The sequence below is a fragment of the Arthrobacter sp. NPDC093128 genome (genome assembly GCF_040683875.1).
Classification (GTDB): Bacteria; Actinomycetota; Actinomycetes; order Actinomycetales; family Micrococcaceae; genus Arthrobacter.
Genome location: NZ_JBFBEY010000014.1, coordinates 55963 through 160708, shown reverse-complemented (window position 1 = coordinate 160708; position 104746 = coordinate 55963). Strand labels below are relative to the sequence as shown.

The 104746-nt window shown below is 65.6% G+C and carries 103 protein-coding genes and 1 tRNA gene (1 of these 104 cut by a window edge); 50 read left to right on the top strand and 54 right to left on the bottom strand.

Annotated features, from left to right (window positions below):
* The first annotated feature begins 122 nt into the window (after window positions 1-122).
* The 5 genes from AB0N24_RS17595 to AB0N24_RS17575 all read left to right on the top strand — a co-directional run bounded on the left by AB0N24_RS17595 (window position 123) and on the right by AB0N24_RS17575 (window position 3113).
* Window positions 123-245: a hypothetical protein gene (locus AB0N24_RS17595; protein ID WP_364126922.1), complete on the top strand. Its 123-nt coding sequence runs from the start codon at window positions 123-125 to the stop codon at window positions 243-245.
* Window positions 246-294: 49 nt separating this feature from the next.
* Window positions 295-1050 carry a lytic transglycosylase domain-containing protein gene (locus AB0N24_RS17590; protein WP_364126919.1) on the top strand — a complete coding sequence of 252 codons (756 nt, stop codon included), beginning with the start codon at window positions 295-297 and terminating at the stop codon, window positions 1048-1050.
* A 60-nt stretch (window positions 1051-1110) separates the two neighbouring features.
* Complete coding sequence (locus AB0N24_RS17585; protein ID WP_364126916.1) at window positions 1111-1836, top strand: class I SAM-dependent methyltransferase; 726 nt, start codon at window positions 1111-1113, stop codon at window positions 1834-1836.
* A 262-nt stretch (window positions 1837-2098) separates the two neighbouring features.
* Window positions 2099-2785 carry a hypothetical protein gene (locus AB0N24_RS17580; protein ID WP_364126914.1) on the top strand — a complete coding sequence of 229 codons (687 nt, stop codon included), beginning with the start codon at window positions 2099-2101 and terminating at the stop codon, window positions 2783-2785.
* A 112-nt stretch (window positions 2786-2897) separates the two neighbouring features.
* Window positions 2898-3113: a transcriptional regulator gene (locus AB0N24_RS17575; RefSeq protein ID WP_104174334.1), complete on the top strand. Its 216-nt coding sequence runs from the start codon at window positions 2898-2900 to the stop codon at window positions 3111-3113.
* A gap of 41 nt (window positions 3114-3154) precedes the next feature.
* On the opposite strand, the gene AB0N24_RS17570 is transcribed toward AB0N24_RS17575, so the two are convergent.
* Genes AB0N24_RS17570 through AB0N24_RS17560 form a run of 3 tightly spaced genes read right to left on the bottom strand, consistent with a single transcriptional unit; the run spans window position 3155 to window position 4965 of the window.
* Entirely contained in the window at window positions 3155-3946 is a 792-nt protein-coding gene (locus tag AB0N24_RS17570; protein ID WP_364126910.1) for a hypothetical protein, read from the bottom strand.
* 60 nt (window positions 3947-4006) lie between these two features.
* Window positions 4007-4609: a hypothetical protein gene (locus tag AB0N24_RS17565; RefSeq protein ID WP_364126909.1), complete on the bottom strand. Its 603-nt coding sequence runs from the start codon at window positions 4607-4609 to the stop codon at window positions 4007-4009.
* On the bottom strand, window positions 4609-4965 hold the full coding sequence (locus AB0N24_RS17560; RefSeq protein WP_364126906.1) for a PEP-utilizing enzyme: 357 nt from the start codon (window positions 4963-4965) through the stop codon (window positions 4609-4611). The genes AB0N24_RS17565 and AB0N24_RS17560 overlap by 1 nt, the downstream gene beginning before the upstream one ends.
* Window positions 4966-5165: 200 nt before the next feature.
* Between AB0N24_RS17560 and AB0N24_RS17555 the strand changes: the two genes are divergently transcribed.
* Entirely contained in the window at window positions 5166-5585 is a 420-nt protein-coding gene (locus tag AB0N24_RS17555; protein ID WP_056626880.1) for a YciI family protein, read from the top strand.
* Window positions 5586-5607: 22 nt separating this feature from the next.
* Window positions 5608-6864 (top strand): RNA polymerase sigma factor, encoded by a 1257-nt coding sequence (locus AB0N24_RS17550; protein ID WP_364126904.1) that lies wholly within the window; start codon window positions 5608-5610, stop codon window positions 6862-6864.
* Between the two features lie 185 nt (window positions 6865-7049).
* Here the strand turns inward: AB0N24_RS17550 and AB0N24_RS17545 are convergent, their stop codons facing one another.
* Window positions 7050-7973, bottom strand: a complete 924-nt coding sequence (locus AB0N24_RS17545) for an AraC family transcriptional regulator (RefSeq protein ID WP_364126902.1) — start codon at window positions 7971-7973, stop codon at window positions 7050-7052.
* A 275-nt stretch (window positions 7974-8248) separates the two neighbouring features.
* On the opposite strand from AB0N24_RS17545, the gene AB0N24_RS17540 reads away from it, so the two are divergent.
* The 5 genes from AB0N24_RS17540 (at window position 8249) to AB0N24_RS17520 (ending at window position 13344) form a co-directional block, all read left to right on the top strand.
* Complete coding sequence (locus tag AB0N24_RS17540) at window positions 8249-9595, top strand: sugar ABC transporter substrate-binding protein (protein ID WP_364126899.1); 1347 nt, start codon at window positions 8249-8251, stop codon at window positions 9593-9595.
* 26 nt (window positions 9596-9621) lie between these two features.
* Window positions 9622-10590, top strand: a complete 969-nt coding sequence (locus AB0N24_RS17535) for a sugar ABC transporter permease (RefSeq protein WP_364126896.1) — start codon at window positions 9622-9624, stop codon at window positions 10588-10590.
* On the top strand, window positions 10587-11504 hold the full coding sequence (locus AB0N24_RS17530) for a carbohydrate ABC transporter permease (protein ID WP_364126894.1): 918 nt from the start codon (window positions 10587-10589) through the stop codon (window positions 11502-11504). The genes AB0N24_RS17535 and AB0N24_RS17530 overlap by 4 nt, the downstream gene beginning before the upstream one ends.
* Window positions 11505-11557: 53 nt before the next feature.
* A complete protein-coding gene (locus tag AB0N24_RS17525; RefSeq protein WP_364126892.1) occupies window positions 11558-12619 on the top strand; it encodes an NAD(P)-dependent alcohol dehydrogenase in 1062 nt (353 codons plus the stop codon).
* 209 nt (window positions 12620-12828) lie between these two features.
* A complete protein-coding gene (locus tag AB0N24_RS17520; RefSeq protein WP_364126890.1) occupies window positions 12829-13344 on the top strand; it encodes a flavin reductase family protein in 516 nt (171 codons plus the stop codon).
* Here the strand turns inward: AB0N24_RS17520 and AB0N24_RS17515 are convergent.
* The 6 genes from AB0N24_RS17515 to bioB form a co-directional block, all read right to left on the bottom strand.
* The gene (locus tag AB0N24_RS17515; RefSeq protein WP_364126951.1) at window positions 13341-13958 is read right to left on the bottom strand and encodes an NAD(P)H-binding protein; all 618 of its coding nucleotides are present in this window, start codon (window positions 13956-13958) and stop codon (window positions 13341-13343) included. The two genes, AB0N24_RS17520 and AB0N24_RS17515, sit on opposite strands and share 4 nt — an antisense overlap.
* A gap of 152 nt (window positions 13959-14110) precedes the next feature.
* A complete protein-coding gene (locus AB0N24_RS17510) occupies window positions 14111-15313 on the bottom strand; it encodes a cytochrome P450 (protein WP_364126887.1) in 1203 nt (400 codons plus the stop codon).
* Complete coding sequence (bioD, locus tag AB0N24_RS17505; protein WP_364126884.1) at window positions 15310-15987, bottom strand: dethiobiotin synthase; 678 nt, start codon at window positions 15985-15987, stop codon at window positions 15310-15312. The genes AB0N24_RS17510 and bioD overlap by 4 nt, the downstream gene beginning before the upstream one ends.
* Window positions 15984-17168, bottom strand: a complete 1185-nt coding sequence (locus AB0N24_RS17500; RefSeq protein ID WP_364126882.1) for an 8-amino-7-oxononanoate synthase — start codon at window positions 17166-17168, stop codon at window positions 15984-15986. Before AB0N24_RS17500 ends, bioD begins: the two co-directional genes overlap by 4 nt.
* On the bottom strand, window positions 17165-18526 hold the full coding sequence (locus AB0N24_RS17495) for an adenosylmethionine--8-amino-7-oxononanoate transaminase (protein ID WP_364126880.1): 1362 nt from the start codon (window positions 18524-18526) through the stop codon (window positions 17165-17167). The genes AB0N24_RS17500 and AB0N24_RS17495 overlap by 4 nt, the downstream gene beginning before the upstream one ends.
* Before the next feature lie 220 nt (window positions 18527-18746).
* On the bottom strand, window positions 18747-19769 hold the full coding sequence (gene bioB / locus AB0N24_RS17490) for a biotin synthase BioB (RefSeq protein ID WP_364126878.1): 1023 nt from the start codon (window positions 19767-19769) through the stop codon (window positions 18747-18749).
* A gap of 316 nt (window positions 19770-20085) precedes the next feature.
* On the opposite strand from bioB, the gene AB0N24_RS17485 reads away from it, so the two are divergent.
* Window positions 20086-21264, top strand: coding sequence for an acyltransferase (locus tag AB0N24_RS17485; protein WP_364126875.1), 1179 nt, complete (start codon window positions 20086-20088; stop codon window positions 21262-21264).
* Here AB0N24_RS17485 and AB0N24_RS17480 read toward each other — a convergent pair.
* From AB0N24_RS17480 to AB0N24_RS17455, 6 genes are all read right to left on the bottom strand, one after another.
* The gene (locus AB0N24_RS17480) at window positions 21245-22441 is read right to left on the bottom strand and encodes a VWA domain-containing protein (protein ID WP_364126873.1); all 1197 of its coding nucleotides are present in this window, start codon (window positions 22439-22441) and stop codon (window positions 21245-21247) included. The two genes, AB0N24_RS17485 and AB0N24_RS17480, sit on opposite strands and share 20 nt — an antisense overlap.
* Window positions 22438-24687 (bottom strand): DUF5682 family protein, encoded by a 2250-nt coding sequence (locus tag AB0N24_RS17475; RefSeq protein ID WP_364126871.1) that lies wholly within the window; start codon window positions 24685-24687, stop codon window positions 22438-22440. Before AB0N24_RS17475 ends, AB0N24_RS17480 begins: the two co-directional genes overlap by 4 nt.
* Window positions 24688-24690: 3 nt before the next feature.
* Complete coding sequence (locus tag AB0N24_RS17470; protein ID WP_364126868.1) at window positions 24691-25800, bottom strand: AAA family ATPase; 1110 nt, start codon at window positions 25798-25800, stop codon at window positions 24691-24693.
* Window positions 25797-27293, bottom strand: a complete 1497-nt coding sequence (locus AB0N24_RS17465; protein WP_364126865.1) for a DUF5691 domain-containing protein — start codon at window positions 27291-27293, stop codon at window positions 25797-25799. Before AB0N24_RS17465 ends, AB0N24_RS17470 begins: the two co-directional genes overlap by 4 nt.
* Complete coding sequence (locus tag AB0N24_RS17460) at window positions 27290-28588, bottom strand: SWIM zinc finger family protein (protein ID WP_364126862.1); 1299 nt, start codon at window positions 28586-28588, stop codon at window positions 27290-27292. The genes AB0N24_RS17465 and AB0N24_RS17460 overlap by 4 nt, the downstream gene beginning before the upstream one ends.
* A gap of 95 nt (window positions 28589-28683) precedes the next feature.
* Window positions 28684-29223 carry a dihydrofolate reductase family protein gene (locus AB0N24_RS17455; RefSeq protein ID WP_364126860.1) on the bottom strand — a complete coding sequence of 180 codons (540 nt, stop codon included), beginning with the start codon at window positions 29221-29223 and terminating at the stop codon, window positions 28684-28686.
* Between the two features lie 172 nt (window positions 29224-29395).
* Here AB0N24_RS17455 and AB0N24_RS17450 point away from each other — a divergent pair, with 172 nt between their 5' ends.
* On the top strand, window positions 29396-30343 hold the full coding sequence (locus AB0N24_RS17450) for a 5'-3' exonuclease H3TH domain-containing protein (protein WP_364126857.1): 948 nt from the start codon (window positions 29396-29398) through the stop codon (window positions 30341-30343).
* Between the two features lie 91 nt (window positions 30344-30434).
* On the opposite strand, the gene AB0N24_RS17445 is transcribed toward AB0N24_RS17450, so the two are convergent.
* A complete protein-coding gene (locus AB0N24_RS17445; RefSeq protein ID WP_364126854.1) occupies window positions 30435-30707 on the bottom strand; it encodes a helix-turn-helix transcriptional regulator in 273 nt (90 codons plus the stop codon).
* 51 nt (window positions 30708-30758) lie between these two features.
* Here AB0N24_RS17445 and map point away from each other — a divergent pair, with 51 nt between their 5' ends.
* A complete protein-coding gene (map, locus tag AB0N24_RS17440) occupies window positions 30759-31529 on the top strand; it encodes a type I methionyl aminopeptidase (RefSeq protein WP_364126852.1) in 771 nt (256 codons plus the stop codon).
* Window positions 31530-32228: 699 nt separating this feature from the next.
* Here the strand turns inward: map and AB0N24_RS17435 are convergent.
* Window positions 32229-34616, bottom strand: a complete 2388-nt coding sequence (locus tag AB0N24_RS17435) for an excinuclease ABC subunit UvrA (RefSeq protein WP_364126948.1) — start codon at window positions 34614-34616, stop codon at window positions 32229-32231.
* A 113-nt stretch (window positions 34617-34729) separates the two neighbouring features.
* Between AB0N24_RS17435 and AB0N24_RS17430 the strand changes: the two genes are divergently transcribed.
* The 3 genes from AB0N24_RS17430 to AB0N24_RS17420 are packed head-to-tail and all read left to right on the top strand — an operon-like array spanning window position 34730 to window position 37810.
* Window positions 34730-35971 (top strand): type III polyketide synthase, encoded by a 1242-nt coding sequence (locus AB0N24_RS17430; RefSeq protein ID WP_364126849.1) that lies wholly within the window; start codon window positions 34730-34732, stop codon window positions 35969-35971.
* Complete coding sequence (locus AB0N24_RS17425) at window positions 35971-36681, top strand: class I SAM-dependent methyltransferase (protein WP_364126846.1); 711 nt, start codon at window positions 35971-35973, stop codon at window positions 36679-36681. Before AB0N24_RS17430 ends, AB0N24_RS17425 begins: the two co-directional genes overlap by 1 nt.
* On the top strand, window positions 36674-37810 hold the full coding sequence (locus AB0N24_RS17420) for an NAD(P)/FAD-dependent oxidoreductase (protein WP_364126843.1): 1137 nt from the start codon (window positions 36674-36676) through the stop codon (window positions 37808-37810). Before AB0N24_RS17425 ends, AB0N24_RS17420 begins: the two co-directional genes overlap by 8 nt.
* A 24-nt stretch (window positions 37811-37834) precedes the next feature.
* Here AB0N24_RS17420 and AB0N24_RS17415 read toward each other — a convergent pair whose 3' ends face one another.
* Window positions 37835-38251 (bottom strand): nuclear transport factor 2 family protein, encoded by a 417-nt coding sequence (locus tag AB0N24_RS17415; RefSeq protein WP_364126841.1) that lies wholly within the window; start codon window positions 38249-38251, stop codon window positions 37835-37837.
* Between the two features lie 59 nt (window positions 38252-38310).
* Between AB0N24_RS17415 and AB0N24_RS17410 the strand changes: the two genes are divergently transcribed.
* Both AB0N24_RS17410 and AB0N24_RS17405 read left to right on the top strand, forming a co-directional pair.
* Window positions 38311-39273 carry a hypothetical protein gene (locus AB0N24_RS17410; protein ID WP_364126838.1) on the top strand — a complete coding sequence of 321 codons (963 nt, stop codon included), beginning with the start codon at window positions 38311-38313 and terminating at the stop codon, window positions 39271-39273.
* 9 nt (window positions 39274-39282) lie between these two features.
* On the top strand, window positions 39283-39951 hold the full coding sequence (locus AB0N24_RS17405) for a peptide deformylase (RefSeq protein ID WP_364126836.1): 669 nt from the start codon (window positions 39283-39285) through the stop codon (window positions 39949-39951).
* Here AB0N24_RS17405 and AB0N24_RS17400 read toward each other — a convergent pair.
* Window positions 39948-42038 (bottom strand): S9 family peptidase, encoded by a 2091-nt coding sequence (locus AB0N24_RS17400; RefSeq protein WP_364126833.1) that lies wholly within the window; start codon window positions 42036-42038, stop codon window positions 39948-39950. The genes AB0N24_RS17405 and AB0N24_RS17400 overlap by 4 nt on opposite strands.
* Window positions 42039-42152: 114 nt before the next feature.
* Between AB0N24_RS17400 and AB0N24_RS17395 the strand changes: the two genes are divergently transcribed.
* From AB0N24_RS17395 to AB0N24_RS17380, 4 genes are all read left to right on the top strand, one after another.
* Window positions 42153-43007, top strand: a complete 855-nt coding sequence (locus AB0N24_RS17395) for a methyltransferase domain-containing protein (RefSeq protein ID WP_364126830.1) — start codon at window positions 42153-42155, stop codon at window positions 43005-43007.
* 122 nt (window positions 43008-43129) lie between these two features.
* Window positions 43130-43591 (top strand): NfeD family protein, encoded by a 462-nt coding sequence (locus tag AB0N24_RS17390; RefSeq protein WP_104174289.1) that lies wholly within the window; start codon window positions 43130-43132, stop codon window positions 43589-43591.
* Between the two features lie 104 nt (window positions 43592-43695).
* A complete protein-coding gene (locus AB0N24_RS17385) occupies window positions 43696-44658 on the top strand; it encodes an SPFH domain-containing protein (RefSeq protein ID WP_364126827.1) in 963 nt (320 codons plus the stop codon).
* A 266-nt stretch (window positions 44659-44924) separates the two neighbouring features.
* Window positions 44925-45272, top strand: a complete 348-nt coding sequence (locus AB0N24_RS17380) for an RNA polymerase-binding protein RbpA (protein WP_011692034.1) — start codon at window positions 44925-44927, stop codon at window positions 45270-45272.
* 117 nt (window positions 45273-45389) lie between these two features.
* Here the strand turns inward: AB0N24_RS17380 and AB0N24_RS17375 are convergent, their stop codons facing one another.
* The 18 genes from AB0N24_RS17375 to AB0N24_RS17290 form a co-directional block, all read right to left on the bottom strand.
* Window positions 45390-46130, bottom strand: coding sequence for a polyprenol monophosphomannose synthase (locus tag AB0N24_RS17375; RefSeq protein WP_364126823.1), 741 nt, complete (start codon window positions 46128-46130; stop codon window positions 45390-45392).
* 420 nt (window positions 46131-46550) lie between these two features.
* The gene (locus tag AB0N24_RS17370) at window positions 46551-48221 is read right to left on the bottom strand and encodes an amidohydrolase family protein (protein WP_364126821.1); all 1671 of its coding nucleotides are present in this window, start codon (window positions 48219-48221) and stop codon (window positions 46551-46553) included.
* Window positions 48222-48300: 79 nt separating this feature from the next.
* Window positions 48301-51198 carry a DEAD/DEAH box helicase gene (locus AB0N24_RS17365; RefSeq protein ID WP_364126819.1) on the bottom strand — a complete coding sequence of 966 codons (2898 nt, stop codon included), beginning with the start codon at window positions 51196-51198 and terminating at the stop codon, window positions 48301-48303.
* A gap of 24 nt (window positions 51199-51222) precedes the next feature.
* Complete coding sequence (tatC, locus tag AB0N24_RS17360) at window positions 51223-52017, bottom strand: twin-arginine translocase subunit TatC (protein WP_104174284.1); 795 nt, start codon at window positions 52015-52017, stop codon at window positions 51223-51225.
* Between the two features lie 48 nt (window positions 52018-52065).
* Window positions 52066-52362, bottom strand: a complete 297-nt coding sequence (gene tatA, locus AB0N24_RS17355; RefSeq protein WP_104174283.1) for a Sec-independent protein translocase subunit TatA — start codon at window positions 52360-52362, stop codon at window positions 52066-52068.
* Between the two features lie 32 nt (window positions 52363-52394).
* Window positions 52395-52757 carry a hypothetical protein gene (locus AB0N24_RS17350; RefSeq protein WP_364126816.1) on the bottom strand — a complete coding sequence of 121 codons (363 nt, stop codon included), beginning with the start codon at window positions 52755-52757 and terminating at the stop codon, window positions 52395-52397.
* Window positions 52758-52767: 10 nt separating this feature from the next.
* A complete protein-coding gene (locus AB0N24_RS17345) occupies window positions 52768-54759 on the bottom strand; it encodes a WYL domain-containing protein (RefSeq protein WP_364126814.1) in 1992 nt (663 codons plus the stop codon).
* Window positions 54760-54882: 123 nt separating this feature from the next.
* Entirely contained in the window at window positions 54883-55278 is a 396-nt protein-coding gene (locus AB0N24_RS17340; RefSeq protein ID WP_364126812.1) for an FKBP-type peptidyl-prolyl cis-trans isomerase, read from the bottom strand.
* Window positions 55279-55308: 30 nt separating this feature from the next.
* Window positions 55309-56238, bottom strand: coding sequence for an FKBP-type peptidyl-prolyl cis-trans isomerase (locus AB0N24_RS17335; RefSeq protein WP_364126809.1), 930 nt, complete (start codon window positions 56236-56238; stop codon window positions 55309-55311).
* 110 nt (window positions 56239-56348) lie between these two features.
* Window positions 56349-57713, bottom strand: coding sequence for a Pup--protein ligase (gene pafA, locus AB0N24_RS17330; RefSeq protein ID WP_364126807.1), 1365 nt, complete (start codon window positions 57711-57713; stop codon window positions 56349-56351).
* A 1-nt stretch (window position 57714) separates the two neighbouring features.
* Window positions 57715-58422, bottom strand: coding sequence for a proteasome subunit alpha (gene prcA, locus AB0N24_RS17325; protein ID WP_364126805.1), 708 nt, complete (start codon window positions 58420-58422; stop codon window positions 57715-57717).
* A gap of 1 nt (window position 58423) precedes the next feature.
* Window positions 58424-59245: a proteasome subunit beta gene (gene prcB, locus AB0N24_RS17320; protein ID WP_364126803.1), complete on the bottom strand. Its 822-nt coding sequence runs from the start codon at window positions 59243-59245 to the stop codon at window positions 58424-58426.
* 85 nt (window positions 59246-59330) lie between these two features.
* Window positions 59331-59534, bottom strand: a complete 204-nt coding sequence (locus tag AB0N24_RS17315; protein ID WP_104174275.1) for a ubiquitin-like protein Pup — start codon at window positions 59532-59534, stop codon at window positions 59331-59333.
* An 83-nt stretch (window positions 59535-59617) separates the two neighbouring features.
* The gene (dop, locus tag AB0N24_RS17310; protein WP_364126945.1) at window positions 59618-61237 is read right to left on the bottom strand and encodes a depupylase/deamidase Dop; all 1620 of its coding nucleotides are present in this window, start codon (window positions 61235-61237) and stop codon (window positions 59618-59620) included.
* A 50-nt stretch (window positions 61238-61287) separates the two neighbouring features.
* Window positions 61288-63069, bottom strand: a complete 1782-nt coding sequence (arc, locus tag AB0N24_RS17305; protein WP_364126943.1) for a proteasome ATPase — start codon at window positions 63067-63069, stop codon at window positions 61288-61290.
* Between the two features lie 82 nt (window positions 63070-63151).
* A complete protein-coding gene (locus AB0N24_RS17300; RefSeq protein ID WP_364126800.1) occupies window positions 63152-64219 on the bottom strand; it encodes a tRNA (adenine-N1)-methyltransferase in 1068 nt (355 codons plus the stop codon).
* 101 nt (window positions 64220-64320) lie between these two features.
* On the bottom strand, window positions 64321-65508 hold the full coding sequence (locus AB0N24_RS17295) for a site-2 protease family protein (protein ID WP_364126797.1): 1188 nt from the start codon (window positions 65506-65508) through the stop codon (window positions 64321-64323).
* Entirely contained in the window at window positions 65501-66250 is a 750-nt protein-coding gene (locus AB0N24_RS17290; RefSeq protein WP_364126795.1) for an HAD family phosphatase, read from the bottom strand. Before AB0N24_RS17290 ends, AB0N24_RS17295 begins: the two co-directional genes overlap by 8 nt.
* Before the next feature lie 186 nt (window positions 66251-66436).
* Between AB0N24_RS17290 and AB0N24_RS17285 the strand changes: the two genes are divergently transcribed.
* A complete protein-coding gene (locus tag AB0N24_RS17285; protein ID WP_364126793.1) occupies window positions 66437-67342 on the top strand; it encodes a PAC2 family protein in 906 nt (301 codons plus the stop codon).
* 72 nt (window positions 67343-67414) lie between these two features.
* Here AB0N24_RS17285 and mshC read toward each other — a convergent pair whose 3' ends face one another.
* Window positions 67415-68692, bottom strand: coding sequence for a cysteine--1-D-myo-inosityl 2-amino-2-deoxy-alpha-D-glucopyranoside ligase (gene mshC, locus AB0N24_RS17280; protein WP_364126791.1), 1278 nt, complete (start codon window positions 68690-68692; stop codon window positions 67415-67417).
* Window positions 68693-68707: 15 nt separating this feature from the next.
* Complete coding sequence (locus AB0N24_RS17275) at window positions 68708-69541, bottom strand: undecaprenyl-diphosphate phosphatase (protein ID WP_364126788.1); 834 nt, start codon at window positions 69539-69541, stop codon at window positions 68708-68710.
* A 52-nt stretch (window positions 69542-69593) separates the two neighbouring features.
* Between AB0N24_RS17275 and AB0N24_RS17270 the strand changes: the two genes are divergently transcribed.
* The gene (locus AB0N24_RS17270; RefSeq protein ID WP_364126786.1) at window positions 69594-70529 is read left to right on the top strand and encodes an aldo/keto reductase; all 936 of its coding nucleotides are present in this window, start codon (window positions 69594-69596) and stop codon (window positions 70527-70529) included.
* Between the two features lie 45 nt (window positions 70530-70574).
* Here the strand turns inward: AB0N24_RS17270 and AB0N24_RS17265 are convergent, their stop codons facing one another.
* Window positions 70575-70841 carry a hypothetical protein gene (locus AB0N24_RS17265; protein ID WP_364126784.1) on the bottom strand — a complete coding sequence of 89 codons (267 nt, stop codon included), beginning with the start codon at window positions 70839-70841 and terminating at the stop codon, window positions 70575-70577.
* Window positions 70842-70880: 39 nt separating this feature from the next.
* Here AB0N24_RS17265 and AB0N24_RS17260 point away from each other — a divergent pair, with 39 nt between their 5' ends.
* Entirely contained in the window at window positions 70881-71114 is a 234-nt protein-coding gene (locus AB0N24_RS17260; protein ID WP_011692010.1) for a DUF5703 family protein, read from the top strand.
* Between the two features lie 87 nt (window positions 71115-71201).
* Here the strand turns inward: AB0N24_RS17260 and AB0N24_RS17255 are convergent, their stop codons facing one another.
* A complete protein-coding gene (locus tag AB0N24_RS17255; protein ID WP_364126781.1) occupies window positions 71202-72365 on the bottom strand; it encodes an acyl-CoA dehydrogenase family protein in 1164 nt (387 codons plus the stop codon).
* A gap of 34 nt (window positions 72366-72399) precedes the next feature.
* Entirely contained in the window at window positions 72400-73704 is a 1305-nt protein-coding gene (locus AB0N24_RS17250; protein WP_364126779.1) for a M20/M25/M40 family metallo-hydrolase, read from the bottom strand.
* 165 nt (window positions 73705-73869) lie between these two features.
* Between AB0N24_RS17250 and AB0N24_RS17245 the strand changes: the two genes are divergently transcribed.
* The 3 genes from AB0N24_RS17245 to AB0N24_RS17235 all read left to right on the top strand — a co-directional run bounded on the left by AB0N24_RS17245 (window position 73870) and on the right by AB0N24_RS17235 (window position 76325).
* Window positions 73870-73952 (top strand) — tRNA-Leu (locus AB0N24_RS17245).
* Window positions 73953-74215: 263 nt separating this feature from the next.
* The gene (locus tag AB0N24_RS17240; RefSeq protein ID WP_364126777.1) at window positions 74216-75184 is read left to right on the top strand and encodes an alpha/beta hydrolase fold domain-containing protein; all 969 of its coding nucleotides are present in this window, start codon (window positions 74216-74218) and stop codon (window positions 75182-75184) included.
* A 73-nt stretch (window positions 75185-75257) separates the two neighbouring features.
* On the top strand, window positions 75258-76325 hold the full coding sequence (locus AB0N24_RS17235; RefSeq protein WP_364126774.1) for a hypothetical protein: 1068 nt from the start codon (window positions 75258-75260) through the stop codon (window positions 76323-76325).
* A 42-nt stretch (window positions 76326-76367) separates the two neighbouring features.
* Here the strand turns inward: AB0N24_RS17235 and AB0N24_RS17230 are convergent, their stop codons facing one another.
* From AB0N24_RS17230 to AB0N24_RS17210, 5 genes are all read right to left on the bottom strand, one after another.
* Entirely contained in the window at window positions 76368-77474 is a 1107-nt protein-coding gene (locus AB0N24_RS17230) for an NAD(P)-dependent alcohol dehydrogenase (protein WP_364126771.1), read from the bottom strand.
* A gap of 9 nt (window positions 77475-77483) precedes the next feature.
* Window positions 77484-78971, bottom strand: coding sequence for an aldehyde dehydrogenase family protein (locus AB0N24_RS17225; RefSeq protein WP_364126768.1), 1488 nt, complete (start codon window positions 78969-78971; stop codon window positions 77484-77486).
* Between the two features lie 136 nt (window positions 78972-79107).
* Window positions 79108-80133 (bottom strand): AraC family transcriptional regulator, encoded by a 1026-nt coding sequence (locus tag AB0N24_RS17220; protein WP_364126765.1) that lies wholly within the window; start codon window positions 80131-80133, stop codon window positions 79108-79110.
* Window positions 80134-80318: 185 nt separating this feature from the next.
* On the bottom strand, window positions 80319-80837 hold the full coding sequence (locus AB0N24_RS17215) for a hypothetical protein (RefSeq protein WP_364126762.1): 519 nt from the start codon (window positions 80835-80837) through the stop codon (window positions 80319-80321).
* Window positions 80838-80964: 127 nt separating this feature from the next.
* Entirely contained in the window at window positions 80965-81114 is a 150-nt protein-coding gene (locus AB0N24_RS17210; protein ID WP_364126760.1) for a hypothetical protein, read from the bottom strand.
* 688 nt (window positions 81115-81802) lie between these two features.
* Here AB0N24_RS17210 and AB0N24_RS17205 point away from each other — a divergent pair.
* Entirely contained in the window at window positions 81803-82378 is a 576-nt protein-coding gene (locus tag AB0N24_RS17205) for a hypothetical protein (RefSeq protein WP_364126757.1), read from the top strand.
* 130 nt (window positions 82379-82508) lie between these two features.
* Here AB0N24_RS17205 and AB0N24_RS17200 read toward each other — a convergent pair whose 3' ends face one another.
* The gene (locus AB0N24_RS17200) at window positions 82509-83123 is read right to left on the bottom strand and encodes a carbonic anhydrase (RefSeq protein ID WP_364126755.1); all 615 of its coding nucleotides are present in this window, start codon (window positions 83121-83123) and stop codon (window positions 82509-82511) included.
* A gap of 154 nt (window positions 83124-83277) precedes the next feature.
* Here AB0N24_RS17200 and AB0N24_RS17195 point away from each other — a divergent pair, with 154 nt between their 5' ends.
* From AB0N24_RS17195 to AB0N24_RS17160, 8 genes are all read left to right on the top strand, one after another.
* On the top strand, window positions 83278-84519 hold the full coding sequence (locus AB0N24_RS17195; RefSeq protein WP_364126752.1) for a 3-hydroxyacyl-CoA dehydrogenase family protein: 1242 nt from the start codon (window positions 83278-83280) through the stop codon (window positions 84517-84519).
* Between the two features lie 82 nt (window positions 84520-84601).
* Window positions 84602-85783, top strand: coding sequence for an acyl-CoA dehydrogenase family protein (locus tag AB0N24_RS17190; protein ID WP_364126750.1), 1182 nt, complete (start codon window positions 84602-84604; stop codon window positions 85781-85783).
* 9 nt (window positions 85784-85792) lie between these two features.
* Complete coding sequence (locus AB0N24_RS17185) at window positions 85793-87427, top strand: AMP-binding protein (RefSeq protein WP_364126748.1); 1635 nt, start codon at window positions 85793-85795, stop codon at window positions 87425-87427.
* The gene (locus AB0N24_RS17180; RefSeq protein ID WP_364126745.1) at window positions 87424-88623 is read left to right on the top strand and encodes an acetyl-CoA C-acyltransferase; all 1200 of its coding nucleotides are present in this window, start codon (window positions 87424-87426) and stop codon (window positions 88621-88623) included. Before AB0N24_RS17185 ends, AB0N24_RS17180 begins: the two co-directional genes overlap by 4 nt.
* A complete protein-coding gene (locus tag AB0N24_RS17175; RefSeq protein WP_364126743.1) occupies window positions 88607-89290 on the top strand; it encodes a helix-turn-helix domain-containing protein in 684 nt (227 codons plus the stop codon). Before AB0N24_RS17180 ends, AB0N24_RS17175 begins: the two co-directional genes overlap by 17 nt.
* 77 nt (window positions 89291-89367) lie before the next feature.
* Entirely contained in the window at window positions 89368-89871 is a 504-nt protein-coding gene (locus tag AB0N24_RS17170; RefSeq protein WP_364126741.1) for a GAF domain-containing protein, read from the top strand.
* A gap of 277 nt (window positions 89872-90148) precedes the next feature.
* Window positions 90149-90892, top strand: coding sequence for an MFS transporter (locus AB0N24_RS17165; RefSeq protein ID WP_364126940.1), 744 nt, complete (start codon window positions 90149-90151; stop codon window positions 90890-90892).
* A 30-nt stretch (window positions 90893-90922) separates the two neighbouring features.
* Window positions 90923-91120 (top strand): hypothetical protein, encoded by a 198-nt coding sequence (locus AB0N24_RS17160; RefSeq protein ID WP_364126738.1) that lies wholly within the window; start codon window positions 90923-90925, stop codon window positions 91118-91120.
* 92 nt (window positions 91121-91212) lie between these two features.
* Here AB0N24_RS17160 and AB0N24_RS17155 read toward each other — a convergent pair whose 3' ends face one another.
* The 3 genes from AB0N24_RS17155 to AB0N24_RS17145 all read right to left on the bottom strand — a co-directional run bounded on the left by AB0N24_RS17155 (window position 91213) and on the right by AB0N24_RS17145 (window position 93264).
* A complete protein-coding gene (locus tag AB0N24_RS17155) occupies window positions 91213-91713 on the bottom strand; it encodes a DUF805 domain-containing protein (protein WP_364126735.1) in 501 nt (166 codons plus the stop codon).
* A 104-nt stretch (window positions 91714-91817) separates the two neighbouring features.
* A complete protein-coding gene (locus AB0N24_RS17150; protein WP_364126733.1) occupies window positions 91818-92558 on the bottom strand; it encodes an HNH endonuclease family protein in 741 nt (246 codons plus the stop codon).
* A gap of 127 nt (window positions 92559-92685) precedes the next feature.
* On the bottom strand, window positions 92686-93264 hold the full coding sequence (locus AB0N24_RS17145) for a hypothetical protein (protein WP_364126730.1): 579 nt from the start codon (window positions 93262-93264) through the stop codon (window positions 92686-92688).
* 108 nt (window positions 93265-93372) lie between these two features.
* On the opposite strand from AB0N24_RS17145, the gene AB0N24_RS17140 reads away from it, so the two are divergent.
* A complete protein-coding gene (locus AB0N24_RS17140; protein WP_364126728.1) occupies window positions 93373-93846 on the top strand; it encodes a hypothetical protein in 474 nt (157 codons plus the stop codon).
* Window positions 93843-94034 (top strand): hypothetical protein, encoded by a 192-nt coding sequence (locus AB0N24_RS17135; protein ID WP_209744677.1) that lies wholly within the window; start codon window positions 93843-93845, stop codon window positions 94032-94034. Before AB0N24_RS17140 ends, AB0N24_RS17135 begins: the two co-directional genes overlap by 4 nt.
* 71 nt (window positions 94035-94105) lie before the next feature.
* Here the strand turns inward: AB0N24_RS17135 and AB0N24_RS17130 are convergent, their stop codons facing one another.
* On the bottom strand, window positions 94106-94303 hold the full coding sequence (locus AB0N24_RS17130) for a hypothetical protein (protein ID WP_364126724.1): 198 nt from the start codon (window positions 94301-94303) through the stop codon (window positions 94106-94108).
* Between the two features lie 213 nt (window positions 94304-94516).
* Between AB0N24_RS17130 and AB0N24_RS17125 the strand changes: the two genes are divergently transcribed.
* From AB0N24_RS17125 to AB0N24_RS17110, 4 genes are all read left to right on the top strand, one after another.
* On the top strand, window positions 94517-95818 hold the full coding sequence (locus AB0N24_RS17125; protein ID WP_364126722.1) for a cyclopropane-fatty-acyl-phospholipid synthase family protein: 1302 nt from the start codon (window positions 94517-94519) through the stop codon (window positions 95816-95818).
* A gap of 42 nt (window positions 95819-95860) precedes the next feature.
* Window positions 95861-97060: an L-2-hydroxyglutarate oxidase gene (gene lhgO, locus AB0N24_RS17120; protein ID WP_364126720.1), complete on the top strand. Its 1200-nt coding sequence runs from the start codon at window positions 95861-95863 to the stop codon at window positions 97058-97060.
* A gap of 142 nt (window positions 97061-97202) precedes the next feature.
* Window positions 97203-97574, top strand: coding sequence for an STAS/SEC14 domain-containing protein (locus tag AB0N24_RS17115; protein ID WP_146072332.1), 372 nt, complete (start codon window positions 97203-97205; stop codon window positions 97572-97574).
* 59 nt (window positions 97575-97633) lie between these two features.
* Window positions 97634-98524, top strand: coding sequence for an HNH endonuclease (locus AB0N24_RS17110; RefSeq protein ID WP_364126716.1), 891 nt, complete (start codon window positions 97634-97636; stop codon window positions 98522-98524).
* A gap of 25 nt (window positions 98525-98549) precedes the next feature.
* Here AB0N24_RS17110 and malQ read toward each other — a convergent pair whose 3' ends face one another.
* Entirely contained in the window at window positions 98550-100703 is a 2154-nt protein-coding gene (malQ, locus tag AB0N24_RS17105; protein WP_364126713.1) for a 4-alpha-glucanotransferase, read from the bottom strand.
* Between the two features lie 143 nt (window positions 100704-100846).
* On the opposite strand from malQ, the gene AB0N24_RS17100 reads away from it, so the two are divergent.
* The 5 genes in view from AB0N24_RS17100 to AB0N24_RS17080 are tightly spaced (at most 47 nt apart) and all read left to right on the top strand, a layout consistent with a single transcriptional unit that may run on beyond the window.
* Window positions 100847-101212 carry a TraR/DksA C4-type zinc finger protein gene (locus AB0N24_RS17100; RefSeq protein WP_364126710.1) on the top strand — a complete coding sequence of 122 codons (366 nt, stop codon included), beginning with the start codon at window positions 100847-100849 and terminating at the stop codon, window positions 101210-101212.
* Window positions 101209-101967, top strand: coding sequence for a M50 family metallopeptidase (locus AB0N24_RS17095; RefSeq protein WP_364126707.1), 759 nt, complete (start codon window positions 101209-101211; stop codon window positions 101965-101967). The genes AB0N24_RS17100 and AB0N24_RS17095 overlap by 4 nt, the downstream gene beginning before the upstream one ends.
* 9 nt (window positions 101968-101976) lie before the next feature.
* Complete coding sequence (locus AB0N24_RS17090) at window positions 101977-103059, top strand: glutathione S-transferase C-terminal domain-containing protein (RefSeq protein ID WP_364126704.1); 1083 nt, start codon at window positions 101977-101979, stop codon at window positions 103057-103059.
* A 38-nt stretch (window positions 103060-103097) separates the two neighbouring features.
* Window positions 103098-104237 (top strand): serine hydrolase domain-containing protein, encoded by a 1140-nt coding sequence (locus AB0N24_RS17085; protein WP_364126701.1) that lies wholly within the window; start codon window positions 103098-103100, stop codon window positions 104235-104237.
* A gap of 47 nt (window positions 104238-104284) precedes the next feature.
* A protein-coding gene (locus tag AB0N24_RS17080) for an FUSC family protein (protein WP_364126698.1) crosses the window boundary here: on the top strand, window positions 104285-104746 show its 5' portion. It continues 660 nt past the right edge of the window; only the first 462 of its 1122 coding nucleotides appear in the window; the start codon lies at window positions 104285-104287; its stop codon lies off the right edge, out of view.

Genomic DNA, 104746 nt, shown 5'->3' with positions numbered 1-104746 from the left:
GCAAAAAGGGCTGGGAAATCCCCGCAGAACTCGCACACATCGAAAGCTCAGGCACCACCCGCCAGGAAGCCAGCTCCCTGATCGCAGCGCACTCCGGCGTCTGACACCGAAGAGGATCAAACATGTTCCCTACGCGACTTGAGATCATCCCTTCCGAGGGCAACGTCGAAAACATCCGGGCCGCAGTGCCGTTGACCACCAACCTCACCATCACGTGCCTGCCGCAACCTGGAACGGCATCGTGATGTAAATTGCATTGAGGTGAGACACGCAGACCAGAAACGAGGCCATGTCATGCTCCGCCTGAAACGCCTCGCAGTATTCTGCGTTTTCACCATCGCCGTCGTCACCGGGCTCCTCTTCTGGCTGATCCATCCGTCCGGCGCGGCAGCGCCTTGGGGCCAGTCCCCGCCGCCGCAATCAGGTGCCAAGCTCCCGATGCTGTCCAGTATCAGCACCCCTGCCGTGGACATCGCTGAGGGCCCGGTCGACGCCCAGTGGCTGGAGCAGTCCGCGGCGCAGACCGGGATACCTGCCAGGGCGCTCCAGGCCTACGCGGCAGCAGCCGAACGGGCCAACGCCGACGCGCCGACGTGCCGGATAGGCTGGAATACTGTGGCAGCCATCGGCTTCTTCGAGTCCGCCCACGGTAGTCACGGAGGCGGAAGCCTGACTCCCGCCGGGCAGTCGAACCGGACAATTATCGGACCCAGCCTCAATGGCGACAGTTTCGCGGCCATCGCTGACACCGACTCCGGTGCATTTGACGGCGACGCCGTCTGGGACCACGCGGTCGGACCAATGCAGTTCATTCCCTCGACCTGGCAGCAGGCAGGGCGCGACGGGAACGGGGACGGGGAGGCAGATCCGCTGAACATCGACGACGCCGCACTCAGCGCGGCCGCATACCTGTGCGCCGGCGGCCGGGACCTCACCACCGACCGAGGGTGGACGGACGCCGTCCTCTCCTACAACCAGTCCGATTCCTACGTGCGCCAAGTACGCGACCAGGCCAACGTGTACGACGCACAATCGGCCCCCACCGGCTAACTCCGCCGGTCTGTGTGGTGGATGTCGTTGACCATGGCGCCATTCAGCAACACTGCTTGCATGTCCGCCGGCCCGTTGGGCACCATCGACTGTGAAGCGTACATTTCAGAACGGAAGGAGCTCGACGTGGCCGGGACAGCAGAGGTGTTCGACAAGGACTACTGGGAACGGCATTGGAAACAGGCCCGCGACGAAGCGCCGGCGGATCCGAAAGTGATCGCCCCCAACCCCCATCTGACCCGCGAAACTAGCGGACTCGCACCGGGCACAGCGCTGGATGCCGGATGCGGGACAGGGGCTGAAGCAACATGGCTGGCCTCGCAGGGCTGGCAGGTCACCGGTGCCGACATTTCCGCCACGGCTCTCGCCCAGGCAACCGAGCGCGCCAGAAGGGAGTCCGTGTCCGACAGGGTGACCTGGGTCGAGGCGGACCTCACCTCCTGGGAACCGGAAGGCCGGTTCGACCTCGTGACCACCCACTACGCGCACCCGGCGATGCCGCAACTGGCCTTCTACGAACGCATCTCGGAATGGGTGGCCCCAGGGGGAGCGCTGTTGATCATCGGGCACCTGCACGACCCCGCCTCCACGGGGCACGGACACCACCCTCCCGCCGAGGCGACCGTCACGCTCGCGGACATCACCGGGTGCCTGGACCCGGGTGTCTGGAGCATAGATAGTGCAGGGGAGCACAGCCGTGAGCTCCTCGGTCCCGGTGGGCGGCCCTTTTCCCTGCAGGACGTGGTTGTGCGGGCCACCCGGCTCGTTGCAGAGGCGAATGCTTGACGCTTCCGTTGTATACGTTGACGACGTCAACGTCCGCGCGCCGTGACACGGGAATTGAGACCATGGTTGCGGGCCAAATGGCCGGCACTGTGACTAGACTCGGGCCATCAGTTCACGTTTGGGGCCGTGGAAGTGTGCCCTGGCGGTCCGTGCACCACGCTTCGTAAGGGCTCAAATGGCATCTAGGGATTCATCGGAGGCCTTGCCTCCCGTCATCGTCTACGCCGCGCTGAACCCGGGTGCGCCAGCCAGGGAAACGTCCGTGGCCCCGATGCTTAACGCCGGCCTCACCGCCGCCGAAGCAGCCGGGGCGACCAAGCAGGTAACCGATGAAAATGGATGGAACTGGGGAACGAGGACGGCGGCCGCTATGGCGGCCCTGCTGATCGTTGTCCATTTCCTGCCTGCACAGTTTTCACCGGGATGGCTGGACACCTTGCCTGAGTGGGCGTTCTACGTATACCTGTTTGGGCTGATGCCGGCGTTCGCGTTGGCGGGGATGGTGACGGCCAGGATCCGGGGCCGCCGGTATCGTCGCTGGCTCGTGAGGGCTCAAGAGGTGGGGGCTGAGTATGGGAACAGGCTTGTGTATCTGGGAGACGTTGAGGGCGAAAACCTTCAACGCACGTCAGAGTTGATTCAGCGGATACTGAAAGCCAGAAAGGCCCTGTTGACCGGCCGGGCCGCGGCGGGTGAAGCGGAAGTGAAAGTGATGGCTGCCCTCGCGTCGCTCGCCGAGTACCTCACACACCCCGCACCGCAGCCGCTTCCGGCAACGGCCGCGATGCCGGCCAGTGCCATCCGCGAGTTGGAGGAACACCAGACCGAGACAGCGGAGTCGCTGCGCGCCACGACCGCGCGGATGTCGTTGGCTCTGGAGGATCTGGAATTCCTGGCCGGCACGGCGAGTGGCAGCAGGGCTCACAAGAGGTTGACCAGAGCGACGTAGCTCAGCATGCACAGGCCGACAGAAGCGCCAACGTCCCCGAGGATGCCATGGTCTTGCTGCGGCGGCGTCAACTAATGTTGACGGCCCCGGCGGCGTCAACTAATGTTGACGCATGGAGGTGGAGCGGATGAAAACGCTGGTGGCATCGATGGACGGGAAAGGTCCCGCTGAAGCCTTATACGCCGTGGCGGAACTGCAGAAGGAAGTCGGACGCACGGAAGCGTCCCTGGTCCGCAAGGCCCGGCAGGCAGGCCTGTCCTGGGAGGCGATCGCGTTGTGCCTGGGGGTCAGCAAGCAGGCTGTCCACCGCAAGTACGGAAAGCAGTAACGTTTTCGTTCAGCCGGATTCAACTCTCTGCTCCGCGTGGCTCACGCGCCGTTGACGAGTTCAAGCACGCGGGCTACGGCCCTGTCATAGGCACCGTAGTCAGTCACTGGACGGCCATTGGAACAGTCGGTCACGAGACGAAACAGCAATGCCCTGACGAGATACTGCGGGAAGCATCGCGCTGGGCTGATCTTTTCGAACAAAGAGAGCGGCGCACCCTCGAAGCAGACGGCGTCAACAGCGATCACAGCCACCGCGTACTCCGGTGGCCGCCAATAGACGGTCAGATCGATCACAGCGGGTGGAAGAACGCAATCGAATAAGACGTTTCCGGTCAGGTCGCCGTGGATGATGCCCGGGGGATCGAAGACCTGCCGCCGGGCGCTCACCACGTCCGCCACGTGGGGAGCGGCGACCGGCGGACCGGCTTCTTCGCCCCAGGCGAAGCGGTCAGCCCTGGCCCAGGCGTGATTTCGCATGTCGATAAAGGCCGGCCGCTTTGCCTCGGCGAAAATTGTGGCGAACTCACGGGCAAGCTGCGCGAGTTCCAACCATCTGCCCGGCTGATGTTCGCCGGCCAGATACGGGAACGCTGTCCAGCCGTCAACGATCAATTTCCCCGATGTGCTCCTGATCGGGAGGCTCAGGCGCAGATCGCCGTCAACGCTGTATTCACGCGCGACTTCGTCCAACCAAAGCAGTTCCTCGGGAAGCACATCGAGGGGCTTCAGCGTCACATCGCCGACTCGCCAGGCCGTTCCTTGGCCGCCCTCAAGCTCTAATGCTGTCCCGGCGGCGCGGAACTCAGTTTGGGTTTCGATCGAGGGGCGCACGTGATCACTATAGGAGGTGAACGTCCCCGGCCGATCTGCAGGACCCGTCCTACAGATTGCTCATCTTTGGATGCCAAGGGTAGCGATGAGGTCTTCGTGGAGCTCGAACCAGATGCGGTGGAAGGAGTCCCGGTCTGTGGCGGTGAGCCAGGCAGGCTCTGTCGCAGCATTTGTGAGGGCCAGCTCGAGGCGGTTGGCGTAGCCGCGGAACCGCGGCAGCACCGCGGTTAGGCGGGCTTCCAAGCCGCGCAGGGACGTCAGGGCCTGAGCCAAGGTTTGGCGCGTCTGCTCGTCAATCTCCTCCGGCCGAGGCTCGTCGGTGAGCCGCTGCATTTGGATCTTGCTGCAGGCCGTTACAACAACAGTGTTCAAGGACGCAAAGTCCGAGTGCACGGCGGAGACGGCTGTACGACCGGCGGCCGTGTTCAGCTCTGCTGCCAGCAGCCGTTCGTTTTCCGCCCTGCCCGCGAGAGTCAGGGACCACCCCCGGGTTCCCCCGAAGGCGGAGCGCAGTGCCCACCCGTTGGTACCTGCATCGATAAGGCAACGTTCGACGTCGGGCGGATCCTGTCCGAACCGCTCGGCAATCGGTTCGGTGCCGGCGAATCCGAGCAGCCTCACTGCGTGGAGCGTGAGCAGCGTGGATCGCTGCTGCGGGCTCATCACGAAGTTGTTCCGGTAGTCACAGGTTTCTCGCGGACGGTTCCGTCAGTTCCGTCCACCACGAGGGTTGTCCCGGTTGTGATGCGGGTCAGGGCGTCGGTTACGCCCAGAACGGCCGGGATGCCGTACTCGCGGGCAACGATGGCCGCATGCGAAAGCATTCCCCCTGTTTCCGTGACGATTGCGCACGCCACCGCGAAGAGGGGTGTCCAGGCCGGATCAGTGGTGCGGCAGACGACGACGTCGCCGGGCTTCACAGCGGAGAACTCGTCGATGTTGTGGACAGTCCGTGCAGTGCCGCATGCAGTACCCGGGCTCACCCCCGTTCCAGTGACGACGTCGTTTGAGATGTCCATTCGTTCCTTTCCCGTTCGGGCGCCGGATGTAACTTCCACATCAGCCGGCCGCTCCCGCACCGCAGTCTACCCAGCCTCGACGTCCGGCAATGCTGCTGTAAGGCAAAAGATTTTCCAGGCCGGTGTCGATCGGCCCTCGCGCTGTTCGACCTATGGGTGAGAAGGTCGAAGGGCGACCTTCCAAAACCTAGGAGATTGAAATGGCAAAGTACATGTTGATCATGCGCGGAACCGACGAGTCGTACGCCAACCTCGAGAAGGCCGACTTCAACGAAATGCTCGAGACCATGGGTAAGTTCAATGATGAACTTATCCGAGCAGGAGTCCTCCTGGCAGCCGAAGGCCTCGACGATCCGAAAGAGGGCGTCGTAGTGGACTTCACCGGCGAAACCCCGGTAGTCACCGACGGGCCCTACGGCGAAACCAAGGAGCTGTTCGGCGGCTACTACATCCTGGATGTCGCCTCGAAGCAGGAAGCCATCGAGTGGGCCAAACGCGCACCCATGACGGCCGGAACCAAGACGGAAATCCGCCGGGTACCTTCGATCGACGAATTCCCGCAGGACAACGAATGGATCCAGAAGGAACGCGCCTGGCGCGAGCAGACCGGCCAGCTCTGAACCGGCCGGCTCAGATCCGCCAGTGAGCAGCAACGAGGCAAGGGCCGCCGTCGAAGCGGTGTGGCGCATTGAGTCCGCACGCATCGTCGGCGCCCTTGCCCGCTATACGGGAGATTTCCCGCTGGCCGAGGACCTCGCACAGGAAGCGCTAGCCGAGGCCCTGGTCTCCTGGTCGGTGAACGGCGTCCCCGCCGAACCGGTGGGTTGGCTGCTGACCACCGGCCGGCGTCGTGCGATCGATACGTTCCGGCGCCGCGCCGCCCGGGACGAAAAGTACGCGCTCCTGGCCACGGACCTCGCCGAGGAGGCGCCGGGCGCAGATTCCCTGTTCGATCCCGCCGCGATCGACGACGACGTGCTGGCCCTGATGTTCACCTCCTGCCATCCGGTGCTGTCCAAGGAAGCCCGGATCGCGCTGACGCTGCGCGTTGTGGGCGGCATGGGCACCGACGAGATCGGCAAGGCGTTTCTGGTTCCCGTGCCCACCATCCAGGCACGCATCACCCGTGCCAAGAAGACACTGGCCGCCGCCCACGTTCCCTTCGCCGTCCCTGAACCGCACGAGAGACCGGAAAGGCTCGGCTCCGTCCTCCAGGTGGTCTACCTGATCTTCACGGAAGGCTCCTTCGCGTCCGGCGGCGACTCCTGGATGCGAACGGACCTGGCCAGCGAAGCACGCCGCCTTGCCCGTGTGCTGGTGCGGCTGGTCCCCGAACCTGAGGTTTTTGGCCTGCTGGCCCTGATGGAATTCACTGCGGCGCGTTTCCCGGCAAGGCTGGATTCGGCCGGACGGCCTGTCCTCCTGGAGGACCAGGACCGACGGCGGTGGGACCAGTCCGCGATTCGGCGCGGCCGCGCGGCGCTTTCGACGGCCGCAGCGGCCGGCCGCGGGCTGGGAGCCTACGGGCTGCAGGCTTCCATCGCCGAATGCCATGCGGTGGCACGGTCGGTTGCGGAAACGGACTGGCAGCGGATCGTCATCCTCTACGAGGCGCTGGGCCGGTTGTCGCCGTCGCCAATTGTCGAACTGAACCGCGCGGTGGCGGTGGCCATGGCCTCGGGTCCGGCAGCGGGACTGGAACTGGTTGACGCGATCGCGTCCAGCGGCGAACTCCACGGCTCGCACCTGTTGCCGGCCGTGAGGGGCGAGATGCTGAGCAGGCTCGGCCGGCGTGATGAGGCGACATCGGCGCTGCAGGAGGCAGCCGGCCTTTGCACGAATGCGGCCGAACGGGCAGCACTGGAACGCAAGATCGACGGGCTTCAGAAGCCGGCGTAGGGTCTTCGTAGGGAGGCGGACAAACCTGTCATCCCGTCCGTGCGGGCCTGAAACGGCAGGCAACAACCTGGGTCAGTGCGCTGGCCGTGTTGGGCGCATGGCTCCCCGGAGCAATACCAATGATCCAGGTGGCCCGCACGTGCCCGGCTTCCGGACAGTGCGACATCGGAGCGCTTCCCGGAAGGTCAGTTCTGAGCCCGCTTGCGGTAGTTTCGGGGAGTTTCGCCGGTGTCGTTGAGGAAGTGCCGGTTGAAATTGGACAGGTTCGAGAAGCCGACTTCGTAGCAGATGTCGGAAATGGCTTTGTCGCTGCTCTCGAGTAAACGCCGGGCGTGGGCCAGGCGGAGTTTGCGGACCAGATCGCTGAAGTTCTGGCCGGTGGCCCGCTTGAAGTACTTCGAGAAGGTGGGTTCCGCCATTCCCACCAGGGCCGCCGCCTCGGACATCTTGATATTTCCTGCGTGGTTGCTGAACACGTACTCCAGGATGATGTCGACCACGGCGGCGGCCTGGCCGTCCAACTGCGGCCTGAACCATTCCTCGGCTAGGAAGCGCCGTTCTTCCTGCGGCGCCCTGGCCAGGATTCCAAAGAGCTCAAACAGGTGTTGGAGCCGCTCCAGCCCTGTGGTGGCTCCCATCGCCTCGATGGATGCAGCGGCCGTCCGGGCTGAACGGCCCAGGAATTCGATACCGCGTGCCGACTGTTCCAGCAGGGGCTTAACCTCGGCCATCTCGGGGACAAGGGCTGCGGTCTGCTCGACCCATTGGCCGTCGAACTGGATGACGGCGTCCCGGTTCTTCAGTACTTCGCCGGGTTTCAGGTCGCTGACCCAGTCGTGGGGGAGGCCCGATCCAACGATGGACACGTGGCCGGCCTCAAAAGTGCCGATGTGGTCGCCGACGATGAACTTCCCGGCGCCCTTCCGGATGAGGTGGATCTCGTACTCGGGATGATAGTTCCACCGTGCCACCGGACTGGGGTAGTCGTGTTGGTTCCACCGGACTGAGTGGTTGGGGTCAGGGGGGATGACTTCCCGGTTCGCGCGCATCCCCAGGAGTCTTTCGGCCAGTCTGGCGGTTGCTCCGCCGATGGGGTCCGCGGCAGTCATGGTGGTTCTCTCCGGATTGGGGTTTATGAAATCTGGACAGCGTCTCAGGCGCTTACCCCAGAATAGCGCCTGCTGCAGGGAACGGCTGCGGAAAATAAGTATCAGAAATTGGCAACCACGGCGCTAGTTGTGACCTATGCCTCCCGCCTAATCTTGAAGAACATCAACGAGCAACACCGGGAATTCCCGGTCACTTGCCACACCCCGGTCCGGCACTTCGACGCAGCAGTCGAAATCCTGTGACCGTGCACCCCTGAAGAACAAAGGAGTCCTTAATGCGCCCAAAAATGCGTGCTGCGACCCTGGCCGCCGGCGCCCTGTGCGTCGCGCTGAGTGCCTCGGCCTGCGCCGGTGCTGGCGGAGGCAATTCCGCCGGAGACCCGAACAGCATCAACGTCCTGATGGTGAACAACCCCCAGATGGAGGACCTGCAGCGGCTCACCGCGGATAACTTCACCAAGGAAACCGGCATCAAGGTCAACTACACGATGCTGCCGGAGAACGATGTCCGCGCCAAGATCAGCCAGGAGTTCTCCAGCCAGGCAGGCCAGTACGATGTGGCGTCGCTGTCCAACTACGAGATCCCGTTCTATTCCGCCAACGGCTGGCTCGCGCCGCTGGACAATGTGGCCCAGGCCCCCGGATTTGACCAGGACGACATCCTGCCGGCCTACACGGCCTCGCTCACCGGTACGGACGGCAAACTCTACGGCGAACCGTTCTACGGCGAGTCCTCGTTCCTGATGTACCGGAAGGACATCCTGGAGGCCAGGGGTCTGACCATGCCGGAGAAACCCACCTGGGACGAGGTCGCGGACATAGCAGCGCAAGTCGATGGCGCAGTCCCGGGAATGAAGGGGATCTGCCTGCGCGGCCAGCCCGGCTGGGGCCAGGTCTTCGCGCCGCTGACCACCGTGGTGAATACCTTCGGCGGCACCTGGTTCGACAAGGACTGGAACGCCCAGGTCAGCAGCCCGGAATTCACCGCAGCAGTCGAGTTCTACACCAAACTGGTCCGCGAGCACGGTGAAGCTGGCGCCGCGCAGGCAGGCTTCACCGAATGCCTGAACAATATGAGCCAAAGCAAAACGGCTATGTGGTACGACGCCACATCGGCCGCGGGCGCCCTGGAGGCGGACGCCTCACCCGTGAAGGGGAAGATCGGCTACGCCCAGGCCCCGGTCAAGGAAACGAAGTCGTCCGGCTGGTTGTGGACGTGGTCCTGGGCTGTTCAGGCTGCTTCCAAGAAGCAGGACGCGGCCGGGAAGTTCATTGCCTGGGCCAGTTCGAGCGAATACGAGGGACTGGTCGCCTCCAAGCTCGGCTGGGCGAAGGTTCCCTCCGGCAAACGCATCTCCTCATACGAGAATGCCGAATTCCAGAAGGCGGCTCCGTTCTTTGAGGCCGAACGCTTCGCTATAGAGAACGCCGATCCGAAGAACCCCGGCGCCCAGGAACGCCCGGCGGTCGGCATCCAGTTTGTCGGCATTCCCGAGTTCGCTGCCCTGGGCACCAACGTCTCCCAGGGTGTCAGCTCTGCCATCGCAGGGCAGGGCACCGTGGCCGATGCACTGGCCAAGGGCCAGGAAGCCGCTCAAAAAATTGGCAGTAAGTACAAGTAGCAATGACCGAATCGCAGGAGAACATCATGACTACCGCAACGGCGCGCATCTCCCGCCCGGGACGCAACGCAGCCAAACCTTCACGAGACAGCCGGTCGCGGGAACGCGCCCTGGCCTGGGCACGGCGTGCGCCGCTGCTTCCGGCCCTGATCTTCCTCATCATCGTCACCCAGCTTCCGTTCGTGGTGACGCTGATCATCTCGTTCCTGAACTGGAACAGCCTGAGCCCTGACAAGACCGCCTTCGCCGGGTTGGAGAACTACGCCACGGTGCTCACGGACCCGGATCTGCGCCAGGCGATCTTCACCACCATCCTCCTCACCGTCTCCGTGGTCCTGGCCAGCCTGGTCATCGGGTTGGGCCTGGCACTGCTGCTGGACAAGAAGTTCATCGGCCGCGGACTGGCCCGGACCCTGCTGATCGCACCGTTCCTCGTGGTGCCCGTAGCCGCGGCCCTCATTTGGAAGCATGCCCTGCTCAACCCCACCTACGGGCTGATCAACGGCATCCTGACCTGGGTCTGGTCCCTCTTCGGCAATGACACTGCGCCCCAGTTGGACCTCCTGTCCCAGGCACCGATGATGGCCGTCATCGTGTCGCTGGTCTGGCAGTGGACGCCGTTCATGATGCTCATCCTGCTCGCCGGCTTGCAGTCCCGTCCCATGGACACCGTCGAAGCGGCCCAGATGGACGGCGCCACGCCGTGGGCCGTCTTTAGGCACCTCACGCTGCCGCACCTGCGCCAGTACCTGGAGCTGGGCGGCCTGCTCGGAGCCATCTACATCGTGCAGAACTTCGATGCCGTCTTCACCCTTACCGCAGGGGGACTGGGCACCGCCAACCTGCCCTACGCCATCTACCAGACGTTCTACTTCGCCAACGAATACGGCCTGGCGTCCGCCGCCGGCGTCGTGGTGGTCATCGGCACCATCGTTGTGGCCACTTTCGCCCTCCGCACCGTTTTTTCCCTTTTCAAGAAGGAGGCAGCACGATGAGCACGCTCACTCCTGCCGCACCACGCAAAACAGCCCCCGCACGTGCCAGCTCAACAACTGCACCACTCCGGCGCGGCAAGTCACGCATGGACCCCACCCGCAACAACACCGCCGCCGGACTCGCCGCCTGGCTGCTGGCCCTGCTGTTCGCCGCCCCCGTCGTGTGGATGATCCTGACCTCCTTCCACTCGGAAACCGACGCAGCCACCAACCCGCCGTCCATCGCCGCGAACCTCACCCTGGACGCGTACAGGGAGTTTTTCGGGGAAACGTCCGGCGTCAGCCCGTGGCCGTCGCTGATCAACTCCGCCACCGCTTCGGTCCTGTCCACGGTCCTCGTCCTGGTACTGGCCATTCCCGCGGCGTATGCCCTGTCCATCCGGCCGGTGAAGAAGTGGACCGACGTGATGTTCTTCTTCCTTTCCACGAAAATGATGCCGGTGGTGGCGGCGATCCTGCCGCTCTACCTGTTCGCCAGGACGGTCGGGGCCTTGGACAACATCTGGTTCCTGATCCTGATGTACACCTCCATGAACCTCCCCATCGCAGTCTGGATGATGCGTTCGTTCCTCGCAGAAGTACCGGTCGAGATGCTGGAAGCCGCCCAGATTGACGGCGCCAACCTTCTCCTGACCCTCCGCAAGATCATCGCCCCGGTCGCGATGCCGGGCATCGCCGCCACGGCCCTGATCTGCTTCATCTTCAGCTGGAACGAACTGCTCCTGGCCCGGGTCCTCACCGGCGTGGTGGCAGGCACCGCCCCGGTCTTCCTGACGGGCTTCGTCTCGGGCCAGGGCCTCTTCCTCGCCAAGGTCTGCGCGGCGGCCGTCGTGATCTCCCTCCCGGTGCTGTTCGCCGGTTTCGCCGCCCAGGACAAGCTCGTCCAGGGCCTCTCGCTTGGCGCCGTGAAATAGCGCCGTCGAGTAGCTGGCCCCGCCACTTCCTATCTCTTAAAAGGATTACCTCGATGACAACATCAACCGCCCAGTCCCGGGCCCTCGGACAGCCTGAACTGCCAACCACCATGCGCGCCTCCATCCTGAAGCGCCAGGGCGACATGGCTATGGAATCCCTGCCCCTGCCGCAGCTCGACGCCGACCAGGTCCTGGTCCAGGTCGCCGCCGTCGGCGTCTGCGGAAGCGACGTGCACTACTACGAGCATGGCCGGATCGGCGACTTCGTGGTGGACCACCCGCTGATCCTCGGCCACGAATTTTCCGGCCGGATCGCCGCCGTCGGAAGCGCCGTTGACCCTGCCCGCATCGGCAACCGTGTCGCCGTCGAACCGCAGCGTCCCTGCCGCACATGCAAGCAGTGCAAGGCCGGCCGCTACAACCTGTGCCCGGACATAGAGTTCTACGCCACCCCGCCGATCGATGGCGCCTTCGCCGAATACGTGACCATCCAGAGCGATTTCGCCTACGACATCCCGGACAGCGTCAGCGACGAAGCGGCCGCCCTCATCGAGCCGCTCTCCGTGGGCCTCTGGGCCTGCGAGCGCGCCGACATCAAGCCCGGCAGCCGGGTCCTGATCGCCGGCGCCGGGCCGATTGGCATCATCGCCGCCCAGGCCGCCCGCGCGTTCGGCGCCACCGAAATCTACATCAGTGACATCTCCGAGGACCGGCTCGCGTTCGCCCTGGCACACGGCGCCACACACGCGCTCAACGCCAGGACGGACAGTGTGGAAGGGCTCGACGTCGATGCGTTCATTGACGCCTCCGGCGCCCCTCAGGCGGTCCGGTCCGGGATCAGGGCCGTCGGGCCCGCCGGCAGGGTCATCCTCGTGGGACTAGGGGCGGACGACGTCGAACTCCCCGTCTCGTACATCCAGAACCGGGAGATCTGGCTCTCCGGCGTGTTCCGCTACACGAACACCTGGCCGCTGGCCATCCAGCTCATCGCGGACGGGAAGGTGGACCTGGACATCCTGGTGACCGGCAAGTTCTCCCTCGCCGAGTCCGAAGAAGCGCTCAAAGCCGGCAAGCAGGCCGGGCAGCTCAAAGCAGTGGTCTACCCGGGCCGCTGATCGGCGAATCGCTCGTCGACATCATCAGCGACCCCGCCATCCGGAGGAGATGGCGATGTGACCGGAGGTCCCAGCAGGCGGGTGTGTTTTCTTACGCCATGCTTCGGAGGGTGAACCCGTGTTTCCCCGCGCGTCCGTTCGTTTCATCCGGCGTTGGGAACCGGTAAGCAGGGTGGTTGATTAGGTGGACCAGCTCGAAAGGACCCGCCATGACGGAACATTCTGACCTCACCCCGCGCCGACTTCGCACCATCCTGGGTCATTTCGCGACCGGCCTGACCGTGATCACCGCCGCAACCAAGGACGGCCCGGCCGGCTTCACCTGCCAGTCGTTCTCGTCGCTGTCGCTGGAACCGGCGCTCGTTACGTTCAGCCCGGCACGGACCTCGAGTACATGGCCGCTGCTGCGGGCAGCAGGACGGTTCACTGTGAACATCCTGGCGGCCGAACACCAGCACCTGGCGGGCCAGTTCGCCCGTTCCGGGACCGACAAGTTCGCCGGCGTTGATTATTCGCTATCACCGCTGGGCAACCCGGTGCTGGACCAGGCCCTGGCCTGGGTGGACTGCGAACTGCACGCGGAATACGACGGCGGCGACCACACCATTGTGGTCGCCGCCGTCCGGGCACTGAGCGCCAGGGCAGGTGCGGAACCGCTAGTCTTCTTCAAGGGCGACTACTTCGGTGTGCAGTCCCGGGCCGGGGCGCTGGAGAGCGCGGCCTAACGATGGTTGCGCCCGGCAACAGTTGGACGGTCTGGACGTTGCCGGTGTTGCCTCATGGCTCTACTGTTTGACTGCGTGTCCGGTGCCAGGAGCCTGCCGGAAATCCGGGCGACTTCCTGCATGCTGACCGGCCGGTCCCAGCCGATATCGATGCGCTGCCCGTCGATGCCCACCGCGTCTGTTGCCGCAGCCAGGTAGCCGGCGAGGTCGGCTGTGAGGACGAAGGTCAACGGTACGCGCGAGGACCCGAGCCACGTGAGGCGCCCTTTGCTGAACGGGTCGCCACCGAAACGGGTGACCTGGTCAAGGAATGCCCCCGGACGCAGCGCCACGAACGGGACGCCGAGTTCCTCGAGCCGGTCCTCGGCCAGCTTCTTATGCCAGAAATGCGGAACGTGCAGCGTCTGGTCACAGGTGAGGATGCTCGTCAGCACGAATCTGCGAACGCGGGTGCGGCCGGCAGCTTCGGCGAGGTTGCTATTGCCTACGGTGTCTATTTGAGGGGTGTCGCCTTTGCTGTGCCGCGTGTAACCGGCAGCCGTGGTGATCACGCTGTCGGCGCCGTCCATCGTCGCCTCCAGTGCAGTCGACCCGCGGACACCCTGCCTAAGCAGATCTACTCACGGGGGTTGAAGCCGCAAGCCCCTCTGGATGCGCCTGGCGGTGCAAGCTGCACCTGCGCGTGTTCGGCGGGGAGATCGAAGAATAACGGGTGGCGCGCGCCCGGTAACTGCCGTCGCGCAACGGTGGTCGAATTCGGGGATGCTCATCGTCCGGAGCGTGGCCTGTCCGTCACCGTGACTGTCCGCGGGGCCTGGAAGGACAGCAGCCGGATCCATTCGGGCGTGTGGTCCCGCAGCCGGATTCCGGGCAGTGCTGCAGCGGTTTCCTGGATGGTGACGGCTGCCTCCAGTTCCGCGAGCTTGGCCCCGAGGCAGCGGTGGATGCCGGAGCCGAACACCATGCCGTAGGCCGTGGATTGTCCGTTCCCGTCCGGTGAAGTAATGGGATTGCCGCTCAGTTCGAGGAGGATTTCGGTGCCGGCACGGATCGGGGCGTCACCGAGGTTGGTGTCGTGGGCTGCCACGCGGCGCCAGGTGGGGACGGACGATTCGGTGGTGAGTACGTGCCGGACCATGGTCCTGGAGCCTGTTTCGGTCGCGGCCTCGTTCCAGCCGACAGGGCCGGACCCTTCGAGGAGCCGGAACAGGGTGGTGCTGATCAGCTGGGTGGTGGTTTCCTGTCCGGCGATCAGCAGGAAGTAGCCCAGCGAACACATCTCCGGCGTGGACAGCCCGTGGTCGGCCAGGGATTTGAACAGGTTGCGTCCGGGGGCCGCCAGGGATTCTTTAACCAGCTTCCGCAGCCAGACGTAGAAACCTGCGGCGCTGTGGGCCAGTTCGAGTTGCCGGTCCGCGTCGGGCCAGCCCCAGAACAGCTCCATGGAGTCAAGGCCCCACCGCTTGAGGTCCGCAAGATCCCGGACGGGCAGTCCGAGGAGTTCGAGCATCACGACTGCCGGCGGAATCGCCGCGACCGTCAGCACCAGGTCCACGTGGCCGGAAGAGTCGAGCCGGTCCGCGGCGTTCCCTGCTGCTTCCCGGGCCAGTTCCCGGATCCGCGGCTCCATGGCGGCGACTGTGGCTGGTGTGAAATAGCCCGCTACCACCTTGCGGATCCCGGCGTGCGCGCCCGTGTCGTTGCTCGCCAGCACAGGCGGCAACGCAAAGCCCACGCGCTGCAGCACTCGCAGGGCCGGTCCTTCCAGTGGCGTGACCGCGACCAGGGCATTGCCGGGGCTGAAGTCGGCAGGACGGTGCAGCACCTCACGGACCGCGTCCGGGTCACGCACCACGAGGTACGGGCACCGCGCCTGGCCGGCGCCGGCAGTCTGTCCCGGGGTCTCCGTCTCTGCCGGCCCCGCCGGCACCAGCATCTCCGCGGGTCCGGCCGCCATCGCCGGGTTCATGCGGGCAGGCCGTTCAGCCAGGCAGCTGCGCCGGCGCGGAAATCCGCCGGGGACAGTCCCGAGGCCTGCTCAGGGAGGGCGCCGAGGAAAGGCACCCGCAGCGATCCGAGCACCTGCCGGTTGCTGTGGTGCACAACATCCGGAATGGGCGGCCAGCTACCGAGGACCACCCCAAGGACCTGCAGGTCCCGGGCGTCCAGCGCCTCGAGGGTCAAGGCCGTGTGGTTCAGGGTGCCGAGGGCCGGCCGCGCGACGAGCACGAACGCGGCTGCCAGGACCGATCCGAGGTCCGCCAGGGTGCCGCCGTCGGAATCCAGTTCCACCAGCAGGCCGCCTGCGCCCTCAACCAGGACGTGATCGTGGCACCCGGCCAGCGCGCGGACCTTCGCGGCGTGGGCAGCCACGCCGGGGAGCGCTGTTCGGTCGACGGCGGCCGCAGCGACGGGCGCCAGGGGTTGCTGCAGGACGACTCCGGTTTCAGCCGTCACGGCGCCGGCGAGCCGGACAATTTCGGCCGCGTCGGAATCGCCGTCGGCGGCTCCTGACTGGCACGGTTTGTACACTGCGACGCTGCGCCCCGTTCCGTGGAGGACGGCGGCGAGGGCCGCCGTCGTCATCGTTTTGCCGACGCCGGTGTCCGTTCCGGTGACCAGGATGATGCCGGGCAGGTTCATGGAAGCTCCTCCAAAATGCCGCGCAGCACTGCGCAGCTGTCTTCGATTTCCTCGGGTGTAAGGGTGGCGCGGGCGGTGAGCCGCAGCCGTGAAATTCCGTCGGGAACGGACGGCGGACGGAAGCAGCCAACCCGGACGCCGGCCGCACGTGCGGCACCGGCAGCCGCCAGCGCTGCTTCGGCGGACGGCATGGCAATGGACTGCACGGCCCCCGCTGATTGCTCGACGGCGGCCCGGTCGGCGGCAGTGCCGCTGGCCGCAAGGGCAGGGGCGAGCCCGGCGGCCAGCGCCGCAGCGTTGCTACGGACGGCTCCCGCCCGCCAGGGCTCTTCCCGGATGATCCGCACTGCGGCGAGGGCCGCTGCGGCAGCGGCAGGCGCCAGGCCGGTGTCGAAGATGAAGCTCCGGGCCCGGTTGACGAGGTGTTCCCGCAGGAGGGCGGATCCCAGAACGGCGCCGCCCTGGCTGCCCAGGGCCTTGGACAGCGTGGCCGTCACGATCACGTTCGGATGCCCGGCAAGGTCTGTCCCGGCCACCGAGCCGCGTCCCTGGAAGTCACCGGTGCCGGTGACGCCGAGGCTGTGCGCTTCGTCGATGAGCAGCACGGCGTCGTGTTCCTCGGCCAGGGCCAGCAGGGCAGCGAGCGGGGCTTCGTCGCCCAGGACGCTGTAGAGGGATTCGACGGCGATCAGCGCGCGCGGTTCCGGCCGGCCCGCAAGCAGCCGGCCCGCCTCCTCCACGCCGTTGTGGGTGAACGATTCGGTGCGGGAGCGGCTGAGCCTGAATCCATCGATCATCGAGGCGTGGCAGTGTTCGTCCGCGACGATCAGGGTCCCGGGGCCCCCGAGCGCCGTGATCACGCCGATGTTGGCCAGATAGCCGGAGGAGAACACCAGCGCCGTCTCCATCCCGGCCAGCATGGCGAGTTCCTGCTCGAGGTCCAGATGCAGCCGCGTGGTTCCGGCCACCAGGCGCGAGGACGTGGCACCCGCGCCCCACACCGAAACGGCGGCCGCAGCAGCCTGGGCAACCCGGGCGTCCGCCGCGAGGCCCAGATAGTCGTTGCTGGCCAAATCGATGAACCGTTCGTCCGCGGTGCGGGGGAGCGGGCTGCGGACCAGGCCCCGGCGCTCCCGGACTGCGGCCTGCCGCTCGAGCCACTGTGCCATCGAGGTGCTCATGCCGGTCCTCCCAATCCTGTCGGGACGCGCTCATGGACTTCGGCGACGGCCGCCGTCATGCCAGCGGTGATCTGCTCAATGTCCGCTGCGGTGCTGACGTACGGGGGCATGGTGTATACGAGGTTCCGGAACGGCCGGACCCAGACCCCGTTCCGGATGGCTGCGGTGGTGACCGCCGTGACGTCGACGGCGTCGTGCAGGTCGATGACTCCGACGGCACCGATGGTGCGGACCGCCCGGACAGCCTCAAGCTCCAGGGCGGGGGATAGCCCCGATTCGAGGCCGGCGCCGATCCGCCCGACGTCGGCCCGCCAGCCGCCGTCGTCGATGATGCCGAGGCTGGCGTTGGCCACCGCACACGCCAGCGGGTTCCCCATAAAGGTGGGACCGTGCAGCAGCGCCCCGGCCTCGCCGTTGGAGACTGTCGCGGCCACGTCTGCCGTGCAGAGCATGGCGGCCAGCGTCAGGTACCCGCCGGTCAGGGCCTTGCCGACGCACATGATGTCCGGCACGACGCCGGCATGATCGGCCGCGAACAACTCCCCGGTGCGCCCGAAGCCCGTTGCGATCTCATCGAAGATGAGGAGCAGCCCGTGCCGGTCCGCCACCTCCCGCAGTACTGTCAGGCATGCGGGCGGGTAGGCGTGCATCCCGCCGGCACCCTGCAGGACCGGTTCGACGATGATCGCTGCCAGGTCCCCGGAATGCATAGCCGCGATGTCCGCGAGGTCGGATGCCCACGCCTGCACGGTTTCCGGGGTCGCGGAAGCGGCGGCCGGCGGACGCGGAGCAAAGACATTGCCGGCCAGCATCCCCGGGAACGCGGAGTGCATGCCGTCCACGGGATCGCAGACCCCCATCGCCGCGAACGTGTCGCCGTGGTATCCGCCACGGACACTCAGGAACCGCTGCCTGGTGGGCCTGCCTGACGCGGTCTGGAACTGCACCGCCAGCTTCAGCGCAACCTCCACGGCCACCGAACCCGAGTCCGCGAGGAACACCCGTTCCAAGGCCGGCCGCCCCGGCGCGGAAGGGGCCATGCCCACGAGCCGCTCGGCCAATTCCACCGCCGGAGCATGCGTGAGCCCGCCGAACATCACATGGCTGAAACTCTCCAGCTGCCGCCGCGCGGCGGCGTCCAGCACCGGGTGCCGGTAGCCGTGGATCACCGACCACCACGAGGACATCGCATCAACCACCTCGTGGCGTTCGCCGTCCTCGCCCCGAAGCTGCAGCCGGACGCCGTCGGCCGCCTCGACCTCCCAGAGCGGGAGCTCCGGGGACGCCGATGCGTACGGGTGCCACAACCGCGCGCGGTCCCGCTGGATCAGGCCCGGCAGCTCCGAATCCTGCCTCATGGTGCAAGCACCCCGTGGCGGGAGCATTCCGCTGACCAACCTGTTGGTGTGACCTGGACTTTCATCCGCCGCCGGCAGGCGGCGCAGTACCGCGGCGGCTCCATCGCGAGGCGTTCGCCGCAGCGGTGGTGAATGTCCGACGCCGGGCCGGTGCCGCCGTCGGACGGTTCACCGCAGTGCCCGCAGAACTCAGCGGTGGTTGCGCTCGTCGAGACCCGGTTCATAGCGTTTTCTGGAGTTCCTTGATGGGCATGTTCAGTTCGACGAGCAGGTTCAGGTCTGCGGTGGCCGGGCGGCCCAGGGTGGTGAGGTAGTTGCCGACGATGACGGCGTTGATGCCGCCCATGAGGCCTTCGCGGGTGCCGAGGTCCCCCAGGGTCAGTTCCCGGCCGCCGGCGTAGCGCAGCACGGTGCGGGGCATGGCAAGGCGGAACGCGGCGATCGCGCGGAGGGCGTCCTTGCCGTCCATGATGCCCTGGTTTTCCAGCGGTGTGCCGGGGCGGGGGTTGAGGAAGTTCAGCGGGACTTCGTGCGGTTCCAGCGCGGCGAGCTGGGCGGCGAGTTCGGCGCGCTGCTCCAGGGATTCGCCCATCCCGATCAGGGCACCGCAGCACAGTTCCATGCCGGCGGCCTTGACCATGTTGCAGGTGTCCAGGCGTTCTTCGTAGCTGTGGGTGGTGACGACGTCGGGGAAGTAGCTGCGGGCGGTTTCGAGGTTGTGGTTGTAGCGGTGCACACCCCATTCGGCGAGCTGGTCCACCTGGCGCTGGGTCAGCATGCCCAGGGAGCAGGCGATGTTGATCTCCACGGCTTCGTTGATGCGGTCGATGGCGAACTTGATCTGGTTCATCAGTTTGATGTCGGGTCCGCGGACGGCGGCGACGATGCAAAACTCGGTGGCCCCGGTGGCGGCGGTTTCCTTGGCCGCTTTGACGAGCTCGGGGATGTCGAGCCAGACGCCGAGGACGGGGGAGTCGAACAGGCCGGACTGGCTGCAGAAGTGGCAGTCCTCGGGGCAGCCGCCGGTCTTGATGGAGATGATGCCCTCCACTTCGACGTCCTCGCCGCAGTGCTTCAGCCGGACCTGGTGGGCAAGTTCGAGGGCCGCGGGCAGTGCGTCGTCCGGGAGCCGGAGCACTTCCTCGAGCTGCGTCTGAGTCAGGCCGATGCCGTCCTCGAGGACCTGCCGGCGGGCGGTTTCCAGGATCTCGTACGTTGTGGGGAGGTTTGCCTGAATCGTCATTGATGGGTCCTTTGCGCTGCGTAAGTTGCGGATATTCCTCCGAACCGACGCTAGTTCCCCGTTGGCGGCAAGATTTTGTCGGGTCCCGACAATGAGGGGAACGTGACTTTAGACGGACCATCCTGCGGCCCGTGTGTGTGCGCCCGTCGGAGCCTCCACCGGCCGAATGTCAGGATTCGTCCAGCCGGGCAGGGAATACTGGGAGAAGTCGCGTGGCCTGGGGGCCCGGACTCAGAATTCATGTCAACAGGCAAGTGCCGGTTCTTGCCCTGATTCAGCTGACGTTGAAACCGGCCAGAGATAGCCACGGAGGCATATGACGTTGCTGGTTGGTGGAACCGTCGAGACGGCCGCCGGGAAGAGCACCGGACAGAGCTCGGGACAGGGCGCCGGACAAGCTCCTGCGCGGCAAAGGCTGGACGGCCTCGATGTCCTGCGCGGCGCCGCCGTCGGTGCGGTTCTGATGGGACATTCATGGCCCGGGGTATTTCAAGGAGCAGGAATTGTCGGTGTCATTGCCTTCTTCGTGCTGAGCGGTTACCTGATCACAGGTGTGCTGATCAGGGACGTCGAACAACATCGCAAAGTCCGTTACGGCCGCTTTTACGCGCACCGGGCCTTCCGCCTGTTGCCGGCACTTGTCGCCTTCCTTGGTGTCTACGCCATCGTGGAACTGACGGCCGATGTGCTAGGGGACCGTTCCAAGGGAATCATCGGCTACACACTCCTCGCCGGTTTCGGCTACCTCAAAGACCTGCCGCTGCCCTTCGACGTCAGCATGGCCATCGGACCGCTCTGGACGCTGGCGGTGGAAGAACAGTTCTACCTGATCTGGCCGGCACTGCTGGTCATCGCCCTCCGGAAAAGCCGCCAGGGACGGCTGATCGGCTGGTCAGCCGCCGTCGTCTACTCTCTGATGACTGCGAGCGTGCTGGCGATGCTTGTCCTGGCTCCGAACCTTCATTCCCTGGTCTACGCGCTTCCGACGACGTGGGGTCTTGGGCTGATCATTGGTTCGGCACTGCGCCTCTACAGGGTGCGGATGTTCAGCTGGTTCTCCGGCCGCCGGCGCAGACTGGTGGCCTTGCTGGGCTCGATCCTTGTTCTGGCCGCGTTGGTGTTCGTCCCCAGGGCCAACGAATCGCCGGCCTTCTTCTTCGTTGGCGGCCCGCTGGCCATGGCTGCGGCCGCCGTCCTCGTAATACTGGCCGCCTCCCGGACGCGCGCCATGCCCAAGTGGACGCGGGCGCTGCAGCTCCTGGGCATGGTTTCCTATGCGGCGTACCTCTGGAACTACATCGTGATCCTCTGGCTCAACGACGGATCAACGGCCGACCTGCCGCCCCTCGTCGCCGTGACCGCAACCCTGCTGACCCTACTGCTGGCCGTCATCAGCTGGCACACCGTCGAAAAGCTGGGACGCATCGGGCGCGACCGCTTCGACACGTACTACGAGGCAAGGGCGGACGCCGCCACTACTCTTCGTGGCTCGTAGCGATGTCGTGCGAGGCGGCCCATTCGCTGACGTCCCGGCGTTCGATCGCGGCGGCCATCAGCTCGGGAAACAGATCCGGGGTGCAGGCGAATGCCGGGACACCGATTCCAGCGAGGGCCGCGGCATGGTTCGAGTCGAACGTCGGATGACCGCTGTCGCTCAAGGCCAGTAGGGCAATCAAGGTGGCTCCCGATCCGACGATTGCGGCGGCCCGCCGCAGCATCTCCTCGGCAATTCCGCCCTCGTAGAGATCGCTGATCAGGACCAGAATGGTCTCTGTCGGTTGGGTGATCTGAGATTGGCAGTAGGCGAGTGCCCGGTTGATGTCCGTGCCGCCGCCGAGTTGCACGCCAAAGAGCACATCCACCGGATCATCCATGTCATCAGTCAGGTCCACCACCTCGGTGTCAAAGACCACGAGCCGGGTGCGTACGGACCGCAGTGAGCTGAGCACCGCCCCGAACACGCTGGAATACACCACAGATTCGGCCATCGAACCGGACTGGTCGATGCACAGGATGATCTCGCGCTGCACCTCGGTGCTGCGCCGGGCGTAGCCGACCAGCCGCTCGGGCACCACGGTGCGAAAGTCGGGCTGGTAGTTCTTAAGGTTCGCGGCGATGGTGCGGTTCCAGTCGATATCCCGATGCCGGGGCCGCCGGGTGCGTGCCGCGCGGTTCAATGCCCCGGAGACAGCCTGAACCGTCTTAGCGCGCAGGCGGTCCTCCAATTCGCTGGTCACCTGCCGGACCACCGCCCTGGCGGTCTCGCGGGAATGCTCGGGGATAACGCGGCCGAGCCCGACGAGGGTGCTGACCAGTCCGATATCAGGCTGCACCGTGCGGAGCGTCTCCGGTTCGAGGAGAAGCTGCCGCAGGCCGAGCCGGTCCATGGCGTCGGCCTGCATCACCTGGACCACGGTGGACGGGAAATAGCCGCGAATGTCCCCGAGCCACCGGGCCACCCGTGGGCTGGAAGCACCGAGGCCGCCGGGTCCCGTTTTCGGGGCCCCGTACAGGTCCTCCAGGGCCTTGTCACGGCGGGCGTCAGCGGCCGAGAGCTCCACGCTTCGACCACCGTCCGTGACGATGCCGTCGGCTTCGTGCCCGCCGAGCACCAGTCGCCAGCGGCTGAGCCGGTCGCGGCCGTCACCTCGATCCGGGTTCGGGTCGGTCACGCTATCGCCTCCCATCCCAGATACCTGGCCATCGTGCGGATCGCAGGGCCCGCGCCTCTTATCTCAAGCGCGGTGGCGCCCGGGCTTTGCGCGGGCCCGCGTCCTCGGCTCACCTGCTCGCCGATCTCCCGCCGCTCCGGACGGCTGAAGGCGGAGAATGTCCTGCGCAGCAGGGGCAGGACGTCGTCGAAGACCTCGTCCCGCACACCGGCGACCCAGTCGTCGACGAGCTCCAGGAGGTGCTGGTCATGAATCAGCAGCACCGCGTCACCGGACAGGAGTCCGTCCAGCCAGGCGGCGGCCTCGGGCGCCGGCGTGGCGACCGAGAGCCGGCGGCTGAGCCTGGCCGCGACCTCATCCCGCTCCACCAGGCCCGCGTCCATCAGCAGCCGCGTGGCCCGTCCGGCGACGGACCCGTGGATCCGGTCTGAACCGGCGACGGCGGCCAAGGCCCGGTGCCAGTCGTCCAGGGGCAGCTCCGGCAGCAATGACAGGCCGTATTGCGCCGAGTCGATGGCGCGCCGCATGGCTGTCGCGGCGGCATCGTCCAGTCCGGCGCAGGCGGTAGGCAGGCCGACGCAGGCCCGCACCACCGTCGCGTCGAGGATCCGCTGTACGCCCGTGACGTCCACACCGCGCACATTGCCATACCGGCAGGTCCGGGCAAGCGGGGCTATCGTTTCCAGCAGCGGGACCACATCCTGCTGCACTGCGGTTCGCTCGGCCAGTACCGACACGACGGCGTTGATTCCGTCCGGCAGGTCCGCGAGCAGGCAGTTGGCGAGCAGTTCGCTGAGGTCGGCCAGGCTGCCCGCGGCCTGGGCGTGTTCCGCCACCCACGTCGCCGCCGCCGTAGCGATGGTGGTGCCGTAGCGGCTGGCGTCCACCACTGCGACGGCGAGTTCCGGCTGCCAGAGGAGGATCCAGGCCTCCTTGAACGTGCCGGTGGTACGCCCGGTGTCGGCAGGTGTGCCCCAATCAACACCGAGCAGTGCCAGCCGGTGCAGCAGGACCGAACGGGCCAGCTGGTTCGGTTTGCGGAGGTCGATTGTCAGGAACTCTTCCAGCACGCTGGGCTGCAGGCGCAGGCGACGCTGGGTCGCGGCGAGGTCAGCGGCCAGCGGGACGGTGGGCGTTGACTCCGGCACGCTTCCCAGTTCGTCGCCGACGGTGAGCTCGCGGTGCACGAGTGCCAGTGGGAGCGGTGAACCGTCACAGAGAACAGCTTGCGCGGCATCGTCCAGCTCCGTCAGGCCCGGGCTGGGGCGGCCGCGGACGGCGGCCAGGGCGCTGGCCAGCCGGCTGGCCTCCACCACGGAAGCCGTCGAGGCGTCGAGGTTTTCCCGGCGCAGGGTTTGCGCGACCCGGACCAGCCACGTGGTGGCCACATCAGCCGTGGAGTCATTGGCAGTCCAGTGGGCGAAGAGGTGCTGGTACCAGCCAGGCGCCGTGACGCCCGCCCCGTATCCGGTTTGCAGGCTGAGCCGACCCGACGTCCACGGCACCCACGTGACGGCGACCCTGATCTTGGGCAAACCGGCCAGCACCTTGTTGTCCGCCGCCGCCGGAGGAAAGCTCGCCGGAACCAGCGCGGGGGCGTGATAGGCCCCGCACACCACGGCGATCCGCGCGTGCCCGTCGCGGATGGCGGCACGCAGCAGCCGCCGCATCGCAGCTTCGCGCCGATTGTTCTCGGCGACGTCCGCGTGGTCGGCCGGCCGGTTGTCAACGGCGCGGATCTCCGCGATGGCTTCGGTAATGGCCGCGAACCTGTCGAGTGGGTCGGCAATGCGGTGCTCGACCGCGTCCTCCCACCAGCGCTCCGCGTCGCTGTACCCGGCTGCCTGGGCCAGCATCGCAATGGCATCCGGCCGGTAGGGCTGTTGCGGCGGAGCAGCGGGTTCGGCGTCGTCCACTGCTGTGTGCAGCGCGAAGCTGTTTGCTGCCGGCAGGTCGATCGTCCGCACGGGGGTTCCCGTCGACGCAGCCCAGCGGAATGCCACCCACTCCGGGGAAAACTCCGCCAAAGGGTAGAACGAGGCCAGCCTGGGCTGATCGGCCGCGTAGATGAGTGCCGCCACGGGCGGGACCATCGCCGGATCAGAGACCAGCGGGACAACCTGGTCGAGTTCGGGCGGGCCCTCGATCAGCACCAGGTCAGGCCGGAGGGTCGCCAGGGCCTCGGCCACCGAGCGCGCCGAACCCGGCCCATGGTGCCGGATTCCCAGGACGTGGACGTCTGTCATTGATCAGTTCGCGGACTCGAGGTCGCGGCAGGCCCGGTAGAGGTCCTTCCATTCCGGCCGGTTGCGGACCACGGTTTCCAGGTACTCCTGCCAGATCACCCGGTCCTGGACCGGATCCTTGACCACCGCGCCGACCAGGCTCGCCGCTACGTCCGCGGCGCGGACGCTGCCGTCACCGAAGTGGGCTGCCAGGGACAGGCCATTCGTCATGACCGAGATCGCTTCTGCCGTGGACAGGGTTGCCGATGGCGATTTGAGGGTGGTCCGCTGATCCTGGGTGAGGCCGGCGCGCAGCTCCCGCATCACCGTGACCACCCGGCGGATCTCAGAGAGTGCCGCAAGGTCGGCCGGGAGCTCGAGTGCTGCCCCAAGGCTCCGCACGCGGGTGGTGACGATCTCGACCTCCTGGTCCAGGCTGTCGGGCAGCGGCAGCACCACGGTGTTGAACCGGCGGCGCAGCGCCGATGACAGGTCGTTGACGCCCTTGTCGCGGTTGTTCGCTGTGGCAATGACGTTGAATCCCTTGATCGCCTGCACCTCCGCGTTGAGTTCGGGGATGGGCAGGGTCTTCTCGCTCATGATCGTGATGAGGGAATCCTGCACGTCAGACGGGATCCGGGTGAGTTCTTCCACCCGCACCAGGCTGCCGGACTCCATGGCCCGCATCACCGGCCCGGCCACCAGGGCCGCCCGGGAAGGGCCGTCGGCGAGCAGCCGCGCGTAGTTCCAGCCGTACCGCAACGCCTCTTCGGGAGTGCCCGCGGTGCCCTGCACCACCAACGTCGAGGTGCCCGAGATCGCCGCCGCCAGATGCTCGCCCAGCCAGGTCTTGGCAGTCCCCGGAACGCCGAGCAGCAACAGGCCCCGGTCAGTGGCAAGCGACGCCACGGCGATTTCCACCAGCCGGGACGATCCCAGATATTTCGGGCTGACCTGCGTGCCGTCCGGCAGCGTGCCGCCAAGGATGTAAGTGGCCACCGCCCTGGGGGACAGCCGCCAGCTCGGCGGCCGGGGTCGATCGTCAACGGCGGCCAGGGCCTGGAGTTCTCCGGCGTAGGCGGTTTCCGCGTGGGCGCGGAGAATCTCCGGGGCAGCAGTCTGGGCATCGGTCATTGGAAGGCCTCCGTCAGCGATTGTCGGAACGATTGGTATTGCACAACGTCACGAAACACGCGGCGCCGGGGGGCGTCGTCGTCGGAACGTTGCAGCAGGCGGCGGCACTGATCTGCGGTGCCGGGCGGCAGGGCCGTCGGCAGGAATCCCGACACCATTGCGGTGAGCTGGCCGCCGTTCTTTGCCGTGAGCAGCTCGAGGACCGCGGCGGCCAAGGGCGCGCCCCACGGCCTCGGCAGCTCGCGCAGCAAGGGGACCAGCGCCATAGGCTGTGCCGTGCCGCTGCGGATGTGGCGCAGGAGCGCGTCCTCCTGTTCGGCTGCCGGCAGGCAACCCAGCAGCCGCGCGTCGGTGCGGAGATCGAGCAGTGCGCGCACCCACACGGTGTCGGCCCGGAGGGCGGCGGCGGCGACAAGTGCGTCGATCACACGTGGTTCGCCGTCAAGCATTGCCAGGATTGCTGCCGGGCTGCGGCCGGAGACAGTTGTCCAGACGTCGAGCGGCGCACCGCGGATGATCGTGTCCAGCCGGCCCAGCCGGTCAGGTTCGCCGGTGCGCGGAGCCCGGGCAATCCCGTCCCGCAGGGCTGCGGCGTCCGGATCCGGTGGCAGGTCGATCTCGAACTGCTTGCGCAGTAACCCCTTGACGCGCAGCAGGGGCCTCAGCCGCGTTGCCATGCGGTTGGCGCGGGCACTCGTGGGGAGCCGGCCAAGGAGGTCGGCGGCGAGGTCCCGCACGCTCTTTGCCTTGTCGTCCAGCGCAATTTCGAGCAGGTCTTCGTCGGCGGGTTCGAGGTTGATCGCGAACGCGGCCAGATGGGCGGCTCGTTCCCGGGCGCTGAGGGCGTCCCAGTACGCGTGTAGCAGCCGGCGTGCGGCCGCCGGGTCCCTGCGCCGGAGCCGTTCCAGTTCGGCTGTTGCGTCAGCCATCGTCAGCTCGGCCCAGTCGTGCGTCGTCGCGGCATCCGGTCCGATAGCCTGCGGACCTGATCCTTTGGGAGCATGCCCCCTCGGCCCGGAACCCTGTTGCCTGAGGCCCTGAAGCCAGCGGCCCCGGGTTCCGATGACAAGTTGCATATGCTCCGCCACGGCTGGCTTGGTGTCAGCCAGGGCGAGCAGTGCCGGGAGCAACCGATGCGGAACCCGCCGTCCGGACGCAGCCGCGAACTGCAGCCAGTCTGTGACCAGCTGCGTCCGTAGTTCCGGACCAACCGGAGGCTGGTTGAGTAGCAGGTCCAACAGCCGCACGGCGTCAGCGGAGGCCTCCGGGGTATCGTCCGGTGGTGCCGGATCAGGCAGTTGGGCAGTGTCCACGACGCCGGGGCGGCGGGCAGCGCGGGTGACGACATCGGCCACGGCCGCCTGGTCGAGCAGCAATTCCTCGCGCGACAGGCCATCGGGCGGGCGGAACTCCAACTCGGCAGCTGGAACCGGTGGCGCGTGCCGCCCTGTGCCGACGAGCGCTGAGCTGCGGAGCTCTGCGGGCCACGTCATGGCGTCACCACCGCTCCATCGACGACGACGGACAGCGGCCGTACGCGGCCGTCCTCCAGTTCTCCAAACAGGTGGATCGGGTGGCTGCCGGTCAGCGCCAGCAGGGAGTCCGCGGGCGCGCCGGCCAGGGGGAGCGCGTCTCCGGCACCGTCCAGCAGCCAGCCAGGCTCACCCGGACAGACGCGCACCCCGGCGAAGAGCACAGGGTGGCGCCCGCGCCACGGCGAGAGCGCCACCGCAGCTGATTCCATTTCCAACGCCTGGGCAATGCTGCAGCCTTCACCGAGGCCGTCGGCCAATCCCCGCGGGGCTATCGGGCTGGTGAACATCGCCCGCTGCGGTGCGGAGCCGGGATACCGTGCGACGGTGACGTCCAACAGAGCGCCCGCGAGCTGGGGTGTCGCGAGTGCTTCACCCTGGGCGGCAAAATCGAGCACCAGCACCACCGTTCCGTCGGGTCCGCGCAGCCAGGTACGTTGCTGCTGGAGCCGACCGTCATCACTGCGGTGGGCACCGAGCACCAGCCACGGGCCGGGGAGGGCCTCTGAGGACTGGACCTCGGCCGACGCCGTTGCCCACCCTGCTGCCACCCGAAGGTCGGCAAACTCAGCGGGAGACAGTTCGTCCCGTAAGCTCCAGGCCTTGGTCATGGCCCACCAGCGGCCGGATCGCAGGAGCAGATGGTCAGCCCAATCGGCCCGGGCGTGGACATCCGAACCCATTGCCCGTACTTGTTCGGCCAGACCCGGCAGCTGCGCGTCGACCAAGCGTCCTGCCACGCCGTCCCACCAGGAATACGGTTGGTTGCGGGCGGAGGCCAGGCCGGTCCGTACAAGGTCCGTCAGCCAGCGGGAGAAGTCGGCGATCCCCGCATCCATCAGCGCCAGCCTGTCAGCGAGCCGCTTCGCCTGTGCGGCCGGATCCGTCTGCTGCTCCGACTGGCGGCGCTCCCGGGCGACCGCCCGGTCCGCCCGCTGGGCGGCCCATTCCTCAGCGAAGCCGGCAGTCTCCGAGCCGCCGTCGGCCAATTCCTCCCGGGCCCATAGAAGAAGCAGCGCCAGCGCGTGCTTGCACGGGAACTTCCGGCTCGGGCACGAACATCGGTATGCGGGGGCGGCGATGTCCACGCTCACCTGATAGGGAGTCTTTCCGCTGCCCTGGCACTTGCCCCAGACCAGGACGTCGTTGCTGCCTGTTTCGGACCATGGACCCGGACGGGTCAGCTTTCGGGCGGCTGCCAGGGAAGATGCGTCGGGCGCGGCGCTGATCACCTTCTCCTCGCTCCAACGCCCCATGAGGCACATTCTGCCTGAGGTCCCCGGCTCCGCAACAGATGCACGGCGGTGTGGCGGCCGGGCATCGCTTGACACGTCGCCGGCCGGCCCCCTGCTCAGGCCGCTGCCGCCGCCATCCGCAGCGCCAGCATTCCGCCGTCGAGGAGCCGCTGTTCGACGATCCGCAGACTGTGCCGGGATCCGTCCTCCGGCAACGTCTTTTTGCCCTGCCCGAGCACGATGGGGGAGATGAGCAGCACGTACTCGTCGACCAGGTCCTCAGCCATGAGCATCCTGACCAGTGTCGGGCTTCCCCACACGATCACGTTCTCCCGTTCGCGAAGGGCGCGAACCCGGCCGGGGATGTCGTCGGCGATGATCGTGCTGTTGTTCCAGTCCGCGCGTTCCAGCGTCGTCGACACGACGTACTTGGGCATTGCATTGAACTTGTCCGCGGTGAAGCTACCTGATCGCGACGGCCAGGCGGCGGCGAATCCGTCGTAGGTGATCCGGCCGAGCAGCATCGACTCGGCCCCGGCGAGCACTTCGTCGTTGAACGCGCCGGTGGCGTCGCTAAAGAATGGGCCCGACCAAAGGTGGGGCTCCTCGGCGACGTTATCGAGAGTGGTAAAGGCTGTAACGGTGAGCTTGCCCATGAAGATCTCCTTCAGCTGAGAGGCATCCCTTCGGCGCGCTTAAAGCCTAGCCACGGGCGTTCGACCGCGACAGGGGCCGCGAGCGCACCCCCGCGGCGTCGAAGAAGCATGCGTGCTGGACACAAAACGTGGAGATCCTTCGCGTTGCAACGCGGCCGTGTCAGGATCAGGTATGCCTCATCGCCTGATGCTTCTTGATACCGCGTCGCTGTACTTTCGTGCCTTCTACGGCGTGCCCGACACGATCCGCCGCGCCGACGGAACGCCGGTGAACGCCGTCCGCGGCCTGCTCGACATGATCGCACGGCTCACCACCGACTACGCTGCGACCCATCTCGTTGCGTGCTGGGACGATGACTGGCGTCCGCAGTGGCGGGTGGACCTCATCCCGAGCTACAAGTCGCACCGGGTCGCGACGGTGGTGGCAGGTGCCGCCGACGTGGAAGTCGTGCCGGACGCGTTGGAGGTGCAGATTCCGATGATCCGGCGGGTGCTCGACCTCGCCGGCATCGCCGTCGTGGGGGTCGCCGAGCATGAAGCCGACGACGTCATCGGCACCTACGCCAGCCACGCCGGGCTTCCCGTCGACGTGGTGACGGGCGACCGCGATCTCTTCCAGCTCGTCAGCGACGACCGCCAGGTGCGGGTGATCTATACCGCACGCGGGATGAGGAACCTAGAGGTCCTGACCGACGTCGTCGTCGTCGGAAAGTACCGTGTGCTGCCCGAGCAGTATGCCGACTACGCGACGCTGCGCGGGGATGCCTCCGACGGGCTGCCGGGCGTGGCCGGAATAGGCGAGAAGACCGCCGCCTCGCTGCTCGGCGAGTACGGCACCCTCGATGGGCTGCTCGCGGCGGCAGCTGACGGGGCAGGCGGGGTGTCCGCGTCCGTGCGGTCCAAGCTGGCTGCGGCGGCCGATTACCTGGAGGTCGCACCCACCGTTGTCAAGGTGGTGCAGGATCTCGACGTGCCCACGCTCGAGGAGGCGGGCGCTCAGTTACACCCCGTCGTCGGCGAGTCCCGCGCCGAACTGGAACGGCTCGCCACCGAGTGGAACCTCGGCGGCTCGGTCAGGCGACTCCTCGACGCGCTCGATCTTCGAGATCCATCGTCGTGAGGCGCAGCCAGAGCCAGGTTTCGGATGAACGCCGCGTTTTCGGCAGGCTCAGCGGGACCCGGTAGCCTCGAACAGCCCGGGGGAGTTGCGCTCAGGAAGCTACAGCGAGTTTCTCACCTGATGAACTTCGTAGCGTTCCCTGGATGGCATCCAGAGAGAGTGCGAGTTCGTCCGCAAGCGCAGCCACGATCATAAAAGACGGTGTTGCGATCCGACCCGTCTCGATCTTCCGGAGAGTCTCAGGGGAGATACCTGCACCAAGGGCTACCTGGACCAGGGTCCGTTCCCCGCGGGCATTACGGAGCATCTCTCCGAGGAGCTGCCCTGCTCGGATGTCTTCGGGGCTTAGCGGGACTCTAACCATCTTCCAAGAGTAGTACCGTTATAATAATAACGGTACTACTTGGAGGAACCATTGATTGAGCTGCTCACGCCTCGAGAAGTTGACGCGGCACGCGTCTCCGGCCAATTCGTGGCGAAGACCCTGTCGGACTTGAGGGAGAGAATCGCGCCCGGGACGAATCTCCTGGAAATAAATGATTGGGCAGCTTCGATGATCCGGGTGGCTGGAGCCCGCTCGTGCTATGTAGACTACGCTCCTTCATTTGGGCGCGGCCCCTTCGGAAAAGTCATCTGCACGTCCGTTAACGATGCCGTTTTGCACGGGCTCCCTTATGACTACGTTCTGTTGGATGGGGATCTACTAACCCTCGATTTCGCAGCAAGCGTTGACGGGTGGGTCACTGATTCCGCCATCAGCTTCGTTGTAGGGGAGTCCCAGGGGCCTGTGGACCGGCACATGATTGAAACCACGGAGAAGGCGCTTCTGGCCGGTATCCATGCCGCCCAATCCGGAGCGCGTCTTGGAAATATTTCCCATGCAATTGGCTCAGTGCTCGAATCAGCCGGCTTTGAGGTCAACGCCGAATTTGGCGGGCACGGTGTTGGAAGCACCATGCATCAGGACCCGCATATACCGAACATCGGCGCACCTGGACGCGGATACGTGCTTCGCCCCGGACTGCTGTTGGCAATAGAACCCTGGATCATGGACGGCACCAGCAAACTCGTTACAGCTCCAGACGGGTGGACCTTGTGCAGTTCCAATGGCCGCCGGACTGCGCACTCCGAGCACACGATCGCCGTCACGGAATCCGGACCCGTCATTCTCACACAACTGGCATGAAGAGCGGGTCTTAAACCGCGGGGGAGTGGCCCGCACCCGGTGCACCGCTTCCAAGAATGAAGCGACATCGTGTGAACGACGCAATGCTGGGTTCGTGAACCGACCTTGCCAGCCGGTGTGCTTGGAGCTCGGACAACGCATACTTCAGGATTGCGTCGTCATTGTCTCCTTCGACTTCATGAAGACAAATGCATTGCCGCTAGTCGATGATTCTGTTGCCCAGGGAGTTGTCGGATAGGCCCAGATCCCTGTAACGGCGCGGACTTCAGCGTCCGGGCACCCGCACACGGGGAAGCGGTATCACTGAGTCCCACCCTGCAGGGCCGGTAGTAGAATTACTTCTACTTTACATAATGTAGATTATCGGCGTTCTGTGAATACCTGGAAAGGGGTCGGATAAATGTCAGTCGAACCCTCTGAAGACGCCAGAATGATCCGTGTTTTCCGCTAACTCGCCCCAGTCCATGTTCGCGACGTTGAGCTTGTTGCCGATCGCCCGGAGTTCCCGGGTGACGCAACGAATCGGTGGTTTCGACTCATCACTGAGATCAACGACCCGGATCGGAAATTCCCCACCTGGTGCATCATCGGCTTCGAATGAGGCTCCCCATGCCAGGAAGGCTTAGGACGCCCCGCAACCGAACTTAGTTGACATAACTCGGCGCGGTTTGGTTCCATCCACCCCCATTCGTCCCACACCTACCCGCCGACGTAGGCCGCGAGATGCTCGCCGGTCAGCGTGAAGCGTGCGGCCACAAGATCCGCCGGTGTGCCCTCGAACACGATCCGTCCACCGTCGTGTCCGGCGCCCGGGCCGAGGTCGATAATCCAGTCGGCGTGTGCCATCACTGCCTGGTGGTGCTCGATAACGATGACAGATTTTCCGGACTCCACGAGGCGGTCGAGAAGGCCCAGCAGGTTCTGGACATCGGCAAGGTGGAGGCCGGTGGTCGGTTCGTCGAGAACGTAGACGTCGCCTTTCTCGGCCATCTGGGTGGCGAGCTTGACGCGCTGACGCTCGCCTCCGGACAGCGTCGTGAGCGGCTGCCCAAGGGTGAGGTAGCCGAGTCCGACGTCCACGAGCCGGTCGAGGATCTTGTGGGCCGCCGGCGTGCGTGCCTCTCCTTCCCCGAAAAATCCCTCCGCTTCGGTCATCGACATGGCCAGGACTTCGGCGATGTTGCGGCCTCCCAGCTTGAATTCGAGGACTGACGCCTGGAACCTCCTGCCCTCGCAGTCCTCGCAGGTGGACTCCACGGTGGCCATAACACCCAGTTCAGTGAAGATGACGCCCGCGCCATTGCAGGTGGGACAGGCGCCTTCCGAGTTGGAGCTGAACAGCGCCGGCTTGACCCCGTTGGCCTTCGCGAACGCCTTGCGGATCGGCTCCAGGAGGCCGGTGTACGTCGCCGGGTTACTGCGCCGGGACCCCTTGATGGCGCCCTGGTCGACCACCACAACACCGTCGCGGCCGGCCACTGAACCATGGATCAGGGAACTCTTGCCCGAACCGGCGACGCCGGTGACCACACAAAGCACGCCCAGCGGAACGTCGACGTCGACGTCCTTAAGGTTGTGCGTCGAGGCACCGCGCACCTCAAGCGTGCCGGACGGGGTACGCACGGATTCCTTGGCCCTGGCCCGGTCGTCGAGGTGGCGGCCGGTGATGGTGTCGCTCCCCCGCAGCCCCTCGACGCTTCCCTCGAAGCAGACTCTGCCGCCCTCGGTACCGGCCCCGGGGCCGAGGTCAACGACGTGGTCGGCGATGGCGATGGTCTCCGGTTTGTGCTCGACCACGAGCACGGTGTTGCCCTTGTCGCGCAGCTGCAGCAGCAGCTGGTTCATCCGCTCGATGTCATGCGGGTGCAGGCCGATGGTCGGCTCGTCAAAGACGTAGGTGACATCCGTCAGGGACGAGCCGAGGTGCCGGATCATCTTGGTGCGCTGGGCCTCTCCCCCGGACAATGTGCCCGCCGGCCGGTCCAGCGAGAGGTAACCCAGACCGATTTCGGCGAAGGAATCCAACAGGTGCCGCAGGCCCCTGAGAAGCGGCGCAACCGACGGCTCGTCGAACTCGCGGACCCACTCTGCCAGGTCGCTGATCTGCATCTCGCACAGCTCAGCGATGTTCTTGCCCTGGATCCTCGACGACCTGGCCTCGGGGCTGAGCCGTGTGCCCTCGCACTCGGGGCAGGCCTGGAAGGTGATGGCGCTCTCCACGAAGCGCCGCACGTGTGGCTGCATCGCCTCGACGTCCTTGGACAGCATGGACTTCTGGATCTTGGGGATGATGCCCTCGAACGTGAGGTTGATGCCCTCGACCTTGATCTTGGTGGGCTCGGCGTACAGCATCGTCTCAAGCTGCTTCTTCGTGAACGTGGCAATCGGCTTGTCCATCGGCAGGCCCATCCCCTCGAACAGCCGGCCGTACCAGCCGTCCATGCTGTAACCGGGAACGGTCAGTGCACCCTCGCCCAGCGACTTGCTGTCGTCGTAGAGCGCAGTGAGGTCGAAGTCGGAAACCGAGCCCATGCCCTCGCAGCGCGCACACATGCCGCCCAGGTAGACGGCATTCTGCACCACACTCTTTTCAACCCGGCCGCCTGCCTTCTCGGTGCTCATCACCCCGCTGGCCTTGCGCGTCGGCACGTTGAAGGAGAACGCCGTGGGCGGACCGACGTACGGCGTGCCGAGCCGGCTGAAGAGGATGCGGAGCATGGCGTTGGCGTCGGTGGCAGTGCCGACCGTGGAGCGGGGGTTCGCGCCCATCCGCTCCTGGTCCACGATGATCGCCGTCGTCAGCCCTTCGAGGAAGTCCACGTCAGGCCGCGCGAGGTTCGGCATGAAGCCCTGCACGAAGGCGCTGTAAGTCTCGTTGATCATCCGCTGCGACTCGGCGGCGATCGTGCTGAACACCAGCGAGCTCTTGCCGGAGCCGGAGACGCCGGTGAACACCGTCAGCCGGCGCTTCGGGATCTCCAGGCTGACGTCCTTGAGGTTGTTCTCGCGGGCGCCCTGCACGCGGATCAGGTCGTGGCTGTCGGCGACGTGCTCCACGTGCAATTGCGAGTCCGCCTGGGTGGCCATGCTCATCGTGTCTCCATCCGTTATTCGGGGGCCGCCTTCGTGGCATGCGCCGGCGTCGCCTGCCCCAATCTAACCAGCATTGTCTTAACAGCAAAGCTCGCTGAGAATGAACCATGACGGTCTACATGAGGTCCCTGGAAACTGCTGTCCCGCCCACCGTACTCATTCAGTCTGAAGCCCGCGATGTATTTGCCGCCCAACCGGGCCTCACCAGGCTGGGTTCCCGGCTGGTGAGCACGTGCTTTGATTCCGCCGCCATCGATACCCGGTACACAGCTGTCACTGAACTTACCAAGGACAGCCGAGCGGACGAGCCGAAGTTCTTTGACCCGGACACCGGCCTGGTGCTGAGCCCCAGCACCAAGGTCCGCAACGACATCTTCGGCCGCGAAGCCACCAAGCTCTTCGTGCAGTCCGCCCAGGCCGCACTGGATGCCTGCCCCGGAATCGAGGCACAGGACATCACGCATCTCGTGACGGTCTCGTGCACCGGTTTCTTCAACCCCGGACCGGACTACAAGATCGTCCGCGCCCTCGGCCTGAATCCGGCAGTGCAGCGCTACCACCTTGGCTTCATGGGCTGCTACGCGGCCTTTCCGGCGCTCCGTGCCGCCAAATCCTTCTGCGAGGCAGATCCCGACGCCGTTGTCCTGGTGGTCTGCGCCGAGCTCTGCTCGCTCCATGTCCGCACGTCCAACGATCCCGACACGATCATGGGCTCGGCATTGTTTGCCGACGGTGCAGCGGCGGCCATCATTTCCGCCAGGGACATTCCGGACGGAAACCCGCTGCTGCGGCTGGACCACTTCGAAACCGTCCTCACTCCTGTCGGTGAGGAATCCATGGCGTGGAACATCGGCGACGAAGGCTTCGAAATGGTGCTGGGGAACTATGTTCCGCACATTATTGACGACCACATCATAGGCGCGCTTGAACCCCTGCTTTCCCGCGATGAATCCCTGCGCGGACTCCCCTACCGGGATATCACCCACTGGGCCATCCACCCCGGCGGCCGGAGCATCCTGGACAAGGTGCAGTCCCGGCTCGAACTCACGGACGAGCAACTGGTGCCCGCCCGGGAGACCCTCCGCAACTACGGGAACATGAGCAGCGCCACGGTGCTCTTTGTCCTCAAGCACATCGCCGGGCTCCCGCCGCGGGATGGTGATGAACGGATCTGTTCGATGGCGTTCGGACCAGGCCTGACAGTGGAAACGGCGATGTTCACCAAGGTGCGCGCACCGCTGACGGGAGGTTCGCCTGAGGCAGCTGCCCGGGACGCGTCCGCCGTACCGGACGCCATACCGGGCGCCATACCGGACGCCACAGCGCGGACTGAACCGTCACTCATTTGATGGCCAACAGGGGCCCGCTGCGCGACCGTGACGTCCACGCGGTAGAGGAAATGGACCGCCCCGGCTGCGACCCGGCACGCCTGAACCGCACGTACGCGCAGTTCTCCGTGGTCAACAGGGCCGTTGCCGGCTGGCGCGGAATCTACCGGACGCACATCCGGCCCGTCCTGTCAGCCACTACGGTGACAACCCTGTTGGACATCGGGTGCGGCGGCGGGGACGTGCCTGTCCTGCTGGCTGCCTGGGCGGCCCGTGACCGGCGGAAACTGGAGATCACCGCCATTGATCCGGACCGCCGCGCCTTCGACTTCGCCCGGCGCCGTAGGCACACCCCCGGGGTGACGTTCCGGCAGGCGTCCACGGCCGAACTGGCCGGCGAAGGGCAACGCTACGACGTGGTCGTGTCCAATCACGTCCTGCACCATCTGGGCACAGCCGAGCTGCCGCAATTCCTCGCCGAGTCGGCGCTGCTGTCCCGCGGAACCGTCATCCACAACGACATCCGCCGCAGCCCCGCCGCGTACGCGCTGTTCTATGCGGCCTCGTGGCCGTTCCCCGGTTCCTTCATCCGGGAGGACGGGCTGACCTCGATCCGCCGGAGCTACACGGCCGCGGAACTCCAGGCTGCCGCTTCCCCGGGCTGGACCGTGCTGGCCCGCCCGCCCTTCCGCAACCTGCTGACCCTGAACCGGAAGGCGCGCGGTGATTGATGTCGTCGTGGTGGGCGGCGGACCGGTGGGACTGTACCTGGCAGCCCTCTTGCTGCAGCACGGCGTGTCAGTCCGCATCCTGGAGCAGCGCGCCGAACCGAACACCCACTCGCGTGCCATCGGCATCCATCCCCCGTCGCTGGAAGCACTGGACGGCATTGGCGTTGCGGCCGCACTGGCATCGGAGGGCGTGCAGATCCGACGCGGTGTTGCCTTCGGGGGCGGCGTGGAAGTGGCGGGGATGTCTTTCCGCGCTGTGTCCCGCCGCTATCCGTTCGTGTTGTCGGTCCCGCAGGCGCGCACGGAAGCCGTCCTGGAACGGCGCGTCAGGGAGCTGGACGGCGAGTCGATGCTGCGCGGAGCCACCGTGACGGGACTGCACGACGACGGCGCGAGGGTTGCGTTGGACGTCGTCACCGGGGACGGGGAGTCCCGGATTCACGCCTCCCTGGCCGTGGCCGCGGACGGAGTCCGCTCCACGGTCCGGCAGCTCCTGGGCATTCCGGTGCGGCTCAAGGACTACCCCGATTCCTACCTGATGGGAGACTTCGCCGACAGTACCGCGTTCGGCCCGGATGCGGCGCTGTTCCTGGAAGCCGCAGGGATCGTGGAGTCCTTTCCGCTGCCGGGACGAGTGCGGCGCTGGGTGGCGAGAATGCCTGCAGCCGGCGAAGACGCGCCAACCGCCCGGTCCCTGGCCGGGATCGTGCATGACCGGACCGGCGTAGCCGTCGACCCGGGCACCAATTCCATGCTGAGCAGTTTCGGGGTCCGTTCGCGCCTGGCGAAGCGTATGATCCACGGCCGCACGGCGCTCATCGGTGACGCCGCCCATGAAATCAGCCCGATCGGCGGCCAGGGAATGAACCTGGGCTGGCTGGATGCTGCTGAGCTGGTACCGCTTCTCCTCGGCCGGCTTGCGCACGCGGAGCTGAAGGCGGAACTGCAATGCTTTGAACGTCACCGGCTGCAGGCGGCCGCGAGGGCCGCCCGGCAGTCCGAAATCAACATGGCCCTCGGCCGGCCGCTGCCCCTGCCGCTGTGGCGTGCCCGGAACAGGCTGATCGGCTATGCGGCAAGCGCGCCGGCCATCAATTCACGCGTGGCCGCCCGGTTCACCATGCACTAGCGCACCGGCGCACTCCGCCCCTGCCTATTCCGCGTCCGTGTCATCGGTGAAGTAGCAGTCGTAACTGTCCTGGCTGGTAATCCGGCCGTCCCAGACCTCGAAGACCGACGTGGTCCGCGCCCGGATGGTCTCGCCGGCATCCCAGTAGCGGAGGTCCATCAGCAGCGTGGCCGACCAGTCGACTTCCAGCACCACACGGCTTCCTTCGCAGGTGGTCCGCCGAACGTCGAAACGCTGGCCGGACACCACGTGGCGGCTCTGGTCAGCACCGGCGAGCACCTGGTCGCGGCTGCGGGTGGACCCTTCAGGCGCAAGAATGTGCGGCGCTTCGACCAAGGTGAAGTCTCCCGCAAGGAAGGGGTCCACCTCCGCCGCGCCGCCGCCGGCCTCAATGGCTCGTACAAATCCAAGGACACAATCGAGCGGCGTCTGTTCAGTCATGCAACGAGGGTAGCCCATCACCCGGCGACGCCGCGGAGCCCTGCGCTTAGACTGCTGGCATGAACGGCGTCCTGCAGGCGCGGCGACGGCGGCACGCGGCTGCCGCCGTCGTTCTTGCTGTCCTGATGGCGGGCCCCGCCATGCAGGGCTGCAGCCCGGGAACGCCGGTCCCCGCACCGCAGCAGTCCGGCGATTCAGGCCGTCCCGACCAGGCGTCCGGGACGCCTACGCCGCGCGGACCGCTGACTGCCGGGCTCAACCAGTTCAGGGACAACTACGCCACGCAGATCATCGAGATCCAGCTCAGCAACACATCGTCCGTGCCCGTGACGGTCCTTGGCGCCGACGTGTCGAGCACCCTGTTCCCCGCGGGGGCCGCCTGGCAGGCCGGGCCGGAAGGTACCGAGGTGCCGCCGGGCCAAACCAAGAGCCTGCCGGCAAGGCTCCCCGCCCCCTCGTGCCAAAGTCCCGCCGAGGACGCCGGCGCCCGCACGGTTCCGGCCGAGGCGAGGGTCTCCGTCCGACAGGGATCCACCACCAGCACGGTGCGAATGGCGGCGGCGGATCCGTTCGGTGTCCTCGCACGGAACTATGCGGAGCTGTGCCTTGCCCGGGACGCCGGGCGTGTGGCCATGTTCAGCCTGGCCCCGGACCTGGAGGTCGCGGCGGATGCCCGTACCGCCGTCGTCCGCCTGACGGTCACACCGAACAAAGCCGGAACCGGAACAATCCGCGAACTGACCATCGAACGCATTGACGGAACCACCCTCCTGGCCGCCCCGCCTGACAGCCCATGGCCGAGCGGCGTGACGGTTGCTGCCGGTACCGGTCCCGCGGAGTTCCGCCTCCGGGTCCGCCCCGCCCGCTGCGACCCCCACGCCGTTGCCGAGGACAAGGTGGGGACGCTGCTGCCCCTGCTCGTGAACGTCAGCGGCAGGGAAGGCACCCTGAAGGTTGCCGCCGGGCCCGCACTCAAAGGGCAGATCCATGACTTCGTCACCGCCGCCTGCGGAGCGCACTAGGCTTTTCCCATGCTTCAAGTCGCGAACCCCACGCCGTTCAGCACCGCACAGATCCACGAGACCGTTCAGGAGATCCTCGCCGCGGGCGTCCTTCCGCCCATTGTCCAGGCCGGCCATCCCGTACTCCGGCAGCAGGCGGCCGTCTTCGACGGCCAGCTGGACAGCTCTGAACTCGCGGCGCTGATCGCACTGATGCGTCAGGTGATGCATGACGCACCCGGTGTCGGCCTCGCTGCGCCGCAACTGGGCATCCCCCTGCAGCTTGCGGTCCTCGAGGACCAGTACGACGTCGACGCCGAAACTTCCGCCGTCCGCGGCCGGTCACCGCTGGCGTTCTTCGCGGTCATCAACCCGTCGTACCGCGCGGTGGGCACCGGCAGCGCGGCGTTTTACGAAGGCTGCCTCTCACTCCAGGGCCTGCAGGCCGTGGTGCCGCGCCACGGGGCCGTGCGCCTCGATTTCACCGATCCGTCCGGAACTGCCCGCCAGCAGGAGTTCTCCGGCTGGCAGGCACGGATCGTGCAGCACGAGACCGACCACCTGAAGGGAATCCTGTACATCGACCGGGCGGAATTGCGCTCACTCAGCAACAACGCCGAATACGGTGCCCGCTGGGCGCATCCGGATATCGGCCTGGCCCGGCAGGAATTGGGCTTCCTGCCGGGCGAACCGGTCTAGCTAACGGCCCGGCCGTGCGCCCCCGGGTTGGCCTTGGTGGGCAGGTAGCGGGCCCACCACCGCAGGATCTCCTCGAAGCGCTGCTTCCGGTGGTGCGGGGTGCCCGACCGGGAAAGCTCGTGGTTTTCCCCCGGGAACACGAGGAATGCGGCGTCCACACCCTGCTGCTTCAGCGCCGTGAAGTAACGCTGGCCCTGCTCCACCGGGCAACGGAGGTCCTCTTCGCTGTGGATCACCAGCGAGGGCGTGCGCACGTTCCGGACCGTGGCCATGGGACTTTGGGCTGCCATCTGCTCCGCTGAGCTGCCGGTGTACTCGCCGCCGAAGAACCAGCCGATGTCGGACGAGCCGACGAAGCTGACGGGATCCAGGAAGCCGCGCTCGACGATGGCCGCCCTGAAACGGTGGTCCTGACTGATGGTCCACGCCGTGAGGTAGCCTCCGTAGGAGCCTCCCATGATCCCCAGGGCACCGCCGTCGAGCTCCTGGAACTTTGCCAGGGCGCCGTCGAGGAAGGACAGCACGTCCTGCATGTCCACGGTCCCCATCTTCTCCTTGATGGACCGCCCGTGGGCCTGGCCGTAGCCGGCGGAGCCCCGGGGGTTGCACATGAGTACCGCGTAGCCGGCGGCGGCGTAGACCTGGGCCTCATCGAACAGGGCTGCTGTGTACTGCGAGAAGGGTCCGCCGTGGATGTTGAGCAGGACGGGGTGCGGGCCTTTCCCGGGCGGCAGCACCAGCCAGCCGTGGACCGGATACCCGTCCGCGGCATCGAAGGTCAGCTCCTGCGGCTCGATGATTTCGGCCTGAAGCCGGAGTTCCGCCGAGAAATCGGTCAGCAGCCTCAGCTGGCCGTCCTCCAGCGCGGCCAGGTCCCCGGCGGTGGCTGCATCGGAGAAGCTGACGAACATGGCACCGCCTGCCGACGCGGCACCGGTGACAACCCGGTCTCCGTGAACCAGCAGCGAGTGGTTCCCCGTCGCTCCGAACTCCAGCAGCTCCACAGTGCCCTGGGCATTGTTCAGCAGCAGCACGGAATCGGGGCCGCGCAGCTCGAGGCCGGCCGCGGAACCGGAAACGTCCATGGTTTCCACGTCGCTCAGAACAATGGCGTCGCCACCGTCCGCAGGCATCACGTAGAGGGCGGTGTTCCGCGCCACGAAGTCCTGGCCTGATTCGCCAAGCTCCTGGGCCGTAAAGAATAGCCACTTGCCGTTCCTGGACTGGCGTGCCGCCCCGACAGTCTGGCGGCCGCAGTTGGCAGCCTTGACGGGTTCTGGCTCTCCGCCGCTGACGGCCACACGGTACACGCCGGTCTCAAGGTCCAGGTCGCGGCCCTCGTGAAGCGCGGCCACGAAGTACACGAACCGGCCGTCCATGCCGAACGATTCACCGCTGTGGTCCGTCGCGGCAAACGTGAGCTGCCGTGCCGACGGAAGCAGGGCTTCGGCGGCCAGCGTGTCGGTCTCGGTTTCTGCCGCCGCACTCTTGGCGTCACTCCCCGCGGCGGCCTTGAGGGCCCTGAGCGCGCGGCCCGCGGGCGCCACCCGCGGTTCGTCGTCCAGCTCGGGCACGTCCACGATGTACAGCTGGAGGGGTTTGTCGGCCGTGTAGCCGACGCCGTTCATCCTGTATTGATAGTCGGTGATGAGCCGCGCATCCTCGGCCCCCGCGGACACGCCGTCAAGCGTGCCGTAGCGGCCGTCGTCGGGCGTTCTGGCGCCGAAGACAATGCTGTGCGAATCGGGAGACCACGCAAAAGACGAGACGCCGAGTTTGGCGTTGGTCATGACCTGCGGTTCGCCGCCCGCGGCCTCCACAACATGAAGCTGTGGTTTGCCGTCGGCAGTTGCGCGGAGAAAGGCCAGCACCAGCCCGTCGGGCGAGAATGCCGGGGCCGTGTCGCGGAATCCGCGGGTCAGCCGGCGTGGCAGCTTTTCCGGGTCCAGCGGCACGGTCCACAACTGCCCCACATAGGTGTCGGCGTCGAAGTCTGGACGGATGACAGAGACCACCGCCCGGCTACCGTCCGGGTGGACGGCCGGGGCGGAAACGGACTTCAGCAGGGGCAGATGTTCTGGTTTCACGCTTGTGAGCCTAACGGCTCGCGCACAGCCTGTGAAATAACTCACTTGTCCCGCGGGGACCCCGGGGTACTGCAGCGGGAGGGCAGCCGCCATGCCGGCCCTAGGATTGGATTTATGCTCCCCGACGCTGTCCGCTCCCTGCTGTGCCCCGTCTGCCGGAACGGCCTGATGCCGGGCGGCGACCACCGGCTGGCCTGCCCTGGGGGTCACAGCTTTGACGCGGCCAGGCAGGGTTACTTCAATTTCCTGGTGGGCAAGGGAACCGTCTTCGAGGCCGATACTGCCGCCATGGTGGCTGCCCGGTTCGATTTTCTGTCCCGGGGACACTACCAGCCCCTTGCCGACGGGATCGCCGAGCTTGCGGCGCCCGCGTTGCAAGGGCCGGAGGCCGCGGTGCTCGACGCCGGTACGGGAACCGGACATTACCTGCAGAGGCTGCTGGCGGCGTTTCCCGCGTCCGCCATCGGACTGGATATTTCCAAGTTCGCGCTGCGCCGCGCGGCCCGGTTGAATCCCGGCGCCATCAACCTTGTCAGCGACGTCTGGCAGCCGCTTCCCGTCAGGGACGACGCCGTCGACGTCGTTACGGTGGTCTTCGCGCCACGGAATGCGGTGGAGTTCGCCAGGGTGCTCCGCCCCGGCGGGCGGCTGATCGTGGTGACGCCGCGGACCGGGCACCTTGCCGAGGTCGCGGGGCAGACCGGCATGCTCGGCATCGAGCCTGCCAAGGAGGAGCGGCTGGCCGCGTCCCTCGACGCGCACTTTGAGTCCCACTCGGTCCGGGAGCTCGATCTGGAGCTGCGGCTTGAGCCCGCCGACGTCGGCAACCTGGCCCTCATGGGGCCGGCAGGCCACCACCTGGACCGTTCCGCGCTGGACGCCATCGTCGCCGGCCTGGCGCCGGTCACGACGGTTTCGGCGCGGTTCCGAATCAGCGTGTTTGAACCCCGGAAGCAGCCGTCCGCATAACGACTTGGCTACTTTCGGAACGTGCCTGAGAGCCCCCTCCTGCGCCCCTCGGCTTCGGTCTAGGATGGAAGGACAGTTACTGAGGGCCTGCTGCCGCAGCTCCGGGGACGAAGGGGGAACGCATGTTTGAATGGCTTGGCGAGAACTGGTGGGCATTGTGGCTCACTGTTTTCCTGGCGTTTGCAGTGGTGGAGATGCTGACGCTGGACCTCTTTTTCATCATGCTCGGAGGCGGCGCGCTGGCCGGGCTGCTGGCCGATTTCGCCGGCGCCGATTTCTGGCTGCAGATCGTGGTCTTCTGTGTCGTTTCGCTCCTGATGGTCGTCTTCGTCCGACCCGTTGCGCTGAAGCACCTGAAGAAGGGGCCCGCGGAGCAGCGGACCAACATCGACCGCCTGATTGGCGAATCCGCCCTTGTTATGGAGACCGTCAGCACGTCCTCGGGCCTGGTCAAAATCGGCGGTGACGTCTGGAGCGCCCGCTCGGAGCAGGGTGTGCTGAACGCAGGACAGCGCGTGGTGGTTTCGGCGATCGAAGGCGCAACCGCCGTTGTGGCGCCACAGCCCGAAACAGCCGTGCAGTAAGTCGAGCAACAATCAATTTTCCGGCAGCCGCCACCGGCACCGGGCTCGCGGCGGGACACCGCCGCAAAACATGGCAAGACCACAAACTGGGGAATAGGTGATGTATGGATATCGCAGTCGCAATTGTGCTGCTGGTTCTCGTTGCGTTCGTAATTATCGTGCTGGTGCGTTCGGTGCGGATCGTGCCGCAGGCCCGTGCCGGCGTCGTGGAGCGGCTCGGGAAGTACCAGCGGACGCTGCTGCCCGGCCTTACCATCCTGATCCCGTTCGTTGACCGGCTACTGCCGCTCCTGGACCTTCGCGAACAGGTGGTCTCGTTCCCGCCGCAGCCCGTCATAACCGAGGACAACCTCGTCGTCTCGATCGACACGGTGGTCTACTTCCAGGTCACTGACGCCAGGGCAGCCACCTACGAGATTGCCAATTACATCCAGGCAGTGGAACAGCTCACCACCACCACGCTCCGAAACGTCGTCGGCGGGCTGAACCTCGAAGAGGCCCTGACCTCCCGCGACCAGATCAACGGCCAGCTCCGCGGCGTACTGGACGAAGCAACGGGCCGCTGGGGCATCCGTGTCTCCCGCGTGGAGCTGAAGGCCATCGATCCGCCCCACTCCATCCAGGACTCGATGGAGAAGCAGATGCGCGCAGAGCGGGACCGCCGCGCTGCCATCCTCACCGCCGAGGGCACCAAGCAGTCGGCCATCCTCACTGCGGAGGGCCAGCGTCAGTCCTCGATCCTTAAAGCCGAAGGTGACGCCAAGGCAGCCATTCTTCGCGCTGACGGTGAAGCCCAGGCAATCCAGAAGGTATTCGACGCAATCCATAAGGGCAACCCGGACCAGAAGCTCCTGGCCTACCAGTACTTGCAGACGCTTCCCAAGCTGGCCGAGGGTTCCTCCAACAAGCTCTGGATCATCCCGAGCGAGGTCGGTGAGGCCCTGAAGGGCATCGGCAACGCCCTGGGCGGAACCAATCCTGATCCCCGCACGGGTGGTCTGTTCGACGGCGACAAGGACTCCAAGCCGGCGGAAGCCCAGCCGAACGACTCGAAGCAGCCGCTGTAGGACAGCACGGCTCAGCGACCGGCAGGGGAGGTGTCCGCTTTGCGGGTGCCTCCCCTGCTTTTGACCGCTTTTGCCCCCGGCTTTACGCGCCGGGAAGCTAGCCCGTATAATGGGATATTTGTCCGGCTGGTTCAGACCGACTGGAACATTAAGGCTTAGCAAAGCGTTGCATCTATTGATGCAGGCAATGCAAACAGTAGTCCGTGGCGTGAGCTGCCCCGGCTAGCGCGGAGCGTGACTCCGTGAACCGACCAAAGGGAGAAATCATGAGCGATCGCAGCCTCCGGGGCATGCGTCTTGGCGCACAGAGCATGGAGACTGAATCCGGTGTTGAGCCGGCTCCACGCCAGCGGGTTGAGTACCGTTGCGAGGACGGCGAGCAGGTCTTCGTAACCTTCTCCTCCGAAGCCGAGATTCCCCCGGTGTGGGTTTCGAAGACCGGCAAGGAAGCCTTGCTTGTTGACGGCGAACGCCCCATCAACAGCAACGAGAAAGCAGTGCGCACGCACTGGGACATGCTCCTGGAACGCCGCTCGCTGCCCGAGCTCGAGCAGATCCTCGAAGACCGTCTGACCATTCTGCGCGAACGGCGCGGCGAACGGCGCTCGGCTTAGTCCGAAAGCGTCGGCGGCACGTGCCGGCCTAACGGCAACGTGCCAGTCTGACAACACAAAGGGCCGGGACCGTAACCTCAATTCGAGGTTGCGGGCCCGGCCCTTTGCTGCCTCTGCCTAGGACGCGGCTGATCCCCGGCGCGTGAGCTTGTTCCAGCGGGCGGTGAGCCCCCACTTGGTGACGTTGATCATGGCTTCCAGCACGATGTTGCCGCTCATTTTGGAGGCTCCGAGTTCGCGCTCCACGAAGGTGATGGGGCGTTCCACAATTTTCAGGCCCATCTTTGCCACCCGCCAGGCGAGGTCAACCTGGAATCCGTAGCCCACGGAGTCCACCTGGTCGAGGTTGATCTTCTCCAGGGTTGTGCGGCGGAAGGCGCGGTAGCCGCCGGTGACATCCTTGATCCTGACACCCAGCATGATCCGGGCGTAGGTGCTGCCGATCCGTGAGATTGCCTGCCGGTACAGCGGCCAGTTGACCACGCTGCCGCCGGGAACCCAGCGCGAGCCCATGGCAAGGTCTGCGCCCTCCTCAACGGCATCCAGGAGCTGCTGCAGCTGCTCAGGCTTGTGTGAACCGTCGGCATCCATTTCCACCAGGACGTCGTATCCGGCGTCCAGGCCCCATTTGAAACCGGCGATGTAGGCGGCTCCCAGTCCGGCTTTGCCTTCGCGGTGCAGCACGTGCACCTGGCTGTCCTGTGCAGCGATGCCGTCCACCAGCTGTCCGGTGCCGTCCGGGCTGTTGTCGTCCACCACCAGCACATCGGAAGCCGGGACGGCTGCACGCAGGCGTGCGAGTGTCTTGGGCAACGATTCGAGCTCGTTGAAGGTGGGGATGATGGTGAGGACACGCACAGCGAGGCCCTTTCCTTGATGGGAGCGGTCAACGCGCCATGAAGCTGAGCACGGGTGCCGGCTTTAAGGCGCAAGTCACCATTATAGGGAGTTCAGGTCTGCCGGGCGCGTCACACGGGCAAGCCGCGGGCAGGTCCACATGCCTCGGGCCAGTTTCAGTCAGATGCGATGTGCACCGGCGGAACTGTTTTCTGCTGCGAAGTGGACCTGCCCCTGGGACTGCCACGGCCTGGCCCGCCAGCAGGGCCGGGCTGGGCAACCCGCTGGAGAGTGACGTGGCCAGACGGAGTCCCTTGAAGGTGGATTCCGTCCGTTGCCCCAATGGTACGGACAGCCTCAACAGTGTCAACCCGCGTTTGACGTGCGGTTTTAGCCATTACCGCAGGTCAGGAGCATACGGCGCGCCGGTGGCTTTCCGGACTATGACCGCAGGGAGCCGTTTGTGAACAGCTCCTGCCCGTCGCGGACCGTCAGCAGGCAGACAGGATCGCTTCCCGTGTCCAGCGCCGGGAGCAGGGGGGTGCGGGCCCGGGGATCCGTACTCCAGGACTGCACCCGTCCGTCCGCAACCTGGACCATGAGTTCCTCCACCTCCCAGACCGCAAAGCTGGCGGGCGCTCCCGGCACCAGCTGGCCCGCCATCGGATTGCTGTACTTGGCTGCGCGCCAGCCCGCCCTTGTGTGGCCCAGGAACGCGGCCCGCGCCGAGATCCGCTGGTCCGGGTTGCTGTGCTCGAGGCAGGCACGCACGCTCGCCCATGGGTTCAGCGGTGTCACGGGGCTGTCGCTGCCAAAGCAGATAGGGACGCCTGCGGCGTAGAGGGAGGCGAAGGCGTTCATCCCACGCTCCCGGTGCCCCAGCCGCTCCTGGTACAGGCGCCCCGGACCGCCCCAGGCTGCGTCGAATACGGGCTGCATACTGACTGTTACCGAGTACTTGGCCAGCCGGCCGATGGCATCGGCATCGGCCATTTCAACATGTTCGAACCGGTGCCCGGCTGCCCTGACCCGCTGCTCCCCCACTTCCGCGGCTGCCCGGTCCAGCGCATCCAGCGCTGCGTCGAGTCCGGCGTCGCCGATGATGTGGAACCCGGCCTGGATTCCCAGCACTGAACAAGCAGCCAAGTGGGCAGCCGCTTCGTCCACGGACAGGTAGAGGCTGCCGCGCTCCCCCGGGGCGTCGCTGTAGTCCTCCCTCAGGGCCGCTGTGCGGGAGCCTAGGGACCCGTCAATGTTCAGGTCGCCCGCGAGGCCCCGCACGCTGGCTCCAAGGCCATCGAGGATGCTCCGGGCCTCGTCCGCGGACCTGGCCAGCTGGCCCCAATACGGAAGGACCTCAGGCACGGGCTTGCCGGAAGGATCCTGGCTGTTCCACCCTGCTGCGATCCGCAGGTCGGTGGTGCTGCCGATGTGCGGTGCCGCCATCTCGGCCACGGCCACGTACCCGTTTGCGGCCGATTCAGCCAGGGCGCGGCCCTGGTAGCTTCGCAGCACGCCATCCGGCAGCTGCCGCGCGGCACGCCTCGCCGACGTGTGCGCATGCCGTTTGACCTGGCCGCCGGAAGAGAAGCCGTCCAGGCCTGCCAGGCCTGCCGCTTCGGCCAGTGAGGACGACACGAGGGCGGAGTGGGCGTCCACGCGCGAAAGATACACCCGCCTGCCGCCGGAGGCACGCTCCAGTTCCTCGCGGCCGGGCAGGGCCTGGTCATCCCAGCGGCTTTCGTCCCAGCCATGGCCGAGGACGGTGGCGTCAGCGTCCGAACCGGCAGCGGCGGCGGCAACCGCGTCCAGGATTCCGGCCGCTGAACGCACGCCGCCCAGTTGCAGCGCGTCCAAGGCAATGCCGGTTTCGGTCAGGTGAACGTGTGAATCAACAAAACCGGGCGCCACCAGGGCGCCGCGCAGGTCGATGACCTCCATGGACGCATCTGCGATCGACGTTGCCGCCTGCTCCGAACCGACCCAGGCCACGGTGTCCCCGTCCACCAGCATGGCGGTGGCAAACGGGTCGGCAGCGGTATAGACCGAACCGTTGCGGTACAGCGTCACTTTGCGTTCTCCGGCCGGCAGGTCCGCCCGTGCATCAGTCATGTTGTGTGGTGCTCCTAAGCAGCCTTGAAGGTTATGGATGGTGCTGTGGTGTGCGGTGCTTCGCGGGACCGGCGTCCGGTCACACCACCGTGGAGTATGCCACCACGCCGCGGCGCACCAGGATGATGGCCTCCGAGCACAGCCGTGAAAGCCGGGGATCCAGGCCGGGGATCTTCGCCAGCTGGTCGAGGAGGTCAATGACCTGTTTGACCCACCGGACAAAATCGCCCGCTGCAAGGTCTGTCCCGCTAAGGACTTCCTGGAGGTGCCGGCCCTTGGCCCACTTGAAAATCGGCCAGACGAGTCCGAGTTCCGGCTCCCCGGTCAGCGGCAGTTTGTTCTCCTCCTCGGCGTCTTCCAGGACGGACCACTCACGGACGACAAGGTCGACGGCGGTCTCAAGCGACACGCTCGGCATCCTCGGCCGCAGCCCGCGTTCCTCCCGCTTGGCCTGGTAGACCAGCACGCTCGCGAGTGCGGCGACTTCCGTGGCGTCAAGGTCGCTGAATGCGCCCTGCCGGAGGGACTGGGAGATGAGGAGGTCCTTTTCACCGTAAATCCGGCGCAGCTTCTGGCCGTCGGCGTTGATGGTCACCTTTCCCGATTCCGAGGTTTCGAGGTAGCCGTAGCTGGAGAGGAGATCGCAGACCCGGTCGAATGTCTTGGCGATGGTGTTGGTCCGCCCCTGGATCTCGCGGACCAGTCCGTCGGTTTCGCGGCGCAGCTTCCACCAGCGCTCGGACCAGCGGGCGTGGTCCTCGCGTTCGCTGCAGCCGTGGCAGGGATGGGACCGCAGCGCCAGCCGCAGTTCGGTGATCTTCTTTTCCAGGTCGGGCAAGGCTGCGGACCGGCCGAAATCCGTGTTCCGGTTGCTGGCCGGGGACGGCGGCCGGTTTTCCCGGATCGCGTTCCGGACCGAGGACGCCAGGTCCTTGCGTGACTTGGGCACCTTCGCGTTAAACGACTTGGGTATCCGGACCCTGGTGACCGGGGTGATGGGCCCTTCGAGGTCCTGGATGCCAAGCCTGCGCAGCTGGTTGTCGAGGGTCAGCACGGCAGGCCGCGGCTCGCGTGAGTTATGGTCGGACCCCAGCACGACGGCGAAGCCAGGCGCCCTGCCCGTCGGCACGTCCACAACGTCCCCCGGCAGCAACCGGCTAAGTGAGTCCTCGGTAATGGACTTGCGCGCCCGTGAGGTGCTGCGGGAGGCGAGGTTTTCCGCGTCCGAGAGTTCCCGCCGCAGCCGTGAGTACTCGGTGAAGTCGCCCAGGTGGCACGTCATGGATTTCTGGAAACCGGCCAGGGATTCCTCCCTGCTGCGGACCTGCCTGGCAATGCCCACCACGGAACGGTCGGCCTGGAACTGGGCAAAGGAGGACTCGAGTATTTCCCGGGCACGCGGCCTGCCGAACTGGGCCAGCAGGTTGATGCTCATGTTGTACGTGGGACGGAAGCTGGAGTTCAACGGGTAGGTCCGCCGTGACGCCAGGCCAGCCACGGCGGTCGGGTCGGTTCCCGGCTGCCACAGGACCACCGCGTGGCCCTCCACATCGATGCCGCGGCGGCCTGCCCGGCCCGTGAGCTGGGTGTACTCGCCGGCGGTGATGCCAACGTGGGCTTCTCCGTTGAACTTGTCCAGCTTTTCGAGCACCACCGAGCGTGCCGGCATGTTGACGCCCAGCGCCAGGGTTTCGGTCGCGAACACCGCCTTGACCAGGCCCTCGACAAAGAGTTTCTCCACGACTTCCTTGAACGTGGGAAGCATCCCGGCGTGGTGGGCAGCCAGGCCCCGCAGGAGGCCATCCCGCCAGCTCCAGAAGCCGAGCACGTCCAGATCATCCGACGGAATGTCCTGGGCCGCTTCGTCAACGCGGCTGGCAATGATCTGTTGTTCCCGTTCCGTGGTCAGCCATAATCCGGCCGAGACGCACTGTGCCACTGCTGCGTCGCAACCGGCCCGGGAAAAGATGAACGTGATGGACGGCAGGAGGTCCTGCCTGTCCAGGCTGGCGATGACCTGCGGGCGGCTGGCTTTGCGGACGGGGCTCTGCTGGCCTCCCTGGGAGCCGCGGGTGTCCCCGCCGCGCTGGCCCTGCTGGCGGCGCTGGCTGCGTCCGCCGTGCCCGAAGCGGGCCCGCGAATTCATCTGGCTTTCGGTGCGCGCCATTGCCAGGAGGTCGGGGTTCACCTCGAAGCCCCGTTCCAGTGCAATGTTGACCTGTTCCGCCGTCGCGGCGGGATCCGATTCCCCGGCCGGGGCGATTTCGTCAAAGGTCGTTTCGCCGGCGAAGAGGTCGACGATTTCGCGTCCCACCATGACATGCTGCCAGAGCGGGACCGGACGGTGCTCGGAAACGATCACGTCCGTGTGGCCGCGGACCGTGTCCAGCCAGGCACCGAATTCCTCGGCGTTGGAAACGGTGGCGCTCAATGACGCCACCTGGACCTCGCTGGGCAGGTGGATGATCACTTCTTCCCAGACCGCGCCGCGGAACCGGTCAGCGAGGTAATGGACTTCATCCATGACCACAAAGCCAAGGTCATCCAGGGTGTCCGAATCCGCGTAGAGCATGTTCCGCAGGACCTCGGTTGTCATCACGACCACCGGGGCATCGCCGTTGATGCTGGTATCCCCCGTGAGGAGCCCAACGTTCTCCGGGCCGTACTTGCCGGCCAGCTCCGAGTACTTCTGGTTGCTCAGGGCCTTGATGGGGGTCGTGTAGAACGCTTTGAGGCCCCGCTCGAGGGCCAGGTAGATAGCGAACTCGCCCACGATGGTCTTCCCGGCTCCGGTGGGCGCCGCGACCAGGACTCCCTTCCCCTGCTGCAGGGAGTTGCAGGCCCGTCGCTGGAAATCGTCAAGTTCGAAATCCAGCGTCCGGACAAACGCGCCGAGGTAAGTGTTTGCTTCTGCGGTCCGTTCGGCACTGGCCCGATAAAGCTCGGACGGCGACTGTGGCCCGGTTGTGGAGGACATACTTCCAGCCTAGTGGGCTTGGGACTACAGTTTCCCCAGTTCGGAGCCGGGCGTTGCGACGTCGGCGGTCGCTTCAGTTTCGGCGGCGATCTTCGCAGCCTTCCGGTCCCGGCGCCGGTCATTGAAGATACAGAGTCCGATGGCGGCGAAAAAGAGTGCCAGCAGCGGGCCTGCGAGCAGGAACATGGACAGGGCATCCGCACCCGGCGCAGCGACGGCGGCAAGCACGAACACGAGGAAGACCGTGATGCGCCATGCCTTCAGGATGGTTTCACCCCTGATGATGCCGGCCATGTTGACCCCCACCAGGACCACCGGAACCAGGAAGGCGAGGCCAAGGAACAGGACCATGCGGGTGACGAAATCGACGTAGTCACGGGCATCGATGAGGTTGGAAAACCCTGCAGGGGTGAACTGCGTCAGGGCCCGCACCACCTGCGGCGTCACCATCCATCCCACCCACACCCCGGCAAGGAACAGCGGCACGGCTGCGGCCATGTAGCCGAGCGTGTAGTGCCGCTCCTTCTTGGTGAGCCCGGGAGTGATAAAGGCCCACAGCTGGTAGATCCAGATGGGGCTCGAGATGACGGCGCCGATCAGGAGCGACAGCTGCAGTTTGAAGTCAAACGGCGAGGCGATGCTCGAGAAGTTGACTGAAGACGTACCGCCGGTGTGCTCGGCGATCCGGTCAACAGGTTCCTTGAGGGCGCTCAATACGGGGTCGTAGAGGATCCAGCCACCGATCCCGCCAATGACAAGGCCAATGGCTGACTTAATGAGCCGGTTCTTGAGCTCCTTAAGGTGGTCCATCAGGGCCATCCGACCCTCGGGGTTGGATTTACGGCCCTTCGTCAGTGCCACTTCAGGTCAAACGCGGTTCGACGGCGGAACGTCGGTGCCGTCTGCGCTGCCCGTGCCGCTGGTTGAGTCACCGTTTTGCGGCCTGGACTGCGGGTGGTTGACGATCTTGCCCTCGACCGGGTCCGTGCCGTCCTTGGTCTCGGGTTTGCCGTCGTTCTTCATTTCCTTGACCTCGGATTTGATGATCCGCATGGACTGGCCGAGGCTGCGGGCCATGGCCGGAAGTTTGGGCGCGGCAAAAAGCAGCAGAGCCACGATGATAATAATCACGATGGGCCAAGGGCCCTCAAAGAGTCGTCCCACTGGAAGTCCTTTCCTCGAAATACATCCTACGTCTAACTGAATTCGATGTCGCGCAGCGCCTGTGGCTGGCCACGGTCCGCTTTGCGCTGAACGCGCCGCCGGCGGCGCTCTTCCCTGCGGGAGGATTTGGACGTGAGGTAATCATGTCTCATCTGCATCGGCGAGGCAAAAACTGCCGAACCCGGCACGGTCCGCTGCCCTTCGGGGGCCGTCCCCGGCTGCGGGGCCGGGTCGGTGATATCGGCAAGGGGTGCCCCGAACCGCTCGCCGGCAGCGCCCAGGTCCTTCATCGTGGCCATGAACTGGCGGAACAGCCTGATCCCCAACAGCACATAAAAGAGCAGGGAAACGGCTACGAGCGCTATCCAAATCAGGATCCAGGACCACCAAGGCATGCTGAGAAGTCTAACCGCCGTAACGGGACAGTGCTGCGACGATCCATTCCTGCGCGGCGTCGGCCAGCTCCGCCGGCTCCAGGATACGGACGGCGCCGCCATGCTGGGCAACAAACATGGGCAGCCAGCTGGTGCTGCCGAACCTGATCTCGGCAATGACTCCGCCGCCCGGTAGCGGTGCGGTCCGTTCGGCGTAATAGTCGTCCGCGAGGCCGGCGCCCTGGGGTGCCAGTTGCACCGTTACCAGTGTGTCGTCGTCGTTCGGGGTGAAGAGCTTGACGGGGAAACCCTCGGCGGGTCTCGCCGCCTCCGTCACTGCCCGTCCGTTCGGCGCCAGCCCCTCGATGCGGTCCAGCCGGAAGTTCCGGAGGCCGCCGGCGCTGTGGCAGTACGCCTCGAAGTACCAGGTGTTGTCCAGGGAGTAAAGCCGCAGGGGATCGACGTCCCGCTCGGACATGGAGTCGCGCTGCGCTGAAAAGTAGGTGAGGTGCAGCTGGCGGCCGTCGGCAATGGCCTGCCGTATCGTCGCCAGATGCGCCGAGTTCGCCGGGCCGACCTGGGGGCCGGCAATGGAGCCGGCCTTCAGGCCTTCCTCCCCCGCGGCGGCCATCAGCTTCACCGTTACGGACTCCAGCGCGCTGCCCTCCGCGAGCTCAGGGAGCCCGTTGAGGGTCTCCAGACCGGTCAGCAGGGCGCACGCCTCGTCCACCGTGAAGCGGACGGGACGATTGAGGTCCAGGTCCTGGGTGATGAAGACGTGGTCGTCTTCCCACTGGATGTCCAGGAGATCATCCGGGTAGCCCTCGGGCAGGCCGGAACATATCAGGATCCGCAGGTCGTCCTCCAGCTCTTTCCGCGTCACGCCGAAGCTGGAGGCCACCTCGCTGATATGCAGGCCCTGGTTGTGGACCAGGAACGGGACGAGCTGGAGCATCCTCTTGAGCTGGTCCTCGGACGTTCGTTTGCGCGGACGCTTCGCCGGCACGGTGTCCGGAAAGGCGACGGCGGGAGCCGGGGAGGCGGCGAAATCCGCGGCGGCCTTCAGCCTTCTGCGGACAGCGGCTGCCAGCTCCGCCGGCGCAGAGACCACCACGTTCGGGCCGTAGGAGGCCAGCTCTTCACCCAGTACCTCAGCGTCGCGGTACGGAACGCTAAGCCGGTCCCATCCGCCGTCGGGCATGCTGCCGCGCGCTTCGGGTGTGGGGGTTTCGGTGGCGCGCTTGCGAAGTCCCAGCAGCTTGCCTGCGGCCACGTCCACCAGGGCGGACTGCACCGGCAGCTCAGGAAGCGAATCCAGTTCGCTGCGGACGTTGAAGCCGGCCGGGGGCGTGTAGCTGTCCTTGTCGAGGACGGTCACGGCCGACGTAAAGCGGGACAGCCGGAAGAAGCGCTTCGCGGCCCGGTCCCGGTCGAAACCCACCAGGTACCACTGGCCAAATCGGCTGCCCAGGCCCCACGGTTCAACGGTACGGGTTTCCTCACGGCCGGTAGTGCCGGCCAGGTATGTGAAGCTGACGGGATGCTGGGCGTGCATCCCCGTGATCAGGTCCTCAAATGCCTGCCCGGCCGGTTTGATCCGCGGCTGGACGCCGGCCGGCAGTTCAGCCTCAGCGAGCCCGCCGGCTGCCTGCAGCTTGCGCATGGCATCCTGCGCCGCCGATCCCAGGGCAGCCCGCTCCCACAGCTGTGCAGCCAGGATGAGGACGGTGCATTCGGCGGAAGTGAGGCTTACATCCGGGAGCCGGTTGGACTCTTTGCCGATCCGGTAGCGCGTGGTGGCCGGGTCGTCGGAACTCCAGCCGTGGTCCATGACCGTCTCGACGTCAAAGCCGAACTGGCGGAGGTCGCTCTTGTCCCGCTCGAACATGCGTCCGAACGTAGCTTCGGTGCTGCTCGTGTCGTGGTAGACCTTTTCGCGCAGATCACTGCGCCGCAGCCCGTAGCGGGTGTTGAGCAGCGCGATGAGCAGGTTCAGGAGGCGTTCTGTACGTGAGGCGGACACCTTGGCTACGTTACTAAAGCCGCTGCGGCTTAATGCCGAAAGCGCGGCAACAAACGGAAATTTCCTTCCGATTGTTACCGCGCTCCCTGTGGCTTGCCCGGCGGGTGCCGGGCATTTCTCCGCTTAGCGGACTCCGACGAGGTCCACAACGAAGATCAGCGCTTCGTTGGGGCCGATCGCTCCGCCGGCACCGCGGGATCCGTAGGCGAGTTCCGAGGGGATTTCGAGACGGCGGCGGCCGCCGACCTTCATGCCCAGCAGGCCCTGGTCCCAGCCCTGGATGACCTGGCCCACGCCGACCCGGAAGTCCAGGGGAGCTCCGCGGCCCCACGAGGCGTCGAACTCCTCGCCCGTGGACCAGGCGACTCCGACGTAGTGTGCGGAGACGGTGTCGCCCGGCTTGGCCTCGGCGCCGTCGCCCTCGATGAGGTCAGTGATGACCAGGTCCGTGGGGACGTCCCCCTCCGGGAAGTCAATTTCCGGCTTCTGGCGGTCGAAATTGCGCTGTCCAAATGACATGTTTGCTCCTTTTTCTTGGATTGGGTTGGCTTACTTGACGCCGAGGATATCGACGACGAACACCAGATCGCCCTTGGCCTCACCCTGGCCGGCATCACCGTAGGCAAGGTCCTTCGGGACGACCAGGAGGACACGCGAGCCCACGTTCTTGCCGGCAAGGCCCTGCGTCCAGCCCTTGATGACGCCGGTGAGCGGGAAGCTGGCCTTTTCGCCGCGGTCGAAGCTGGAATCAAACTTGGTGCCACCGTTGAGGGTGACGCCGACGTAGTTGACGGTCAGCGTGTCGGTTTCCTTGACAGCCGGGCCGGTGCCCTTGATCAGGTCCTGCGAGACCAGGGCTGTCGGTGCCTTGACACCTTCGACGGAGATTTCCGGGATTCCCTTGTCGTTTTCCTTGACGGTCGGCAGTCCGGCGGGCGGCGTGACCGTTTCGCCTTCCGGCTTGTCGAGGACCTTCGGGGCGTCCTTGGCGGCCAGGACCTTAACCACCAGGAGCTGCGTGGGGCCAGCCTCGGCGCCTTCCTTGGCGGCCTGGCCCGGAACTGCAAGCGCAAGCTGCGAGCCGATCTTGGCGCCCACGAAGGCGTTGTAGATCACGGCGTTGCCGGTCTTGAGTGCATCGTTCAGCTCAAGGGGCTCGGGGTCCTTCGCGAAGGTGTCTTCGAGCGTGGTGCCGTCCTTGCCGCTGACGGCGAGGATCGAGATGTCGGCGATCTGGTTCGCCTTGAGGCGCTCTCCGTCGCCCTCGTTAACCACCTTGACGGTGGGTTCCTTCACATCAAGGGGCTTATCGAATTCGACTCCGGGTGCCTTCTTATCACCGTTGTCCGTAAGCTTCAGAGAGTCGAGCTTGGCGGTCTCGCCAGCAGACTGGCTGGTGGGCTCCGGGGCTGCAGGCGAGCCGCCGCAGGCGGTAATCAGCAGCAGTCCGGGAATGAGAATTGCTAGTAGTCGGCGCACGTAAGAACTTTCGTCGGGGCAAGATGGATGCGTTGCCGCCGATGAAACGCGGCAACGCAGTCTGTGGCCGCATAAACGGCCCCATCCAGAATAGCCCCTGAAGCTGGGTATCAGCCCATAGAGTCCAGGAGCGCATCGACGCGCTCGTCCACGTTCCGGAACGGATCCTTGCACAGGATCGTCTGGTGGGCGCGGTCGTTCAGCTTCAGGTGCACCCAGTCCACCGTGTAGTCACGGCCCAGTTCCTGCGCGCGGCGGACGAAATCCCCGCGGAGTTTAGCCCGGGTTGTCTGCGGTGGCGCATCAACGGCGTCCTTGACTGCGGTGTCGTCCACCACGCGGCGCACCGCTCCCCTGGCTTGCAGCAGGTAATAGAGGCCGCGGGTCCGCGAGATGTCGTGATACGTGAGGTCCAGCTGGGCAATCCGCGGCGCATCCAGCCCGAGTCCGTGCCGGTTCCGGTAGCTGTCCATCAGTTTCTTCTTGATGGCCCAGTCGATCTCAGTGTCGATCGTGCTGGTGTCTCCGCTCTCAATGGCGGAAAGCGTCCGTTCCCACAGGTCAAGGATGACGGGCACATGCTGATTGTGCGCACCGTGTTCGGCAACAAACGAGGTGACCTTGTTCAGGTACTCACGCTGGATCTCCAGCGCGGTCAGCTGCCGGCCGTTGGCCAGGCGGATGAGCGCCCTGCCGCTGAGGTCGTGGGAGACCTCCCGGATGCTGCGGATGGGGTTCTCCATCCGCATGTCCCGCATGATCACGCCGGCTTCGATCATCCGGAGGATCAGGTCCACGGTGCCCACCTTCATCAGGGCCGTGGTTTCAGACATGTTGGAGTCACCCACGATCACGTGGAGGCGGCGGTAGAACTCGGCGTCGGCGTGCGGTTCGTCCCGGGTGTTAATGATGGGCCGGGACCTGGTGGTGGCGGAGGAAACACCTTCCCAGATGTGGTCCGCACGCTGGGAGAATGCGAACGTGGCCCCGTGCGGGGTCTTCAGGATTTTCCCGGCACCGGCGATGAGCTGCCGGGTCACCAGGAATGGAATCAGGATTTCCGCCAGCCTCGAGAATTCGCCGCGACGGGGAATGAGGTAGTTTTCGTGGCTGCCGTAGGAATTGCCCGCGGAGTCCGTGTTGTTCTTGAAAAGGTATACGGTGCCGTTGAACCCCTCGGCGGCCAGCCGTTCCTGCGCTTCGTCGACGAGGTCGTCCAGGATCAGCTCGCCCGCGCGGTCATGGGCGATCAGCTGTCCCAGATCATCGCATTCGGCGGTCGCATACTCGGGGTGGGAGCCCACGTCGAGGTAGAGCCGGGAACCGTTGGTCAGGAACACATTCGACGAGCGTCCCCAGCTGACCACTTTGCGGAAGAGGTAGCGTGCCACCTCCTCCGGGGCGAGCGGACGCGAGTCCGGGCTCGAGTAAGAGATGCCAAACTCGGTTTCGATGCCGAAAATGCGCTTGTCCATTTTAGTTCTCCTCAGACAGCAGGGCGGCGATTTCGTCGTCGCCGAGGCGTCGGAAAGCCCGCCGGGATCCCCGGGTGCCCTCCGAATTGCGGTCCAGTACTGCCACCTCAAGGGCTGACGCGGGCAGCTCGCCCGCTTCCTTGTCTGTGACCAGTCCTTTCATGGCGAGCCTGATTGCACCGGAGAAGTTCAGTTCCCGCTGCCACCCGCCGTCCACGGTCTCGGCCACTTTGTCTGCCTGACCGCCCATCACAATGAAGCCCTTTTCGTCAGCGATCGAGCCGTCAAACGTCAGCCGGTAGAGGTGGTCGTCGGCCGGGCTGCCGCCAACTTCCACCACTGTAAGTTCCACTTCGAACGGCTTCTGCTCGGCGGTAAATACGGCGCCGAGGCTCTGCGCGTAGACGCTGGCCAGGCCCCTGGCCGTGACGTCTTCCCGGTCATAGGAGTACCCGCGGACGTCCGCGTACCGCACGCCCGCCTGCCGGAGGCTTTCGAATTCGTTGTACTTGCCGACGGCGGCGAAGGCGATCTTGTCGTAGATCTCGCCGATCTTGTGCAATGACGGCGACGGATTCTCCGCGACGAGGGCGATTCCCTCCTCGCAGCTGATCACCACGACGGACCGCCCCCGGGCAATTCCCTTCCGTGCGAAATCCGCACGGTCCTTCATCAGCTGTTCGGGCGACACATAAAACTGTTGCGTCATATCAGGCCTCCCGCCGTGCTGCGGTTCTGGCCTCGATGATGGTTCCGGCCACGGCAGCGAGATCATGGTCGGGGATGCGCCTGGCGCCGCTGCGGCCTACGGTGTAGACAACCGGCCACAACTGCCGGACCGGGTCCGGTCCGCCGGTTGCCGAGTCGTCATCCGCCGCATCGTAGAGGGCTTCGACGGCGACGGCCACCGCCTCCTCTTCGCTAAGTCCCGGCCGCCAGAGCTTCTTGAGGGCTCCGCGGGCAAACATGGAACCGGAACCCACTGCGTGGTGTTCCTGCTCCTCGTACCGTCCGCCGGTGACGTCGTACGAGAACAGGCGGCCGATGCCGGCAGGGAGGTCGAACCCGGCGAAGAGGGGCACAACGGCAAGGCCCTGCATGGCCATGGGCAGGTTACCGCGGATCATTGCCCCGAGCCGGTTGGCCTTGCCTTCGAGGCTCAGCAGCGTTCCCTCGATCTTTTCGTAGTGTTCCAGCTCCACCTGGAACAGCCGCGTGAGGTCGATGGCGATGCCCGCGGTGCCCGCAATTCCCAGGACCGAATAGCGGTCGGCGGGAAAGACCTTTTCAATGTGCCTGCTCGCGATGATGTTCCCCATCGTGGCGCGGCGGTCACCGGCCATCAGCACTCCCCCGCCATAAGTCAGCGAGACGATGGTGGTGGCATGCGGCACCTGCAGCGGCTGCGAGCCGGGGCCGGCGGCCGGGAATGGCTGATTGTATGGAAGTAAGCCGGGCCTGTTGCGTTGAAGGTGTTCAGTGAACGATGACGTCGCGTTGGCAGCTACCTGGTTGGCTGTTGTGTCCTGCACTGATGAACTCCTTCAACGTGGTGGGTCAACGTCTCTTCGACCGTCCGGGCTGCCGTCCTCCAATCAGGCGCTGGCAGCGTGAATCCTACTGGCCGCCTTTTTGAACGAAGGCCCGGACGAATTCTTCGGCGTTGGATTCGAGGACACCGTCGATTTCGTCCAGGAGATCGTCCACGCCCTGGGTGGCTGCCGATGCCTGGGCGTCCCCGGCTGCGGGTGGCGTTGCGGGGGCGTCGTCTTCGATTTCGCTTTCCCGTGACTGCGGCTGCTGTTGCTCCTGGCCTGCCATTTCCTTCTCCTTCTATCCGTCCCCGATGAGAGGGGACATCCTGTAAGCCCATATTGCCACGGCTTAAGCCGCGGTGGGGTGCTTTATGCCGGTGGCGGAGGCGGAGTTTGTCCGAGCAGTTCGGCCAGGAAGGATCCGGCGTCTTTGTGCCTGGCAAACAGGCCTCCTGTGAGGGCTTCGGTTCCCCTCAAGGGCTCCCGGGTAGGCACCCGTTGCAGCCTTCCGTGGCCGGGGACATCGAAGATGACCGAGTCCCAGCTGGCGCCCACCACATCCTTGCTGAAGCTGCTGACGCAGTGGCCGCGGAAAAAGGCGCGCGTGTCCGACGGCGGCTCCGTCATCGCCCGGGCGATTGTTTCGTCGTCGACGATCCTGTCCATCCGGCCGCGCGCAAGCATCCGGTGGTACAGCCCCTTTTCCGGCCGCACGTCCGCCCACTGGAGGTCTACGAGGCCCAGCCGGGCGTTGTTCCACTCCAGTCCGTCCCGCTGCCGGTAGCCTTCCAGCAGCGAGTGCTTGGCCAGCCACTCCACGGAGGATGCAGCGGCCGTGCGGTTGCTGTCCAGGTCCGTCAGCGTCGCCGCCCAGCGGTCCAGGAGGGCGTGGGTGTGTCCGTCACCGTCCACGGCGTCGCCCACCCCGGTGTCCTGGGCCAGTTTGGCCGCGGCTTCGTGGTAAATCCACTGCAGGTCCAGTGCCGTGACCCGGCGCCCGTCGAGGAGCCGGAGCGTGGCGGTCAGGGAGGTGTCGTGGCTGACGGCCTGAAGGGCTGCCACGGGCTCGTGGACCTCCACACGGGGAGCGAGGCCCGCCTCAATCAGGCTGAGCACGGCGGCCGTTGTCCCGAACTTGAGGTAATTGGCGGCCTGGCTGAGGTTCGCGTCACCGATGATCACGTGCAGCCGGCGGTATTTGTCCGCCGTGGCGTGCGGCTCGTCGCGGGTGTTGATGATCGGCCGCCGGATGGTCGTTTCCAGGCCGACCTCCGCCTCGAAGAAATCCGCGCGCTGGCTGATCTGGTAACCCGGCCGGGAGCTGTCCTGCCCAAGGCCCACCCGCCCGGCGCCGCACATGATCTGGCGGGTGATGAAAAACGGGGTCAGGCCCCGGACTATGTCGCCGAAGGGCACCGCACGAGGCATCAGGTAGTTCTCGTGCGAGCCGTACGACACGGACTTGTTATCCGTGTTGTTCTTGTAAAGGTTCACTGGCGGCAGCTGCGGATCCGCGGCCATGCGGCGGACCGCTGAAAGCGCCACGACGTCCCCCGCGGCGTCCCAGGCGACGGCGTCGCGCGGATTGGTGACTTCCGGGCTTGAGTACTCCGGATGCGCATGGTCCACGTAAAGGCGTGCGCCGTTACCCAGGACCATGTTCATGAGGAGTGAACCAGATTCGTCCTCGCCGTCCTGCTCCAGCTCCTCGCGTCCGTAGGCCAGCGCCACGGCTTCGGCGTCAAGCACCGGCGGCTGGTCGGTCAGCTGGCTGGGGTCCGCCTGGTTCCGTTCCAGGGTCCAGCCCCGGGCATCGTGCAGCGGTTCTTCATCCGTGTAGTCCCAGCGCGTTTCCGCTCCGCCAGCGGCGCGCTGCCGCGTCAGCTGGGCGTACGCCTGTATGACCCGGGCGGACATCATGGTCGCGTTGGCACCCGGAGCCGACGGCGCGTGGATGCCGTATTCGGTCTCCGATCCCATCACCCGCATCACGCCGCCGACCGGCAGCGGACCTCCTGGTACCGCTTCGCTGCGCGGCGTCACAGGTACTGGCCCGTGTTGGGCATTGTCTCGATGGATTTCCCGGGTTCCTGTCCTGCCTTGCCCTGGACGATGGTGCGGATGTAGGTGATGCGCTCACCCTTCTTGCCGGAGATACGGGCCCAGTCATCCGGGTTGGTGGTGTTGGGCATATCCTCGTGTTCGCGGAACTCGTCGACGACGGCGCGCAGCAGATGGTCTATGCGAAGACCCTTCTGCTGCGTGGTCAGCAGGTCCTTGATGGCGTACTTCTTGGCACGGTCCACCACGTTCTGGACGACGGCGCCGGAGTTGAAGTCCTTGAAGTACAGCATCTCGGTGTCCCCGTTGGCGTAGGTCACCTCAAGGTATTCGTTGGACTTTTCGGTGGAGTACATTGCTTCGACGGTTCGCTGGATCATGGCATCGACGGTCGCCTGGACGTCGCCGCCATGCTCCGCGAGGTCGGATTCGTGGAACGGCAGGTCCGTGGTGACGTACTTGTAGAAAATGTCGGCGGCGGCCTCGGCGTCCGGCCGCTGGATCTTGACCTTGACGTCCAGCCGGCCCGGGCGAAGGATGGCCGGGTCAATCATGTCCTCGCGGTTCGACGCACCGATGACAATGACGTTGTCCAGGCGTTCGACGCCGTCGATCTCGCTGAGGAGCTGGGGCACGATCGTTGTTTCGACGTCGGAGGAGATGCCGGTGCCGCGGGTGCGGAACAGCGAATCCATCTCGTCGAAGAAGACTACGACGGGGCTGCCGTCCGAGGCCTTCTCCCGTGCACGGGAGAAGATCAGGCGGATGTGCCGTTCCGTTTCGCCGACGTACTTGTCCAGGAGTTCCGGGCCCTTGATGTTGAGGAAGTAGCTCTTCAGGTCAACGTTCCCGGTGCGCTCGGCAGCCCTGGCGGCCAGGGAATTCGCCACAGCCTTGGCGATCAGCGTCTTGCCGCATCCCGGAGGGCCGTACAGGAGGATGCCCTTGGGAGCCTTGAGGCCGTGTTCACGATAAAGGTCAGGGTGCAGGAACGGCAGCTCCACGGCATCCCGGATCTGTTCAATCTGCGGCCCCAGGCCGCCAATGTCCTCGTAAGTGATGTCCGGAACCTCTTCAAGCACAAGGTTCTCCACTTCGGAGCGCGGAACCTTCTCCAGGGCGTAGCCCGTCCGGGAGTCGATGGAGAGGGCGTCGCCGACGCGAAGCTTTTCCGACATCAGGGCCCCGGAAAGGCGGATGACGCGTTCCTCATCCGCGCGTCCCACCACAAGGGCGCGGTCCGTGCCCAGCATTTCCTTGAGCGTGACCAGTTCGCCGGCGCGTTCATAGCCGAGGCCGGCCACCACCAGGAGTGCTTCGTTAAGAAGGACTTCCTGGCCGACGGCGAGCAGGTTCATGTTCACCAGCGGGCTCACCCCCACCCGCATCTTCCGGCCGGCGTTGAAGATGTCCACGGATTCCTCCGTGGCCGCCTGCCCGCTGTTACCGGCGGTGGGCTGCCGTTTGGGGTTCAGCTGCAGAATGGTGCCAAAGCTGTAGGGTGGCTGGCCTTCCTGGTCCAGGGCGTTCTTGAGCCGCAGGATTTCCGCTTTCGCGGTTTCCAGCATGCCTACCAGCTTTGAGTTGTTCTGCGTGGCGGCCGCAAGCTGGCGGTCAATGTGCCGCAGCTTGTCCCGGAGGATGTTCACCTGCCGGTCCGCAACCGAGAGTTCGTTGGCCACATAGCGGGCGTTCTCAGGTTCCACTGCCCCCGTGGTTTCGTCCGGTGTCCGTGAGGAGTCGTTGTTCGGAGTCTCCATCATGCATCAGCCCCTTCCTGCGCTTCTATTAAGACCTTAGCCCCAAGAAGCCGGGTACTGCTGGAGACATCCGAAATACGGACTAGTTCGTGACCTCCGGGTCATCCTTCACGTTGGTTCCGGCAATGGCATCGCGTGCGGCGCGGCGGAGTTTCTTGTCGGACACCGCTCGTTCGCCCACGGCGCCGGGCGTCCAGGCGTTGACGTCCTCTTCGTTGAAGTCAGTCTTGGACGGACGGCGCTTCACGGAGATGCCGGTGACCCCGTCCGCGAGCCTGCGCGTGACCAGCAGGAAGCCCGTGTGGGCGACCATGCGGTGGTCCGGCCGCACGGCGAGTCCTTCCAGGTGCCAGCCGCGGACCATGGATTCCCAGGCATCGGGCTCGGTAAACCGGCCGTCGGCCCGGATGGCCTCCGCCGTCCGGGACAGCTGGGTCACGGTGGCCACGTAGTTGATCCACACGCCGCCTGGGGCAAGCACGGTGGCTACGGCGTCGAGGCATTCCCACGGTGCCAGCATGTCCAGGACCACGCGGTCCACGGAACCGGGAGCCTCGCTGCGGACCACTTCCTCCTGGAAGTCGCCGAGGGATATCTTCCACGCAGGGTGCGGACCGCCGAAAATGGTTTCCACGTTGCCGCGGGCTATGTCCGCGAATTCCTCGCGCCGTTCAAAGGAGTGCAGGTAGCCGTTGTCTCCGACCGCACGCAGCAGCGAGATCGACAATGCACCCGAACCCACGCCGGCCTCCACCACCCGGGCGCCGGGGAAGATGTCCGCCATGGTGACGATCTGGCCGGCGTCCTTGGGGTAAACCACAGCCGCGCCGCGGGGCATGGACAGGACGAAGTCCGAGAGCAGCGGACGGAGCGTCTGGTACTGCTGGCCCACGTTGTTGGTCACCACGGACCCGTCCACCTTGCCGATGATTTCGTCATGGTTCAGGAAACCGCGGTGGGTATGGAACGCTCCGCCGATCTCCAGGGTGATCGTGTTCATCCGGCCGCGCTCGTCAGTCAGCTGTACCCGCTCGCCTTCCCGGAACGGACCTCGACGACGGGCGGCGCCGACCGGCAGTGCGCCGGTGGTGCCGGCGATGTCTGCGGTGTCGCCAAGCGTGATGTTGTTGGCGGCAGTTTCGCTGCTCATGGAATATTCCTCGCTTTTGTAAACCTGTGTGGCCGTGCATCAAGACGGCCGGGCACCAGTCGCCGGCCCGGGCGGCGATATTTCACGACCGGCAGGTAACTCTACCGGTTCCGGACCTTCGCGCGCCCGCTGCGGCGCATTTCTTTGCCTGTAATGGCCGTCACCACGGCCGATTGCCGGAGCAGGCCGGTCACTCTCCCGTGGTGGTCGACCACTGCGTACTCGCGGCCTTCGAGCTGGGCCAGGTACTGCACCAGCTCCTGGCCCTGGGACCATTCCGGCACGTAGGCTCCGACGCTGAGGGTGTGCGAAACAGCAGTGGCCGGCGTTGCTGCTGCGGCCTCGGCCGGAACGGAAGCGAGGGCGGCCCCGTCCACGATTCCTGCGGGCCGGCCGTCTGGTCCGCACAGAATGATGGCCGTTGCACCGTCCGCGGCAAACCGGCGGACATCCGCCACCGTGGAGGACTCCGGTATACCGACGGCGGGCTCGGCCAGTGCCGCGGCGTTGACCAGGTGCAGCCGGCTGCGGAGGCGCCCGTGCTGGATGGAGGCGGAAGCCCCCATCCAGAGGAAGCTGCCTACCAGCACCGTGATGAGCATAAGCGAAACGTCCGGGCGGTCACCCCGCAACAGCGGAAGCAGGACGAACCAGGCGGCCAAGGCGATGACGATGATCCGGCCGGCCCAGCCTGCTGCCACGGTGCCTTTTTCCTGGCTGCCGGTGGCTTTCCAGACGGCGGATTCCACGAGACGGCCGCCGTCGAGGGGAAGGCCCGGAAGGACGTTGAAAATACCGATCAGCAGGTTCGCCCAGACAAAAATGTTGGACAGGATGCCCGCCACGCCGGAAGGGTCCGATGCCAGGATGAGCAACCATCCCGCACCGGCCAGGAGGAAATTGGCTGCCGGACCGGCCAGGGCAACAAGGACGGAGCGGCCAGGCGTGGCCGTGAACCCCTCGAACTGGGTGTGCCCGCCCCACAGGTTCAAAACGATCTTCTCCGTGGGCCAGTGGAAAATCTTGGCAGTCAGGGCGTGGGCGAGCTCGTGAACCAGCACTGAGATGAGCAGCAGCAACGCGTAGGCGAAGGCCACGTAGTAGGCGGCAACACCCATGTCCGGGTACTGGTCTTCCAGTACAGGTCCGTACACGATGACAGTGAACGCTGCAATGATGAACCACGAATACGCCAGGACAACCCGGATGCCGGCGATGCGGCCCAGCGAGATGCCTTCACGGCGGCCGTTGGCGGCCTTCTGGTCTCCGCCGCTTGCTGGCTCAGTCAAGGCTGTGGCTCCGAACCGCTGCTTCTTCCAGCCCGAAGTCCCCCGCCGGGAATTCGATCCGCCGGACCACCAATTCCTGCAGGTCAGCCACTGTCCGTCCCTCGAGGGAATGCCACGTGGCCCGGGCCGGATCGTCCGGCAGCGGGACGATGTGTGGGATAGCCACGGTCATCACTCCGGACGCCATGGCGGCGGCGACGCCCGGCGCCGAGTCCTCAAGGGCAACGCATTCGTGGATGCTGAGGTCCGGGTCCTCCTGCTGCAGCAGGGCTACCGCCTTGAGGTATGCCTCGGGATGGGGCTTGCCGTTGGTGACGGTGTCCCCGGTGACCAGGAACTCGAAGTAGGGCTTCGGCAGGCTCGCCACGATTTCGCGCGCCAGCGGCGCCTCGGACATTGTCACCAGGGCGCACCGGACGCCTGCCTCGTGGAGCTGGTCCAGCAATTCGCGCGCACCGGGCCGCCACGGAACGGAGGTGCGGACCTTGCTGATGACCTGGGCCGTGAGTGTGTCGATGATTTCCCGTGACTCCAGCTTCACGCCGGCCTGCTGGAGAATGCCGGCCGAGAACACCAGGGACTGCCCCACCAGCTGCATGGCCTGGGCGTGGGACCACTGGCCGCCGTGGGCAGCAACGAGCGCGTGCTCGGCTTCGATCCAATACGGTTCGGTATCGACGATGGTGCCATCCATGTCCCATAAAGCGGCTTTGAGAAGTGGCTGGGAGGCTGAGGATCGCATGGATCCAAGTCTACGGTGCAGCAATCGGGCGCAGGCCTGCAGTACGCCCTTGGCGAATATCCTGCAGGATGCTGCGGAGTTGTCGCGGCGTCGCCGCAGTGCAGACGCGGAATCGACGCGGCTCGGCCAAGATTAGTGGCGCTTCATTTCATGCAACCGGCGGGGTCTTGGACGTAGGGTGAAGAAATGAATAGCTTCGAGGGAGACACCAGCGAACCGGGTGCCACGCCCGAGCCGGAGCGGCTGCTGCAGCCCGTGCCCGAAGGCCAGCGCATCACAGTGATGCTCGCCGCTTTTGAAGGCTGGAACGATGCCGGCGAAGCAGCGAGCGATGCCCTCCGGTACCTGAACAAACTTTGGGGCGGCAAGAAAGTGGCCTCGATTGACGCCGATGAATACTACGACTTCCAGTTCACCAGGCCCACCATCCGGCGGACGTCGTCCGGGGAACGCAAGATCAAATGGCCGTCCACGCGCATCTATAAGGCCAGTGCCCCGGAGGCGAATGTCGATGTGATCTTCGTCCAGGGCACCGAGCCGTCCTACAAGTGGCGGGCCTACACCGCTGAGCTGCTGGTCCACGCCGAGGCCCTGCACGTTGACTACGTCATCCTCGTGGGTGCGCTGCTGGCGGACGTGCCGCATAGCCGGCCCATTCCGGTGAGCACATCGACGGACGACAGCGTCCTGCGGGAACGGATGAACCTGGAGGCGTCACAGTACGAGGGTCCGGTGGGAATCGTCGGTGTGCTGTCTGAAGTGGCGCTGCTGGCGGGCCTGCCCACCGTATCCCTCTGGGCGGCCGTCCCGCACTACGTGGCCCAGGCGCCCTCGCCGAAGGCCCAGCTCGCCCTCCTGCACAGGATTGAGGAGCTGCTCCAGGTCCCGCTGGACACGCACGAACTGGCGGAAGAAGCGGATGCCTGGGAGCGGGGAGTGGATGAGCTCGCCACCGAGGACCCTGAGATTGCCGCGTATGTCCGGCAACTGGAGGAAGCGAAGGACACTGCTGATCTTCCCGAAGCAAGCGGCGAGTCCATTGCCCGCGAGTTCGAGCGCTACCTCAAGCGCCGCGGCAAGGATAAGCAGTAAGGCGAAGGCCGTACAAAAAAGCTCCGGAGTCCGGCGAAGATCGCCGGGCTCCGGAGCTTTTTCCGAAAAAGGCTAGAGTTCGACGCCGAGCAGGGAGTTCACGGCGTCACTGACCAGTGCCCCGTCCATGGCCGACGCGGCAACCGCCTGCTTCCGTGCCTCTGCGGCCCAGCGGTCCACGGCCGCGAGGGCGCCGGGGGCGTTGAGGTCGTCCGCCAATTCGGTCCGCATTTCTGCAACGAGGGCGGCTGCCGAGCCTTCCGGGGCCATGGCAAGCGCGCCGCGCCAGTCTTCGAGCCTGGCTTTGGCCTCGGCGAAGCCAGCCTCCGTCCAGGACCAGTCACTGCGGTAATGGTGGGCGAGGATAGCCAGGCGGATGGCTGCAGGTTCCTCGCCGTCGGCCCGCAGTTTGGACACAAGCACCAGGTTTCCCTTGGACTTGCTCATTTTTTCGCCGTCGAGCCCCACCATCCCGGCGTGGGCAAAGTGCCGGGCCAATGGAACGCCGGACAGGGAATACGCGTGGCCGGCACCCATCTCATGATGCGGGAAAACCAGGTCGGAACCGCCGCCCTGGACGGTAAACGGTGCCGGCAGGTACTTCTGCGCGATCACCGTGCACTCAATGTGCCAGCCGGGCCGGCCCTCCCCCAGTTCCCCGCCGGGCCAGCTGGGTTCACCATCGCGGGCAACACGCCAAAGAAGCGGGTCCAGCGCCTGGCGCTTGCCGCCGCGGCCCGGGTCACCGCCGCGTTCCGCAAAGAGTTCCAGCATTTCCGTTTCGGAAAGCCCGGACACCGAGCCCAGGGTCCACGCCCCGGCGTCGGTTGATTGCTTGCTGGCGGCTTCGACGTCGTAGTAGACGTCGCCGTCGGGCTCACCGGCAGTTCCCGCGACACGGTAGGCAAGGCCGAGCTGCAGGAGCCGCTCAATTGCGGGGACAATTTCCGGGATGGATTCGACCGCACCGACGTAGTGGTCGGGCGCCAGGACATTGAGTGCTGCCATGTCGGTTTGGAAGAGCTCGATTTGGCTTGCCGCGAGCTCGCGCCAGTCCACGCCTGTGGCGGTGGCCCGCTCGAGGAGGGGGTCATCGATGTCGGTCACGTTCTGGACGTAGGCAACGCGTTGGCCGCCGTCACGCCACGCGCGGTTCAAAAGGTCGAACGCTACATAGCTCGCGGCGTGGCCCATGTGGGTGGCGTCGTACGGGGTGATTCCGCAGACGTACAGTGATTGTTCACCCGCGGCCTCAAGGGTGCTGTAGGCACGCTCGACGGTGTCGAAAATTCGAACGGCGGGCATGCGGCCCGGGAGCTGAGGAACAGGGCGGGAGATCCAGGATTTCACAGGCCAAGCCTAGTGCTAGGCGCTGATGACATTGAAACCGAGCAGCAAATACAACGCCATGCCGAGGAAAATGCGGTACCAAACGAAGAGCCGGTAGCTGCGCGTGGAGACGAACTTCAGGAACCATCCGATGATGACGTAGCCCACCACGAAGGCGATCACCGTGGCCAGGGCCGTTTCCGGCAGGCCGTACGGACCGGTGATGCCGTCCTTGGAGACCACTTTGTACAGCTGGTAGAGCCCGCTGCCGAATACTGCAGGAATGGCCAGCAGGAAGGAATACCGGGCTGCGGCTTCCCTGGTATAACCCATCAGCAGGCCGGCCGTGATGGTTCCCCCGGACCGCGACACGCCGGGAATGAGGGCCATGGCCTGCGCCAGGCCGTACAGGATGCCGTGTTTGTAGGTGAGGTTGGTAAGTTCCCGTTCCTGGCAGCCCACCGTGTCCGCCACGGCAAGGATCAGGCCGAAGACGATCAGCATGGTGGCCACGATCCACAGGCTGCGCAGCACCGACTCGATCTGGTCCTGGAAGATCAGGCCGAGGACGATGATGGGAAGGCTGCCCAGGATCACCAGCCAGCCCATGCGGGCGTCGGGGTCGTTCGACGGCACACGCCGCGTCATTGAACCGGACCACGCCTTGATGATGCGCACAATGTCCCGCCAGAAGTAGACGATGACGGCCGTCTCGGTTCCAAGCTGGGTGATGGCGGTAAACGCCGCCCCCGGGTCCGCCGCATTCGGCAGGAACGAACCGACGATGCGCAGGTGGGCGCTTGAGGAAATCGGGAGGAATTCAGTCAGCCCCTGTACAAGACCCAGCAGGGCCGCTTCAAACCAGTTCACGTTTATAGACCCTACGTCATGAAGCAGGGTGAATCCCCGTAAGCTAACAGCTATGCAGCAGCGTTATGTCGGCAACAGTGGGTTGCGCGTGTCCTCACTCTCCCTGGGCACCATGTCGTGGGCACGGGAGACCGATGAGCAGGACGCGTCGGAGCTGCTGCGCACGTTCGTCGACGCAGGCGGAACCCTGATCGATACCGCCGCCTCCTATGCTGACGGCCAGGCCGAGGCCCTCCTGGGAGCCATGCTGGGTGACGTCGTCTCCCGCTCCGAAGTAGTGATTTCCACGAAAGCGGGGATCTCGACGTCGGACGGCCGGCGGAGCGTCGATACCTCGCGGAACGGCATGTTGTCCGGCCTGGACGCCAGCCTCGCCCGGCTCGGCACGGACTATGTCGATATCTGGTTTGCGCAGGCATGGGATGCCAACGTTCCTCTGGAGGAGACGCTGTCCGCCCTTGAGTTTGCAGTGCGCACCGGCCGCGCCCGGTATGCGGGTGTGTCGAACTTCACAGGCTGGCAGACCGCCAAGGCCGCGGCGATAGCGGGCTTCCCCCTGGTCGCAAGCCAGTCGGAGTACTCGCTGCTGCAGCGCAGGCCGGAAGCTGAAGTCATCCCGGCTGTCGAAGACGCCGGGCTTGGCCTGTTTGCCTGGGCGCCGTTGGGCCGCGGTGTGCTGACCGGCAAGTACCGCGGGCACATTCCGGCGGATTCGCGGGCGGCGCAGAAGAGGCTTGCCAGCTATGTGGAGCCCTACCTGGAGCAGCCTGCGTCCCGGATCGTGGAGGCAGTTGCGATGGCCGCGCGCGGACTCGGCCGGTCATCGATCGATGTTGCCCTGAGCTGGCTGCTGTCTCAGCACGGTGTGGCCACGGCGATTGTGGGCGCCAGGTCCCCCGTGCAGCTCAAGGAGATCTTGGATTCGCAGCTGACGCCGGTGCCGGCGGAAATCGCGCGGGCACTGGAAGACGTTTCTGCGGTGGAGTAGGCGGTCCGGCCGGCGCCGGGACCCTGGTCAGTCTTGGACGATTCCTCAGTCCTGGACGATTTCCAGGTCTTCGTCGTCTTCGGCGTCCACTTCATCGTCGTCGTCATCCACGTCGTCGATGACCTCCAGCGGAGTAACCTCCCCGTAGGCCTCGTAGAGGGAGTCGTCATAGACTTCAAAGGCATCAGCTACGGCAAAGAACGCCGCTTCGACCGTTGGGTCTCCCTCGCCCCGGCGTGCGGAGGCAGCGATCAGGTGTTCTTCCAGGGCTGTGGTCAGGGACTGAAGCGCGACACGCGGATCGATGCTCATGACTTCACGTTAGTCGGAAATGGACGAAAATGGAGAGCAATGAAAGAACATTTTCTGAGCAGTTCAGTCCAGCGGGAGCGGGACTACGCGAGGCAGTACGAGTATCTGGTACTGACGGTCGGCCCTGAGGATTCGCTGCCGGAGGCGCGCCGCCGCCTGGTCGAACATTCCGAATACGGCAAGTGGGAGCTGGAGCGCAGCCGTCTCTACGTGGGCGGCGGCAGGCGCTTCTGGCTTCGCCGCAAAGTCATCCAGGTCCAGCGGACTGTTTAGCGGAGTCCAGCGGACTGTCTGGCGGCGCCCGGCGGACCGTTTAGCGAAGCCCCTGGTCAAGTACAGCCTCCCAGTGCCCAGCGGCTGCTACGGCGTCTCCAGCGGCCCCAGCCAGGCGTTGGCCACGGTGTTGTGCGCTGACTCGTCATCGGAGGGGTGGAACATCCCGGCGAGCACGTCACGGTAGAGGCGTTCCAGTTCGGTTCCCCGGAAGTAGCTTGATCCCCCGGATACCCGGATTGCCAGGTCGACAACTGTCCGCGCCGTTTCAGTGGCCCGGACCTTGAGGCCCACGAGCTTGGGAAACCACTGGCTGCCGTGGTCCACCAGCCCGTCAATGTCACGCGACAGCTCGGCTAGCTGCGGGTACAGGGCGTCCATCGCCATGGCGGCCTCTGCCACCTTCCACCGGATATCGGGGTCCTGGGCGTAGCTGCGCCCCTCATTCTTGAAGGACGTACGCCGTTTGGCCGCCTCCACACCCAAGGCCAGCGCCCGTTCGCCGATGCCGGTGTAGACAGCAGCCAGCAATGTCTCGAAGCAGGCAAAGATCGCGAAGATCAGCGGATCGGAGTTCGGCCCCACCGGGAGCTTGCGGAAGATACGGTCAGCGGGCACGACGACGCCGTCCAGCACGGTGGTGTTCGACTGGCTCGCCCGCATGCCCAGGGTGTCCCAATCGTTGAGGATTTCATAGCCTGCAGCGGCCCTGGTGATGAAACCGTGAATCAGTTCGCCTTCGCCTTGCCGGGCGGAGCTGTCCTTGCCGAAAATCCCGAGCCTGGTCCAGGCAGGAGACAGGCTGGTGAAGATCTTCCGTCCGGTGAAGCCGTAGCTGCCGTCAGCGTGCGGCGTGGCAACGGTCCGTGAATCGAAAAGCACGGAGTCGTTGCCGGCTTCCGAGTTTCCGAACGCGAAAATTTCGCCCTGCGCCGCCTCCCGGAGGACAAAATCGAGCGAGGAATCGCCGCGCGCGGCCAGGACCTGCGCGACGCCGGTCCACACCAGGTGCATGTTGATCGCCAGCGCGGTGGCCGGGGCCGCCGTCGCCAGCCTCCTTTGGAGCTGGGCTGCCGCTGCAAGGCCCAGCCCCAGTCCGCCGTCGGACGCCGGCACAAAGATCTTGAGGTAGCCCGCCGCGGCAAGTTCCTCCAGATCCTCGGTGAAGAAGCTGTTCTCCTGGTCATAGCGGGCGGCACGGCCGCGGATCCGCTCCAGCAGGGGCTCGGTGAGGATCTGGTCCGGCGTCATGGTTTGGCTTTCATGGGCTTGGGCGACGGGGGGCTCAGTAGTTGGTCAGCAGCCTGTCCAGCACCCTGGCCCCGAACTTGAGGGAATCTGCCGGCACCCGCTCATCCACGCCGTGGAACATCCCGGTGAAATCCAGTTCATCGGGGAGCTGGAGCGGGGCGAAGCCGTAGCCGGTAATGCCGAGCCGGCTGAGGGACTTGTTGTCCGTGCCGCCGGACAGCGTGTAAGGAAGCACTTTGGCGCCGGGGTCTTCGGAATGCAGGGCATCGATCATGGAGTCCACCAGGTTTCCGGCAAACGGGACCTCGAGTGAGACGTCGTTGTGGACGTAGGAAACTTCGACGCCGTTGCCCGCGAGTTCCCGGACGATTTCCAGGACCTGCTGCTCCTGGCCTGGCAGGGTCCGGCAATCGACCAGGGCCTCGGCGGATTCGGGGATGACGTTGTGCTTGTACCCGCCTTTGAGGAGGGTCGGGTTGGTGGTGTTCTGCAGAGTGGCTCCTACGAACCGCGCCACGGTTCCCAGCTCCTTGAGGAGCTTGTCCGGATCGTCCGGATCGAATTCGACGCCTGTGAGTTCCGTCACGCCGTCCAGGAACTGCCGGGTGGTGGGTGTCAGCTCCACCGGCCACTGGTATTCGCCGATGCGGGAGACCGCGCTGGCGAGGCGGGTGACGGCATTGTCATTGTTGATCTGCGACCCGTGGCCTGCGCGGCCGTGGGCCACCAGCCGGAGCCAGGAGAGTCCCTTTTCTGCGGTCTGCAGGAGATAGGTGCGCTGGCCGCCGATGGTGGCGGAGAAGCCGCCCACCTCGGAGATCGCTTCGGTGGCTCCGTCGAAGAGTTCCCGCCGGTTTTCGACGGCGTAACGGGCGCCGTAGGTGCCCCCCGCCTCTTCGTCGGCGAAGAATGCGAAAATCAGGTCGCGCTTGGGTTTACGCCCCGTCCGGGCAAAGTTCCGCATGACGGAGAGGATCATGGCGTCCATGTCCTTCATGTCGACGGCTCCGCGACCCCAGATGAGGCCGTCCCTGAGCTCTGCGCCGAAGGGGTCAACTGACCACTGCTCCCGGAGGGCGGGCACAACGTCCAGGTGCCCGTGAACCACCAGGGCGCTGGCCGAGGGGTCCTCCCCCGCAATTCGGGTGACGACATTGGCGCGGCCCGGCGCAGATTCGAAAATCTCTGCCTCGAGGCCCACTTCGGTGATGAGGCCGGCCGTGTATTCCGCAGCCGCACGTTCCCCCGGTCCTGTTCCGTCACCGTAGTTCGAAGTGTCGATCCGGATCAGTTCCTGGCAGATCCTGACAACTTCATCCTCGGGGCGTACTTCAGTCATGTTTCACTCCTCGTGGGGGCGGCTTGATTGCTGGTTTCAGCCTACCCACAAGCCCCCTGCAACCCCCGATTATTTGTTTCCGGAAAAGTCGTGCTAGAGTCTTTCTCGCTGCTTCGGAGAAATCCAAAACGCTGAAAGGCGGAACGGATCCCCGAATTACCACCTGCGCGGGTGGCGGAATGGCAGACGCGCTAGCTTGAGGTGCTAGTCCTCGAAAGGGGGTGGGGGTTCAAGTCCCCCTCCGCGCACAAGGGAAAACCCCTGGAATCCACGGATTCCAGGGGTTTTTTTCTGTCTCCATTGCGGCGGCAGGTTCCAAAGTCGCAGATATGGACGTTACCGTCCGGTGACGAGCCGGCCCCGGCACCGTAAGCTGGTCTCCGCGGTGGAGGACCGCCACTTGGCGGTTAGACACGAGTCCTTTGCGAGTTGCTGGCGGTTAGAATCGCGGAACGAAATGCCTAGGCTGAATTCAGGTCACAACGCGGTGACCGGCCACCCAGGAGACACCATGACGCCAGTCCACAAAGCCCCACCGTTTGATGTTGAGCTGGGCTCAACACTCGCTGCGTTGGGTGATCTGCTCAATCCCACGCTGACGCCCGACATGATTGCCGGGATGCGGGGTGGGCCCCTCACGGCATCCATTGAAGAGCAGCTGGCGGGCCACGCCGTGTCCCACCAGGAGCGGACAATCCCTGGCCCTGACGGCGCTCCGGACCTCATTGTTTCCATCTTCACCAGGACCGATCACGTCCCCGGCGGACCGGGGATCTATCACACGCATGGCGGTGGCATGGTGATCGGCGACCGCTTCCTCGGGGCGGACATGCTCATTGAATGGGTAGAGCTCATGGACGCCGTTGCGGTGTCGGTTGAGTACCGCCTGGCCCCCGAAAATCCCGACCCTGCACCTGTGGAGGATTGCTATGCGGGCCTCGTCTGGACGGCCGGGCATGCGGAAGAGCTCGGCTTCGACCCGGAGCGCCTGATCATCGCCGGCGCGAGTGCCGGCGGTGGGCTCGCCGCCGGGGTGGCCCTCTTGGCGCGGGACAGAAGCGGGCCGACCCTGGCAGGCCAGGTTCTGATCTGCCCCATGCTCGACGACCGCAACGAAACGGTCTCCAGCTACCAGATTGATGGCTTCGGGTTGTGGGACCGTACCAGCAACGACACCGGTTGGGATGCCCTGCTCGGCGACCGGCGCAAGACGCCGGAAGTGTCCGTTTATGCGGCGCCGGCCAGGGCAACTGACCTCTCCGGCCTGCCGCCCGCCTTCATCGATGTGGCAACGGCAGAAGTGTTCCGCGATGAAGTGGTTGCCTACGCCTCGGGAATCTGGGCCGTAGGAGGCGTTGCCGAACTGCATGTGTGGGCGGGCGGATTCCATGGCTTCGACATGATCGTGCCGCAGGCCGCCCTGTCGATCCATGCCCGCGACGTACGAACGAAATGGGTTCGCCGCATCCTTGGCGCCTGACGGGGCGGTGTCGGAGTACCAGTTTCTGGGCGGAGTAAAATTCGGATGACGAGTAACTCAACGAGCGGCAGATATGCAGGGATTGGTTTGGCGCCTCAAAGCGCTTGACCCTGAGGCGTCCGAAAGCCTCAAGGTGATCGCGTACTTTGATGCGCTCGTCGACGGTGACGCTAGTGCCCAGGTGCTGTTGAGTGGCGCTGCAGTGTTGAGCGGCTGTACGGCCGGATATGCGGTGGACGGCAAATCCTTACGCGTTGATGCCTCCGGTACGAGAACAGGCCCCGGCGCTTCCGAGGGATCTGGTTCGGACAGTGCCAAGGGACCCGACGGTTGGCCCGGCCACGATTTCGGCGCTGGCGGGCGGGTCTGGATTGAGCGGTCCGGGACGGCCTTCGTCAACGACGAAATGATCCTGGAGCGGGTGGCGATCGCACTCGGAATCTTCTTTGACCGCACCAGCCCAGTGGCCGCTTCCCGCAGGGCCGTGGAGGTGCTCATCGATGCTATGGCACCTCTCGACAGGCGGATGGACGCCGCAGCCATGCTTCGCCTCGACCGTGATACGGCCTATAGGGTGGTGGCCGTTCCCGCATCCGCCGAACTGCGCACCACCCCGAGCGCCGTGATTTTCACGGTTGTTGGCCCGGTGCGGGCATTCGTCCCCCGGGTTCCCGCAACTCCACAGCTCGGCGACGCACAGCTTCCGGCGGGGGCCGGATCGCGCTCAGGGGTTGGCCTGGCCATGGAACCAGGCGTGCTCCACCGCTCGTGGGCATCTGCCCTGCTCGCCCTGCGCCTAACGTCCGAGCGCCAGCCCCGGCAGCTCGCAGACGACCTGGGCGGTCTTCTTGTCTTAGCGGAAGCAGCCGATTCTTCCGCATACCAAACCCCTGACCTCACGGCGCTCACGCGCCTCGTGACGCAGCACCCCAAAGCTCTCAGGTTGCTCGAATCCCTTGCCTCCGCCAACAGCCTTCGGGCTGTCGCAGACGAGGTCGGCCTTCACCACTCCAGCGTTCAGGCCCGGGTAGCTGATTATTCGACGGAGCTCGGTTTTGACCTCCGCACAGCGCCGGGACGGGTACGCCTATCGCTCGCACTGACCCTGCATAAGCTAGCCACGACCACGTTCGCCCTTTAAGTTGCGGACATCGCCCTCGCTGACTTGCTGTACTCCGACCCTTCAGAGAACCATGACGGGTCTGATGGCTGAGCCAGTTTTCATGTCTTCCGCTGCCTGGTTGATGTTTTCCAGCTTGTAAGTGGAAATCAGCTTGTCCACGGGAAAGCGTCCGCCCTCCATCAGAGCCACGATGGCTGGGATGAGCGATTCGATTTCGCTGTCGCCCAGGGTGATGCCCTGGACCCGGCGGCCGGGCATGATGAAGTTGACATCCACGGCGGCTGTGGCACCGAACGCCGGGGCGCCGACAGCCACGATCTGGCCTCGTGCCGCCGTTGAGAAGACTGCCTGCTCCAGGACCCTGGTATTTCCGGTCGCCTCGATGGCGGCGTCCGCTCCCCCTCCCGTGATCCTCTGGATCTCGGCCGGGACATCCTGGATCAGCGATGCGTCAATCGTGTGGGTTGCTCCAAGCTCGCGGGCCAGCTCCAGGCGCGATGGAACCCTGTCCACGGCGATGATGGTGACGGCCGGGGTGAGCACCGCGGCCATGATGGCCGAGAGGCCGACGGCTCCGACGCCGAACACCACAAGGCTGGAGCCGGGTTTGGGCTGGACGGCGTTCCAGACGGCACCCGCACCGGTCTGCACGCCGCAGGCCAGCGGTGCCAGTTGCTCAAGCGGGAGGGCGGTGTCCACTTTAACGATGCTGCGCTCATCCACCACCGCCATTCGCGCGAATGATGACTGACCGAAGAAGTGACCACCGAGGGATTCCCCGCTCCTTGAGATCGGGGACGTTGCGTCGTTTCTGGCTCCGCCGATCAGGTTCGCCGGAAGCCACGTGTCGCAGTAGACCGGATGACCGTCCCGGCAGTTGCCGCAGGCCCCACAGGAGGTAAAGGACAGCACGACCCTGTCGCCTGGCTGAACGCGGGTGACAGCAGAACCAACCTCCGCGACAATGCCGGCCCCCTCATGCCCAAGCACACCCGGCAGGGGAAACGGCAGGCCTCCCCCGGCAACGGACAGGTCGGTGTGGCAGAGGCCCGCCGCTTTGATGTCGACAAGAACTTCAAGGGGCTGCAGATTATCGAGCTCCACGGACTGGATGACGAACTCGGCGCCGGCGGATTCAACGACCGCGGCTTCGGTGGTTACGGGCATGGCTTGCTCCTAGTCGGTGGCGATGATGACGGACTTTGTCCGGGTGTAGGACTCCAGCGCTTCGGGCCCGTATTCGCGTCCCCAGCCGGAGTTCTTGACGCCGCCGAAGGGAACGGCCGGGTCAAGCAACGCCCAGGAGTTGACCCAGACGATGCCTGCGTCCAGTTTCGACGAAACCCGGTGCGCCCGGGCGATGCTCGATGTCTGGACACCTGAGGCGAGGCCGTACTCGGTGCTGTTAGCCAGTTCGATCGCTTCCTCGTCCGTATCGAAGGGCTGGACGGTGAGGACCGGCCCGAAGATTTCTTCCCGTACGGCCGGGGAGTTATTGCCGAGCCCGGCGATGACCGTCGGCTTGTAGAAGAATCCGCCGTTCAGGTCCAGGGGTTCCCCGCCTACGATGATCTCGCCGCCTTCGGCCCTGGCGGCGTCGACGTAGCCGGCCACCTTTTCCAACTGTTTGCGGCTCGCCAACGGACCCATGACTGTTTCCGGGTCGCTAGGGTCTCCCACCGGCACACCGGCGACGCCGCCTTTCAACATCCCCAGGACCGTTTCGTAGATTGGCCGTTCCACCAGCAGCCGGGGGCCGCCCATGCAGAACTGTCCGGAATTGAAGACGAAAGCTCCGATGACGGTGCCGATGGCCTTGTCGAGATCGGCATCGGCGAAGAGGATATTCGCGGCGTTGCCGCCCAGCTCAGCGGTGACCGGGCGGAGATTCTGGCTCGCCAGGGCTGAAACGTGCCGGCCGACTTCAGTGGAGCCGGTGAAGGCCACCTTGCTGACCTCCGCGTGCGCCACCAGGTGGTCGCCAAGGCTTCCTCCCGATCCTGTCACAACGTTGAATACGCCCGGCGGAACACCGGCATCAGTGAGGATTTCGGCCATGAGCAGCGCACTGAGCGGGGTGTCGCCCGCCGGCTTATGCACCACCGAGTTCCCCGCCGCCAGTGCGGCGGCAATCTTGGTGCTGGAAAGGATCAGCGGGAAGTTGAACGGGGTGATCGCCGCGACAACACCCAGTGGTTCCTTCTTCGTGAACGCATGCGCCTGCAAGGGTGTTTCCCGGACGGAACCGTCCAGTTGCTGTGCCATTGCGGCGACGTACTCGTACTGGTCGGCCGCCGTCGCCACGTCCACGACGCGGGCAAATGTGATGGGCTTTCCGACGTCGGTGCTTTCGGTGAGCGCCAGTTCCTCGGCGCGTTCACGGATAAGAAGCGCTGCCTTGTTCAGAACGCGTGAGCGTTCCCGTCCGCTGAGGCCGGACCATCGTCCGTCGGCGAACGCGGCTTTGGCCGCATTGACTGCGGCATTGATGTCCGCCGTTGTTCCGGCGGCGACGGTTGAGACGACTGCACAGGTAGCTGGGTTGATGATGTTCGCCGTCCCGCCGTCGGACGAAGGCCGCCATTCGCCGTCGATGAACAACTGGCCCCTGGTGACGGCGCCCGGAAGCGTGGGCGATGGGGTCCGGAATTCCTGGATAGTCATTTTCTCTTGAACTCCCTTGTTCGCGTGAATCTCAGACCGGGCGCTCACTCCGAGCAGGATCTGATGTGATGTGGATCATGATTCACGTCACTAAAGGGGCAGGCAACGGGCTTTTGCGCGATTTGGACAGTGCGAGCTACAGCCCGGGTAATTCCGTTGATTTCTTCAACGTTTGCGAGGGGGATTCGCCGAAAGTCTTCGCAAAGTGGATAGCGAACCGGCCGGCGTGCGGGAACCCCCAGCGTGCAGCGACGTCGCTGACCCGAGTGGAGGCGGGAGCCGAAAGAAGTTCGCTACGCACCCGACGGAGACGGATGGTGCGTAAATGGTCCATCGGCGTTGTGTCCAGGTGCTTCCGGAAGCCCAGCTGGAGAGCCCGCGGGCTGACAAAGGCGCGGGTGGCCAGCGCCTCCAGTGTGATGGGCAGGTGGGCGTTGGACTCCATAAATTCGATGGCGCGCCGGACGGCGGCAGATCCAACAGCCTCAGTGTCCCCTGCCAGCTCTTCGCTGTAATTGTTGGGCGCGGACAGCAGCAACCCCCGCACGGCGTACTGGACCGCGGCCTGCGCCATTAACGGCGCGGTCACCAGCGAGTCCGGATTGCGCAGGCCGGCTACCAGCAGTTCCACGGCCGAACGCCATTCCTTTCCCCTGTGGGACGTCAGGTCAAAAGAACCCTCGAAGGCAACTTCCTGACGGGCGGAGCGTCCGAGTAGCGCTTCCAGTTCCTGATGCAGGACGGACGTGGGAATCTTCAGCCCGAGCAACTGCGTCGGCTCGGACCAGCCCTGGATTCCAGTCGCGCGAACGGGTCCGTGGATGGCTGCGACAGACGGGCTACCCAGCACTACGTGGTTTCCTTGGGAAAACCTCAGCCGGCCGAACCGGGGAAAGTTGACCTGGTAGGCGGTTTCCAGGTCGCCGGTGGTGATCTTGACCGGCGTGCCGTACTCCAGCAGGCCAACGGTCACCCCCCGCAGGTTGATGGCATTGACGCGCCACTGAAAACCGGCAGCTGAACGGCCGATGTCCAGCCGGTGAGGGTACCAGACGCGTCCGCCCAATTCCGAGGCCTCATCGGGGGCGTTGCTGCTCACAGCAAGGCGGATCGGGGCCGCTTGGGCTCGATCGTCAGCTGCGGGATCCGCTGTGTCGTGCATGCGTCAACTACAGCACGGCGCTGGAACGGGGGGCAAGGGGACCGTTTCTCGCTCAGCTCAGGGAACGTCAGCGCCGCCGCCCGGCGCAGGCGAGGCACAGTCAGAGTTTGGCTGCTTCGAAGTCGATGACGGTGAAGTCCAGGCCGGGGATGGTTTCCGCGCAGGTCAGGTGGACGGAAGCTCGGTCAGCTGTTCCCGGGTTCGCGGCTCTGCAGCCAGCGGTCATAGATGGCACCACGCTCCACCAGAAGCTTCGTGGCTCGCAGCATGAGGGCTCCGACCAGCGGGGTCCAGACCGAAAGCATCGCGGTGATTGGAATGACATCAGCGGCCATTCCCCTTGGGGCAAGGAACGTCGCTGCGAGGAGGATTGCCGCCATGAGGACGTTTGAGGCGATAGCGGCGGGCTTGTTGATGCGGATCGCCTGCTCTGCCCGCCACACATCCATCGATGGCTTGGGGATCTTGCGGCTGAACCGCTTAGGCGCAGACGCAAACCATCCCAACCCGGCAATAGCACCGCCCAGGACAGTCATGAAGACCCCTGTTTCTGGGTCATTGCCGGTGATGGCCGAGGCAAGAACGTAAGCAGTCCCCGACGCGGCCAGGATAGCTCCGTATGACCACGAGCCCAGAACCCAGGTCCGGCGCTGGGCGTATGCGAGGGCATAGTTATCCGGGGTGGCTTCGGTGGCGGCTTTCAATGTTCCTCGCTCAGGTGTCGCGGTCATTCGTTGGGGCTGCAGGGCACGTCCATCTTGCCACCACTAGTCAGACTCCGAGTGCCGTCGGAATGATGGTTCGGGACGTACGCCGCGCCTCAAGAGGCCCCTACTTGGCTGCGGGCAGTGTCGTGCCGGCCCGCAGGCCAACTTCCATGTCCTTGGTCACCCCGAAGACTTCTACTAGCACGTCCTCTTTTCGCTGGATGTCGGTGACCGTGATGGAGCGTGCTGCCTTTTCGATCCGTCCGACCGGCATGCCGTTGATGGCGATGGCCCAGGAGTCGGCGGAGGGTCGTCGGATTCCCAGGTCACCTTGATTTCACTGACCCCGTTCACGGTGGAGAGCACCTCGGCCTGGACGTCTTTCGGCGGGGCCAGCTGCTGATGATAAGGCTTCGTGCTGACGTGAACCGGGATCCTCAGGACGTGTGTGCTGCCGATCGGGTTCGAGACCCGCAGAGCCAACTCTCCCTCGAACTCGTCCGTATAGGTGTGCTTGAAGACAGGCTCCGTGGTGCTCGCATCGTAGGTGCTGGGTGGAAGCGGCATTCCTACTGCCACCAGTGGGACTGCACGGCGTAGTTTCATGATCTCCCCCATCGATCTGTGCTGTCACTGACAAGCATGCACAGAAGCGCGCAGGAGCTGCGCACCAGCCCTGCACAGCCGTAATGAAACCGTCGGCTCGCATCCAGTCGGTCGTCGTACCGCACAATAGCTTCAGGCCGGCCCAATCCGCCGCCCAGCCCAGAGTGCACAAATCGAAGGATTAGCACTCCGGGCATCCACATTGGGGGAACAATGAGCAACGCATACCATCTCGCTGACGGCTCACCGCGCTACGGGCACCGTACCGAGGCACCCCCACCGAGCAGGCAGCACCCGCCGGGGCCGTCCGCGTCGAGGAGACAGCCGAAGGCGCCGCACTCCTGGGCCTGGACGACATGGCCGCCGCCATCGACCGCCGGCTGGCCAGTTTCTGGGCCGACAGTCCGGATCAGATCGTGGCTGCCCTGCGGAAAGAGAACCCGGAGGAGCTGGCCGCGGCCCGCGCCCTGGTCAAGGTGCATCTGGGGACCCAGCGGCAGTGGCGCCTGAAGGCGCAGGACGTCCGCGACAAACAGCTGGCGGGGCTCGTTGGACGCCGCAAGGCTTCCGGCAGCGCCCGGGAGATCCTGGTCCTGCGTCTAGGTCTTCTCGTCGCCCTGATCACCCCACCGGCGTACGTTGTGGCCACCGACCACGACAACATCGTGAAGCTCATCGTCGTCGGCGCCGTCTGCTTCGCGGCGGCCCTGACCGGTGGGCATTTCCTGACGATCCGGGCGCGCGTACCGGTCATGCCAAACATCAGGGGCCCTTGGCTGAACGAACTCCGCGAGGACATCGTCAACGCGACCCTGCTGGCCATCCTGCAGAACAAGGGCGTCGAACTCGACCTCCGCACCACGGCGGCATGCCGGCGGGGCTGGACCAGCATCCAGGCGGCGTCGAAGACTGTGACCACCCTCCAAAGCTGAAGCGGACCGGGCCTCCCTCGGCGACGAGGATGCGTTCACGGCGTTCCTGCTTGTGGGCGGTGATGACTCCATGCGTGCGTGCCTTCGACGAGCGGGCCCATCCTCCTCAGCCAGGTCAGCCTCGTCAGCTTTAGAGGACGCCAGCTGTGGAGAGGAGCTGCGCCCGGCCCTCTTCGAGCCGGTAGGCCACGCCGACCACCACGGTGGAGTAATTGTCCACCGCGTCGAAAATCGCCCGTGAACTGTCCAGCAGCCGCCGCACGGTCTGTTTGACGTGTTCGACGACCATGTCGTTGATGTCCGTCTTGTCCTCACGGAGCGACCTCAGCACCGACGGGGTGATCCGTTCAACCAGGTCGCGGATGTGGCCTTGGGGCTCCTCCCCGGTTTCCACGGCGTCTTTCGCGGCCGTGACGGCGCCGCAATTGTCATGCCCGAGGACTACGATCAGCGGGACATGGAGCACCGAGACCGCGTACTCGAGCGAGCCGAGAACGGCGTCGTCGATCACGTGGCCGGCCGTGCGCACCACGAAGACGTCGCCGAGCCCGACGTCGAAGATGATCTCCGCGGCGAGACGGGAGTCCGCGCAGCCAAAGATGACGGCGAACGGATTTTGGGTGTTCACCAGTTCGCTCCGCCGGGAGGCGTTCTGGTTCGGGTGCAGCGAATCTCCCGAGACGAAACGCTCGTTGCCGTCAAGCAGGCGATGCCATGCCTCGTACGTGCTGATTCTGCTGCTCACCCTCCTTACTGTAAGGGAGCGTACCGTCGCCCATAGGGAGATATCGCTATCCATCCGCCGCCCACGTCGGGTGCCGGTACGCGTACCTCCGGAATTCCCGCGTGAAACTAAGTTTCACTTGACCTGACACTGAGTTTCACTGTAGAACGGTGTTATGGTTCCTGACACTGTCGTAGAAACTAGCCAAACCGCCATTCAACCGGCCAGCGCATACGCTGCCGCGCTCCTGGACGCTGAACGGTACCGGCCGGCGGGCGCTCGCGGAATAGATCCCCGCCCCGTCCGCAGCGTTGGGGTGATCGGCGCTGGACTCATGGCCAGCCAGCTTGCCCTTGTTTTTGCCAAACAGCTTGGCGTTCCGGTCCTGATCACGGATCTTTCCGAGGCAAAAGTGGATAGCGCGCTTGGCTGGATCGCAGCGCACCTGGAGAAGCTGGTGAACCGGGGGCAACTCAGCGAAACTGCGGCCCGCGACCTGCGCAGTCTCATCCGCGGCACCGTGGACAAGCGCGAGTACCGGGACTGCGACGTGGTCATCGAGGCGGTGTTTGAAGAGTTGGCCGTCAAACGCGCCGTCTTCGCGGAGATCGAGCCCCTGCTGCGCACTGATGCGCTGCTCCTGACGAACACGTCGTCCCTTTCCGTGACGGCGATGGGCCACGGCCTGGCCCATCCGGAACGCCTCATGGGACTGCACTTCTTCAATCCGGTGGCCGTGCTGCCGCTGGTGGAAATCATCAGTACTGAAAACAACGACGCCGTCACGGTCGCCACCGCTTGTTCGCTTGCCCGGCTTCTGGGCAAGACTGCGGTCCTGGTAACGGACACGCCGGGCTTTGTGGTGAACCGGATCCTGACCCGGCTGTTCTGCGAACTGCTGCAGGTCATTGATGACGGGACTGATATCGAACTGGCGGACCATGCCCTGGACCCGCTCGGGCTACCCATGACCCCGCTGACGCTGTTGGGTTTCATCGGACCCGCGGTCCAACTGCACATCTGCGAGACCATGCACGCCGCCTACCCCGATCGGTTTTATGTCAGCACCAGCCTGGCAGCCATTGCGGATGCCCGGCTCCGCGGCTACCTGGCTAAGTCCGGCACGGTGCTTCACGAAGCGGCCGCCCTGCTGCCGGCTGCCGACGCCGGAGGTTCAGTGCCGGCACCGGACGCGGAGGCCATCAGGGCAGGGATACTTCACGCGCTGGCCGAGGAGGTGGGCCTGATGCTCGCCGAAAAAGTGGTGGCCGGTCCCGCGGAAGTGGATTTGTGCATGCTGCTGGGCGCCAACTTCCCCCAGCATCAGGGGGGCCTCACCCCGCTGCTAGACCAAAGCGGCGCCTCCCGGCGGGTGTGGGGTAGGGACTTCCACCCCGGGTCCGGCTTCGCAGCATAGCAAGGGGCGTGCGGCCCGCCCAATCAAGCGCCGCGACCTCCGAGCCATTCTTCAATTCCTCCCTAAATAAGGATGCAAGCCCATGCCCGACTATGACGTCGCTGAACCGCTGGACACGGACTACTACTCCGTCTTCGCCAACATTTCCGCACCCGACCGCGAAGCGTGGAGCCGTGCCCGGGATTTCACCGCGGAGGCCCTGCCGCAGATGAACGACTACTGGGAACGGGCCGAGTTCCCCGCTCACCTGGCCAAGCGGATGGGCACCATGAACCTGCTGGCCGATGGCATTGATGTACAGGGCCTGGAGCCCATGTCCGCGCTGGCCGCCGGCCTGGTCAACATGGAGGTCTCCCGCGGGGACGGTTCGCTGGGGACGGTGATCGCAGTCCAGGGCGGCCTTGTACTGCGGACGATTGCCCTCTTTGGCTCCGACACCCAGCGCACGACCTGGCTGGGTCCGCTGGCCCGCGGCGAAAAGCTCGGCGCTTTCGCCCTGACGGAACCGGACCACGGGTCCGATTCCGTGGCGCTGGAAACCACCGCCTCGCTCGACGGGGAGGACTACGTCCTCAATGGCGAAAAGAAGTGGATCGGCAACGGCTCCGTAGGCGATGTCACGGTTGTCTGGGCACGCGATGACGACGGCGACGTCCGTGGTTTCCTGGTGGAACAGGACCGGGAGGGTTACGAGGCCGAGACAATCACAGGAAAGGCCTCGCTGCGCGCAATACACCAGGCCCGGATCAAGCTCAATGACGTCCGCGTTCCAAAAGCCAATCTTCTTCCCGGTGCCCGCACTTTCAAGGACACGTCCGAAGTCCTTGTTGCGACCCGCCTGGGGGTGGCCTGGTCCGCCCTCGGCCACGCCACCGCAGTCTACGAGGCCGCGTTGAACTATGCCACGCAGCGGACACAGTTCGGCAAGCCGCTGGCAAAGTTCCAACTTGTCCAGGAGCGGCTGGCGTATATGCTCTCGGAGCTGACCAGCATGCAGCTGCACTGTATCCACCTCGCGGGGCTCGATGCGGCCGGCCAGATGCGCCCCACCCAGGCCTCGATGGCGAAGTACCACAACACCCGCAAGGCTCGCGAGCTGGCATCCATTGCCCGCGACATGTTGGGCGGCAATGGCATCCTGCTGGAAAACCACGTGATCCGGCACCTTCTGGACATCGAATCCATCCATACCTACGAAGGCACGCAAAGCATTCAGACCCTATTGATCGGCCGCGATGTCACCGGACAAAGCGCCTTCGCCTAAGGATTCGCCATGACCACAATTGAACTTCCCAATGAAACCCCGCTGAGCCCCCTGCGGTTCCTGCAGCGCTCCGCCGAGGTGTTCGGGCAGAAGACGGCGATCATCCACGGTGACCGCTCCTATACTTACCGGGACTTCGCTGCCGAAGCCCAGGGGCTGGCCAAAGCGATCAAGAGCAGGATCCAGCCCGGCGACCGGGTGGCCTTCCTGTGTCCTAATGTGCCGGAGCTGCTGATTGCCCATTACGCCGTCCCCCTGGCCGGGGGCGTCCTGGTGGCCCTGAACTCGCGGATGTCCGCCCGGGAACTCCAATTCATCCTGGAGCATTCCGAGGCCAGGCTGCTGTTTGCCGATTCGGAACTGCTGGCCACGGTGGCGGGCCTGGACCTGGGCCTGACACAGCTGGCTGAGGTGATCGAAGTGCCTGACAGCACCATCCCGTATCCGGAAGTCCCGGCAGGCATCGGCACGACGCAGTACGCGGACTTCCTCGCCTCGTCCGGACACCAGGACGCTGATCTTCCGTGGAGTGTGGAGGACGAACGCGCCCCGATCACCCTGAACTACACCTCCGGCACCACAGGCAAGCCCAAGGGCGTGCTGTATTCGCATCGCGGTGCTTACCTGAACTCGCTCGGGGAAACCTTCCACAATCACTTCACCGGCGAAACACGCTATCTCTGGACCCTTCCGATGTTCCACTGCAACGGCTGGTGCACCACTTGGGCCGTAACGGCGGCCGCAGGCGTCCACATCTGCCTGCGGGCTGTGCGCGCGGACGCCGTCTGGGACGCCATCGACACTCTCGGAGTCACCAACCTCTGCGGCGCCCCGACGGTGTGCAGCATTATTGCCGAGGCGCCCCAGGCCCACAAGCTGAAGGGGCCGCTGCGGATCACGACGGCGGGCGCGCCGCCGTCGCCCTCGATCATCACGTCACTGGAGTCCATCGGGATCAGCGTGGTCCACGTTTATGGGTTGACCGAGGTGTACGGCCCGTACACGATCTGTGAGCATCAAACCGAGTGGGATGATCTTTCCAGCCAGGACAGGGCCGTCAAGATCTCCCGCCAGGGAGTGGGGATGCTGCAGGCCGAGACGGCGCGCATCGTGGACCTGGACATGCTCGATGTCCCGGCGGACGGCGCAACGCTGGGCGAGATCGTGCTGCGGGGCAACAACGTGATGCTCGGCTATTTCAAGGATCCCGAGGCCACGGCCGACGCCTTCCGCGGGGGCTGGTTCCATACCGGAGACCTCGGCGTGATGCATCCCGACGGCTACATCCAGCTCAAGGACCGGGCCAAGGACATCATCATCTCCGGCGGAGAAAACATCTCCACCATTGAGGTGGAGCAGGCCATTAGCAGCCACCCGGCGGTGCTGAACGTGGCCGTGATCGGCGTCCCGCACGAGAAATGGGGCGAACGCCCGGTGGCCTTTGTCATCCGCAGCAGCCCCAGTTCGGTCACGGCCGAGCAGATCCGCTCGCACGTCAAGGGCCTGCTCTCAGGATTCAAGGTTCCCGACAGGATCCTTTTCCCCGACGAGCTCCCCCACAACTCCACCGGCAAGGTCCTGAAGTCGCGGTTACGTGCCCTGGACCTCAGCACCCCGGCCCCCATCAAGGAACCCACCAAATGAGCAGCCAGGACATAGTTGTTGTGGGCGCGGCCCGCACCCCGCAGGGAAAACTGATGGGCCAGCTGGCTTCACAAAGCGCTGTGCAGCTTGGCGCCGCCGCCATCGCCGCGGCCCTGGAACACTCAGGGGTCGGGCCGGCCGCCGTTGATGCGGTCATTGTGGGCCAGGTCCTGACGGCCGGCGCCGGCCAGAACCCCGCGCGCCAAAGCGCCGTCGCGGCAGGAATACCGCTCAGAGCCCCCGCCGTCACCGTCAATAAGGTCTGCCTCTCCGGGCTGAGCGCCATCATCCAGGGCGTCAGGCTGCTCAAACTGGGCGAGGCCGACGTGGTGGTCGCCGGCGGCCAGGAATCCATGAGCCAGGCGCCGCACCTGCTCACCGGCTCGCGCGCAGGCTACCTCTACGGGGGCATCACGGCCGTGGACTCAGCCGGCCATGATGGGCTCACGGATGCCTTTGACCAGGAACTCATGGGCATTGCCACAGACCGCGCCAACGGGGACCTTCAGGTCTCCCGCGAAGCGCAGGACAACATCGCGGCGCTGTCCCACCAGCGGGCGGCCGCGGCCCGGGCTGAGGGAAGATTCAGCGGCGAAATCACCCCTGTTTCGGTGCCGCAGAAGCGCGGCGCGTCCGTGCTGGTAAGCGATGACGAGGGCATCCGCCCGCAATCTACGCAGGAGGTGCTGGCCGGGCTGAAGCCGGCCTTCACCGCGGCGGGAACAGTCACCGCCGGAAACGCTTCGCCGCTAAGCGACGGCGCCGCCGCCGTCGTGCTGGTGACCCGCGCGTACGCCGATGCCCACGGGCTCGAGGTGCTGGCCGTCGTCGGGCCCGCCGGGCAGATCGCCGGGCCGGACACAACACTTCCGGACAAGCCGGCACAGGCAATCACGGCGGCCCTGGCCCGCGCCGGCTGGACGGCCGGAGACCTTGACTTCGTGGAGATCAACGAGGCGTTCGCCTCAGTGGTGGCGCACTCCGCAGCGGCCCTGGGTCTCGGTTTGGACAAGGTGAACGTTAACGGCGGTGCCATCGCCATCGGACATCCGATCGGCGCCTCCGGAGCGCGGCTGGTGGTCTCGGCCGTCCACGAGCTGATGCGGCGCGGGAGCGGCAAATCCGCCGTCGCGCTTTGTGGCGGCGGCGGACAGGGTGACGCGCTGCTACTGTACCGGGATGGCATCAGTGGCTAATTTCCGTTCCGGCGTGGCCGAGGCCGCGTTGGATCTGTTCACCGACAATGGCTACGACCCGACCAGCGTGGACGATATTGCCCTCGCTGCCGGAATCTCCCGCAGCACCTTCTTCCGTCAGTTCCGCGCCAAGGAAGACGTGATCTTTGCGGACCACGAAGCCCTGCTCGCTGAGCTGACCGTCTACCTGGCAGCCAGCCATCCCGATCCGTGGGAGGCTGTGTGCCAGGCCGCAGAGCTGGTCTTCGTGAAATTTTCCGAACGCCGCAAATTGTCCCAAAAGCGTTACCACGTAGTGCAGGCAGTCCCCGCGCTGCGGGACCGGGAAACGATCATGGTCTCCCGTTATGAACGGCTTTTCTCGGACTACCTTCGCCGGGCACTGCCGGGTATATCAACGCTTGATGCAATCCGGTTCGCCGCTGCCGTCACCTCAACCCATAACTATGTGCTGCGCGAAATGATGTTGGACTCCTCCCGCGGTTCCCTCCGGAACCTGGAACACGAGCTGTTGGCGGTGCGCCGTATGTTCGGGGTACTGCCGCAGGGTGACCCCGCATCCCTCCCGACCGGGGACGACCTGGTCGTGGCCGTTTTTCCCCGTTCCACACCCACTGCTGAGCTGGCCCGGCGCATCCAGGACAAGCTCGACGGCCGCTCCGTGTGACTGGGGAAGGGCCCCATGACCGCTCGTTACAACGACTTCTACCGTCCGGGTTCTACCGTCCGAGCGACCGCGACCTGTTGAAGCTGGCGATCCGGGAAACCGCAGCCCGGACTGGCTCGGCCGTGTACTTCGCAGGCCTCGTGAACCGCACCGAGCTCACCATCACCGAGTTCTTCGGCACTGCGACGCACGGTCTGAAGAACCTCAGCGTCCAGCCCGGTGAGGGGGTGGGCGGGCGCGCCCTCTCCCAGGCGCGCACCGTCTGGGTGGCCGATTACTTTGACTCGGACAGCATCACCCATCATCATGACGACGCCGTGCGCATCGAGGGGCTACGGACGATGGTGGCGCTCCCCATCCTCGTGGACGGCCGCGCCCGGTGCATCCTCTACGCGGCAACGCGGGAGCGCACATCGATCGGCGAGTGCGTGGTGACAGAACTCAGCGCCAGCGCCTCGAGAATCTCTCGGGAACTGGCCATTCGGGACGAGGTGGACCACCGGGTCTCGATTCTCCGGGTCGTCCAAAGCCTGGCCGCGGAGCCACCGGACCGGAACCTCATAGCCGTGCGGAGGCCGTAGTGGCCGCGCGCAGGCTCCGCCTTTTGCCCTGACCGGTGGCGCGAAAACACCTCCATCGGGAGGTGGTGGCGAAGGCACGGCGCTGGCACGATGACATCTTCGCGTCGAGACAAACATCGTTTCGACGACCGATGTCAAAGGAGATATCGCATGCTCGAAAGCCTCGCACCGGTTGCGAACCGGTCCGGTCCGCGCCCCACCTCGATGGCCAGGGTCGCCGTCGCCAGCTCGATGGGCAGCATCATCGAGTTCTACGACTTCCTCATCTACGGTACGGCTGCAGCCCTCGTCTTCCCCCAGGTCTGTCGGCGGCGAATGGGCCGGCGCGGCACTGATGGCCGCCGAGTACGCCCCGCCCAAACACCGGGGCCTCTTCGCAGCCTTCCCCCAGCTGGGCCCATCGATTGGCTCCGCCCTCGCGAGTGCAACCTTCCTCATCATCAATCTGTCACTCGGCGACAAGTCGGAGGCATTCCTCACGTTCGGCTGGCGCATTCCGTTCATCGGAAGTGCCGTGCTCGTTATGATCGGTCTCTACATCCGCCTCAAGATAGAAGAGACTCCGGTCTTCAAGGAGGCCAGCGACTCGAGCGCGGTCCCGGCTGGCCCCCGCAAGCTGCCCGTGTGGGAGTCGGTGCGAAACCAGCCACGCCAGATCCTCCTGGGCGGCGCCTCCACCATGATGCTCTTCGCCTTCTTCTACATCGGCACAGCCTTTCTCAGCGCCTATGGCACAAGTGCCGAGGGCCTTGGCCACAGCCGGCCCCCCATCCTCTCGCTGGGAATCGTCGGCGCGATGTTCTTCGCAGCAGGAACTATTGGCAGCGCAATGCTCTCCGACCGGATCGGCCGCCGAGCCGTGATCGTCGGCTCGTGCGTCGTGGCGATCCCCTGGTCGCTCCTGCTCTTCCCGATCCTCGACATCGGCACCACCTGGTCCTTTGCAGTAGGGCTGTCCGGCACGCTGCTGATCGTCGCCGGAATCTACGGTCCGGTGGGCGCCTTCCTGCCGGAGCTCTGAGCCACCCGCTACCGCTACACCGGTGCCGGAATGGCCTACAACCTCGGAGCGCTGGTCGGCGGCGGCGTCACGCCACTGGTGGCGGCATCGCTCGGCGCCAGCCTGGGGAGTCCGGCCATCGGGCTGCTTCTGGCCGGCGTGAGCCTGGTGAGCCTCTTCGCCACCTTCGGCCTCCCGGAGACCCGCGGCGTCGACCTCGCGATCTCCGGGAACACAGCCGCTCGGTGAGTCTCCGGTAGCCGGCACGCCAGAAGGGCCCGTTCAGGAACGGGCCCTTCTGCGTTGGTGATTCAGCCAGATGCTGGCCGGGGTTTTGCGTCCTAGGCGCTGGCCGGCTGGTCGAACCGCTGGCCGGCCGGGTTTGAGCCCAGGATCATGAACACCAGCAGTGCCAGGGCGCCGAGGAACGGAACCAGGACGATGAGCACCAGCCAGCCGCTGAAGTTGCCGTCGTGCAGGCGGCGCACAACGAGGGCAAGCGACGGAACGATAGTGGCCACCCACCAGATGGCGAGCAGGATGTAACCGACAATGGCACCAGGACCGGGAGCTGCCTGGCTCGTGAGGGCGGATGCCGAAGTCGTTGCGGCGGACCCGACTCCGATGATGATGTTCAGGATGATGCTCACAGCAACGGAGACGAGGGTCCACAACCAGTATTCGCTCCGGCTGGCCCGCCCGGAGAACGTGGCGTACTTCTTGAAGAACCGTTTGACCGCTGCCGGGAACGGGGCACCGTAATACGGCGCCCAGAGAGGCGGTTCGCCGCCCTGCCAGGTCTGCTGCGGCGTCTGCTGTTGCGGGTATTGCTGATAGCTCAAGGTATTCCCCCATGGATTCAGAGTGACGAGACGAGCCCATCGTACGGGCCGGCGGGGGCTGTTTGGCGTTTCGATGGACAAAATTTACTTCGATTTACGGCAGCCTACGTGCAGGAGGCCAGGATGCTCTCGATCGCGTCGTGTTCCGGCCGGGTGACCCAGAGCTCGTACTTGGCCTTCACCGCCGTCATCCGGGCAGCGTACTCGCACCGGAAGGCCTTGTTCGGTGGCAGCCAGGTGGCGGCGTCCTTGTCGGACTTGGCCATGTTGGAAGGACCGTCGGCGGCCATGAGATTCAGAGGATCGTTGGCGAACTGCTTCCGGTTGTCTTCGCTGATCAGCTGGGCACCGGTCTGCCACGCCAGTGACAACGGAACGATGTGGTCTATCTGGACCGCCGAGCTTGTGTCCGTGCCTCGGACGAACTCGATTGTCTTACCGGTGTATTTGTCAGCCAGCGTACCGGCAGCCACCACGCAGTCGTGCGTGCCGGGTTTGAAGGTCTCCCCTGTCAGGTCGCGGGCCAAAATGTCATTCCGTGTGTCGCAGCCATTGTGGTCCACGTCCGCCCAGGCGGCACCGAACTGATCGCGGCTGTAGCCGGTCTTCGGCGCACGGCCCTTCACCGGAATACTGGCGAGCCGGGCAATGGCGGCGGCCACCTCATCCGGGTTCGCTGCCGGATCTTCCGCGGGCGTGGACGGCGCGGCGCCGCGGGCGGCCTTCGCGATCGCCGGACCCGCGGAGGCTGCGGCATCACAGCCTGCCAGGCCTCCAAGCAGCAGAGCGGCGGTCAGGAGGGTCAGTGCTTTGGAGCGGCGGCGTGAGATCGTCTTGTCCTTCATTTATACGGCGGTCCCGCTCAGGCTATCCTCGCCGCGGGTCCGGGCCTCGCAGGCCAAACGATGGCGCCGGTCACAGTTGTGCCCGCCGGCGCACGGGCCGCCACGATCCGCACGCCTCGAAATGAGCCTAGAGCGTTTCTTTCCCGGCGCGGGCACCGTAAAGGTAGGCGAGGTCATTGAGTGTCTGCAGGGTCAGCTCCTGCGCTTGGGCAATCCTTGACTGGCGTCCCGGAGAGCCGGCAGCGTCATCCGGCCCGGACTGCAGCGGTTCTACGGAAACCGGTTCATCGCCGAACAGCGCCTTGAGGTACTCAAGTTGCAGGCGGCCGCGGACGCCATCGGCCTTTGACCGGACGTCAGCCAGCGCCATGAGGGCAAAGGCGACGTGCCGGCGCTCGCCCCACAGGCCAGCCCTCAGGGCCAGCCCAAAGAGTCCGTCCAGTTCCTGCCCGGCGGACGCCTTTGCCCTGCCGACGAAGATTTCGGCGGCCGCGCCGGACTTTGACTCCGTCCACCGGTAACCAACGGGCACACGGCGTCCTCTTTTGGACAGGTAAAAGGCCGAGGCCGTTAGGAGCATCTGCCCGCCACCCAGCACCGTATAGCCCAACGTGATGTCGCTCAGCTGCTCGTGCCGGCAGGCAATGATGAACTCCTGCACGTCCTTGTCCCACAGCCGGTCCGTTACGCCGCTTTCCATTTCCATGCACCCCCGAAATAACGGTACCGGTCAGGGGCGCGCCGGGTCAGGAGACTCGCTGCTGCGTCTCCCTAAATGCCGTTCCTGCAAGCAGGCAACGCCTAGTCTTGGTCTGTGACGTTGTCCCCTGGCCCTTTTGAACTTGCTGTTGCTGCCCCTGCCGAATGGTGGCAGATCGTGGCTGCGCTGGGGCCGCTTGCGGTTCTGGCCGGCGCTGTCCTCGCTGCCTTCATCGGGTGGCGGACCCTGCGGCAAAAAGCAGTGGCGGACGCCCAGGCACTGAAGCAAAGAACCCGGGCCGATGACCGAACCGAATGGTGGAAGCGAACACAGTGGGCCCTCGACAAAGCCCTGGACGCCGACGGGGACGCCAAGGCCCTTGGGCTGGCATCCCTGGCAGTCCTGGCGCGGAGCGATCTTGCCCGCGAAGAGGAACTGGAACTGCTGGACATTGCGTGGCAATCGGTGACGGAGGCCAACGGCGACGAGGGTGCCTGGGACGAGGATGTCGAAGCCGTGGACTCCGAGGAACCAATCGGCGACAATGGAACCACGAGCACCGACGGTACGGAGGAGGAAAAGCCATGAGCACCAGCACGCCGGAACAGAAAAAGTCCCGGACGCCCCGTCACGTCTCCACTTCCCGCGGCAGGCAGTTGACCCCCTCAGAGCACAGAGTCCAGGTTGCGGCAGCCAAGCTCCGTGTGGCCCTCGACGAACGTTTGGGCCGCCCTACCCCGGCAGAGACCAAGGCGCTGTCCAAGGAAGATCTCTAACGCAAGCCAGATACTCATGCCAAAGGCCCCGCACTGCGGGGCCTTTGGCATGATTCGTTATCGGAGTTCCCTCAGACCTTCTCGGGCGTGCGGTCCACAACCGGTTCCGAACCCGTGAACTTCCGTTCCCGGCGGGGGAAGGCCCAGAACTTGAAGTCCTTTGCTTCCACCCGGGGTTCCGGCTGCTTTTCAGGTTCCCGCGACTCCTCTTTCCGAATGTCCCTCCGGTAATCCTTGTTATACGGATAGCACATCACTGACCTCCTCATAGTGAATGCTCCTTAATCCTCCTCCCAATTCCCCCGGCGGTCGACAAGTTTTTTGGGATGACAGGTCCGGGGTGTCGTTCGGCCCAAGACAGAGGCCGGGGTTGCACCATAGATTGAACAGCTACAGGTGCGTGAGTACGGGCAGAGCGCTCCCGCAGCAATGAGATGAGGATCTGGCAGGCAGCAGGATCAGTTGGACGAAAGGCAGTGCACATGACGAAGACTACGGGTGTGGCACCAAGGCTGGCGGAAGCGCTTGCCATCGTTTTGGGCACTAAAGGGATCCCGCTCCGGCTTCGCGCCTGGGACGGCTCGGAGGCAGGCCCGGAAGGCGCCCCGGTTCTCGAGTTCCGCTCCCGGCGCGCACTGCGGCGGATGCTTTGGTCGCCCGGGCAGCTGGGCATCAGCCGGGCTTATGTATCAGGGGAAATCGATGCCCCGGGCGATGTATTCGCCAGCTTCGCCGCGCTCAGCTCGGCGGGAAAGTTCGCCGAGCCCGGGCCGTTCCCGCCGCTCACCGCGCGGGAAGCATGGACTCTGCTCAAGACCGCGGTCCGGGTCGGCGCAATCGGTCCGAATCCTGCTCCCCCGCCGGAGGAATCAAAGGTGCACCGGCTCGGCGGCCGGCATTCCAAGACCCGGGATGCCGCGGCGATCTCGCATCACTACGACGTCGGCAACGACTTCTACGCCATGGTCCTTGGCCCATCGATGGTCTACTCCTGCGCTGTCTGGAACCACCACGCTGGCGGCAACGGCGGACCAGACAGCCTGGAGGCCGCGCAGGAGGCCAAAATCGACCTGATCTGCCGCAAGCTGGGGCTACAACCCGGCATGCGGGTACTGGACGTCGGCTGCGGCTGGGGCAGCTTCGCCCTGCACGCCGCCCAGCGCTACGGCGTCGACGTCGTCGGCGTCACCCTCTCAAACGAGCAGGCGGGACTGGCCCGCAAACGCGTGGCCGAAGCCGGGCTGACCGAACGCATCGACATCCGGGTCCAGGACTACCGCGACGTGGACGACGGGCCGTTCGATGCGATCAGCTCCATCGGCATGTCCGAGCATGTGGGCCGCGAGCAGATTTCACGCTACGTCACCCAGCTGCACAGCCTGCTGCGTCCCGGCGGCAGGCTACTCAACCACGCAATTTCCTGGAACGCGGGACCGACCAAAGAAGACCCCGACTCCTTCATTCCCCGCTACGTCTTCCCGGACGGCGAAATGCTCAGCCTCGCCGACATGGTCGGGGCGCTTGAGTCCGGCGGGTTCGAAGTGCTCGACGTCGAAGCGCTGCGGCGGCACTATGCGCTGACGCTCCGCGCCTGGGTGCGCAACCTGGAGCAGCACTGGGATGAGGCAGTCAGCGCCAGCAGCCCCGGGCGGGCCCGCATCTGGCGGATCTACATGGCCGCCAGCGCACTGGGCTTCGAGGACGGACTCACGGGCGTCAACCAGGTGCTCGTGCAACGCTCCGGCGGAACCGAACCGCCGCTGCGGCGGACCGCATGGATTTGATGGCCCGCGAATCATCGGCAAGCAGGCAGGGGCGCCGGGGCGATGGCTGAGACCATAGGCATCATTGGCGGCGGCATCGTCGGAATCGCCATGGCGCGAGCCCTCAGCACCCGCGGACTGGCGGACGTCACTGTCCTGGAAAAGGAACAGCGTGTTGCCATGCACCAGACGGGGCACAATTCCGGGGTGGTGCACGCGGGACTCTACTATGCGCCGGCCTCGCTAAAGGCCCGGCTGTGCCAACGGGGCCGGGTACTTACGCGCGATTACTGCCGGGAGCGGAATCTGCCGTACCGGGAACTGGGCAAGCTCGTCGTTGCCCTCACGGACGATGAACTCCCTGCCCTGGCGAACATTGAAAGCCGCTCCGTCGCGAATGGCGTGCCCGGGCTGCGCCGGCTCGATGCCGGAGCGATGCGCGGCGTCGAGCCGCACGTCGCAGGGGTGGCGGCGCTTCATTCGCCGCATACCGCCGTCGTGGATTTTGTGGCCATCACAGAAGCCATGGCCGAGGATATCCGGTCCGCGGGCGGGCAGATCCTGTTCGGGCATGAAGCCGTTGCCATCACCACCGAACGCGGTAAGGTGCGAGTCACCACCAGCCACGCGGAGTTCGTATTCGATCGCCTGATCGTCTGCGCCGGCCTGCAGTCCGACGTCGTTGCCGGGCTTGTAGGCGCTTCAGCGGCTCCCAAAATACTTCCTTTCCGCGGCGAATACTGGGGCTTGTCCGCAGCGAAGCAACATTTCGTCAAAGGCATGATTTATCCGGTGCCGGATCCGCGTTTCCCTTTCTTGGGAGTGCACTTCACCCGCGGCGTGTACGACACTATCCACGTAGGACCGAATGCGGTTCCTGCCCTGGCCCGGGAGGGCTACAGCTGGGGCAACGTGTCCCTCAAGGACACTGCCGCGTCGATCCTGTGGCCGGGTGCCGGCGCCCTGGCCAGGAAACATTGGCGGATGGGCGCGAAAGAGATCGCCGCATCGCTGGTCAAGCCCCTGTATTTCCGGCAGGCCCGCAGGTTCATCCCCGAGCTGCAGATGGACGACCTCACGGCGAAGACTGCCGCCGGCGTCCGGGCCCAGGCATGGTCCCTGGACGGTAGCCTCCTCGATGACTTCGCAATCGAGAAGATGGGGCCGGTGACGCTCCTGCGGAACGCACCCTCCCCGGCGGCAACCTCCGCAATGGCCATTGCCGAGCATCTCCTGGAGCACCATGTCCTCCCCCGCAATTGAGGGGCAGCTCATGCTGCGTGGTTGATGGACAACGGTGGTCCGTCCCGTTAGATTGACGCCGGGGTAGGTTTCCCGGCCCGGAAGCGCCGGGGAAAGATTGCGGCCGTCCGGCTGCGCCGAGTACTGCCCCTTGGGGGAGCCAATGACAAACAATACGGAGGCCAACGTCTGTGTGGTCCGCGTACGCCAAGGAATATCGCGCATTACCTTGCGGCCCAGCGCCCGGATCACGGAGGAGGACGGGGTACGCACCCGGGAACAGCTGCTGGCCCTGACCGGGGGCTCCCGCGGTGGCGTGTTGCTGGAAATCACCGGAGTGGGCTCCGTCAGTAGGGAAGCGATCGGCGTCTACAGCTCGGCCGTGACAGTCAGCGCCTTCGCCATCCTTGGCAGCACTCCCGTGGACCGCGTCATCGCCCACGGTTTGCTGGGACTCCCGCTGCCGGCCTGTCCGAGCGAATACTTCACCGACGAGGACGAAGCACTGAACTGGCTCCAAACCGTCAGCGAATGAATTTCCCCACCGCACGGACCGGCGTGTCCGACGGACTGAAGCACTGAAAGAATGGGCGCATGACAGCCATCTTCCTGGTGTGGAACCCGGACCGCTGGAACGACTGGAACTACACGTCCGTCGTCGAACAGGTTCGCGAAACCGGGCAGTTCCACGGCCGGTGGGATGTTGCCCGCCCGGCAGACATCCCCGCCGGCGGGGACGCCTGGCTGCTGTTGCGGGGCAAGCGTGGGAGGGGCCTGCTCGGACACGGCACGGTGATCCCGGTGCAGCCCTGCGCAGGGGCGCCCGCCGCCGCTGCCGGTACGGCATCCACGCAGCTGATCGTCGCCTTCGATTCACTCCTTCCCCTCGGCGACCAGGTGGCGCCCGAGGTTCTGAGGGACAACGTTCCGGAGGTGCACTGGAACGTTGTCCGCAGCGGCCAGGCCATAGCGCCGTCCGCGGAGGCCCGCATCCGTGACTTATGGCAGGTGGAAGGCCCGGCGCCAATCCCGGAGTCTGCGTTGCCGGTGCCCGGGACCTACCCCGACTGGGCGGTCAGCACAGTTGGAATGAACCGCTATGAACGGAACCCGGAGGCGCGGCGTGCCTGCATCGCCCACTACGGAACCATCTGTGCTGCCTGCGGTTTTTCCTTCGAAATCGCCTACGGTGAAACCGGCAGGGACTTCATCGATGTGCACCACACGGTGCCGGCTTCGCAGCTCGACAGCAACTACCGGCTGGATCCGGTCACGGATCTGGTGCCGCTCTGTGCGAACTGCCACGCCATGGCCCACATCGGTGCGACCACGCCGCGGTCCCTCTCCGAACTGCGCCAGCTCCTGGCGGGCGCCGGTTTCATGCGCGGGCGCACCCTTAGCCCCGGGGAGCTGGAGTCCCAACACGAGGCACAGCGGATCCTCGGCCCTGCTCAGCCCGGGTATCCGCCGGCTCCCGGGCGGTAAAGGTCGCGCAGCGGGGCAACGCTCTTTACCGTGAGGCCTTCAGCGCGTCGCGGACTACCCCGACCAGGGAATTGAACCTGTCGTTCGCCGGCAGGTCGTCAATGAGGACGGGGCCATCGGGGCCCGCAAGCGGGATGCGCCAGTTAGGGTGTTCAGCGTCCGTTCCGGGCTGGTTTTGGGTGCGCGTTTCCCCCACGGCGTCAACGAGGGCGACGCCCAGCAGGGCCGACGGCGTCAGGGCAGTGAAGGCGTAGAGCGCCTCCACCGTACGCTGAACGTCGCCTGGCTCGTCGGGCAGCAGACCCCGTTCACGCACCATGGCAAGCACGGCCTCCTGCTCGGCCGCAGCCTCGGCCCGTTCCTCCTCAACGGGACGCAGCAGCAGTCCCAGTGATTCGCGGAGGGTGACGTGCTCCCCGGCGAGATACCCCGCCGTCGGGGGAAGGTCGTGGGTGTTGACGCTGGTCAGGCACTGTTGCCGGTATTCCTCGGGCGAAAGGGGTCCGGCTTCCCCGTGTTCGAACCACAGGATGGAGGTGCCAAGGATGCCCCGCTCCGTCAGGTAGTCACGGACCCAGGGCTCGAACACGCCAAGGTCTTCCCCGACCACTGTTGCGCCCGCCCGCTGGGCCTCCAGGGCGAGGATGCCGATCAGGGCTTCATGGTCGTAGTAGACATACGTGCCTTCAGCCGGTCCGGCGCCTTCCGGAATCCACCATAGGCGGAACAGACCCAGGATATGGTCGACCCTGACGCCGCCTGCATGACGGAGTATGGTCCGGAGCATGTCTCGGTAAGGCCTGTACCCTGAAGCCGCGAGGCGGCCAGGATGCCACGGCGGCTGGGTCCAGTTCTGTCCCTGCTGGTTGAAAACGTCCGGCGGGGCGCCGACCGTGACGCCCTGGGCGAGCACGCCGTGGAGCATCCAGGCGTCCGCCCCGTCCGTCTTGACGCCCACTGCAAGGTCATGGACGATCCCGATGGCCATCCCGCACGCCTTGGCCGCGCGCTGCGCTGTGGCCAGTTGCTCGTCGCAGATCCACTGCATCCAGCGATAGAACTCCAGCCGGTCCGCCAATGCCTCCCGCATGGTGTCGCAGTACGGCGTGTCCGGTGACGACGCCTCGCCGCGCCATTCGGGTGCCGTGGACGGAAGCCGCTCCGCGAGGGCGCACCACAGCGCGAAGTCATCCAGTCCCTTCCCTTCCGCTGCGCAAAAATTCTTGAACATGAGGGACCGGCCGGGGCTGCGGCGGACCTTGAAAATGAGCTCGAGCGCGGCGAGTTTGGCTTCGTAGCTGGAATTTCGGTCCAACAGGCCGTCGGCCGTATTGGCGGAGTGCAGGCCCACCGCACTGTTCCCGATCGCGGCCCTGGACGCCGGATCGAGGTAACCGTACTCCGGCACGTCCTCCACGCGGATATAGAGCGGATTGAAGAAACGGCGCGTCGTGGGCAGGTACGGTGAATCTTCAATGGGCGGCCGGGGCTCCCCCGCATGCAGTGGATTCACCAGGACGAAACCCGCACCGTCGTTGCCTGCAATCGCGGCAAGGTCAACAAGGTCTGAAAAGTCGCCGATGCCCCACGACCGGGACGACCGCACCGAATACAACTGGGCGGTAAGGCCCCAATGGCGCTCGGACGCCAAGCGCCGGGTAGTCTCCAGCCGTTCGGGTGTGATGATCAGCGCACACTCTGCCCGCTCACCGTCGGCGTCGGCATGCAGGGTGTGCCAGCCCAGGGGCAAACCGCCGGGAATGGCGAACGCAGCCCTCCCTGTAAGGACGCCGCGCACGTCCCTCGGCGCCTGCCAGTCTTCACGCTGCTCCGCGTCCACGCGGTTCCCGTCCTCGGTCACCGCCCACACGTTGACGCCGGTACCGTGCGGCACATGAACGGCAACATGGATTTCCGTGCCTTCCCTGGCAACGAGCGACGGCGGCAACACGCGCGTCCACGGCTCCAGTTCCGCTTCGTGCAGGGCGCCTTGAAGGTCCTCCAACGTCTCCGTCCGATCCCCCAAAGCGGTCAGCACGCTGCGCAGCGTGCTGGCCGCAACGGGATGTGCAACGCCGTCCCAGCCGCGGAAGGAGGTGCTCACGCCGCGGGCTGCCGCCAGTTTCCGGAGCAGTTCGTCGTCAATTTCCATGTGGTCCTGTGCCGTTACATCCGCCATGGCCACTACTCTATGGGCTTGCCGGGCGGCATCACGGTCAGCCGCCTGCGCATTTTGTCCGTAGCTTAGCCCTGCGGGGTTTCCGCGGCCCGCGGCCCGGCCGCTTTCGACTCGCTGCCTGGACCGGGCTAGCCTAGGACACTATGGTCGACGTCGAGAGGTTCAGGATGCTGCTGGAAGAGGAGCGTGCCCGGAAAGCTCTGTTGCTGCCGGCCCTCCGTGCGGACATTAGCTCCGCCAACGCTGCACGCCAGGACTCAAACGTCGATGACGAACATGATCCAGAGGGCTCCACCATCGCCTTTGAGCTCTCCCAGGCCGCCGCACTGATGCAGCAAAGCAGCGCCACACTCGTGCAGGTCGAGGCGGCATTGGGGCGGATCGCAGACGGCAGCTACGGCTACTGCGAAGTCTGCGGGGCACCCATAGCCGAAGGCAGGCTCGAAGCCCGCCCCTGGACGCCGTTCTGCATCGACCATGCCGGCGGAACGTTGGGCCGGAAAGCATGACGGACGTTGCCGGTTCGCTGTGGCAGCGGATTCTGTCGGGATTTTCGCAGTCCCCGTCCCCGCAGGTGACGGCCATGGAACTGATGCTGGTCATCCTGGTTGCCACAGCCTTATCCCTCCCCAAGGGGTCCTGGCGGTACTTCGGGCTGCTGGCCACCGTCACCCATGAACTCGGCCATGCGTTCGCCGCCCTCATGACCGGGCAACGCCTGGGAGGCATCAGGCTGAGCCTGGACCACTCCGGGACAACCACCACGTACAGCAGGGGCCGCTTCCCAGCCATCTGGTCGACGTTTTGGGGTTATCCGGTGCCCGGAGTCGTCGGAGCCGCCATGGTGTGGTCCGGTTTCAACGGCTGGGGACCGGCGGCGATGTCTGTCGGCACCCTGGTCCTGCTGGGCTCCTTCCTGTTCATCCGCAACGCCATGGGGCTCCTAATCACGTCTGCAGCCGTCCTTGGCTCAGCGCTCCTGGTGCTGTTCGTTCCGCCTGAATTCACCGCCCACGTGGTGATCTCCCTGGGGCTCGCCCTGCTCGTGGCCGCCGTCCGTGACCTCGCCAAACTCTCCAACGTCCATCTGCGGCGCCGGGACAAGCTGCCCACGTCAGACGCCCACCTCCTCTACCGCGCCACGTCCGTGCCCTCAGCCATCTGGATTCTGCTTTTCGCCGCCGTCGTTGCCGGTTCCTGGTGGGTGGCCTGGCAGCCGATGGCCCAAGTGCTGACGGCACTGCCGGGGCTTGCGCGGCAATAGGGTGGAAGCATGACTTCCGATTCCCGCGCTGCAGCCGAACATCGATCCGACCCCGGGTCCAGCACCAGAGGGTCCTACGTCACCGGCGGAGAAGAATTCACCCGGGACACCAACTACATCGAGGACCGGATAACCCGCCACGGCTCTGCCGGCCCCAACGGCGAACCCGGCTGGCCGGTGGAAGCGGACAGGTACCGCCTCATCGCAGCCCGTGCCTGCCCGTGGGCGAACAGGGCGGTAATCGTCCGGCGGCTGCTGGGGCTCGAGGACGCCATTTCCCTCGGGCAGCCCGGTCCCACCCATGACGCACGGTCGTGGACATTCGATCTGGACCCGGACGGCGTCGACCCGGTGCTGGGGATCGAGCGGATCCAGGACGCCTACCTCCGGAGGTTCCCCGATTACCCCCGCGGAATCACCGTGCCGGCGATCGTGGATGTCCGGTCAGGTGAGGTGGTCACCAACAACTTCCCCCAGATCACCCTGGACTTCGCCACGGAGTGGACAGCGTTCCACCGTCCCGGGGCCCCCGATCTCTACCCGGAACATCTGCGCCCGGAAATCGACGACGTCAACAGAAGAGTGTTTACCGAAATCAACAACGGCGTGTACCGGTGCGGCTTCGCCGGTTCCCAGCAGGCCTACGCCGCCGCCTACGCACGCCTCTGGACTGCCCTGGACTGGGCCGAAGAGCGGCTTGCCGGGCAGCGCTACCTAGTGGGCGACACGATCACCGAAGCGGACGTCCGCCTGTTCACAACCCTCGTCCGGTTCGATGCCGTTTACCACGGCCACTTCAAGTGCAACCGCCAGAAGCTCAGCGAGATGCCGGTCCTGTGGGGGTACGCCCGGGACCTGTTCCAAACACCGGGATTCGGCGACACCATCGATTTTGTCCAGATCAAACAGCACTACTACATCGTCCATGAGGACATCAACCCCACCGGAATCGTGCCGCAGGGACCGGATCTTTCCGGCTGGCTGACCCGGCACGGCCGGGAGGCGCTTGGCGGCCGTCCCTTCGGAGACGGCACCGCCCCCGGCGCCGTCCGCAGCGGCGAAGAAGTTGCCGCGGGACACGGCGCACGCTGATCGCCGCCGTCATCCGCACGCCCCGCTAATGTTGAGCCATGCCACTCTCGTCAGGATTTGCCGCGCCCGAATACCAAGCGGTCCGGGCCCTTTTTGAATCGTTCCTCGGGGATGATCCGGAATACAGTGCCCAGCTTGCCGTCTACCAGTCAGGCAACAAGGTGCTGGACCTCAGCGGCGGCCCGCACCTGGCTTCGGATTCCATCACGGGGGCCTATTCCTGCACCAAGGGTGTGGCCGCGTTCGTCATCGGCCTCCTGGTCCAGGACGGACTACTTGACCTTGACCGGCCAGTGGCGCACTACTGGCCGGAGTTCGCGGCCCATGGAAAAGGAGCAATCACCGTCCGGCATGCGCTCTCCCACCGGGCAGGGCTGCTTGGCGTGGAGGGCGGATTCGCACTCAGTGAATTCACGACGGCGGGCGCGGCCGGCAGGCTCGCGGCAACCGCTCCCCTGTGGCGTCCCGGTGCCACATTCGGTTACCACGCCCTGACCATTGGGATCCTCATGGAGGAGATCTGCCGCCGCGTCACCGGCAGCACACTACAGGAACTGTACGATGCCCGCATCCGCGTGCCCTTAGGCGTCGACTTCTTCCTGGGACTGCCGGAGGACGAGGAACCCCGCTACCGGGACGTGCTGTACGACGTCGACCCCCTCCAGCCGTGGCTGGATCCGCTGGGACTCGATGGCCTGAACGGCAACGCCGCCGTCAGCACGGTCATGGAACTCCCCAACCACAGGGTCATCCGCGAGCACGGCATGAGCAGCGCCGGAGGCGTGGGATCCGCCGACGGCCTCGCACGCCTGTATGCTGCCGCCACCACGGGCCTCGACGGCGGCGAATCCTTCCTTTCGGCAGAAACCGTCCGGACCATGTCCGAGGAACAGGTGTGGGGCCTGGACCGTGCGTCGGGCCTCGACAACGCCTTTGCCATTGTGTTTATGAAGCCGCACCCCAGCCGGAATTTCGGCAGCCACCGCGCGTTCGGCCATGAAGGCGCCAACGCCGCGCTCGGCTTCGCGGACCCCGCCTACGATCTCGCTTACGGCTACATTCCCGGAAGGCAGGAGGAAGGCCGCACCCCGGGCCGGGCACATCGTTTGGCCCACGCGGTGCGGCAGGCAGCAGGCACGGCCAGGCACGTGCCGGCGGCGGCACATACCCGTGAGTAGGTTTGTCCACTTGTAGCACCATCAGGACCCGCTTAGGGTGAGGCCAAATGGAAATCGCAAAACGGCAAGACGAAGCCAGCCCATCGCGGACCGGCAGGATATGGCAGTCCGTGCGGGACAGCGTGGCTGCTGCGCTCTCGGGCCCGCGGCTGCAGCTGGCATCGAAGGCGGCCCTCGCGGCGGGCCTGGCCTTCCTCATTGCACCGCTGATGCCCGGCGCCGCAGCCCAGTACCCCTACTACGCCCCGCTCGGCGCCCTCGTGGCGATGTACGAGAACGTTTCGGGTTCCATGAAGCAAGGCGTGCAGACGCTGGTGGGGCTGGGCCTCGGAATTGGCCTGGCCTTCCTGCTGGTCAGCTTCAGCGACCCGTCGCCTGTGACAGTGGCCGTCGTGATGGGGCTGGGAGTCCTGCTGGCCGGATTGCCGCGCCTTGGAGCCGGACGCGACTGGATTCCAACGGCGGCACTGCTGGTCCTCCTGGTGGGGGGAGACAACCCGGACGATTTC

Bases quoted from the DNA above. Each gene is read 5' to 3' on its own strand.
- AB0N24_RS17595 (WP_364126922.1), top strand. From the start codon at position 123: ATGTTCCCTACGCGACTTGAGATCATCCCTTCCGAGGGCAACGTCGAA.
- AB0N24_RS17590 (WP_364126919.1), top strand. From the start codon at position 295: ATGCTCCGCCTGAAACGCCTCGCAGTATTCTGCGTTTTCACCATCGCC.
- AB0N24_RS17585 (WP_364126916.1), top strand. From the start codon at position 1,111: ATGTCCGCCGGCCCGTTGGGCACCATCGACTGTGAAGCGTACATTTCA.
- AB0N24_RS17575 (WP_104174334.1), top strand. From the start codon at position 2,898: ATGGAGGTGGAGCGGATGAAAACGCTGGTGGCATCGATGGACGGGAAA.
- AB0N24_RS17565 (WP_364126909.1), bottom strand. From the start codon at position 4,609: ATGAGCCCGCAGCAGCGATCCACGCTGCTCACGCTCCACGCAGTGAGG.
- AB0N24_RS17560 (WP_364126906.1), bottom strand. From the start codon at position 4,965: ATGGACATCTCAAACGACGTCGTCACTGGAACGGGGGTGAGCCCGGGT.
- AB0N24_RS17555 (WP_056626880.1), top strand. From the start codon at position 5,166: ATGGCAAAGTACATGTTGATCATGCGCGGAACCGACGAGTCGTACGCC.
- AB0N24_RS17545 (WP_364126902.1), bottom strand. From the start codon at position 7,973: ATGACTGCCGCGGACCCCATCGGCGGAGCAACCGCCAGACTGGCCGAA.
- AB0N24_RS17540 (WP_364126899.1), top strand. From the start codon at position 8,249: ATGCGCCCAAAAATGCGTGCTGCGACCCTGGCCGCCGGCGCCCTGTGC.
- AB0N24_RS17535 (WP_364126896.1), top strand. From the start codon at position 9,622: ATGACTACCGCAACGGCGCGCATCTCCCGCCCGGGACGCAACGCAGCC.
- AB0N24_RS17530 (WP_364126894.1), top strand. From the start codon at position 10,587: ATGAGCACGCTCACTCCTGCCGCACCACGCAAAACAGCCCCCGCACGT.
- AB0N24_RS17525 (WP_364126892.1), top strand. From the start codon at position 11,558: ATGACAACATCAACCGCCCAGTCCCGGGCCCTCGGACAGCCTGAACTG.
- AB0N24_RS17520 (WP_364126890.1), top strand. From the start codon at position 12,829: ATGACGGAACATTCTGACCTCACCCCGCGCCGACTTCGCACCATCCTG.
- AB0N24_RS17510 (WP_364126887.1), bottom strand. From the start codon at position 15,313: ATGAACCCGGCGATGGCGGCCGGACCCGCGGAGATGCTGGTGCCGGCG.
- bioD (WP_364126884.1), bottom strand. From the start codon at position 15,987: ATGAACCTGCCCGGCATCATCCTGGTCACCGGAACGGACACCGGCGTC.
- AB0N24_RS17500 (WP_364126882.1), bottom strand. From the start codon at position 17,168: ATGAGCACCTCGATGGCACAGTGGCTCGAGCGGCAGGCCGCAGTCCGG.
- AB0N24_RS17495 (WP_364126880.1), bottom strand. From the start codon at position 18,526: ATGAGGCAGGATTCGGAGCTGCCGGGCCTGATCCAGCGGGACCGCGCG.
- bioB (WP_364126878.1), bottom strand. From the start codon at position 19,769: ATGACGATTCAGGCAAACCTCCCCACAACGTACGAGATCCTGGAAACC.
- AB0N24_RS17485 (WP_364126875.1), top strand. From the start codon at position 20,086: ATGACGTTGCTGGTTGGTGGAACCGTCGAGACGGCCGCCGGGAAGAGC.
- AB0N24_RS17475 (WP_364126871.1), bottom strand. From the start codon at position 24,687: ATGACAGACGTCCACGTCCTGGGAATCCGGCACCATGGGCCGGGTTCG.
- AB0N24_RS17470 (WP_364126868.1), bottom strand. From the start codon at position 25,800: ATGACCGATGCCCAGACTGCTGCCCCGGAGATTCTCCGCGCCCACGCG.
- AB0N24_RS17465 (WP_364126865.1), bottom strand. From the start codon at position 27,293: ATGACGTGGCCCGCAGAGCTCCGCAGCTCAGCGCTCGTCGGCACAGGG.
- AB0N24_RS17460 (WP_364126862.1), bottom strand. From the start codon at position 28,588: ATGGGGCGTTGGAGCGAGGAGAAGGTGATCAGCGCCGCGCCCGACGCA.
- AB0N24_RS17455 (WP_364126860.1), bottom strand. From the start codon at position 29,223: ATGGGCAAGCTCACCGTTACAGCCTTTACCACTCTCGATAACGTCGCC.
- AB0N24_RS17450 (WP_364126857.1), top strand. From the start codon at position 29,396: ATGCCTCATCGCCTGATGCTTCTTGATACCGCGTCGCTGTACTTTCGT.
- AB0N24_RS17445 (WP_364126854.1), bottom strand. From the start codon at position 30,707: ATGGTTAGAGTCCCGCTAAGCCCCGAAGACATCCGAGCAGGGCAGCTC.
- AB0N24_RS17435 (WP_364126948.1), bottom strand. From the start codon at position 34,616: ATGGCCACCCAGGCGGACTCGCAATTGCACGTGGAGCACGTCGCCGAC.
- AB0N24_RS17430 (WP_364126849.1), top strand. From the start codon at position 34,730: ATGACGGTCTACATGAGGTCCCTGGAAACTGCTGTCCCGCCCACCGTA.
- AB0N24_RS17425 (WP_364126846.1), top strand. From the start codon at position 35,971: ATGGCCAACAGGGGCCCGCTGCGCGACCGTGACGTCCACGCGGTAGAG.
- AB0N24_RS17415 (WP_364126841.1), bottom strand. From the start codon at position 38,251: ATGACTGAACAGACGCCGCTCGATTGTGTCCTTGGATTTGTACGAGCC.
- AB0N24_RS17410 (WP_364126838.1), top strand. From the start codon at position 38,311: ATGAACGGCGTCCTGCAGGCGCGGCGACGGCGGCACGCGGCTGCCGCC.
- AB0N24_RS17405 (WP_364126836.1), top strand. From the start codon at position 39,283: ATGCTTCAAGTCGCGAACCCCACGCCGTTCAGCACCGCACAGATCCAC.
- AB0N24_RS17395 (WP_364126830.1), top strand. From the start codon at position 42,153: ATGCTCCCCGACGCTGTCCGCTCCCTGCTGTGCCCCGTCTGCCGGAAC.
- AB0N24_RS17390 (WP_104174289.1), top strand. From the start codon at position 43,130: ATGTTTGAATGGCTTGGCGAGAACTGGTGGGCATTGTGGCTCACTGTT.
- AB0N24_RS17385 (WP_364126827.1), top strand. From the start codon at position 43,696: ATGGATATCGCAGTCGCAATTGTGCTGCTGGTTCTCGTTGCGTTCGTA.
- AB0N24_RS17380 (WP_011692034.1), top strand. From the start codon at position 44,925: ATGAGCGATCGCAGCCTCCGGGGCATGCGTCTTGGCGCACAGAGCATG.
- AB0N24_RS17370 (WP_364126821.1), bottom strand. From the start codon at position 48,221: ATGACTGATGCACGGGCGGACCTGCCGGCCGGAGAACGCAAAGTGACG.
- AB0N24_RS17365 (WP_364126819.1), bottom strand. From the start codon at position 51,198: ATGTCCTCCACAACCGGGCCACAGTCGCCGTCCGAGCTTTATCGGGCC.
- tatC (WP_104174284.1), bottom strand. From the start codon at position 52,017: ATGGCCCTGATGGACCACCTTAAGGAGCTCAAGAACCGGCTCATTAAG.
- AB0N24_RS17350 (WP_364126816.1), bottom strand. From the start codon at position 52,757: ATGCCTTGGTGGTCCTGGATCCTGATTTGGATAGCGCTCGTAGCCGTT.
- AB0N24_RS17340 (WP_364126812.1), bottom strand. From the start codon at position 55,278: ATGTCATTTGGACAGCGCAATTTCGACCGCCAGAAGCCGGAAATTGAC.
- pafA (WP_364126807.1), bottom strand. From the start codon at position 57,713: ATGGACAAGCGCATTTTCGGCATCGAAACCGAGTTTGGCATCTCTTAC.
- prcA (WP_364126805.1), bottom strand. From the start codon at position 58,422: ATGACGCAACAGTTTTATGTGTCGCCCGAACAGCTGATGAAGGACCGT.
- AB0N24_RS17315 (WP_104174275.1), bottom strand. From the start codon at position 59,534: ATGGCAGGCCAGGAGCAACAGCAGCCGCAGTCACGGGAAAGCGAAATC.
- dop (WP_364126945.1), bottom strand. From the start codon at position 61,237: ATGCGGGTGATGGGATCGGAGACCGAATACGGCATCCACGCGCCGTCG.
- arc (WP_364126943.1), bottom strand. From the start codon at position 63,069: ATGGAGACTCCGAACAACGACTCCTCACGGACACCGGACGAAACCACG.
- AB0N24_RS17300 (WP_364126800.1), bottom strand. From the start codon at position 64,219: ATGAGCAGCGAAACTGCCGCCAACAACATCACGCTTGGCGACACCGCA.
- AB0N24_RS17290 (WP_364126795.1), bottom strand. From the start codon at position 66,250: ATGCGATCCTCAGCCTCCCAGCCACTTCTCAAAGCCGCTTTATGGGAC.
- AB0N24_RS17285 (WP_364126793.1), top strand. From the start codon at position 66,437: ATGAATAGCTTCGAGGGAGACACCAGCGAACCGGGTGCCACGCCCGAG.
- AB0N24_RS17270 (WP_364126786.1), top strand. From the start codon at position 69,594: ATGCAGCAGCGTTATGTCGGCAACAGTGGGTTGCGCGTGTCCTCACTC.
- AB0N24_RS17265 (WP_364126784.1), bottom strand. From the start codon at position 70,841: ATGAGCATCGATCCGCGTGTCGCGCTTCAGTCCCTGACCACAGCCCTG.
- AB0N24_RS17260 (WP_011692010.1), top strand. From the start codon at position 70,881: ATGAAAGAACATTTTCTGAGCAGTTCAGTCCAGCGGGAGCGGGACTAC.
- AB0N24_RS17255 (WP_364126781.1), bottom strand. From the start codon at position 72,365: ATGACGCCGGACCAGATCCTCACCGAGCCCCTGCTGGAGCGGATCCGC.
- AB0N24_RS17250 (WP_364126779.1), bottom strand. From the start codon at position 73,704: ATGACTGAAGTACGCCCCGAGGATGAAGTTGTCAGGATCTGCCAGGAA.
- AB0N24_RS17240 (WP_364126777.1), top strand. From the start codon at position 74,216: ATGACGCCAGTCCACAAAGCCCCACCGTTTGATGTTGAGCTGGGCTCA.
- AB0N24_RS17235 (WP_364126774.1), top strand. From the start codon at position 75,258: ATGCAGGGATTGGTTTGGCGCCTCAAAGCGCTTGACCCTGAGGCGTCC.
- AB0N24_RS17230 (WP_364126771.1), bottom strand. From the start codon at position 77,474: ATGCCCGTAACCACCGAAGCCGCGGTCGTTGAATCCGCCGGCGCCGAG.
- AB0N24_RS17225 (WP_364126768.1), bottom strand. From the start codon at position 78,971: ATGACTATCCAGGAATTCCGGACCCCATCGCCCACGCTTCCGGGCGCC.
- AB0N24_RS17220 (WP_364126765.1), bottom strand. From the start codon at position 80,133: ATGCACGACACAGCGGATCCCGCAGCTGACGATCGAGCCCAAGCGGCC.
- AB0N24_RS17210 (WP_364126760.1), bottom strand. From the start codon at position 81,114: ATGCCGGTCGGACGGATCGAAAAGGCAGCACGCTCCATCACGGTCACC.
- AB0N24_RS17205 (WP_364126757.1), top strand. From the start codon at position 81,803: ATGGCCGCCGCCATCGACCGCCGGCTGGCCAGTTTCTGGGCCGACAGT.
- AB0N24_RS17195 (WP_364126752.1), top strand. From the start codon at position 83,278: ATGGTTCCTGACACTGTCGTAGAAACTAGCCAAACCGCCATTCAACCG.
- AB0N24_RS17190 (WP_364126750.1), top strand. From the start codon at position 84,602: ATGCCCGACTATGACGTCGCTGAACCGCTGGACACGGACTACTACTCC.
- AB0N24_RS17185 (WP_364126748.1), top strand. From the start codon at position 85,793: ATGACCACAATTGAACTTCCCAATGAAACCCCGCTGAGCCCCCTGCGG.
- AB0N24_RS17180 (WP_364126745.1), top strand. From the start codon at position 87,424: ATGAGCAGCCAGGACATAGTTGTTGTGGGCGCGGCCCGCACCCCGCAG.
- AB0N24_RS17175 (WP_364126743.1), top strand. From the start codon at position 88,607: ATGGCATCAGTGGCTAATTTCCGTTCCGGCGTGGCCGAGGCCGCGTTG.
- AB0N24_RS17160 (WP_364126738.1), top strand. From the start codon at position 90,923: ATGGCCTACAACCTCGGAGCGCTGGTCGGCGGCGGCGTCACGCCACTG.
- AB0N24_RS17150 (WP_364126733.1), bottom strand. From the start codon at position 92,558: ATGAAGGACAAGACGATCTCACGCCGCCGCTCCAAAGCACTGACCCTC.
- AB0N24_RS17145 (WP_364126730.1), bottom strand. From the start codon at position 93,264: ATGGAAATGGAAAGCGGCGTAACGGACCGGCTGTGGGACAAGGACGTG.
- AB0N24_RS17135 (WP_209744677.1), top strand. From the start codon at position 93,843: ATGAGCACCAGCACGCCGGAACAGAAAAAGTCCCGGACGCCCCGTCAC.
- AB0N24_RS17130 (WP_364126724.1), bottom strand. From the start codon at position 94,303: ATGAGGAGGTCAGTGATGTGCTATCCGTATAACAAGGATTACCGGAGG.
- AB0N24_RS17125 (WP_364126722.1), top strand. From the start codon at position 94,517: ATGACGAAGACTACGGGTGTGGCACCAAGGCTGGCGGAAGCGCTTGCC.
- lhgO (WP_364126720.1), top strand. From the start codon at position 95,861: ATGGCTGAGACCATAGGCATCATTGGCGGCGGCATCGTCGGAATCGCC.
- AB0N24_RS17115 (WP_146072332.1), top strand. From the start codon at position 97,203: ATGACAAACAATACGGAGGCCAACGTCTGTGTGGTCCGCGTACGCCAA.
- AB0N24_RS17110 (WP_364126716.1), top strand. From the start codon at position 97,634: ATGACAGCCATCTTCCTGGTGTGGAACCCGGACCGCTGGAACGACTGG.
- malQ (WP_364126713.1), bottom strand. From the start codon at position 100,703: ATGGCGGATGTAACGGCACAGGACCACATGGAAATTGACGACGAACTG.
- AB0N24_RS17100 (WP_364126710.1), top strand. From the start codon at position 100,847: ATGGTCGACGTCGAGAGGTTCAGGATGCTGCTGGAAGAGGAGCGTGCC.
- AB0N24_RS17095 (WP_364126707.1), top strand. From the start codon at position 101,209: ATGACGGACGTTGCCGGTTCGCTGTGGCAGCGGATTCTGTCGGGATTT.
- AB0N24_RS17090 (WP_364126704.1), top strand. From the start codon at position 101,977: ATGACTTCCGATTCCCGCGCTGCAGCCGAACATCGATCCGACCCCGGG.
- AB0N24_RS17085 (WP_364126701.1), top strand. From the start codon at position 103,098: ATGCCACTCTCGTCAGGATTTGCCGCGCCCGAATACCAAGCGGTCCGG.